The sequence below is a fragment of the Caulobacter sp. GW821-FHT10A06 genome, from assembly GCF_059415805.1.
On record NZ_JBWKNY010000002.1, the window covers coordinates 620,191 to 733,240 of the forward strand.

A 113,050-nucleotide genomic window follows, 5' to 3' on the forward strand; every position below is an offset into this window, starting at 1 on the left:
CCGCTTCCGGGAGGACCTATCCCAGGCGCTGGCCCGGCCGGTGCGGCTGGCCAATGACGCCAACTGCCTGGCGTTGTCCGAGGCCGCCGACGGCGCGGCGGCTGGCGCGCGGGTGACCTTCGCCATCATCCTGGGCACCGGCTGCGGGGGCGGCCTGGTGGTCAACGGGCGGCTGGTCGAAGGTGGCGACGGCGTGGCCGGGGAGTGGGGGCATATCCCGCTGCCGTGGCCCACCGCCGACGAGGCGCCGGGGCCTGATTGCTGGTGCGGCCAGAAGGGTTGCCTGGAGACCTGGGTGTCCGGCACTGGCCTGCAGCGGGACTTCAAGGACCGCACTGGACGCGAGCTGGACGGCGCGACCATCGTCGCCGACGCCTTGGCGGGTGAGCCGCAGGCCGCAGCCGCGTTCGACCGGCTAGTTGACCGTCTGGGGCGAGCCATGGCCGTGATCTGCAACATCGTCGACCCGGACGTCTTCGTGCTGGGTGGCGGCCTGTCGAACGTCGAGGCGCTCTACCAGCGCCTGCCGGCCGTGATCGGGCGGCGCATCTTCTCTGACGGCTTCTCGGCCAAGATCGCGCCGGCGCGCTGGGGCGATAGCTCGGGCGTGCGGGGCGCGGCCCGCCTATGGTCGTCGGGAGAAGTCGGCTAGGCCTGGGCGGTGTTCCGTAGCACCGACCGCACCGGCAGATAACGCGCCATGATCGGCAGGATGGCCGCGCCCAAGGCCGGCGCGTCGGCGGCGAGCGCCGCGTGGCGCACCGGGGCCATGGCCAGCGCGAGGTTCCGGGCCGCCAGCTTGTCGTTCACGGCCTGGGCCAGGCGATCGATCAGCGAGCCGGGCAAGCGGCCGCCGATGAATACGGCCTGCGGGTCGATCAAGCAGCTGATGGCGACCAGCGGGTCGCACAGACGCTCGGCCGCGATGTTCAACCACGCGTCAATCCGTGCGCGGCCCTCCGGCGGCAGGTCCGCGAGCTGCGCAGGGTCGGTGGGCGCCAGGTCGCCCAGGGCCTCGTTCAACGAAGACAGCGAGACGAAATCCTCCAGCGTCGCAGAGCCCGTGACGTTCACCGGCAGAAAGCCCAGCTCGCCGCTGCGGCCATGTGCGCCGCGGAAGTACTCGCCGTCGACGACCAGGCCGCCGCCCAGGCCCGAGCTGACCAGCATGTAGAAGAAGCTGGGATTGCGCATGCCGTGGCCGAAATGTAGCTCGCCCAGGGCGGCCGCGGCGGCGTCGTTCTCGACCATGATCGGCCAGTCGTGACCGGGCGAGAGCAGAGCGCGGATGTCGACCGTGTTCCAGGCCTCGTAGTCCGCCGGCCGGTGGGGCAGGTCGCCCTTGGCCAGGTCATCGGGCACGGCCACGCCGACGCCGATGATCCGGTCGGCCTGAATGCCCTTCAGCTTGCGGAAAGCCTTGCGGTGCTGCTCGAAGAACGCGGCCACCTGCTCGGGGCTGGCGAAGGCGATCTCGCGCGAGGCGCGGGCGCGCACCTTGCCGGCCAGGTCCAGCAGCACGATCGTGATGTGATCACGGTCGATATTCAGGCCGATCGAGTAGCAGCCGTCCGGATTGATCGTGAAGGTCATGGCCGGCTGGCCCCGCGCGCCGTGCAGCTTGCCGGCCTCGATGACCAGGCCTTCCTCGAGCAGGCGGTTGGTGATGTTGGTGATCGCCGGGACGGTCAGGCCCGTATAGGTGGCGACTTCCTGCTTGGTCTTGGCCAGGCCGATGCGGATCGATTGCAGGGCCACGCGCTGATTATAGTCGCCGGCCCGCTCGATGTTGGTGCCGGACAGGCTGGCCCGGTCATCGTGCGGCTTGCGGGAACGCCGGCTCTGCGCCTCGGACATGGTCGCGCTGTCTCTCCTGGGATTGGAAGCGATACCATCCGCGCGGCCATTAAGAAAACCGGTTTTATTATTTCAGAGGCAAGGCCAAGCGCCGTCAGGGTTTCGTCATCGGGCGGATCATTTTTGGAGATGATTAACCGTGAAGCTTGGCCGTTCCTTAGGGCTTCGGCGCGATAACCATCCCCATCAGATCCAAGCGTTGCACGCACAGGGAATGGGGCCAATGAAACTCTCGATCGCACTCGCCGCCGGCGTCGCCGCCAGCTTCTTCGTCGCTCAGGCCGCCTCGGCCGCCGGCGGTTTCGAAGACCAGATGGGCCGCTGCCTGCAGCAGTTCGCCAACACCCGCGACGCCGCCCAGGTCATGCTCGAGTGCAACGCCGCTGACGGCAAGCTGTCGGACTGCAAGGTCGTCGACAACAGCGCCGGTGGTAAGGGCTTCGACAAGGCCGCCATGTGCATCGCCGAAAAGCTGCCGATGGGCGCCAAGACCGGCACCGTGAAGGTTCCGTTCCGCTTCCCGGGCGGTGCGTAAGACTTAACCGTCCATACGGTACGAGCAATCGCCTCCGCTGGTTCGCCCAGCGGAGGCGTTGTTGTTTCTGGGCGCGGGCGCCTATGCTGCTGCTCTCGATTGGGAGCGGGAACGAAAATGAAGCGTAGCAGCGTCGTGGCGTTCGCCATGGTCGGCGGCCTGGCAGCCGTGTCTCTGGCCGTGGCCCAGACGAAGCCGGAAGTGACCGAAGTCTGGAAGCCGGCGGTTCCGGTGGTTGCGCCGGCTCAGGACGCCGGTGGGGCGCCGGCTGATGCGATCATCCTGTTCGACGGCAAGAACCTGGACCAGTGGGTCTCGGCCCTGGACAAGTCGCCGGCCGGCTGGACGGTCTCGGACGGCGTGATCACCGTCAACAAGGCGCGCGGCAACATCGAGACCAAGCGGTCGTTCCGCGACTATCAATTGCACCTGGAATGGCGCGTCCCGGCCAACATCACCGGCTCGGGACAGGCGCGGGGCAACAGCGGCGTCTTCCTGGCGTCCACCGGGCCGCGCGACCAGGGCTACGAGGTGCAGATCCTCGATAGCTATGGCAACGCCACCTACGTCAACGGCCAGGCCGCCAGCGTCTACAAGCAGCATCCGCCGCTAGCCAATGCCAGCCGCAAGCCCGGCGAGTGGCAGACCTACGACATCATCTGGCATCCGCCGACCTTCGGCGCCGAAGGGGCGCTGTCCAGGCCGGCGACGGTTACGGTGCTGCACAATGGCGTGCTGGTGCAGGACAACGCCGTGCTGGCCGGCGAGACGGTCTATATCGGCAAGCCGACCTACAAGCTGCACGGGGCCGCCCCGATCAAGCTGCAGGCGCATGGCGATCCCAGCGAGCCGATCAGCTTCCGCAACATTTGGGTCCGCGAGCTGCCGACGCCGCTAGGCTGACGGCGGCGCGGTGCTGGAGCGCACCACCAGATGATGGGGCAGGGTGACGTTCTGCAGGGTGCTGGTGCGGTCGGCCAGGATGTCCAGCAGCAGGCGCACCACCTCGTGGCCGATCTGCTCCTTGGGCTGGCGCACCGTGGTCAGCTGCGGGTGCAGGTACTGGGCGAAGCGGATGTCGTCGAAGCCGACCAGCGACACGTCCTCGGGGCAGCTCAGGCCACGCTGGCGGATCGCCTCCAGCGCGCCCATGGCCATCTCGTCGCTGAAGCAGAAGATCGCCGTCGGCCGGCCGGGCTCGTCCAGCAGCTCGCCGGCCTGGCGCACGCCCGACTCGATCGAGAAGTCGCCGATGGCGATGCGCAGGGCGCTGGCGCGGCCATGGCGCTGGGCGGCGGCCAGCACGCCGTTCAGGCGATCGCTGCTGATCGGGCTGGCCAGCGGGCCGGTCACCGCGCCGACTCGGGTGTGACCTAGCTCGTAGAGGTATTCCACCGCCTCGGCGGCGGCGCGCTCATTGTCGATATGGGCGCTGGAGACGGCCAGGCCGGGACGGAACTCGCAGCCGTTGACGATCGGCGTCTTGGGGCCCTTGGCGGCGACCATCTCGGCCAGCACGTCGGGCAGACGGTGGCCCAGGAAGATCAGGCCGTCGGCCTCCTTGCGGCGGAACATGGCCGCGTACTGCTCCTCGCGCGCCTCCTCGTGGCGGGTGTCGCCCAGCAGCACCGAATAGCCGGCGGCGAGAGCGGCTTCCTCGACGCCCCGGATCACCTGCGAGAAGAACGGATTGGAGATGTCTGGCACCGTGACCAGGATCTTCTCGGTGCGCAGGGTGCGCAGGCTCTTGGCCGCGAAGTTGGGCTCGTAGCCCAGGCGGTTGACCGCTTCCATCACCTTGTTGCGCGTGGTCTCCAGCACCAGTTCGGGCGCGCTGAACACCCTTGAAACGGTGGCTGTGGAGACGCCCGCGTCGCGGGCAACGTCTTGAATGGTCGCCATTGGCCGGACACTGGCGACTAGCCGACAGCTTGGCAAGCCAACCGACCCCTGTTATCGATGATTTCGATTACATCGGAGCGGAGGCCGTCCAAAACGGACGAAACCAGCCGCCCAAAACTGGTCGGGGAGGGCCAGGTCCATGAACACGAGCTTCCGGCTCTTCGTGATGATGGTGCTGCAGTTGGCGATCTGGGGCGCCTGGGCGCCGAAGATCTTCCCCTACATGGGCATGCTGGGCTTCGAGCCCTGGCAGCAGTCGCTGGTCGGCAGCTCTTGGGGCGTGGCCGCCCTGGTCGGCATCTTCTTTTCCAACCAGTTCGCCGACCGCAACTTCGCGGCCGAGCGGTTCCTGGCCGTCAGCCACCTGATCGGCGGCCTGGCCCTGGTCGGCACGGCCTTCGCCACGGATTTCTGGCCGTTCTTCGCCTGCTATCTGGTCTTCAGCCTGGTCTATGTGCCGACCCTGTCGGTCACCAATTCGATCGCCTTCGCCAACCTGAAGGACCCTGCCGCCGGCTTTGGCGCGGTGCGGATGGGCGGGACGGTCGGCTGGGTGCTGGTCAGCTGGCCCTTCGTGTTCCTGCTGGGCGCCCAAGCCTCGGTCGAGCAGGTGCGCTGGATCTTCCTGGTCGCGGCGATCGTCTCGTTCGCCTTCGCCGCCTACGCCCTGACCCTGCCGCACACGCCGGCCCGCAAGGACGCGCCGGGGATCGACAACCTGGCCTGGCGTCGCGCTTTCAAGCTGCTGGGCGCGCCGTTCGTGCTGGTGCTGTTCCTGGTCACCTTCATCGATAGCGTCATCCACAACGGCTACTTCGTGATGGCCGACGCCTTCCTGACCAACCGGGTCGGCATCGCCGGCAACCTGTCGATGGTCGTGCTGAGCCTGGGCCAGGTGGCCGAGATCCTGACCATGTTCCTGCTGGGCCGCGTGCTGGCCAAGCTGGGCTGGAAGGTGACGATGATTATCGGCGTGTTGGGCCACGCCGCCCGCTTCGCGGTCTTCGCCTTCTTCGCCGACAGCATCCCGGTGATCGTGGCCGTCCAGCTGCTGCACGGCATCTGCTACGCCTTCTTCTTCGCCACCGTGTACATCTTCGTCGACGCGGTGTTCCCCAAAGACGTCCGCTCCAGCGCCCAGGGCCTGTTCAACCTGCTGATCCTGGGCATCGGCAATGTGGTGGCCAGCTTCCTGTTCCCTGAACTGGTCAGCAAGCTGAGCGCCGGTGGTTCGGTCGACTACACCACCCTGTTCCTGGTCCCGACCGGCATGGCCCTGGCCGCCGTCTGCCTGCTGGCGGTGTTCTTCCGCCCGCCGTCGCACGGTCCGGTCGCCGAGACCGATGACGTTCCCGCCACCGCCTCTGCGGCTCAAGTCTAAGGAAAGCCCCGTGAACCAACACCTTTCTCGACGTGGCCTTCTGGGCGCTGGCGCGGCTCTGTTGGGCGCGACCCTGACTGGCGCCGCCACCGCCGCCGAGACCCCGTTCTTCCAGCGCCACAAGCAGCCGGTCGGCATCCAGCTCTACAGCCTGGGTCCGGACCTGGCCAAAGAACTGGACGCTCAACTGGCCACGGTGTCCAAGATCGGCTTCAAGTCGGTCGAACTGGCCGGCTATCTGGGCCGCACGCCGGCCGAGTTGCGCGCTTCCTTCGACAAGGCCGGCCTGGTCTGCCCCAGCGCCCACATCTCGCCCAAGGGGCCCAACGGCTTCAGCGGCGATCTCAACAAGCTGGCCGACGAGCTGCATGTGATCGGGGTGAAGTCGGCGATCATGCCGATCCTCTACATCCCTGACCGCCTGGGCAACGACCTGCGCGCGGCCGGCGTCCAGATGACCGCCGACGATTGGAAGTGGAACGCCGACTTCCTCAACGAGAAGGCGGCCGTGCTGAAGAAGGCCGGCATCATCAGCGGCTACCACAACCACAATTTCGAGTTCGCTCCGCTGGGTGACACGACTGGCATGGAGATCCTGCTGAAGGGCACGGATCCGAACCTGGTCACCTTCGAGATGGATGTGGGCTGGGTCACGGCCGCTGGCCACGATCCGCTGGCGCTGCTGAAGGCCCATCCGGGCCGCTTCACGCAGATGCACGTCAAGGACGTCAAGGCGACGACCAAGACCAACTTCGAGCTCAAGCAGGACCCGACCGAGGTCGGCAGCGGCATGATCGACTGGAAGAAACTGCTGCCCGCAGCCTACGCCGCCGGCATCCGCGGCTTCTACTACGAGCAGGAGCCGCCGTTCGCTCATCCGCGCCTGGAGTCGGCCAAGATCAGCTACGACTACCTCTCCAAGGTCGTCGCCTGATGGCCTTGCGGATGGCCATGGTCGGCGGCGGTCCGGGCTCGTTCATCGGGCCCGTGCACCGCATGGCCGCCGAGCTGGACGGCCGCATCCGGCTGGTCGCCGGGGTGTTCAGCCGCGACGCGGCCAAGAACGCCCAGGCGGCCGCCGCCTGGGGCGTCGCGCCCGACCGGGTCTATCCGGATCATCATGCGATGATCGCCGCCGAGACGGCGCGTGAGGACGGCGTGCAGCTGGTCTCGGTGGTGACGCCCAACCACCTGCACTTCGACGTCTCGGCCGCCGCGCTGAAGGGCGGGCTGCACGTGATCAGCGACAAGCCCGCGACCCTGAACCTCGCCGAGGCCCAAGAGCTTGCCAGCATCGTCGCGGCCTCGGGCAAGCACTACGGCCTGACCTACACCTACACCGGCTATCCGATGGTCCGCGAGGCGCGCGAGATCGTGGCGCGCGGCGACCTGGGCGCGGTGCGCAAGGTGGTGGTCGAGTACTCGCAAGGCTGGCTGTCTAAGCCGCTGGAACTGGACGAGGCGAACAAGCAGGCCAGCTGGCGGGGCGATCCCAAGCAGTCCGGCGTCGGCGGCTGCATCGGCGACATCGGTGTCCACGCCTTCAACATCGCCGAGTTCGTCACCGGCCATCGTATCGAGCGCCTGTGCGCCGACGTCGCTACGGTCGTGCCGGGCCGCAGCCTGGACGATGACTGCAACGTGCTGCTGCGTTTCGCCGGCGGCGCGCGCGGCGTGCTGATCGCCTCGCAGATCTCGGCCGGCGCCCGCAACGGCCTGACGCTGAGCGTCTATGGCGAGAAGGGCGGCCTGACCTGGTCGCACGAGGGTCCCAACGTGCTGACGATCGACTGGCTGGACGGTCCTAGCCAGGTGCTGCATGCCGGCTCGGGCTATCTGGGCGCGGGCGCTCGCGCCGTGACGCGCCTGCCGACGGGGCATCCGGAAGGCTTCATCGAGGCCTTCGCCAACATCTATCGCGACTTCGCCGACGCCATCGAAGGGCAGGGCGGGGCGCTCGTACCCGACATCGGCGAGGGCGTGCGCGGCATGGCCTTCGTCGAGCGCGCCGTGGCCGCCAGCCGCGACGACGCCGGCTGGGTGTCGCTTCAAGGAGACGGGCGATGAAGACGCTCAAGGGACCGGCCATCTTCCTGGCCCAGTTCATCGGCAGCGAGCCGCCGTTCGACAAGCTGGAGACCATCGCCAAATGGGTCGCCGACCTCGGCTATGTCGGCGTGCAGATGCCGACGGGCGGGGCGGACTCTTTCTTCGACCTGGCCCTGGCCGCCGAGAGCCAGACCTATTGCGACGACATCGCCGGTCTGCTGGCCGAGTATGGTCTGGAGATCACCGAGCTTTCGACCCACCTGCAGGGCCAACTGGTCGCCGTGCACCCGGCCTATGACGAGCTGTTCGACGGCTTCGCACCGCCCGAGCTACGCGGCAAGCCCAAGGCGCGTCAGGAATGGGCGGTCGGGCAGGTGAAAGCCGCCGCCGTCGCCAGCCGTCGCCTGGGCCTGAAGGCCCACGCCACCTTCTCGGGTTCCTTGGCCTGGCCCTACGTCTATCCCTGGCCGCAGCGGCCGGCGGGTTTGATCGAGGAAGCCTTCGCCGAACTGGGTCGCCGCTGGAAGCCGATCCTGGACGTCTTCGAGGAAAACGGCGTCGACGCGGCCTATGAGATCCACCCCGGCGAGGACCTGCACGACGGCGCGACCTTCGAGCGGTTCCTGGACGAGGTCGGCGGCCACCCGCGCGCCAACATCCTGTTCGATCCCAGCCACTTTGTCCTGCAGCAGCTGGACTATCTGGGCTACATTGACCGCTACCACGAGCGGATCAAGGCGTTCCACGTCAAGGACGCCGAGTTCCGGCCGACGGCCCAGTCGGGCGTCTATGGCGGCTACCAGGGCTGGGCCGAGCGGCCGGGCCGGTTCCGGTCGCTGGGCGATGGCCAGGTGGACTTCAAGGCGATCTTCTCCAAGCTGGCCCAGTACGATTTCGACGGCTGGGCGGTGCTGGAGTGGGAGTGCGCGCTGAAGCATCCCGAACAGGGCGCCCGCGAAGGCGCGCCGTTCATCCGCGACCACATCATCCAGGTCACGGACAAGGCCTTCGACGACTTCGCTGGCAGCGCGCCAGACGCCGGTCGCAATCGCCGGCTATTGGGTCTCTAAAGGCCGCCGCCAAATTCTGACGGAGAGTTTCCTCGATGAAGTTCCAGCTTACGCTCGCCGCCGTCCTGATGGGCATGGCGACCAGCGCCGCCGCGCAGGTCTCGGGCCAGCAGGTGTTCGAGCAGAAGTGCACGATGTGCCACTCGCTGCAGCCCGCGCCGGGCAAGATGGGGCCGCCCCTGGCCGGCGTCGTCGGGCGCAAGGCCGCGACCGCGCCGGGCTTCGCCTACAGCAACGCCCTGAAGGCCTCGAACATCACCTGGACCGCCGACCAGATGGACGCCTTCATCAGGGCCCCAGGCAAGACCGTGCCGGGCACCAAGATGCTGCTGGGCGAGGCGGACGCCACCAAGCGCGCCGCCGTCATCCAGTACCTGACGTCCATCAAGAAATAGGTCGATTTCCCAAACCGATCATCCCCGCGAAAGCGGGGATCCAAGCCGAGTCTGCGGACCGGCCTCTCACCGCGCCACATCCCGAAGGTCCGCTTGGATCCCCGTTTTCGCGGGGATGCTCGGTGATGTGGTTATCGCGCCGTCAGCTCCTGGATCTGGATATCTTTGAACTCGATCGGATGGCCTTCGCTCTGCAGCGCGATGTAGCCCTCGGTCACCGGCTGGGCGCCGCGCGCGAGGATGTAGGGCTTGGCCCCGCCGGCGACGGTGTCATCCGGATCCAGGGTCACGCCGGCGTAGTGGTGCACCGCCACGCCGTTGATCTTCTGGGTGATTTCGCCATTGGGCAGGACTTCAAGCTCGGCCTGGACCCAGGTGCCGTTCGGGATGGTCGGGGCGTTCTTGGAGATCGTGCAATGCTCCTTCACCTTCGTCCCGTCGATGGTGATGGTCAGGCCGGGCGTGCAGACCGAGCCGGTGGAGCGAGGCGCATCGCCGTCCTTGCCCAGCAGCTGGAACTCGACCGAGACCGGGAACGGCTGCTCGACGGTCATGCTCTCGGGGCTCTGGCTCAGGAACATGATGCCGCTGTTGCTGCGCGCCCAGGCCGGGGTGTCGGCCAGACCGCCCTCGGTCAGGAAGCGGTAGGTCAGCTTCAGGCGATAGGCCTTGAACGGGGTCTTGTAGAACAGGTGCCCGAACTGGCCGTCCAGCGTGTCGTACTTGGCGTACGAGACCCGGATCGCGCCGTGGTCGACCACGAAGGTGTCACGATAGTTCTCGCCGGCCGGATGCTTGGCGACCTTGGGCGTCCAGCCGTTCAGGGTCATGCCGTCGAACAGCGGCCGCCAGGGGCCGGCCTTCACGTCTTCGGCGTGCGCCACACCCGCGCCAAGCGCCAGCAGCAGGGCCAGCGCCCCGCCGGTCGATCTGATCATCCTTGTCCTCCCAGACGCTCGCCCATTTTTGACATGAAATGCCGAGCTTTCTTGCAATGTAACCCATTTCATGGAAGCCTCCAGGCAAGAATGAAGGGTTCGCCGAGGTCGGAGCGTCGCGTTGCTTAAAGCTTCCGGCGCGGTCCATCGAGCGGCCGCAAAGGGAGCGAACATGGCCAATGTGAGCGGCCGCGCGAAGCGCAAGAACACCTACGATGCGATTGTTGTTGGTAGCGGTATCACTGGGGGCATCGCCGCCAAGGAGCTGACTCAGAAGGGCCTGAAGGTCCTGGTTCTCGAGCGGGGCCGCATGGTCAAGCATCTCGAGGACTATCCGACCGCCGTCCTGGATCCGTGGCAGACCCAATACCCCCAGGGGCAACTCCCGGAAGCCGAGTTGGAGGCGCACTATCAGGTGCAGCGCCGGACCAACTACACGATGACGGAGTACACCCGGCACTTCTTCGTCAAGGACGACGAGCACCCCTATACCGAGGAAAACCGCTTCGACTGGATCCGCGGCTATCACGTCGGCGGCCGGTCGCTGACCTGGGGACGGCAGAGCTATCGCCATAGCCAGCTGGACTTCGAAGGCAACGCCCGCGACGGGATCGCAGTCGACTGGCCGATCCGCTACGAGGACCTGGCGCCCTGGTACGAGCACGTCGAGCGCTTCATCGGCGTGTCGGGTCAGCACGAAGGCCTGAGCCACTTCCCCGATGGCCACTACCAGCCGCCGATGGAGATGAACTGCGTCGAGAAGGCCTTCAAGGCCAAGTCCGAGGCGCGCTTCCCCGAGCGTCGCATCAGCATGGGCCGCACGGCCCACTTGACCGATCCGACCGACGAACAGCTGAGCCTTGGCCGCACCAAGTGCCAGTACCGCAACATGTGCATCCGCGGGTGCCCGTTCGGCGGCTATTACAGCTCCAACTCCGGCGGCCTGGTGGCGGCCGAGCGCACCGGCAACCTGGTGATCCGCCCGAACTCGATCGTCACCGAGATCGTCTATGACCCGAAGGCCGGCAAGGCGTCCGGCGTGCGGATCCTGGACGCGGAAACCAAGAAGGACGAGGAGTTCCACGCCGACGTCATCTTCATCTGCGCCTCGGCCTTCAACTCGGCCTGGATCCTGATGAACTCGACCAGTTCGCGGTTCGAGAACGGCTTCGGCAACGCCAGCGACCAGCTAGGCCGCAACGTCATGGATCACCACCTGGGCGTCGGCGCCACCGGCGAGGCGCCCGAGTTCGCCGACATGTACTATTCGGGCCGCCGGCCCAACGGCATCTACGTGCCGCGCTTCCGCAACCTGGGCGACGAGGCGACCAAGCGCAGCGACTACCTGCGAGGCTTCGGCTACCAGGGCGGGGCGGCGCGTTCGACCTGGGATCGTGACCTGGGCAACCGCGCCAAGGGCGCCAAGGGGTTCGGCGCGGCGCGTAAGGCCGCGCTGACCCAGCCCGGGCCCTGGACCATGGGCCTGGGCGGTTTCGGCGAGATCCTGCCCTATGCCGACAACCGCATCACCCTGAACCGCGACAAGACGGACGCGTTCGGCCTGCCGACCCTGTCGATCAACGTGACCATGCGTGAGAACGAGATGGCCATGCGGCGCGACATGCAGAACGCGGCGGCCGAGATGCTGGAGGCGGCCGGCTTCAAGAACGTCAAGGGCCACGACGGCGGCTTCTCGCCGGGGCTGGGCATTCACGAGATGGGCACCGCGCGAATGGGCCGTGATCCCAAGACCTCGGTGCTGAACGCCCACAACCAGGTGCACGAGTGCACGAACGTCTACGTCACCGACGGGGCGGCGATGACCTCGGCCTCGTGCGTGAACCCGTCCCTGACCTACATGGCCCTAACGGCCCGCGCCGCCGACCATGCCGTGAACGCTCGCAAGCGGGGAGACATCTGATGCTGAACCGACGCGATACCCTGCGCGGCCTGGCCTTGGCGGTCGGTGTCGCCTCGACCGGGTGGGCCCAGCGCGCCCTGGCCGCCGCCGCGCCGGCCCCGGCCCTGAGCTGGACGCCCAAGGCCCTGACGGTCGACCAGGCGCGCCTGCTGGACGTGGTGGCCGAGCTGATCATCCCGGCCACGGACACCCCTGGCGCTCGCGCCGCCGGCGTTCCGCAGCTCATCGACCGCGCCGTGGGCGACTACTACACCAAGGATCAGGTCGGGCAGCTGCTGGACGGCCTGGCGCGCATGGACGCCGACGCACGCACAGCCCATGGCGATGTCTTCATCGCCCTGACGCCGGAGCAGCAGGTGGCGCTGCTGACGGCCTACGACCAGGAGTCCGGCATCGCGCGTGGCCAAGGCCAGTCGCATTTCTTCCCGGCGTTGGAGGACATGGTGACGGTCGGCTACTTCACGTCCGAAGTCGGCGCGACCGAGGCGTTGAAGTATGACCCCGTGCCCGGCGCCTATCACGGCTGCGTGCCGATGGCCGAGATCGGCAAGGCCTGGGCGACGCGCTAGCTAGCCCAGGTCGTTCAGCTCGGCGACGAAGTCATAGGCGTCGCCGCGATAGTACGAGTGCGAGACCTCGACTGGCCGGCCGTCGCGCAGGAAACCGCGGCGCTCGACCAGCAGGCCGGCGTCCTTGGGCTTCACGTGCAGCAGTTCGGCGTGCTCGGGCGTGATCAGCACGCCGCGCAGCCGCTGCAGCGCGCGTGTGGGGCGGTGGCCGGTGGCCGCCATCGCTTCGTACAGCGACGCGCCGACGATATCGATCGAGGGCAGGGCGAAGGCCGCGATGGTCGTATATTCGATGGCCATCGGCGCCCCGTCGGCGCAGCGCACCCGGTGGAAACGATAGACCGGCGCGCCGGGCGACAGGCCCAGGGTCAGCGACTCCTCGGGCGTCACCGCGCCTTCCATGCGGGCGATCCACTCGCTGTGCGGCGTGCGGCCGCGCGAGATCATGTCCTCGGTGAAGCAGGTCAGTTTCGAGAAGTTCTTCTCGACCCGGGCGGCGACGAAGGTGCCCGCGCCCTGGCGGCGGGTCAGCAGGCCCTCGCTGACCAGGCCGTCCAGCGCCTTGCGCACGGTGATGCGAGAGATGCTGAATTCCTCGGCCAGGTCCCGTTCGGGCGGCAGGGCGTCGTCCGGCGCCAGGACCTTGTCCTGGATCGCCTCGCGCAGGGCCTTCTGCAACTGCTTGTAGAGCGGCGCTGAGTCCCCCTGGCCCAAGGGGCCGATCTGGGTGGCCAGCGACATGACAAGCGCTCCTCAATGCGACTCGCTTCGAGCGGAAGCGCGGATAGGTCGGATCAAAAAGATACCAATTTAGATCCTATTTCAACCGACGTTATCGGCGACGAAATGACGAGTTCTACGAAAATCTTGCGTAAACAAGATGATCTGTACGGTTTGGCTTCAGGTGGTGTCTAATTGGTATTAATTTGGTCTCTGAAATGTGACGCTAGGTCAGCGCTGCCAGCACCGTTCCGGCCACGGCGGCTGCTTGGCCACGGATGTCCGGCACGGCCGTGATCTCCCACGAGGTCCCGCGCGTGGCGGGACCGACGGCCAACAGGGTCGGCGAAGCTTCGCCCGAGACGTCGCGCACGCGGTAGTCGTCATCAACGTCGAAGCCCAGGCGCAGCGCGTCGGGCCGGGCCAGGCCGCGCTTGACCAGGTCCTTAATCAGCGGATCAGTCGAGGTCAGGACATCGCCAGTCGGGCCGGTGCAGTTGATCACCGTCGCCGCGCGGAAGACGTAACCCGTCCGCTCGCCGCGTCCGCGCCAGCGGCATAGGGCGAAACCGTCAGCCTCCAGGCGCAGGCTGCGGATCTTACCGGCGGCCAGGGTCAATTGACCCGTGGCGCGCATGGCCCCGATATGGCGCGCGACCAGCGGCGCCAGGCGGTGGCGGTGGATGTCCCAGAAGGGCCGGGCGTGGCGCAGGAAGGCCTGCTTCTGCCGCGCCGACCAGCTGCGCCACAGGCTCTGGGTCGCGGGGCGGGTGGCGTCGATGGCCGTGCGCCAGCCGTGCTCGGCGGCGGCCGTCCTCAGCCATCCGAAGGCCTCCAGCGGCGACAGGTCGTTGGCGGGCGGCAAGGGCAGGGATAGCGGCGGCGCGCCGTCATGTTCCAGCGGGGCCAGGCCTCGGCGCGACAATGCCAGCATCGGCCGGCCGGGCTGGGCCTGGTTCAACGACAGGGCGACGTCGACCATGGTCAGGCCCGTGCCGATCAGCATGACCGGTCCCGAGGGCAGGTCGGCGGCGTTCCAGCGCCAGGGATCGGCGACATAGGCGTCGGAGGCGGCGAAGGCTTCGTCGATGCCTGGCGGCCTGGCGGGCGGGGGATTGCCGAGGGCCAGCACGACCGCGTGGGCAGTGACCGCATTACCCATGGCGCAGGTCAGTCGCCAGCCGTCGCCGCCCGGCTCGATGCCGACCACGGCGTCGGGGACGACCACCAGCCGCCCGGCGCCGGCGGGGCCCTCGGCGACCTCGGCCACCTGACCTTGCAAGTAGCGGCCATAGTCGGCGCGGGTGGCGAAGTCGGCGGGGCCCAGACCGAACCGCTCCTTGCGGATCCACTCGACGAAGTGCCCTGGCCGGTCGGGCCAGGCGCTCATATTGCCGGCGCGGACGTTCAGGCGATGGCCCGGATTGTGGGTGGCGTAGGCCGCGCCCAGGCCGACGGGCGTGCGGCGCTCGAACAGGATGACCTTCGCATCCGCTGAGCGTTTCAGGATGTTGAGGGCGGTCATCACGCCGCTGAACCCCGCGCCGACCACGGCGATGACAGGCGCTGGCTTGGGGGGCATGCGGATACTCTACGGCGTCGGTGGGGATTTCTCGACGATCCGCCCCAATCTGGCAAGGTCCCACGAAAAAGGGGAGCGCATCGCTGCGCTCCCCTTCGTCATTCTCGCAGATGATCTACTTCTGGACGGTCAGCTTGAAGACCATGGTGTTGCTGTACTTCTGGCCCGGATCCAGGCGGACCGGCGCGAACTGCGGCTTGTTCGGCGCGTCGGGGAAGTGCTGCGGCTCCAGCGCGATGCCGTCGCCCTGGCGATAGATCTTGCCGCTCTTGCCGATGGTCGTGCCGTCGATGAAGTTGCCGGCATAGAACTGGATGCCCGGCTGGTCGGTCAGGATTTCCAGAACACGACCGCTCTTGGGATCGGCCAGCCGGCCGCCAAGGCGCAGGGCGCCGCCAGCCTTGCCGTTCAGGACGTAGTTATGGTCGTAGCCGCGGCCCGCGACGATCTGTGGGTCGCTGGCATCGCGGATACGGTCGCCGACGGCCGTGGGCTTGCGGAAGTCGAAGACCGTGCCGGCCACCGGCGTGGTCTCGCCGGTCGGGATCAGCTCGGCGTCGACCGGGGTGTAGCCGTCGGCCGGGATGGTCAGGACGTTGCCCATCGCGCCTTCCGCCGCGCCTTCGCCGGCGACGTTGAACAGGGCGTGGTTGGTGATGTTGACGATGGTCGGCTTGTCGGTCGTGGCGCCGTAGGTGATCGTCAGGTTGTTCTGCTCGTCCAGGGCATAGGTCGCCGTGGCGGTCAGGGTTCCGGGATAGCCTTCCTCGCCGTCGGCGCTGACATAGCCGAAGGTCACCGAGGCCGTCGGACCGGACTTGGCGTCCAGCACCTTCCAGACCACCTTGTCGAAGCCCTTCACGCCGCCGTGCAGCGCCGCGACCTTGTTGTTGTTCAGCGCCAGCTGGTAGGTCTTGCCGTCCAGGGTGAACCGGCCCTTGCCGATGCGGTTGGCGAAGCGGCCGACCGAGGCCCCGAAATAGCTGGCATACTTCTCGTAGGTGGCGGCGTCGCCAAAGCCCAATGCGATGTCGGCCTTCTTGCCCGTGCGGTCGGGGCCGATCAGCGACTGCAGGGTCGCGCCGTAGGTGATGATCGTGGCGCTAACGCCCTTGGCGTTGGTCAGCGTGATGGCCTCGACCGCCTCGCCGGACGAAATGGCGCCGAACGGCTTGCGCGACAACTCGGCGGCATTGGCCGAGATCGCGACGAGGGCGAGTGCGCTACCTAGCGCGATGGTCTTCAGCTTCATGTTTCTCTCCCTTTGTCGTTCTTGATTATTCGATGAAGGCCGGCGCCGCGACCCGCTCGCTGAGCAGGAAAGCGTCCGCCACATGCCGTAATGGACTGACGTCCACGTCACTGGCGCCGTCGGCGATCAGCCTGGCGAAGGCGTCGTACAGGCCCGGATATTCGCGGTCCGGACCTTCCTGCAGCAGCTGACCGTCGATGTAGAGCTTGGCGCCGCCGTGGGTCAGCTTCAGCTGGCCGTCGTCGGTGTCGACCTCGATGTCCCAGCTTTGCGGGCCGGTCTGCAGGAAGTCGAGCTCGGCGCGGATCGGCGCGCCGGCCGCGTCGCGGAAGTCCAGCTCGGCCTGGATCGGCGACTGGCAATTCTCCGGCACATGCAGGACGCCCTTCGACAGGAAGAACGGGCGCGGCAGGATGGCCGTGACGATCGACAGGGCGTTGATGGCGGGGTCGAAGACGCCCAGGCCGCCGGCCTCCCAGATCCAATCCTGGCCGGGATGCCAGACGCGCACGTCTTCTTTCCAGTTAATGCGGACGGCCTTCACGGCGCGCTCGACCAGCCACGCGCGGGCGGGTTCGACGCCGATAGCGTAGCGCGAGTGCCAGGTGGTCTGCAGGGTCAGGCTCCGCTCGGCGGCGGCCTGGCGCAGGTCCTCGACCTCGCTCAGCGTCGCGCCAGGCGGCTTCTCCAGCATCACGTGCTTGCCGGCGGCCAGGGCCAGATGGGCCAGGGCGTGGCGCGGCTGGGGCGGGGTGCACAGCGCGACCGCGTCCACCGCCACGTCGCTGGCCAAGAGGTCGGCCAGGTCGGTGAAGTGCGCGACCCCATCCAGCTCGGCATTGCGGCTGACGATGGCGACCAGTTCGAAGCGCGGATCGGCGGCGATCGACGGCAGATGCTGGTCGCGGGCGATCTTGCCCAGGCCGACCAGGGCCAGACGAATAGGCGTCGTCGTCACAGCGACTTCACCACGACCGGCCGGGCTTGCGCCTGGGCCAGCGGGTTGCGCACCGGATAGCGGAACGGCGCGGCCTCGATCTCGAACACGTCGCCGACCTGGGTCTGGAAACCTTCCGAGAAGGAGAGGGTGGCCGTGCCGAAGAAGTGGACGTGGAGATCACCCGGGCGACGGAAGATGTCGTACTTGAAGTGGTGGTGTTCGAGATTGGCGATCGTGTGGGACATGTTCGCCTCGCCCGACAGGAATGGCTTTTCCCATACGGTCGCGCCGTCGCGGACGATGCGGCTGGCGCCGCGCACGTCGGCGGGCAGCTCGCCGGTCAGCAGCTCTGGACCCAGGGCCGCGTTGCGCAGCTTGGAGTGGGCCAGCCACAGATAGTTGCCGCGCTCGATCACGTGGTCCGAGAACTCATTGGCCAGGCAGAAGCCCAGGCGGTGCGGCGTGCCATCGGGACCGATCAGATAGACGCCGGCGATCTCGGGTTCCTCGCCGCCGTCCTTGGCGAAGCTGGGCGAGGTGAGGGGCTGGCCAGGACCGATCAGCTGCGTGCCGTCGCCCTTGTAGAACCATTCCGGCTGCACGCCTTCCTGGCCGGCCGCGGGCTTGCCGCCCTCGACGCCCATCAGGAACATCCGCATGGAGTCCGTGAGCTGCTCGCCCGCTTGAGCGGCCTTATGCATCTTGTCGCGACCCTCGGCCGAGCCGAGATGGGTCAGGCCGGTGCCGGTCATCGCCAGGTGGGCGGGATCGGGATGGTCGATCGGCGCCAGCACGCGGCCTTCGGCCAGGGCGGCGGGGATGTCGATCTCCTCACCCAAGGCGCGGGCCTGGGCCGCTTCGGCCAGGGTGGCGTCGACCTTCAGAGCGACCTGGGCCAGGTCATAGAGGGTATCGGCGACCTCGACCTTGCGGGCGCGGCCCGAGTCGTCGACGGCGGCCAGCTGCCTGGCGCCGCCAGAGGTCTTCAATTGCACGAACCGGAACACCACGGCGACGACCCTCTGAAGCTTTCTAATAGTCCGACAAATATCGTGGCGGCGCGCGCTGTCAAACGACGTTTCGTACGACTAGGCCCAAGAAATTCGCCGACGGCGCGTTCCGTAGGGAAACTTTGAAGTCCAATTCATCGTACATTTCGGCCGAGGCGTGGTTCCGGCGCGCCTTGGCCACCCGGGCGAATTCGCTTGTTCTCCGACAATTGGTCTCGCTAGAGTCGCCGGCAGGGCGCACACAGCGACCCGGGATCTGCGCAACGGGAGCGAAACACGCGTGTCGAAGGCCAAGGAAGCGGGCGTTGGCGGTGACGGCGAACGCGAAGAAGGCTTCTCAGGCCGGATCCACGGGTCGATCGCGCGAGCGCTGGGGATTGCCATCGTGTCGGGCAAGCATCAGCCCGGCGACGTCCTCAACAACGAGATCGACGCGTCGGAGCAGCTGCAGGTCTCGCGCAGCGCCTATCGCGAAGCCATCCGCATCCTGGCCGCCAAAGGGCTGGTCGAGAGCCGCCCCAAGACCGGCACCCGCGTCAGCGCCCGCACGCGCTGGAGCCTGCTGGATCCCGAGGTGCTGGCCTGGTTCTTCGAATCGGAACCCAGCGAAGCGTTTCTCCAGGAGCTCTACGAGCTGCGGATGATCGTCGAGCCGGCCGCCGCGGCCCTGGCCGCCGAGCGCCGCGACGACGCCCAACTGGAGCGCATGCGCGCCGCCCTGGTGGCCATGCAGCACCACACCTTGGCCACTGAAGCCGGCCAGGCCGCAGACCGCGACTTCCACGACACCGTGCTGAGCGCCGCCAACAATGCGCCGCTGTTCACCCTCTCCAGCAGCATCGGCGCGGCCGTGCGCTGGACGACCATCTTCAAGCAGCGCGACCGCGAGCTGGCCCGCGATCCGATGCCCGAGCACTGGAAGGTGTTCGACGCCATCGCCGCCGGCCGCGCCGACCAGGCCCGCCAGGCGATGGAGAAGCTGGTCAGCCTGGCCCTGGACGATACGCGCGGGGCGATCGAGCGCCGTCCGGGACGCTGAGCGCCAATCATCGGACAAGGATCTGTCGCGAAATCCGAAGTTGCGTCGGCTCTTGTGACGCACTCGCAATGCCGCTCGCCCTGATTGACGCTCCATACCGCACGGTATAGTCAGACAAATACGATCTAGCGGGGCCGTGAACCGGTGAGCGCGCGATTCTCGCGCCGGGTTTACAAGTTCGTCGGTGTCCCGCTGCCCCGTCGACAAGGCGCTTCGCCTTCAAGGATTGTCATGAGCGTTCCTCCCGTTTCGCCCCGCGCCCTCCGCTCGCGCGCCTGGTTCGACAATCCCGACAATATCGACATGACCGCGCTCTATCTGGAGCGTTACCTGAACTTCGGCCTGTCGCTGGAGGAGCTGCAGTCGGGCAAGCCGATCATCGGCATCGCCCAGACCGGCTCGGACCTGTCACCCTGCAACCGCCACCACCTGGTGCTGGCCGAGCGCGTGCGGGAAGGCATCCGCAGCGCCGGCGGCATCGTGCTGGAATTCCCGGTCCACCCGATCCAGGAGACCGGCAAGCGCCCGACGGCGGGCCTGGACCGCAACCTGTCGTACCTGGGCCTGGTCGAGCTGCTGTACGGCTATCCGTTGGACGGGGTGGTGCTGACCATCGGCTGCGACAAGACCACGCCGGCCTGCCTGATGGCGGCGGCGACGGTGAACATCCCGGCCATCGCCCTGTCGGTCGGCCCGATGCTGAACGGCTGGCACAAGGGCCAGCGCACCGGCTCGGGCACCATCGTCTGGAAGGCCCGCGAGATGCTGGCGGCCGGCGAGATCGACAATGCCGGCTTCATCAAGCTGGTGGCCAGCTCGGCCCCGTCGACCGGCTATTGCAACACCATGGGCACGGCCACGACCATGAACTCGCTGACCGAGGCCCTGGGCATGTCGCTGCCCGGTTCGGCGGCGATCCCGGCCCCGTATCGTGACCGCCAGGAGAACGCCTACCGCACCGGCCTGCGCATCGTCGACATGGTGCATGAGGACCTCAAGCCCTCGGACATCCTGAGCCGCGAGGCGTTCCTCAACGCCATCGTCGTCAACTCGGCGATCGGCGGCTCGACCAACGCCCCGATCCACCTGAACGCCCTGGCCCGTCACGTCGGCGTCGAGCTCAGCATCGACGACTGGCAGCAGACCGGCGAGGAGGTGCCGCTGCTGGTCAACCTTCAGCCGGCCGGCGAATACCTCGGCGAGGACTACTACCGCGCCGGCGGCGTGCCCGCCGTGTTCGGCCAGCTGATCGAGCAGGGGCTGATCCGCGAGGAGGCGCGCTGCGTCTCGGGCCAGAACATCGGCGAGCAGTATCGTGGGGCCGAGATCGAGGACGAGAACGTGATCCGTCCGTTCTCGCGGCCGCTGGTCGAGCGCGCCGGCTTCGCGGTCATGCGCGGCAACCTGTTCAACTCGGCAATCATGAAGACCAGCGTGATCAGCCAGGAGTTCCGCGACCGCTACCTGTCCAACCCCGACGACCCGGACGCCTTCGAGGGCGACGCCATTGTGTTCGACGGGCCCGAGGACTATCATCACCGGATCGACGATCCGTCGGTGGGCATCACCGCCAACTCGATCCTGTTCATGCGTGGCGCCGGTCCGATCGGCTATCCGGGCGCGGCCGAGGTCGTGAACATGCGGGCGCCCAACTACCTGATCAAGCAAGGCATCCACCAGCTGCCGTGCATCGGCGACGGCCGCCAGTCGGGCACCTCGGGCTCGCCGTCGATCCTGAACGCCTCGCCGGAAGCGGCGGCGGGCGGCGGCCTGGCGCTCCTGAAGAGCGGCGACAAGGTGCGCTTCGACCTGCGCAAGTCGCGCGTCGACGTGCTGGTCTCGCCCAGCGAGATCGTCGAGCGCCGCAAGGCCCTCGAGGCGGCCGGCGGCTTTGCCTATCCGGAAAGCCAGACGCCGTGGCAGGAGATGCAGCGCGCTGTCGTCGGCCAGATGGACACCGGCGCCGTCCTCGAACCGGCTGTGAAGTACCAACGCATCGCCCAGACCAAGGGCTTGCCGCGCGACAACCACTAGCTAGCGCGGAAGATCCTGGCCTCGAACACCGCCGCCCACTGGTTGGCGGCCATTTCGAACGTCACCGTGATCTTGCTACGGCCATCGGTCAGCGGCTGGGGCAGGGGATAGGTCTTCACGTTCAGGGTTGCGGTGCGGTCGCCCGAGAGCGTCTCGCGCGCGACCTCCTGGCCTTCGACCAGGATCCGGAAGTCCTTGTTCCGTGGCGAGCCGTCATAGCTCACTTGCAGAACGAGCGGGCCGGGTGCAGTGGCCATCTGGAACGCGATCGAGCCCTTGTTGAGGATCCGGCTACGGACCGTCAGGTTGCCGGTGTCCTGGGTGCCGGGGCTGGCCTTCAGGGCGTGGTCGACCTCGGGCTGCTGCTCGCCGAAGCGGATGATGTCGACGGTACGGTCTCGGATGTCGGCGCGGACCTTGGCCTCGGCGATCAGGTGCGGCTCGGCTTGCGCCCACTGGTCTTGTGTCAGGCGGCGGAAATAGACGGCCGTGCGGTTGTGGTGCTGCTCGAAGTAGGGGCGCAGAGTCAGGTTCTGGGGGCGGCTACGGTCGGCCAGGGCGAACCGCTGCTGGCCGCTGGCGGGCGTCAGGGCAGGAGCGCCAACGACGACCGGATCGAAGCTGTCCCAAGGCTGGTCGGCCGGCCCCAGATCGGCGGCCAGCACCAGCGGGCCGTTCAGGAACGCGATCAGGTCCGGAGCGTCCGGCATGCTTTCGGTGCGCACTGACATCGGCAAGGTCAGGGTCACCCGATCGCCGGCCTTCAGCGTGAGGTCGACATAGCCGTTCTTAGGCGTGACTGCCCGGGCCCGACCGTTGATCTTCACTGACGCCGCCGCGCACCAGCCCGGAACCCGCAGGGACACCGGCGTCGGCGCCTTGGCCTTCGCCAGCGTCAGGGTGACCTGGTCGCTGTACGGAAACTCGGTGTCGATCTCGAGCTTCACGCCCTTCTCGGCCCAGTCCAGCGTCGCCGGGTAGTACAGATTGACCCGCACCCGCTCGCCGTCGCGCCAGAAGATACTGTCGCCCAGCTTGGAATAGTTCTCCATCCCGGTCCCGACGCAGCACCAGAACGAGTCCGTCGGCGTCGAGTGCCCTCGCGCATAGCCCGAGGCCAGCGGCGAGAAGTAGGTGAACATCCCGGTGTCCGGATCCTGCTGCGACAGGATGTGGTTCAGGTGGGCGCGTTCGTAGAAATCGAAGTATCGGCTTTCACCGGTCCAGCCGTGCAGATGCCGCGACAGCTTCAGCATGTTGTAGCTGTTGCAGCACTCGCAGGTCTGCTGGCCCAGGCGTGTCGATAGCTGGCGCGGCTTGCCCAGATGCTCGAACTCGGAATTGCCGCCGATGACGTAGCTGTGGTCGTGAACGACTGTCTCCCAGAAGAACATCGCCGCCTTGGCCGCATCGGCGTCGCCGCCGGTCTCGTAGAGCCGGGCCTCGCCGATCAGCTTGGGGATCTGGGTGTTGGCGTGCTTGCCGGCCAGGTCGTCGCGGCCGGCGATCAGGGGATCGATGATGTCGGTGTGCTGGACGCGGCGGGCCAGATCCAGCCAACGTTGCTGGCCGGTGCGGGCGTGCAGTTCGGCGAAGCTCTCGACGATGCCGCCATGCTCGACGCGCAGCACGGTCTGGACCTGCTGGGCGTCCAGCGTCTCGAACATCCGGCCCAGATAGTCGCCGAGGCCGATGGCGACGGCCAAGGCCTTGGGATCGCCGCAGTAGAGGTGGGCGTCCAGCGCCCCGGTCAGCACCTTGTGATAGGTGTAGATCGGCACCCAGCCGCCGTTCAGCCCGCCGGCGGTGTCGATCTTGCCGGCGCGGATCTCCTCATAGACAATCTTGCCGTTGACGGTCTTGCCGCCGCGCTCGACCGTCGTACCGCCCGCATAGCCATCGCCGTTGGCGACCTGGCAGACGGCCAGTTCCTCGACGATGTAGGCGGCGCGCTGCTTGAAGGCGGGATCGCCGGTCTGGGCCCACATCAGCGACACCGCCGACAGGTAGTGGCCCAGGCTGTGGCCAGCGATGCCGGCCGCCTCCCAGCCGCCATACACCGCGCCCTTGGGCGCCAGGCCCGCGCCGGCGCGGAAGTTATGCAGCAGCCGGTCGGGCTCCAGCGACAGCAGGTAGCGCTGGTTGGTCTCCATCGCGGTGCGGAAGCGCGAAGGCTTCAACCGCACCTGCGACAGCGGGAAGGGCTCCAGCTTGGTCTTGGCCGACTGGGCGAAAGCCGGTGAAGCCAGGACCGCCGCGCCCAGCGCGGCGCCCGTCTTCAGGGCTGTGCGGCGCGACGGTCCGGTCATGAGCGCGCTCCCTATTCGACGTGCTGGTCGGGCAGGGCGTTGGTCGCCTTAGAGCCCCACAGCGCATAGAACAGCACGTAGATCTCGCAGGCCGCCGTCAGCAGGAACGAGGTCTGCAGGCCGAAGGTGTCGGCCAGCCAGCCCTGCACGATGACCAGCGCGCCGCCGGCGATGGCCATGATCAGCAGGCCCGAGCCTTCCTCGGTCAGCGGGCCCAGGCCCTTGATCCCTAAGGTGAAGATGGTCGGGAACATGATCGAGTGGAAGAAGCCCACCGCGATCAGCGACCACATGGCTACCGGGCCGTGGGCGAAGGTGGTGATCACCATCACGATGAAGGCGCCGATCGAGAAGGCGGCCAGCACGTGCTCGGCGGCGAAGCGGCGCATCAGCATGCTGCCCAGGAACCGGCCCACCATCATGCCGCCCCACAGGATGGCCAGGTAGCGCGAGGCCTCCTCGTGGGTGATGTTGGCGATGGTCGGCTGCGAGACGAAGTTGATGAACAGGTTGGCCACCCCGATCTCGGCGATCAGGTAGATGAAGATGGCCGGCACGCCGAACACCAGGTTGCGGTGCGACCACAACGACAGCTTCTTGCGCTCCTCGCGTGACGAGCGCTGGGTGGCCTGGCCGATGGCGGGCAGCTTCACGCGGCCCATGACCACGGCCAGCAGGATCAGCGCGATGGTCACCAGCACATAGGGCAGGATCACCGACTGGGCGTCGGCGTAACGTTCGGCCTGGGTCAGCACGACGTCGGTCCCGGCCGTGCCGCTCTTGGAGCGACCCAGGATCAGATAGCCTGCGAACAGCGGCGCCAAGGTGGTGCCCAGCGAGTTGAAGGCCTGCACCAGGTTCAGCCGCGCCGAGCCGGTCTCGGGCGGGCCGATCACGGCGACATAGGGGTTGGCGGCCACCTGCAGCAGGGTGATGCCGCTGGCGATCACGAACAGGGCGGTCAGCACCAGGCCGTACGACGCCAGCATCGCCGCCGGGACCATCATCGCCGCTCCGACCGCCATGCCCAGCAGGCCGACGACGATGGCCTTCTGGTAGCCGATCCGCTCGATCAGTTTGGCCGACGGAATCGAGGCCACGAAATAGGCGATGAACCAGACGGACTCGATCAGGGTCGTGCGCGTGTAGTCCAGCACGAACACGCTGCGCAGGTGCGGCAGCAGCGTGTTGTTGATGACCGTGATGAAGCCCCACATGAAGAACAGGCTGGCCAGCAGGCTCAGGGCCGAGCCGTAGCGTTGCTGCGAGGCGTCGGCGCTGGCCGTGGGCGGCGCGCTTTGCGGAATGGCGGGCATGGTTTCCTCTCCGTCGATGCGGGCTTCGGCGGCTGGCGGCCGCTCTCGATCTATTGTCCGAGTATAGTCTCGCCGCCAAGCCGTCAACGCGCGAGCTTTAGCGCGTCCCATAAGCTGGGATCACCGGAAGTGATGCTGGTTATTGTAGGACAAAAATAAGCCTGCTACCAAAACGGCCAACGATTTTCAGGGGCGGCTTACAGCCCCAGCAGGAGGGAACCCCATGGCGAAGGCCAAGATATTCCTGGGCGCGGCGATCGCGGCCCTGACGATGACGGTGAGCGCGCAGGCCGCCGAACTGACGGCTTCGGCGACCTTGAAGGCCGACCAGCCGGGCGCGCCGATCTCGCGCTACATCTACGGCCAATTCTCCGAACACCTGGGCGCGGGCATCTATGACGGCGTCTGGGTCGGGACCAATTCCAAGATCCCCAACGTCCGCGGCATCCGCACCGATGTCGTCACGGCGCTGAAGGACATCCATGTGCCGGTGATCCGCTGGCCAGGCGGCTGCTTCGCCGACGAGTACCGCTGGCGCGACGGCATCGGCCCGCGCGACAAGCGGCCCTCGCGCAAGAACAACTGGTGGGGCGGCTCGCCCGAGACCAACGCCTTCGGCACCCACGAATTCATGGACTTCGCCGAGCAGGTCGGCGCCGACCCTTACGTCTCGATCAATGTCGGCTCGTCTAACCCGACCGAGATGCGCGAGTGGATCGAGTACATGATCTCGCCGGGCCAGGACACGCTGGCCCAGGAGCGCCGCGCCAACGGCCGCGACAAGCCGTTCAAGGTGCCGTTCATCGGCATCGGCAACGAGAGCTGGGGCTGCGGCGGCGAGATGACGCCGGAGTACTACGCCAACGAATACCGCCGCTTCTCGGCGTTCTTCCACAAGAACGACGACAATCCGGCCATTCGGGTCGGGTCGGGCGCCAACTCGTTCGACGTCAACTGGACCGATGTCGTCACCAAGATCGCCGGCAAGCGGATGGATGCGATCTCACTCCACTACTACACGATCCCGACCGGCGACTGGAAAACCAAGGGCGCGGCCACCGGCTTCGACAAGGCCGCCTGGGGCAAGACCATGGCCCAGACCCTGCGCATGGACGACCTGATCCAGAAGCACATGGCGGTCATGGACAAGAACGATCCGGCCAAGCGGATCGGCCTCTATGTCGACGAGTGGGGCACCTGGTACGACGTCGAGGCCGGCACCAATCCGGGCCATCTCTACCAGCTGAACACCCTGCGCGACGGCGTGCTGGCGGCGGCGAACTTCAACATCTTCCACCGCTATACCGAGCGCGTGAAGATGACCAACATCGCCCAGACCATCAACGTTCTGCAGGCGATGATCCTGACCCAGGGTGACAAGATCGTCCTGACCCCGACCTACTATGCCTACAAGATGTACGTGCCCTTCCAGGATTCGACGGCCATCCCGCTGGACGTGACCGCACCCGAGATCGACGTGGCCGGCAGCAAGATCCCGGCCTTCAACGCCTCGGCCGCCAAGGGCAAGGACGGCAAGACCTATATCGCCATCGCCAACATGGCGCCGGACGACAGCCTGAAGCTGTCGGTGGCCCTGGGCGCGCTGAAGGCCAAGGCCGTGTCGGGCCAGGTGCTGACCGCCGACAAGATGGACGCCATGAACGCCTTCGGCGCTAAGCCCGCCGTCGCGCCGGTCGCCTTCAAGGGGGCGAAGCTCTCCGGCGACAAGCTGACGCTCGACATCCCAGCCAAGTCGGTCGTGGTGGTCGCTGTCGAGTAGGGCGGTCGAATAGCCGCTTGCGGGAGCGCCGTCGCCGGCAGCGCTCCCGTGATTTCATATTTGACCATCTAGTTCATATATGATGTCCATTGCTCCAGGCGCTCGACCAAAAGAGGCGCCGGAGGAAACATCCATGTCTCAAGGCTCGAGCCCACGTACGGGCTGGGCGCCGTTGGTGCTGATCGTCGCCCTGTTCTTCCTGTGGGGCGTCGCGAACAACCTCAACGACGTCCTGATTCCCCACCTGAAGAAGGCCTTCTTCCTGACCGACCTGCAGTCGGGTCTGGTGCAGTCGGCGTTCTATCTGGGCTACTTCTTCCTGGCCCTGCCGGCGGGCCTCCTGATGCGTCGCTATGGCTACAAGGCCGCGGTGATCGTGGGCCTGGTGTTGTTTGGGGCAGGGGCCTTGCTGTTCTGGCCGGCCGCCGAGCTGCGCCGCTACGAGTTCTTCCTCAGCGCCCTGTTCGTGATCGCGTCGGGCCTGGCGTTCCTGGAGACCTCGGCCAATCCGCTGATCACCGTGCTGGGCGACCCGGCCAAGGCCGAGCAGCGCCTGAACCTGGCCCAGGCCTTCAACCCGCTGGGCGCCATCACCGCCGTGGTCGTGGGCCGCCAATTCATCCTGTCGGGTGTCGAGCCGACCAAGGCCGAGTTCGCCGCCATGAGCCCAGCCCAGCTGTCGGCGTTCCAGGCGGCCGAGGCCAAGTCGACCCAACTGCCATACCTGATCATCGCCGGCGTCGTGATCCTGTGGGTGGTGCTGGTGGCGATCACCAAGTTCCCGCCCCACGCCAGCCGCCCGACCGAGGCGGACCAGCACGAGGAGCGCGTCGACAAGCCGATCCTGGGCCTGTTCTCGCGTCCGCGTTTCCTGTTCGGCGTGGCGGCCCAGTTCTTCTATGTCGGCGCTCAGGTGGGCGTGTGGAGCTACATGATCCGCTACGCCCAGGACCAGGTCCCGGGCATGGGCGAGAAGACCGCCGCGGCCTATCTGTCCTGGTCGCTGGTCGGCTTCATGGCCGGGCGCTTCGCCGGCACGGCGCTGATGAGCAAGGTCGATCCTTCGCGGCTGATGGCGGTGTTCGCGGCGGCCAATGTCGGCCTGACCTTGGTCGCGGTCGTGCTGGGTGGACACCTGGGCCTGCTGGCCCTGGCTTCGACCAGCTTCTTCATGTCGATCATGTTCCCGACCATCTTCGCCAGCTCCATCAAGGGGCTGGGGCCGCTGACCAAGACCGGCTCGTCGTTCCTGGTGATGAGCATCATCGGCGGCGCGGTGCTGACGGCCGTGATGGGGGCGATCTCGGACGCCAGCGCTATCCACTTCGCGATCCTGGTGCCGTGCGTCTGCTTCGCGGTCGTTGGTCTCTTCGGCCTGACCGCCAAGCGGCGCGAGGTCACCGCCCACGACGCCGTGCTGGCCGGAGGTCACTGAGGATGATGGATGTGCTGGTCTGCGCCGCGCCGGGTGAGCTCAAGCTCGAGCAACGGCCCGCGCCGACGCCCGGTCCTGAGGAGGTGCTGCTGCGCGTACGCCGGGTTGGTATCTGCGGCACCGACATGCACATCTATCGCGGCACGCAGCCGTATCTCAGCTATCCGCGCGTGATGGGGCACGAGCTGTCGGGCGAGGTCGTCTCGGCGCCGGACGACAGCGACCTCGCGCAGGGCGACCACGCCTATGTCATGCCCTACCTGTCTTGCGGGACGTGCGCGGCCTGCGCCAAGGGCAAGTCGAACTGCTGCATGAACATCCGTGTGCTGGGCGTGCACATGGATGGCGGGCTTTGCGAGTACCTGGCCGTGCCGGCCGGCTTCGTGCGCAAGGTCGAGGGCGTCTCCTTGGACGAGGCCGCCATGGTCGAGTTCCTGGCCATCGGCGCCCATGCCGTTCGCCGCGCCCGGATCGAGCCTGGCCAGTCGGTGCTGGTGGTCGGGGCGGGGCCGATCGGCATCGCCGCGACCCTGTTTGCCAAGCTGGCCGGCGCGCGCGTTACGGTGCTGGACGCGCGCGCTGATCGGCTGGTGTTCTGCCATCAACACCTCGGCGCTGACCGCGTGGTGGGTCTCTCGGATGGCACGCCGGCGTTGCTGTCTGACATGACCGGCGGCGTGTTCTTCGACGTGGTGTTCGACGCCACCGGCAGCGCTGCGGCCATGCAGCAGGGCTTTAGCTATGTCGGCCACGGCGGGACCTATGTGCTGATCTCGGTCGTGGCGGCCGATATCACCTTCTCCGACCCGGAGTTCCATAAGCGCGAGATGTCGCTGCTAGCCAGCCGCAACGCTACGCTGGAGGACTTCGATCATGTGCTGGCGGCGATCTGCGCGGGGCAGGTGCCGACGAAAGAACTCAATACACACAGTACCTTGCTGAAAGATCTTCCAGCAGCCTTGCCGGGCTGGATGGAACCCTCGGCGGGCGTCATCAAGGCCATTGTCGCGTGCTGATCGACGCTCACTGCCATGTTTGGCGCATTGGCGAGAATGACCACGAATGGCCGACGCCGGACCTGCCGGCGATCCATCGTGACTTTGATCTCAAAGATCTGAAGCAAGATTCTAATTTTAATGATCTTTCTGGCGCCGTACTCGTGCAATCGCAGCCGAGTGAACGCGACACGGTATGGCTGCTGAGCCTGGCGGCGGTCGACCCGTTGGCACTGGGTGTCGTGGGCTGGACGGACCTCGCCGCGCCCGACGCGCCGGAGCGGATTACGGCCCTGGCGCGAGACTCGTGGCTGAAGGGTTTGCGGCCGATGCTGCAGGACCTGGCCAGCGACTGGATCCTCGACCCGAAGCTCGCGCCCGCCATTGAGGCCATGATCGCGGCCGGTCTTTCATTCGATGCCTTGATCAAGCCGCGCCACCTGCCGGCCATGCTGGACCTAGTCCGTCGCTGGCCGGAGCTGCGCGTTGTCATCGATCACGGCGCCAAGCCCGAGATCGTGGCCGGGCGCCTGGATCCCTGGCGCGAGCAGATGGCGGCGCTCGCCGAGCAACCCGGCGTCCATTGCAAGCTCTCAGGCCTGCTGACCGAAGCCGGCGACACACCGACCGCCGAGGTCGTCGCGCCCTATGCCGCCCACCTGATCGAGGTCTTCGGACCCGACCGCCTGATGTGGGGCAGCGACTGGCCGGTGCTGAACCTGGCCGGCGACTATCCGTCCTGGCGCGCCCTATGCGAAGCCTGGGTCTCGCCAGCGCACCAACCGGCGCTATTCGGCGAGACGGCGCGGCGATTCTATCGCTTATAGGAAGACATGTCCGACGTGCCCGCCAAGAAGCGAGAATACCGCGCGCCCGCCCTGGAGAAGGGCCTCGACGTGCTGGAACTGCTGGCCGCCCATCGCGGCGGCCTGACCCTGGCCCAGATCTCCAACGCCCTGGACCGCTCGTCCAGCGAGCTGTTCCGCATGGTCCAGGTGCTGGAGGCGCGCGGTTATGTCGGTCGCGCCGCCGACGAGGATGGCCTCGTCCTGACCAACAAGCTGTTCGCCCTGGGCATGACCCGTGCGCCCGCCAAGGACCTGCTGGAGGCCGCCCTGCCGGTCATGCGCGCGGTCGCCCAGAAGGTCGGCCAGTCGTGCCACCTGGCCGTGGCCAGCGGCGACCAGATGGTCGTTGTCGCCCGCATCGAGGCGCCGGGCGACCAGGGCTTCTCGGTCCGAGTCGGCTATCGCCGGCCGATCGTGGAGGCGACCTCGGGCCTGGTGCTCTACGCCTTCCAGCCGGACGGCATCCGCGCGCGCTGGGACGAGACGCTGAAGGGCGGGACCTCGGCCGCGACCTGGAAGGCCTTCCAGGCCAGCGCCGCCCAGGCTCGCAGCGACGGCCATGTCCGCGCCGACAGTTATGTCACCAAGGCCGTGGTCGACCTGTCGGTGCCCATCCATGGCCCGGACGGCGTGGCGGCGGCCCTGACCTGTCCTTATGTCGATACGCCGTCCGCCGTGCCGATGGCCGACACTGTCGCGGCCCTGCAGAAGGCCGCCGCCGAGATCACCAGCGAAATTCGGCCGACGGCCTAGGTGGGCGAGGTTTTCGGGCGGCCGTCGATTGACTTGCCGCGCCCGGAATGGAATTTTATCAGCAAGATCGATTTTATAAATAAACGGGATGGAAGCGCGGATGATGGACGACGCACAGCGGTCGGAAACCTTGGCGCGCCTGCCGCGCCTGGGGTTCGGCGGCGCGGCCGTCGGCAATCTCTACGCGCCCGTCTCGGACGCTGACGCGCATGCGGTGATCGACGCCGCCCTGGCCGCCGGTATCGGCTATTTCGACACTGCCCCGCACTACGGCTTCGGCCTCAGCGAGACGCGCCTGGGCGAGGTTCTGGGCGGCCGGGATGTGATGATCTCGACCAAGGTCGGCCGCCGCCTGGAGCCGATCCAGACGACCGAGCGCGAGCGCCACGGCTTCGTCGACGCCGCGCCGTTCGAGCCGGTGTTCGACTACACCCGCGACGGCGTCCTGAGGTCGTTCGAGGACAGCTTGCGCCGCCTGAAGCGCGATTGGGTCGATGTCCTGCTGGCCCACGACCTAGGTCGCGCAACCCATGGCGACGCCCATGCCCGCCACATGCGCGACTTCCTCGAAGGCGGCTACCAGGCCATGCGCGCGCTGAAGGACAGCGGCGCAGTCGGCGCGATCGGCCTGGGCGTCAACGAGCAGGCGGTGTGCGAGGAGGTCCTGGACCACGCCGATGTCGACGTCTTCCTGCTGGCCGGCCGCTACACGCTGCTGGAACAGACGGCGCTGGAGCACTTCCTGCCGCGCTGCGTGGCGCGGGGTGTCGGTGTCATCGTTGGCGGACCGTTCAACTCCGGCGCCCTGGTCGAGACGAGTGGGACGCTGCACTACAACTACGAGGCCGCGCCCCACGAGATCGTCGAGCGGGTGGAGCGCCTGCGCCGGGTCTGCGCCGCGCACGGCGCGCCGCTGGCCGCGGCGGCGCTGCAGTTCCCGCTGGCCCATCCGGCGGTGCTGAGCGTCATTCCGGGCATGTCGACGCCGGATCAGGTCGTCGACGCAACACGCTGGCTGGACATGACTATTCCGGACGCGCTCTGGTCCGATCTGAGAGGCGAGGGCTTGATCCGCACCGACGCCCCCGCCACGCGAGCCGCCGCATGAAGCCGATCCTGCTGCATCCCGACGACAACGTCCTGGTGCTGGCCGAACCGATCGTGGCCGGCCAGACGATCGAGATCGACGGCGTCGAGCAGGTCGCGCCCGGCGCTGTCGCGGTCGGCCACAAGATCGCGCGGCGTGCGCTAGTCGCTGGCGAAAAGATCCTGAAATACGGCGCGCCGATCGGCTCGATGACCGCCGCAGCGGCGGCCGGCGAGCACGTCCACATGCACAACATGAAGAGCGACTACATCGCCAGTCACACCCGGCTGGCCACGGGTGAGAGCCAATGAGCATCCAGGGCTACCTGCGCGCCGACGGCCGCAAGGGCATCCGCAACGTCGTGACCGTGGCCTATCTGGTCGAGTGCGCCCACCACGTGGCCCGCACGATCGTGACCAAGAGCGACGACCCGGACGTCCACCTGATCGGCTTTCCGGGTTGCTATCCAAACGCTTACGCCCTGAAGGTCATGCAGGCGATCGGAACCCATCCCAACATCGGCGGGGTGCTGCTGATCTCGCTGGGCTGCGAGAGTTTCAACCGCGAGGCCCTGCGCGCGGCCATCGCCGCCAGCGGCCGCCCCGTGGAGACCCTGGTCATCCAGGAGAACGGCGGCACCGCCGAGACCGTCCGCAAAGGCGTCGAAGCCGTGGCTCGGCTGAAGGCCATCGCTGACCAGACGGCACGCGTTCCGATGGACGTCTCCGAACTGGTCATCGGCACCATCTGCGGTGGCTCGGACGGCACCAGCGGCATCACCGCCAACCCCGCCGTTGGCCGGGCCTTCGACCGTCTGGGCGCGGCCGGGGCGGCCTGCGTGTTCGAGGAGACCGGCGAGCTGGTCGGCTGCGAGAAGATCATGGCCGACCGGGCCATCACGCCCGAACTGGGCGCCGAGCTGGAAGCCAGCGTCCGCAAGGCCGAGGCCTACTACACGGTCATGGGCTATGGCAGCTTCGCGCCCGGCAATGCGGAGGGCGGGCTGACGACCCAGGAAGAGAAATCGATGGGGGCCTATTCCAAGTCCGGCTCGGCCCCGATCGTCGGCATCCTCAAGCCCGGCGACCTGCCGCCCTCAGGCGGGCTCTACCTGCTGGACGTGGTGCCCGACGGCGAGGTGCGGTTCGGTTTCCCCAACATCTCGGACAATGCCGAGATCGTCGAGCTGATCGCCTGCGGGGCCCACCTGACCCTGTTCACCACGGGCCGTGGCTCGGTCGTCGGCTCGGCCGTTTCGCCGGTGATCAAGGTCTGCGCCAACCCCGAGACCTACCGCAAGCTGACGGGCGATATGGACGTCGACGCCGGCCGGATCATGGAAGGTCGCGGCACGCTGGACGAGGTCGGCGACGAGATCTTCGACCTCGTTTTGGCTGTGGCCGGTGGCGAGCGGACGGTGTCCGAGGCGCTGGGCCACCAGGAATTCATCCTCACCTACAAGGCCTTCGACCCGATCGGTCCGGCCTGCCTGCCGCTGCGGCGCGCGAGTTAAGGGGCGTATCATGGGACGACTGACCGGAAAGACCGCGCTGGTAACGGCGGCGGCGCAGGGCATCGGCAAGGCCAGCGCCGAGCTGTTCGCCCGCGAAGGCGCACGGGTGATCGCGACAGATCTCAACGAAGAGCTTCTGGCCAAGGTCGAGGGCTGTGAAGGCCGCCGCCTGGACGTGCTGGACCTGGACGCCATCAACGCCCTGGCCGCCGAGCTGGGCGCGATCGACGTGCTGTTCAACTGCGCTGGCTATGTCCATGCCGGTACGATCCTGGACTGCGACGAGAAGGCCTGGGCGTTCTCGAACGACATCAACGTCACGGCCCAGTACCGCACCATCCGCGCCTTCCTGCCGGCCATGTTGGCGGCGGGCAAGGGCTCGATCGTCAACATGGCCTCGGTGGCCAGCTCGATCAAAGGCGTGCCCAACCGCTTTGCCTACGGGGCCACCAAAGCGGCTGTGATCGGCCTGACCAAGGCCGTGGCGGCCGACTTCGTGGGGCAGGGCGTGCGTTGCAACGCCATCTGCCCGGGCACGGTCGACACGCCGTCTCTGAACCAGCGCCTGGCAGACACCGGCGACTACGAAGCCGCCCACAAGGCCTTCACCGCCCGCCAGCCCATGGGCCGCCTCGGCAAGGCCGAGGAGCTTGCGCAACTGGCCCTGTACCTGGCCAGCGACGAGTCGAGTTTTACCACCGGCCAGATCCACATCATCGACGGCGGCTGGATCAACTGACATGCGCCAGTGCCTGGCCCTCGACCTCAAGGACGACCTGGCGCTGATCGAACGTTACAAGGCCTGGCACGCCGCCGGCGCCGTACCCGCTGCCGTGACCGCCTCGATCCGCGCGGCCGATATCCGAGACATGCAGATCTGGCGGCTGGGAACGCGGCTTTTCATGATCATGGAGACCGGCCCGGCGTTCTCGGCGCAGGCCAAGGCCACCGCCGACATGGCGTCGGAAGACGTCCAGGCCTGGGAGCGCCTGATGTGGGAATTCCAGCAGCCGCTGCCCGGCGCCGCCGATGGCGAGAAGTGGCTGGCGATGCGCCAGATCTTCGCCCTCGACGACCAGCCCTAACGGTATCGGTAGCGTAGCCCAAGTCGGAAATCCCGGCCCGTACGGTGCTGGTAGTTCGGAATGCGGCTGCGGTCGATGAACTGGCGCTGCACGGCGTCGGTCAGGTTCGCCAGGTCGGCCGCCAGGGTCAGCTGCGGCGAGATCTTGTAGCGCAGCGAAACATCCACCGTGGTCAGGGCGTCGAAGCCCTCGGCGTCGCCGCCGGTCACGGCCGGAACCGCGCCCAGGTAACGACCGCGATGGCTGACACCGGCCCGGGCGTCCAGGCGGCGGCCGTCATAGTTCAGCGCCAGATTGCCCACGAAGCGCGGCCCGCCCAGTGAGTCCTGGATCGTCTCCATCGCGCCGTTCGGCATCCGGTAGAGCACCTTGGAGCGCGTATAGGCCAGCGAGCCCTGCAGCCGCCAACGGGCCAGGGGCGAGCCCGGCGCGCCCAGCGGCGTCACGCCCGAGACCTCGATCCCGCTCAGTCGACCCTTGCCGGTATTGGCCGGTCGCACGAACTGCCAGATCGGCAGGGCGGGATCGCAACCCGGTGTGCTGCCGCAGGCCTGCGCCGCGACACTGTCGGGCAGGCCGTACGGATTGGTCGAGAACGGCGCTGGCGGGCTGTAGGTCTGCTGGATGATCGAGGCGATCGCCTTGTGATAGGCCGAAACCGTCACCGCGCCGCCGTTCGGCGCGTACCATTCCGCGCCCAGGTCGAGCGTTGTGGCGCGGGTGGGCGTCAGGTTCGGATCGCCGGCGGAGATGCTCTTGAGGCTGGGCGTCGAGATGGTGAAGCCGGGGCGCAGGCTGCGCAGGTCCGGACGCACCATGACTCGCGCCGCGCCCATCCGCACGGTCAGGTCGTCGGCCGGCTCCCAGACAAGGTTGGCCGACGGCAGCAGGTCGACATAGCTGCGCTTGGCGCGGACCGGCTTCAGCGTTCCGTCGGCCTGGACCTGCGAACCGCGCGCGTCCTGCGCCGTTCGCGCCAGGCGCAGGCCGACATCGCCCCACAGTCGGCCATCGTTCTGGCGGGGGCGCGAGAGCAGGACGTAGGCCGCGTCGTCGCGCTCGCCGATCGCGTAGTTGGTGGCCGCGGCGGGTTCGGGTCCCAGGTGGAAGGCGTCGCAGCCGGCCTGGGCGCAGGCCTGGCGCAGCAGAGCCAGGCCCCGGAAGATGTCCGGCGCCAGCCACTGGCTGGGCGGGTTCACCGCGCCGAACGAGGCGCCAGCGCCGACCATGCGCGCATAGTCACCGATCGGCACGCCGGCCAAGGCGGCCGGGATCAGGCCGTTCAGATTGGCGGTCGTGCCATCGGATCGCGACAGGCTGACGGCCTGTGTCCGGTAATCCTTGTGCAGCACGCCCGCGCGCCATTCCAGGCCGCGCGCCGCGCCTTTCAGGTCCAGGCCCGCGGTCTTGTAGCTGTTGTCGACCCAGTTGGGATCGTCGCGGACCTCCGACAGCGTCCAGGCCGAGGGCTTGTCCAACACCGCGTCCCCGTAGCCGATGTACGGGCGCGAGGCGTCGCGGAAGTCGTAGACGAAGCCGTCCACGCCGTACTGGTCCATGTGCAGGGTGTTCTGCACGGGGTTGCTGAAGTCCGAGCGCGAGAAGCCCAGCAAAGCGGTGGCCTCGATCCCATTGGCCAGCTGGTGGGTCGCCGACAGAGTGGCCTGGCGGAAGATAGTGTCGAGCTCGTCGTAGCGGGACTCGGACTTCACATCGACGCCGTCGAAGACACCGGCCAGCAGGACGTCGGGGCCCTTGCCGGTGCGGATCACCGGATCGATCGCGGTCACCGCGTTCAGCCCACAGATCGGCGCCGCCGTCGGACCGCAGGGGCCGGCAGTGCGGAAGGTGAAGCTCTCCAGCAGGTATTCGTGCCGTCGGGCGCGCAGGCTGGCGTACAGCAAATCCAGCGAGACGCGGGTGCGGTCCGAGGGGCGCCAGTCCAGAGCGCCGGTCAGGCCCAGGCGCGACTGGTCGGCGGTCATCAGCTCCAGGCGCGGGATGCGAGCGTGTAGGGCGGCGTTGACCTGATCCAGGCTGGCGCCGCCTCGGGTTCCGCCGAAGCCGGGATACAGCGCATCGCCCGTCTGCCAGCCGCCGGCCGTGGTCCCGGCGTCGACGGCGTAGCGGCGCGAATAGGCGGCCGAGACCAGCACGCCCAGCCGGTCGTCGGCCAGGCGTCGCGACACCACAATCGAGCCACGCGGCGCCAGACGGTCAGCGCGGCTGTTCCAGCTCTGCTCGCCGTACAGCAAGACGCTCTTGTCACGCAGGTCGAAGGCCGAGCGGGTGCGGATGTCGACTGTCGCCCCCAGCGAGCCTTCGTCGATGTCGGCGGTGGCGGTCTTCTGCACCTTGATCTGCCGGAAGAGGTCGGCGGCGAAGACGTTGTAGTCGAACGCCCGGCCGCGATTGGTGCCGCCGCCGACATTGGCGCCGCCGAAGGTCGCCAGGGTCTCCATGCCGTTGATGCGCACGCGGGTGAAGCGGCTGGCCGTGCCGCGCAGGGCGATCTGACGGGTCTCGCCGCCGTCGCTAACCGCCGCCGCGCCGGGCAATTCCCGCAGGGCGTCGCCAAGGCTGATCGCGCCGGAGCGGGCGATCTCGTCCTCGGTCAGGATGTCGACGGGCGAGGGCGTACGGCGCTTGAGGTAGGCCGGCAGGTCGGCATTGGCGATGGCCGTGACGCTGACCGGCGCGACCTCGGCGGGCGGCTCGTCATCGAACCGGTGCGGAACGGATGGGAGCGGGAGAGGGCGCTTGGTCGGTCGGATAGCCTGTGGCGCGGCGATGATCGTGACTACCCCGTCGGCGCCGATCACGAAGGTCAGTCGCGATCCTACCAGCAGGGTCGAGAGGGCCGTGGGCAGCGACAGGTTTCCGTGGAGGGCTGGCGCCTGTCGGCCGGCGACGAGGGCGGCGGGCGCCAAGACGACGACGCCGGTGCGCTCGGATACCGCCAGCAGGGCGCGGGCCAGGGGCTGGGCGGGTTGGTCGAAGGCATAGGCGGTCGGACTAGGCGCGGCCAGGGTCGGAACGGCGGCCAGGAGCGCGGTCAGAGCCGTCGCCAGTCCAAGCGTCTGGGGCGTTCTCATAGGGTGCGCGCAAGCGCGTGGGCGGCCCGATTACGCCAAACCACACACTCAACGATTCGACGCTTCGGCCGCTCCGCCCCGGACACCGCCACTCCCCGATTGTTCTCGGTATCCTTGTTGACGGCGACGATGCGGGGGATCGTCGCGCCGATCAATGGCTTGTCGGACAATTGCGGCCAATCCCGAACTTTTTTGTGCGGATCGGCGGGCATGAAACGTTGTTGAAATCTAGTTTCGCGAGGGCAAGGAAAGTTCCGATATTTCTACAAGTTACCGGTAACTTTCCGCTTTTTCCAGTTCTCTGGGCATGCTTATCTCCATGACACCGGTGACAGAGATCCGGTGAGAACGGCCCCTGGATGGCCGCCAGTTGGGGAGGGAATGATGACCACGCTATCGCGCGCGCCGCGCCGTTCGGCCATCCGCGATTCCCTCTCCGCCCATCCCGAAATCACCGCCTCCAGCGTCCCGGGCCGACAGCGTTTTGTCGGCCGGACCTAGGCGTTCGAGACCACCTCCTCCCGAGGTGCCAACTGGGGCGGCGTCGGTCCCCGACGCCGCTCATCTTCTTCGGAGTAACCCATGCGTTTGAAGGCCCTGACCCTGGCCGCCGTCCTGGCGCTGACGCCGCTGGTCGTGCAGGCCCAGGCGGCCGACGTCGCGCCGCCGAAGTTCAAGGCCATCAAGATCGTGCTGGTCGGGGACTCCACCAGCGCCGTGCAGGGCGGCTGGGGTCCCAGCTTCTGCGGCTGGCACGTGACCTCGTTCGCCGCTTGCATCAACCTGGCGCGCGGCGGCCGCTCCAGCGGCAACTATCGCGCCGAGGGCTCGTGGGCCCTGGCCATGGACGAGATCAAGTCGGGCGGCTTCACCGACACCTATGTGCTGATCCAGTTCGGCCACAACGACCAGCCGGGCAAGCCCGGTCGCTCGACGGACCTGGCGACCGAGTTTCCGGTCAACATGAAGCGCTATGTCGACGAGGTGCGGGCGGCCGGCGGCAAGCCGATCCTGGTCACGCCGCTGACCCGTCGCTCGTTCAAGGACGGCAAGCTGTTGGACGATCTTGGCCCGTGGGCCGACGCGGTCCGCAAGGTCGCGGCCGAGACCAACACGCCCGTGGTCGATCTGCACGCTCGCAGCCAGGCCGCCGTCCAGGCCATGGGACCGGTTGAGGCCATGAAGTTCGCCCAGCGTCCGCCCTCAACCGAGGTGCTTGAGGCGGCGACCAAGACCGGCACGACCATCGCCGCCAACACCGGCGTTCCGGTCGCTCCGGGCGCGCCGCCCGTGGCCCAGAACAACGCTGCGGTCGAGCCAATGGGCCAAGCCAAGCTTTCGTTCGACTACACCCACCTGGGCGTCGTGGGCGCTGACTATTTCTCGGCTATCGTCACCGACGAGCTGTCGAAATCCGTGCCGGCCCTGCGCCGCTACCTGATCCAGTAGGCCTTCGATGACCCTGACCCGCCGCTCTACGCTCGCCGTCCTGGGCGCCGCCTCGGCCCTGACCGCCGCGCCCGCCCGCGCCCAGGCCAAGGCGGGACCGCTGCGCCTTTGGTACCGCCAGCCCGCCAAGGAATGGGTCGAGGCCTTGCCGGTCGGCTCGGGCAAGCTGGGGGCGATGATCTTCGGCGGCGTCGCGGCCGAGCGGTTGCAGCTGAACGAGGACACCCTGTGGGCCGGCGGGCCCTACGAGCCGATCAATCCGGAGGCCAACGGGGCGTTGCCGGAGATCCGCAAGCTCATCAATGCGGGCGAATACGCCAAGGCCACCGAACTGGCCGACGCCAAGTTCATGGGCCTGCCCAAGCGGCAGATGTCGTACCAGACGATCGGCGACCTGAAGCTGGACTTCCCAGGCCTGGGCGACGCGGGCAGCGACTATGTCCGCGACCTCGATATTGATGGCGCCATCGCCACAACCAGCTTCACGGCCGGCGGCGTGCGTTACATCCGCGAAGTGATCGGCAGCGCCCCGGACGGCGTGATCGCCGTGCGTCTGACGGCGAGCAAGAAGGGCGCGATCAGCGTCGATCTAAGCTTTGCCAGCCCGCTGAAGTCCAAGCCGGTCTCGTCGGTCGAGGGCGCGCAGCTGGTCCTGGCCGGAATCAACGAACCCTCGCAAGGCATCGACGCCAAGCTGAAGTTCGAGTGCCGCGTCGACGTGCGCGCCAAGGGCGGCAAGATCAGCGGGCAGGGTGGTGTCCTGTCGGTGAAGGGCGCCGACGAGGTGCTGCTGCTGATCGCGGCGGCCACCAGCTATCGCCGTTATGACGATGTCTCGGGCGACCCGACGGCGCTGAATAAGGCGACCCTGGGCAAGCTGGCGACCAAGCCGTGGGCCAAGATGCTGGCCGAGCACCAGGCCGATCACCGGGGCCTGTTCCGCCGCGTCGGCGTCGACTTCGGCCGCACTCGCGCCGACCTGCTGCCCACCGATGAGCGCATCAAGCAGTCGCCCACCACCGACGACCCGTCCCTGGCGGCGCTGTATTACCAGTACGGTCGTTACCTGCTTATCGCCTGTTCGCGTCCGGGCAGCCAGCCGGCCAACCTGCAGGGCATCTGGAACGACAAGACCTTCGCGCCGTGGGGCGGCAAATATACGATCAACATCAACACCGAGATGAACTACTGGCCGGCCGAGCCGACCAGCCTGCCGGAACTGGTCGAGCCGCTGATCGCGCTGGTGAAGGACATCTCCGAGACCGGCGCGCGGATGGCCAAGGCCATGTACGGCGCGCGGGGTTGGGTCACGCACCACAACACCGACTTGTGGCGGGCCACCGCGCCGATCGACGGCGCCAAGTTCGGCGTCTGGCCGACCGGCGGCGCCTGGCTCTGCAAGCACGTCTACGACCACTACGACTACAACCGCGACAAGGCCTATCTGGAGCGGGTCTATCCGCTAATGAAGGGCTCGGCGCGGTTCTTCCTCGACACCCTGGTGGTCGATCCCAAGTTCGGGGTTCTGGTCACCAACCCGTCGATCTCGCCGGAGAACAACCACGGCCATGGCTCGTCGATCGTGGCCGGCCCGACCATGGACCAGGCCATCGTCCGCGACCTGTTCGACAACTGCCTGAAGGCCGAAGCCATCCTGGGCGCGGACGAGGCCTTCGTCGCCGAGCTGAAGGCGGCGCGTGACAAGCTGGCCCCGTATAAGATCGGCAAGGACGGCCAGCTGCAGGAGTGGCAGGAGGACTGGGACGCCGACGCCAGCGACATCCACCACCGCCACGTCTCGCACCTGTACGGCCTGTTCCCGTCGGACCAGATCTCGGTCGATGCGACGCCCAAGCTGGCGGCGGCGGCCAAGACGACCCTGGTCACGCGCGGGGATCTCTCGACCGGCTGGGCCATCGCTTGGCGCCTAAACCTGTGGTCGCGGTTGGGCGAGGGCGACCATGCCCACGGCATCCTGAAGCTGCTGCTTGGGCCCGAGCGCACCTATCCCAACATGTTCGACGCCCACCCGCCGTTCCAGATCGACGGCAATTTCGGCGGGACCTCGGGCATGACCGAGATGGTCCTGCAGAGCCGCAACGACCGTATCTACCTGCTACCGGCCCTGCCGTCGGCCTGGCCGACGGGCCACATCACCGGCCTGCGGGCGCGGGGCGCGGTCGGGGTCGATGTCCGCTGGGCGGGTGGGAAGCTCTCCGAGGCGGTGCTGACCGCCAAGGCCGACGGCGAGCACTCCGTGGTCCATGCCGGCTCGACGCTGAAGGTCGCGCTGAAGAAGGGCCAGAGCGCGCGTCTCGTCGTGCGCAACGGCGCCCTGGTGCGCGCATGATCGGCAAGCGTCTGTTCCTGGGCCTGCTGCTGGCCACCGCGCTGAGCAACGTCGCTTTCGCCGAGACCCTGCGGGTCGGTCCCAAGGCCGCCTACAAGACCCTGACCGCCGCCGTGGACGCTCTGCCGGCCGATGGCGGTACGATCGAGCTTCAGCCCGGCGAGTACCGGGAGAAGGTGACGATCGCCAAGCCGAACGTCCGCCTGGTCGGCAAGGGCGTCAAACCCCAGGACGTGGTCATCGTCTGGAGCGACGGCGCCCGCACCGCCGGCGGCACCTTCAAGTCGTTCACGATGAACGTCACGGGCGATGGCTTCAAAGCCAAGAACCTGACGATCCAGAACGACTACCACCTGAAGGACCCGCAGCCGTCCCAGGCCGTGGCCCTGGCCATCACCGCCGACCGCGCCGTGCTGGAGAAGGTGCGCCTGCTCGGCGCCCAGGACACGCTGTACGCCGCCTCCAAGAAGGACAAGCCCAGCCGGCAGTACTTCAAGGACTGCTATGTTGAGGGCCATGTCGACTTCATCTTCGGCGACGCCAAGGCGTTCTTCGACCGCTGCCACATCCACGGCATCGCCCACCAGAGCGTGATGATCACGGCCCAGAGCAAGGTGCGGCCCGACCAGGACAGCGCCTATGTCTTCGACCGCACCCTGATCACCGCCGACAAGGACGCCCAGGGCATCTTCTTCGGCCGCGCCTGGCGGCCGCTGGCCACGGTGATCTTCATGCGCTCGCGCATCGAGGCGCCGCTCGACCCTGCCGGCTGGCGCGAGTGGACGCCGGGCAAGACCGACACCCTGAACACCGCCTATTTCGCCGAGTACGCCTCGACCGGTCCGGGCGCGAGCCCCAAGACCCGCGAGCCGCGCACCCATCAACTGACCGACGACCAGGCCAAGGCCTGGGACCGCCGCAAATTCCTGGCCGGCCCCGACGGCTGGAACCCCTAAGCACGAGTATCCCATGCGTCTCGATCGCCGCAGCTTCCTGACCACCAGCCTGGGCGTCGCCGCCGCTACGGGCCTGACCCCGACGGCCGGCTTTGCCGCCGAGCCGTCCCTGGCCATTCCGGACGACGGCTGGCGGCTCTGGATCGACCAGGGCGCGGCCTGGAAGGACGACGTCATCCACCTGCCGGGGACGTTCGAGCTGTCCAAGCTGCCGGTGAACCCGCCGACCGGCGGCTGGGGCGCGCTGGCCTCGGGCGAGGCGATCACCGTCCAGCTGCCGACCACGGTCGAGCAGCACTTCTGGGGCGCGTTCGGCACGCGGCCCTATGGCGCCGACGAGTACCGCTACGCCGAGGACGACGATGTCCCCAAGTACGGCGCCTACAAGGGCGTGTCGTGGTGGAGCCGGTCCATCGACATCCCGGCCTCGGCCAAGGGCCAGCGGGTGTTCCTGAACATCCGTGGGGCGCGGATGCGGGCCGAAGTGTTCCTGAACGAACAGCTGGTCGGCTATTCGATCATGTCGGAGCTGCCGATCCACTGCGATCTCTCCGAGGCGATGAAGCCCGGCGAGGCCAACCGCCTGTCGATCCGCATCACCAATCCGGGCGGTCGTTTCGACTGGCGCGACTCCACGACCATGATGTGGGGCAAGTTGAAGTTTTTCGCCTCGCACGGGTTTGGCGGCATCGATCGCGGCCTGACCCTGAGCGTCCACCCGCGCGCCGCGCGGATCGACGACGCCTGGGTGCTGAACACGCCGAACGCGCGCCAGGTCACTGGCTTCATGGAGGTCGTGCTCGACAAGCCACTGCCTAAGGCCGGTCTGGACAAGTTGAAGAGCAAGGCCGCCGTCGAGCTCACGGACGACAAGGGCGCGCCGGTCGCGGCCGCCGTCACGGTCGAGGCCGTCGAGGCGGTCGACGAACACCGCCTGCGGGTTCGCTTCACGGTCTCGGCGCCGAGCGCCCAGATCTGGGACCTGAAGACACCTGTCCTGCACCGTCTGCGTTTCCGCTGGACCGAAGCCAAGGGCGCGGTCGATACGCGCGAGGTCCGGTTCGGCTTCCGCTGGTTCGGCGTCGACGGCGTCGGAACCGACGCGCTGTTGCGCCTGAACGGCCGCCGTGTGCGGCTCTATTCGGCGATCTCGTGGGGCTATTGGGGCTTCAACGGCCTGTGGCCGACGCCCGAGCTGGCCAAGCGCGAGGTGACCTCGGCGCACGCCCTGGGCCTCAACGCGTTGCACTTCCACCGCAATGTCGGCAAGCCCGAGGTCTTCGACGCGATGGACGAGATGGGTCTGTTGCGGGTCATGGAGCCCGGCGGTGGCCGCCATGCCATCGGCCGTGACCTCAAGCCCGGCGAGAGGCTGTCCGAAGCCGACACCTTCAGCCGCGATTTCCTGCTGGAGAAGTGCAAGACCATGGTCCGCGCGTTCCGCTCGCGGCCGTCGCTGGTGCAGTACACCCTGCAGAACGAGATCGGCGCGAACCTGGCCAATCCCGACGTGCAGATCGTGCTGAAGGCCATGCACGACCTGGATCCCAGCCGGGCGGTCATTCTGAACGACGGCTTCGTCAAGCGCGGCGCGGCCCAGGCCATGTACCTGCCGTACAACGACCACTACTACCGCTCGGACGTCGAGCAATGGGGCGGCTGGTGGGTCGAGCACCAGGGCGCGGGCGACCAGTGGTACGACCGCTTCTACAAGTCCAAGGACGACTACATCCACATGCAGAAGGGTAAGCCCTTCATCGTCGAGTTCGGCGAGATGCAGGGATGCGCCACGGCCGACAACCATGAGGCCATGGTCGTCGAGATCCTGGCCAAGGGCGGCAAGAGCTACGATCTGCAGGACCACAAGGACATCGTCGCGGCGACCAACAGCTATATCGAGCGTTGGGGCTTCAAGTCGGCGTTCCCGACCAGCGAGACGCTGTGGCTGTCGGTCGGGCGCAAGGTCTATGAGAGCTGGCGCAACTACCTGGAGAACATCCGCCTGGGCGAGACGGTCGACGTGGCGGCGATCTCGGGATGGGAGACCACCTCGATCGAGAACCATTCGGGCATCGTCGACGCGTTGCGTGGCTTCAAGGCCGATCCGACCCTGATGAGCCAGGCCCTGCGGCCGGTCATGGCGATCGCCAGGCCCCGCGCCCTGGCCTATGCGGCCGGCGAGACCGCCGAGCTGGACATCTGGTTCTTCAACGACAGCGGCCAGGCCGCGACCGGCGAGGTCGTGCTGAGCCTGGTGGGTGAGGGCGGCGCGGTCCAGGAACTGGGCCGCTGGCCGGTCCCGGCCCAGACGCCGGACCAGCTGAGCTATCTGCTGGCCGAAAGCTTCCGCACGCCGGCCCTGACCCGCGCGGGGCTGAACACCCTGCGCGTGGCGTTCGGGGACGTGGTCTCTGACCGCGAGATCTGGGTGACGGCCGCCGCGGCCAAGCCTGCCAAGCCGATCAAGCTGGGCGTTTCGGGCATCGCCAAGAGCCTGCGCGAGCAACTCACGGCCCTGCCGAACGTCGTGGTCGAGGACTTCAAGCCGGGCGTGCGTTACGCCGGCATCGTCGCTTCGGGCCTGAAGACCGACGAGATCATCCGCCGCCAGGTCGGCGAACAGACCGGTCTCGAGGCTCAGCCAAAGAAGGGCGAGAAGCCGGTTGTGGTCCTGGGCGAGTTGCCGCCCGAAGTGCTGGCCGCCGCTAAGACGGGCACGCCGCTGCTGGCCATGGTGCAAGAGGACGGCCTGGCCGACGGCGTCGCCAAGCAGCTCCAGGGCCTGGGTCTCTTCAGCTACGCGGGCCAGGTCGGTGGCCTGCGGGCGCCGTGGATGGGCAACTGGAACTTTGTCCGGGCGCACTCGACCTTCGCCGGTCTGCCGGCCGACATGGCCATGAGCGTGCTGCATCAGGTCGAGGGCCAACCGTCGAACGGCCTCGTCATCGACGGCGACGGTATCGAGGTCATCGCCGCCTACAGCCGCGACCACGATCGCAAGAACGGCGCGGCCAGCTTCACGGTCCGCAAGGACAAGGCCCGCGTGCTGGTCCACCGCCTGCCGGACATGGTCAAGCCGCTGCAGCAGCGCTGGCTGGCCAATGCGGTCAGCTGGCTGGCGACCGGCGCCTAAGAGAACAAGAACAGAGGGAGGGGTTTCGATGATCACCCGACGCGACACGCTGCTGGCCGCCGCTCTGGCGGCGACGCCAGGCCTGGTCCTGGCCGCGCCGCGCAAGGCGCCGTTCGAGCGCCTGGGCTGGGCCGGCAAGACGCCCGGCGGCGACGGCGGCAAGGTCATCCGGGTCAAGACCCTGGCCGGCGGCGGTCCGGGCTCGCTGCGCGAAGCCATCGCCGCCAAGGGACCGCGCACGATCGTCTTCGACGTCGGCGGGGTGATCGATCTGGCCCGCCATAGCATCAAGGTCACCGAGCCCTTCCTGACCATCGCCGGCGAGACCGCGCCGTCTCCGGGCATCACCCTGATCAAGGGCAGCCTGGCCATCGAGAGCCACGACGTCATCGTCCGGCACATCCGCGTGCGCGCCGGCCGCGACGGCGAGGCCAGCAAGAGCGGCTGGGAAGTTGACGGCATCACCTGCTGGAAGGCCTACGACGTCATCGTCGACCACTGCTCGACCAGCTGGGCCACTGACGAGAACCTGTCGGCCTCGGGCCCGCGCTTCACCGGCGGCGAGGATCCGGCCAAGTGGCGCGACGGGACCTCGCACCGGATCACCTTCAGCAACAACATCGTCGCCGAGGGCCTGTCGAACGCCAGCCACGTGAAGGGCGAGCACTCCAAGGGCAGCCTGATCCACGACAACGCCTACGACGTGCTGATCGCCCGCAACCTCTATGCCCACAACCGCGAGCGCAACCAGCTGTTCAAGGGCGGGGTCGAGGCCGTGACGGTCAACAACTTCGTCTACGACCCTGGCACGCGCTGCATGCACTACGCCCTGAACGCCAGTGAGTGGGTCGGTCACCAGTGGCGCGTCGGCCAGCTGGCCATCGCCGGCAATGTCGTGAAGGGCGGAGCCTCGACGCGGCCGGACCTGCCGTTCCTGATCGTTGAGGGGCAGGGGGATCTGGAGCTCTACGCCTTCGACAATCCGGCCCACTATGCCGACGGGACCGAGATGCCGCCGGTGCGGATCCTCAACACCGACCCGTTCCCCAAGATCAAGCACCTGACCAAGCCGCCGTTCTGGCCGGAGGGGCTGAAGCTGATGCCCTCCAGCCAGGTCGAGGCCCATGTGCTGGCCAATGCCGGCGCCCGGCCCTGGGACCGCGACGCCGTCGACCGCCGCATCGTCCGCGAGGTGAAGGCCGGGACGGGCAAGGTGATCGACGACGAAGCCGAAGTCGGCGGCTATCCGAAGGCCTAGGCCGGGACCTTGTCGAGGAAACCCGTCACCACGCTGAGACGACCGTTCTCGACGACGCCAAAATCCGTGCCCTCGATCAGGCTCTGGCCTTCCGGCCCCAGGGTCCACGAGAAGCGGACCTTGTCGCCGTAGCCGTCCGGCTTGCCCGAGAGGGCGAAGCGGAAGCCGGGGAACTGCTGGTGAACGCCGGCGATCAGGGCGTCGATCTGGGCGCGGCCTTCGCCGGCCATCATCGGGTCGACGTAGCGGGCGTCTTCGGTCCAGAGAGCGGCGATCAGGTCGGCCCGGCGCTCGGCGTCGGTCTCGTTCCAGCTGTCGACATAAAGTTGGGCGATCTGGGCGGCGTCGGTCATGGCGGGTCTCCGTTCGGAAGCGCCTGGCGTCTCCAGGCCCGCTCTTGATGCCCGCTCCAGTGCGGCCGCGCGATTACGCGGGAGGTAAAGGCGACGCCGCGACGTCTCGCCCGGATGGCGCGCGGGCGCGGTTCCGGCTAAGACGCGCGCCATGCTGCGTATTTCGGAATTGAAGCTGCCGCTCGGCCACCCGCCGGAGGCCATGGCGCCGGCCATTGTCGAGCGTCTCGGGATCGCGCCCGACGATCTGCTGAGCCACGTCGTCGCCCGCCGCGCCCACGACGCGCGCCGTAAGGCGGCGATCCTGATGATCTATTCGGTCGACGTGGAGTTGCGCGACGAGGCGGCCGTGCTGGAGCGCTTCAAGGGCGACCACCACGTGCGCGTCCGGCCCGACACCGACTACAAGTTCGTGGCCAAGGCGCCGGAGGGCTTCGACGGCCCGCGCCCGGTGGTCATTGGCGCCGGCCCCTGCGGCCTGTTCGCTGGTCTGATCCTGGCCCAGATGGGTCTGAAACCGATCATCGTCGATCGCGGCAAGGTCGTGCGCGAGCGCACCAAGGACACCTGGGGCCTGTGGCGCAAGAGCGAGTTGAACCCGGAGTCCAACGTCCAGTTCGGCGAGGGCGGGGCGGGGACCTTCTCGGACGGCAAGCTCTACAGCCAGATCAAGGATCCACGCTTCCTGGGCCGCAAGGTGCTGGAGGAGTTCGTCGCGGCCGGCGCGCCAGAAGAGATCCTGACCGAGGCCCACCCGCACATCGGCACCTTCCGTCTGGTGCACATGGTCGAGCAGATGCGGGCCCTGATCGAGAGCCTGGGCGGCGAGTACCGCTGGCAGCACAAGGTCGATGACTTCGACATCGAGGTCGAGGCCGACGGTTCGCGCCGGCTGAAGGGTCTGCGCATCGCCGGCCAGGACTACTTGCCGACCCGCCACGTGGTCATGGCGCTGGGGCACAGCGCCCGTGACACCTTCGAAGTCCTGTATGAGCGCGGCGTCCATATCGAGGCCAAGCCGTTCTCGATCGGCGTGCGGATCGAGCATCCGCAGTCGTGGATGGACAAGGCGCGCTTCGGGACCTGCGCCGGTCACCCCGACCTGGGCGCGGCGGACTACAGCCTGTCGCACCACTGCGCCAATGGCCGCACGGTCTACAGCTTCTGCATGTGCCCGGGCGGCACGGTGGTGGCGGCGACGTCCGAGCCGGGCCGGGTCGTGACCAACGGCATGAGCCAGTATTCGCGCAACGAGCGGAACGCCAATTCCGGCTTCGTGGTCGGCATCGATCCCGAGCGCGACTATCCGGGCCATCCGCTGGCCGGCATCGAGTTCCAGCGCAAGTGGGAGAGCCTGGCCTATGTGGCGGGCGGCTCGACCTACCAGGCGCCGGGCCAGAAGGTCGGCGACTTCATGGCCGGTAAGCCGTCCACCGAACTTGGCGAGGTTCAGCCGTCCTACAAGCCGGGTGTCACCCTGACGGACCTGTCGGCCTGCCTGCCGGACTTCGTGATCGAGGCCATGCGCGAGGCGCTGCCGGTGTTCGGCCGCCAGATCGCTGGTTACGACCATCCCGACGTCTTGCTGACCGGCGTCGAGACCCGGACCTCCTCGCCGATCCGCATCACGCGCGGCAAGGACTTCCAGAGCCTCAACACCGCCGGCCTGTTCCCAGCGGGCGAGGGCGCGGGCTATGCCGGCGGGATCCTCTCGGCCGCCGTTGACGGCATCAAGGTCGCCGAGGCGGTGGCGCAAGCTTACGTCGCCGAGGGGCTCATCGAGGCCTGCTGACAGGATCGGGCCTCACGCCTGATCTAAGCAGAGCCATGAACACCGTCCTCGAGCTCCGCCAGTACAAGATCGTCCCCGGCCGCCGCGACGACATGATCGATGTGTTCGAGCGCTGGTTCGTCGAGAGCCAGGAGGCCGAGGGCATGCGCCTTGTCGGCCAGTTTCGCGACCGGGACGATCCGAACCGCTTCACCTGGATCCGCAGCTTCGCGGATATGAAAGCTCGTGAGCGCGGGCTGAACGCCTTCTATTTCGGCCCGGTTTGGCAAGCGCATCGGGACGAGGCCAACCCGCTGCTGCTGGACAACGACAACGTCCTGCTGCTCAAGCCGCTGACCCCGGAGCTGGCCCTCGTCGATACAGACCGGCGCGAGCCGCCGGAACCGGCGAGCTCGGTCGTGGCGACCATCTTCTATCTCTGGAAGGATCCGGCCGACGGTTTCGGCCAGTTGTTTGCCGAGCGCCTCGCGGCGGCGAGCTTGCCGACGCTGGGCGTCTACGTGTCCGAAACAAGCGAAAACACCTTCCCGCGCTTGCTGGTGCGGCAGCACGAGAAGGTGCTCGTGTGGTTCTCGCGAACGGAAGACCGGGCCTGGCTGGAGACCGATCCCGATCTCACGGACGCCCAGGAGCGTCCGGCCCAGGTCTTGCGACTGGACCCGACGCCCCGGTCGCGGCTGCGCTAGGCGACTTCCGCCACCTGCTCCAGCGTCGGGTAGTCCGTGTAGCCTTCGGCGCCAGGGGCGTAGAAGGTGGCCGGGACCGGCGCGTTCAGCGGGGCGTTCTGCTGCAGGCGCTCCACCAGGTCCGGGTTGGCGATGTAGGCCTTGCCGAACATCACCGCGTCGGCCTTGCCGGCGTCGATCGCGGCGTTGGCCGTGGCCAGGTCGAACTTCTCGTTGGCGAGATAGACGCCCCCGAACGCGGCCTTCAGCGCCGGGCCCAGGCTGTCGGCGGCTTCATGCTCGCGGGTCGAGATGAAGGCGATCTTGCGCTCGCCCAGGACCTTGGCGACGTAGCCGAAGGTGGCCGGCAGGTCGCTGTCGCTGATGCCGTGGCTGTCGGCGCGCGGCGCCAGGTGGACGCCGACGCGACCGGCGCCGAACACCGAAACGACGGCGTCGGTCACTTCCAGCAGCAGGCGGGCGCGGTTCTCGATCGGGCCGCCGTACTGGTCGGTGCGCTGGTTGGAGCCGTCCTGCAGGAATTGGTCGAGCAGGTAGCCGTTGGCGCCGTGGATCTGCACGCCGTCGAAGCCGGCGTCCTTGGCGTTCTGGGCGCCTTGGCGGAAGGCCTCGACCACGCCGGCGACTTCCTCGGTCGTCAGGGCGCGCGGGGTCGGGTAGGGGCGCTCGGGGCGCAGCAGGCTGACATGGCCGCTGGCGGCGATGGCGCTGGGGGCGACCGGCAGCTCGCCGTTCAGGTGCTCGGGGTCGGAGATCCGGCCGACGTGCCAGATCTGCATGAAGATGCGGCCGCCCTTGTCGTGCACGGCTTTCGTCACCTGCTTCCAGGCCTCGGTCTGGCCCTGGGACCAGATGCCCGGGACGCCGGCATAGCCGACGCCTTGCGGCGTGACCGGCACGCCTTCGGTGATCAGCAGGCCCGCCGAGGCGCGCTGGCCGTAGTACTCGGCCATCAGGGCGTTGGGCGTGTGGGTCGAACCGGCCCGCAGGCGGGTCAGCGGCGCCATGACGACGCGGTTGGGAAGGGTCAGGTCGCCGACGCGCAGCGGGTCGAACAGGTTAGTCATCGCAGTATCCGTGAAAACGGGCGCCGACCCTCCGTCGGCGTCTGCGAAGCTAGGTGGGGACGGCCTGGCTTATCGCAACCGCAACAGGTTCTATTTCGTCTGAAAGCGACCCGCCCAAAATCTGAAAATCTAAACCGGCTTCAGTTCTTGCAGCATGGTCGGGATCAGCTCCGACACCGTCGGGTGGATGTGCACCGCCCGTGAGATCACCGTGTAGGGGGCCTTGGCGTACATCAGGTCGATCATGCCGTGGATGGCTTCGTCGCCGTTCAGGCCCAGGATCGCGGCGCCCAGGATCTCCTTGGTCTCGGCGTCGACGACCACCTTCATGAAGCCTTGGGTCTCGCCTTTTTCGACGGCGCGGCCGACGCGGGTCATCGGTCGCTGGCCGATCAGCAGTTTGCGGCCGGTCGCCTTGGCCTCGGCCTCGGTCATGCCCACGCGGCCCAGCGGCGGATCGACGAACAGGCCGTAGCAGCTGATGCGGTCGCTGACCTTTCGGGGATCATCGTCCAGCAGGTTGGCGGCGATGATCTCAAAGTCGTTGTAGGCGGTGTGGGTGAAGGCGCCCTTGCCGTTGCAGTCGCCCATGGCCCAGACGCCCGGGACATTGGTGCGCAGCTGGTCGTCGACGACGACGTAGCCACGTTTGTCGGTCGCGATCCCGGCCTTGTCCAGGCCCAGGTCGTCGGTGTTGGGCTTGCGGCCCACGGCCAGCAGCACATGGGTGCCGGTGACCTGCGGCGCGCCGGCCTCGCAGGTGACGTGGACGCAAACGCCGTCCTCGTGCGGGGCGAAGCTGATGCATTCTGAGTTGAGGCGGAAGGTGACGCCCTCGGCCTCCAGGATCTCGCGGATCGCGTCAGAGACTTCCGGATCCTCGCGGCCGATCAGGCGCGGGCCCATCTCGACCACGGTGACCTGGCTGCCAAAGCGGCGGAACATCTGGGCGAATTCCAGCCCGATATAGCTGCCGCCGACGATCACCAGGTGCTCGGGCAAGGTGTCGAGCTGCATCATGCCGACATTGGTCAGGTAGGTGATGTCGTCCACACCCGGCATGTCAGGGACGTTGGCGCGGCCGCCGACATTCAGGAAGATCTTCGGCGCGGTCAGCAGGTCGTCGCCGACGCGAACGGTGTCGGCGCTCTCAAAGCGGGCATGGCCCTGGATCACCGTCATGCCGGGCATGCCACGCAGCCACTTCTCGACATTGCCGCGGGCGTTCTTGACCACCGTCTGCTGGCGGTCCTTGACCCGCTTCATGTCGATAGCCACTGGGCCGTTCAGCACGACGCCGTAGTCGTCCGCCCGACGGGCCAGGTGGGCGGCATAGGCGCTGGCGACCAGGGTCTTGGTCGGCATGCAGCCGGTGTTGACGCAGGTGCCGCCGAAGTCCTTGCGCTCGATCAGCGCCACCGTCTGGCCGGCGGCGGTCAGGCGGCCGGCCAGGGACGGGCCGGCCTGGCCCGCGCCGATGATGATGGCGTCGAACGCGCGCGGACTGCTCATCGGGCCAGGGCCACGATCAACAAGGCCCCGACGACGGCGACCGCGTCCTCGATGAAGGCGGCCGGAGCGTCCTTGCCGAACTTGGCGGCCAGGCGACCGCGCACTTCGGCCCCGCCCAGCGTGCCGAGCACCGCGCCGACCGCGCCGATGACAGCGCCGCGCAGCCAGTGGCCGCTGGGCATCATCAGGGCCGCGCCGCTGAAAGCGCCGGTCAGCACGCGCGTGCCGAACTGGTGCGGGACCTTGCGGCTGGGGGTCTTGGGATGCTGGTCGGCGACCAGTTCCAGGACGGCCAGCACGGTGAACACGCCCACGGCGATCCAGCCGCCCAGCCAGGCCAGCGGAAAGCCCGCCAGGGCCAGCCAGCCGAGTTTGGCGCCCCAGGCGACGGCGGCTGGCGCGGTCATGGCGCGAAGGCCGGCGATTACGCCGATCAGAAGGGCGAACACATAAAGGGTCATCAAAGGCTCCGCTTGGTCTACGCGCCGATCTGGCGCGTTCGCGCAAGGCAACGCAAGGTCGATTGACGGTCTTGCACGTTCTCGTCGCATTGGTGCGACGCCCAAGGAATAATCGTCGGCGCCCGCTTTCTGGGCGGATGTCGATGCGGGCGTCCCTGGCGGGGGAAAGTTCCCCCACACCGCCCAGCGCCGCTTAGGACCAAGGTGATGCGGGTGCTTGTCATTGATCCAGATACCGCGCGCGCCGCCCTGGTGGCCCAGGGGCTGGAGGGCGTGCAGCCCCTCGAGGTGCGGCGTTCGGCCGTCTTCGACGAGGCCGAGGTCCTGGCCTTCGCGCCAGACGTGGTGGTGATCGCCGCCGAGAGCCCCGATCGCGACACCCTCGACAGCCTCAAGGACTATGGCCACGGGCGGCCGGTAGTGATGTTCGTCGACCGCTCCGAGCCGGGACTAGCCGAGCAGGCGGTGCGCGCCGGCGTGGCGGCCTATGTGGTCGACGGCCTGGCGGCCAATCGCGTGCGCTCGATCCTGGACGTGGCCATGAGCCGCTTCGCCTTGACCCAGCAGCTGCGCGGCGACCTGGCCAAGGCCAAGGCCGACCTGGAATCCCGCAAGACCGTCGAGCGCGCCAAGGGCCTCCTGATGAAGGAGCGCGGCCTGGACGAGGACGGCGCCTATCGCCTGTTGCGCAAGTTGGCCATGGACCGGGGTAAGCCGATCGGCTCGGTCGCCGCCGACCTGCTGGCCTTCGCCGGGGTGCTGAAGGGCGACGCCTCGTGAGCGGGCTCTCCGAGCTGAAGCTGGGCTTCATCCCGCTGACCGACTGCGCGTCGCTGGTCGCCGCCCAGGCGCTGGGCTTCTTCGAGGAAGAGGGACTGGCCGTCGAGCTGGTCCGTGAAGCGTCGTGGGCGACGATCCGCGACAAGGTGGCCGTCGGCGCTTTGGACGGCGCCCACATGCTGGCTCCGATGGCTCTGGCGGCGGAGGGCGAGGTGCTGGTCCCGCTGGCGCTGAACCAGAACGGCAGCGCGGTGACGGTGTCTACGGCGCTGGCCGCCATGGTCGGCGCGGCGGGCGAGGGGCTGGCCGAGGCCGTCGTCGCGCGGCGGGCCAGCGGGCAGGGGCCTTTGACCTTCGCCGTGGTCTTTCCGCAATCGATGCACAACTACCTGCTGCGTGACTGGCTGACCAAGAGCGGCGTCGATCCGGACCACGATGTCCGCATCGTGGTCATTCCGCCGCCACGCATGGTCGAGCAGATGCGGGCCGGCGCGGTGGACGGCTTCTGTGTCGGCGCCCCCTGGAACGCGGTGGCCGAGGCCGAGGGGCTGGGTCGCGTTCTGGTCACGGCCTCGCAGCTGTGGGCCGGCGGACCGGACAAGGTGCTGGGCGTGAGGTCAGAACTGGCCATGCATCGCCCGGACGAACTGCGCGCCTGCCTGCGGGCGGTGATCCGCGGCGCGGCCTGGGCCGATGATCCCGCCAACCGTGAGGACCTGATCGCTATCCTGGCCCACCCGGATCGCGTCGACGCGCCGCCGGCCGCCATCGTCCGCGCCCTGGAGCATGAGATCGTCTTCCACCGTGATGGCGCGGGCCTGCCGCGCCGTGAGCATGGTCTGTGGATGGCGTCGCGGATGGCGCGTCTGGGGCAGCTCGAGCCCGGCGCGGACCTCGAAGCGCTGGTCGACCGCGTCTACCAGCCCGAGCTCTATCGCGCCGTGGCGCTGACGCTGGACCTGGTTTCAGCCTGATCTGCACAAGTCTCAGGCGCCGCTGGCGCCTGTTTGCTGAGCGATCGTGCGCCGCACACGTCATTGGCGCCGCAACGCGGCATTGCCGATGACATCCCGCGAATAACGGGTCTCACATAGGCTCAAGGCCAACGAACAACGGCGTTCGCGGCTGCCAGAGGACCGCTCGGATGCGGTCAGCCACCCGGAGCGATGACGCTCCGCTCTCGCAGACACGCAACCCGTCGAGGCCGACAATGCTCTCCCGCGACTTCCTGAAGGCCGGCCATGCGCCGACCCTGTTCGCAGCGTTCCTGTATTTCGATCTCAGCTTCATGGTCTGGGTGATCCTGGGCCCGCTGGGCGTGGCGATCGCCAAGGACTTCCACCTGGATCCCGCCCAGAAGGGTCTGATGGTCGCCATCCCCGTGCTGGCTGGCGCGGTGCTGCGCCTGGTCAACGGCGTGCTGGTCGATCGCATCGGTCCCAAGAAGACAGGCATGATCGGCCAGATGATCGTGCTGACGGGCCTCGTTCTGGCCTGGGCGGTCGGCATCCATAACTACCATCAGGTGCTGGCACTGGGCATCATCCTCGGTGTCGCCGGCGCCTCGTTCGCCGTCGCCCTGCCGCTGGCCTCGCGTTGGTATCCGCAGGAGCACCAGGGCCTGGCCCTGGGCATCGCCGGCGCCGGCAACTCGGGCACGGCCCTGGCGGCCTTGTTCGCGCCGGCCCTGGCCAAGGCGTTCGGGTGGCAGACCGTGATCGGCCTGGCCGCCATCCCGCTGGCCGTCGCCTTTGTCGTCTACATGTTGCTGGCCAAGGACGCTCCCGAGCAGCCCGCCCCCAAGAAGCTGGCCGAGTATCTCGACGTCCTGAAGGTCCCGGACGCCTGGTGGCTGATGCTGCTGTACGGCGTGACCTTCGGCGGCTTCGTCGGCCTGGCCTCGTCGCTGACCATGTACTTCAACAGCGAGTACGGCCTGGACCCGGTCGTGGCCGGCTTCTTCACCGCCGCCTGTGTCTTCGCCGGCTCGTTCATCCGCCCGGTCGGCGGGGCCCTGGCCGACAAGTTCGGTGGCGTGCGCACCCTGAGCTTCGTCTACATCCTGGCCGCCCTGGGCCTGGCCACCGCCAGCTTTCAGCTGCCGACCGCTTGGTACGCTCTGGCCGCCCTGATGTTCTCGATGCTGGCCCTGGGCGCGGGCAATGGCGCGGTGTTCCAACTGGCCCCGCAGCGGTTCCGCCGCGAGATCGGCGTCATGACCGGCTTGATCGGCATGACCGGTGGCATCGGCGGCTTCTACCTGGCCTCGACCCTGGGCATGGCCAAGAAGATGACCGGTTCCTACCAGTCAGGCTTCCTGGGCTTCGCCCTGCTGGCGCTGTTCGCCTTCGGGGCGCTGTTCAGCCTCAAGGCCCGCTGGCGCGCCATCTGGCCGACCCTGCACGGCGACGCCGCCAGCGTCCGCGTCTGATCCTTTTCCTCGATGAGTGAGATAGCCATGACCAAGCAACGTCTGGTCGTCATCGGCAACGGCATGGCCGGCTGCCGGGCGGTCGAGGAAGTGCTCAAGCGCGACCCCACCCGCTACGACGTCACCATCTTCGGCGCCGAGCCGCGGGTGAACTACAACCGCATCATGCTGTCGCCGGTGCTGGCGGGCGAGAAGACCTTCGATGACATCGTCATCAATGACGAGGCCTGGTACCGCGACAACGCCATCACCCTGCACGCCGGTCGCGCCGTCACGGCGGTCGACCTGGACGGCCGCAAGGTGGTCGCCGAGGGCGGGCTTGAGGTCGGCTACGACAAGCTGATCCTGGCCACCGGCTCGGACCCGTTCCGCTTGCCGCTGCCGGGTTCGGACCTGAAGGGCGTGGTCACCTTCCGCGACCTGGACGACGTCGAGGCCATGGTCGCGGCCTCCGGCAAGCCCGGGGCCCGCGCCGTGGTCATCGGCGGCGGCCTGCTGGGTCTGGAAGCCGCCTACGGCCTGGCGCGTCGGGGCATGGGCGCGACAGTCGTCCACCTGATGGACGTGCTGATGGAGCGCCAGCTGGACGAGAGCGCCGGCTACCTGCTGCGCGAGGCCCTGGCCGAACGCGGCGTCGAGACAGTGCTGGGCGCCCACTCCGAAGAGATCGTCGGCCAGGACGGCAAGGTCGCCGGCCTGAAGCTGAAGGATGGCCGTGTCCTGCCGTGCGACCTGCTGGTCATGGCGGTCGGCATCCGGCCCAACTCCACCCTGGCCAAGGCCTCGGGCCTGCAGGTCAATCGCGGCATCGTCGTCGACGACGTCATGCGCACCTCCGACCCGGCCGTGTTCTCGGTCGGCGAGTGCGTCGAGCACCGCGGCAACTGCTACGGCCTGGTCGCGCCCATCTGGGACATGTGCCGGGCCCTGGCCGAAGAGCTGACGGACGGCGAGGGCGGTTACCAGGGCTCGGTCCTGTCGACCCGCCTGAAGGTCTCGGGCGTCGACGTGTTCTCGGCTGGCAAGTTCGCTGGCGGTGACGGTTGCGAGGACATCGTGTTCCGCGATGCGGCGCGCGGCGTCTACAAGCGCGTGGTCATCGAGGACGGCAAGGTCGCCGGGGCGGTGCTGTTCGGCGACGCGGCCGACGGCGGCTGGTACTTCGACCTGATGCGGGCGGGGACCGATGTCGCCGACATCCGCGAGACCCTGATCTTCGGGCAAGCGATCACGGAGGGCCTGTCGGGCCTGGACCCTAGCGCGGCCGTTGCGGCCATGCCCGACACGCAGGAGATCTGCGGCTGCAACGGCGTCTGCAAGGGTGCGATCACCGGCGCCATCACGGCCCAGGGCCTGACCACGCTGGACGATGTCCGCGCCGTGACCAAGGCCTCGGCCTCGTGCGGGTCGTGCACGCCGCTGGTGGAGCAGGTCATCCGCCTGACCTTGGGCGACGGCTTCAAGGCCCAGACGGGCCCCAAGCCGATGTGCAAGTGCACGCATTATCCGCATGGCGACGTGCGCAAGGCGATCGTCGAGCTGGAACTGAAGTCGATGCCGGCGCTGTTTCAGGCCATGGAATGGACCACGCCCGACGGCTGCGCCTCGTGCCGGCCGGCCCTGAACTACTACCTGCTGTGCGCCTGGCCGGGTGAGTACGCCGACGACAGCCAGTCGCGCTACATCAACGAGCGCGTCCACGCCAACATCCAGAAGGACGGGACCTATTCGGTCGTGCCGCGCATGTGGGGCGGCATGACGACGCCTGACGAGCTGCGGGCCATCGCCGACGTCGCCGACAAGTACGACATCCCGGCGGTCAAGGTGACGGGTGGCCAGCGCATCGACCTGCTGGGCGTCCAGAAGGACGATCTGCCGGCGGTGTGGGCCGACCTCAACGCGGCGGGCATGGTCAGCGGTCACGCCTACGCCAAGGGCCTGCGCACGGTGAAGACTTGCGTCGGCAGCGACTGGTGTCGCTTCGGAACTCAGGACTCCACGGGGCTGGGCATCAAGCTCGAGAAGTTCATGTGGGGCTCGTGGGCACCGGCCAAGGTCAAGCTGGCCGTGTCGGGTTGCCCCCGCAACTGCGCGGAGTCGACCTGCAAGGACATCGGCGTGATCTGCGTCGACAGCGGCTACGAGATCCATGTCGGCGGGGCCGCCGGCCTGCACATCCAGGGCACGCAGCTTCTGACCCGTGTCCCGACCGAGGACGAGGCCATCCAGGTCATCGCCGCGGTCATGCAGATGTACCGCGAGGGCGGCTGGTACCTGGAGCGGATCTACAAGTGGATGGCCCGTATCGGCCTCGACGCGATCCGCGCCGCCACCGTGGACGACCTCGACAACCGCGCGGCGCTGTTCGCCCGCTTCGTGGTCTCGCAGGAAACCGCTCAGATCGACCCGTGGGCCGAGCGCGCGTCGGGCCGTGTGGCGGCCGGAGAGTTCAAGCCGATGGCGATCCTTCCTTTGGAGATGGCGGCCGAATGACCCTGCAAGCTCACATCGATCCGGACTGGCGTGACGTCGGCGCCGTGACAGACATCCCCGAACGCGGCGCGCGACGGGTGGCCACGACCCAGGGCGACGTCGCCGTGTTCCGCACCGGCGACGGCCAGGTCTTCGCCCTGGTCGACCGCTGCCCGCACAAGCATGGCCCACTGAGCCAAGGCATCGTCCACGGCCACGGCGTGACCTGTCCGCTGCACAGCTGGGTCATCGACCTGGCGACCGGTCACCCGACCGGGGCCGACGCCGGCAAGGGCTGCACGCCCGTGGTGCCGGTGCTGGTCAAGGACGGCCGCATCCTGCTGGCCCAGCCGGCGATGGCCGACTGATGGCCGACGGCTCCACCGCGCTCCCGACGATCAAGACCACCTGCGCGTACTGCGGCGTCGGTTGCGGCGTCGCGGGCATGGTGGGCGAGGGGCGGTCTGTGTCGATCGCCGGCGACGCCGTCCACCCGGCCAATCTGGGCCGGCTGTGCTCCAAGGGCTCGGCCCTCGGCGCGACGGTGAGCCTGGAAGGTCGCCTGCTGGAGCCGACCATCAACGGCAAGGTCGCGACCTGGAGCGAGGCCACGGCCCTGGTCGCCAAGCGCTTCAAGGACACCATCGCCCGCCACGGCCGTGACAGCGTCGCCTTCTACGTCTCGGGCCAGTTGCTGACCGAGGACTACTATGTCGCCAACAAGCTGATGAAGGGCTTCATCGGCTCGGGCAATATCGACACCAACAGCCGCCTCTGCATGGCCTCGGCCGTGGCTGCCCACAAGCAGGCGTTCGGCGCGGACCTGGTGCCGGGCTGCTACGAGGACCTCGATCTGGCGGACCTCGTGGTGTTCAGCGGCCACAACGCCGCCTGGACCCATCCGGTGCTGTTCCGCCGCATGGAGGCGGCCAAGGCGCGCGGCCAGAAGCATGTGGTCATCGACCCCCGCCGCACCGACACCGCCGAGGGCGCGGACCTGCACTTGGCGATCGCGCCGCAGAGTGATGTACGCCTGTGGAGCGGCCTGCTGGCCGACCTGATCCGGCGCGGCGCGATCGATCGCGAATACATCGCCCAGCATGTGAACAATTTCGACCAAGTGGTCGCCGCGCTTCTGGAAATGGACCAGTCGGTCAGCGCCGTCGCCGCCGACTGCGGCGTGCCGGTCGAGGCGGTGCAGGACTTCTACGATCTGTTCGCGCAGCACGAACGGACGGTCAGCCTGTTCTCGATGGGGGCCAACCAGTCGGCCCAGGGCGTGGCCAAGGGCCTGGCGATCATCAACGCCCATCTCGCCACCGGCCGGATCGGCAAGCCGGGCGCGTGCCCGTTCTCGATCACCGGCCAGCCCAACGCCATGGGCGGGCGCGAGACCGGCGGCATGGCCAACACCCTGGCCGGCCACATGGACTTCGCCCCCGAGGATCGTGACCGCGTCGCCCGCTTCTGGGGTGCGCCCGATACCGTCCGTGCGCCGGGCCTCAAGGCCATCGAGATGTTCGACGCCGTCCGCGACGGGCGGATCAAGGCGATCTGGGTGATAGCCACCAATCCGGCCGTCAGCCTGCCCGACAGCGGCGCGATCCGTGACGCTCTGGCCAAGTGCCCGTTCGTCGTGGTCTCCGACTGCGTCGAGACCGACACCACTGCCTTCGCCGACGTCAAGTTGCCGGCCCTGGGCTGGGGCGAGAAGGACGGCACGGTCACCAATTCCGAACGCCGCATCTCGCGCCAGCGGGCGCTGTTCCCGGCGCCCGGCAATGCCCGCGCCGACTGGAAGATCATGGCCGATGTCGCCACGGCCATGGGTTTCGACGGCTTCGGTTGGGCCAGCAACGCCGGCGTCTTCCGCGAATGGGCGCGCCTGACGGCCTACGAGAATGAAAGTCGCCTGCTGAATATTTCCGGACTTTCGGCTTTAACGCCAGAGGCTTATGGCGAACTCCTGCCGATCCAGTGGCCGGTGAAGGCCGACGGCAAAGGCACGCCGCGCCTGTTCGTCGATGGTCGTTTCCAGACTCCCGACGGTCGCGCCCGTATGGTCCCGACCCGGCCGCGCGGCCCGGCCGAAGCGACCAGCGGCGCCTTCCCGATGTCGCTGAACACCGGCCGCATCCGCGACCAGTGGCACACCATGACCCGCACGGGGCTGGCGCCCGACCTGTGCCGCCACGCGCCGGAGCCCTATGTCGAGATCCATCCCGAGGACGCCCAGGCGCGCGGCCTGCGCGACGGCGCGCTGGCGCGAGTGATCACTGGACGCGGCGAGGCCGTCGCCGTGGCAAAAGTCACCGATCGTCAGCGGCGCGGCGGGCTGTTCATGCCGATGCACTGGACCGACGCCTTCGCCCCGTCGGGTCGCGCCAACGCCCTGGTCGCGCCCAATATCGACCCCACCTCGGGCCAGCCCGAGTTCAAGCACACCCCCGCCCGGATCAGCGCCTATCGCGAGACCTGGACGGGCTTCTTTCTCACCCGGTCCAGCCTCGCGTCCCCCGGTGGGCTGGACCTCGTCTGGCGGCGTATCCCCCACGACGCCTGCCAGCAGCACGAGTTCGCCGGCCGGGGCGACGCCGCAGAGCGCGACGCGCTCCGCAAGGTCTTGTCCAAGGGCCTGGCCGGCGAACTCGTCACCTATGAGGACGCCGCGACCGGCGCCCGCCGCCAGGCCTGGATCGATGACGGTCGTCTGGTCGCGGTCCTGTTCATGACCACCTCCGGCCGCTTGCCGACGCGCGACTGGCTGGCCGAGCTGTTCGCGCAGGACGACCTGAGCACCGAGGCCCGTTCGACCCTGCTGTTTGGCCGCCCGCCCGGCGCGGCAGCCGACAAGGGGCCGATGGTCTGCGCCTGCCTGAAGGTCGGGGCCAAGGCGGTCGACGCCGCCATCGCCGCTGGCGCCAGAACACCGGACGCCGTCGGTAAGGCGACGGGCGCGGGGACCAACTGCGGGTCCTGCCGTCCGGAAATCGCTCGCATGATCAAAGCCCTGGCCACGACTTCTAAGGAGCCCGCCCATGTCGGTTGAGAACACGCTCGGCAAGGTCCTGCTGGTCGGCGCGGGGCCGGGTCCCGTGGACCTGATGACCGTCCGCGCCGTCCGTGCGGTCGAGAGCGCCGGCGCGCTGCTCTACGACGCCCTGTGCTCGGAAGAGGCCATCGCCCTGGCGCCGCCCGGCTGTGTACGCATCCAGACCGGCAAACGGGCCGGCAAGCCCAGCATGAAGCAGGACGAGATCAACCGCCTGATGCTGCGCCTGGCGCGCAAGGGGCTGAAGGTTGTTCGGCTAAAGGGCGGAGATCCCTCGATTTTCGGCCGTGTCGGTGAAGAGGCTGCCTTCTTGCACGGCTTCGGCGTCGAGACCGAGGTCGTACCCGGCGTCACTGCCGCCTGCGCCGCCGCCGCCCAGTTCGGTTTTCCGCTGACCCACCGTGGCGAGGCCCGCCGCGTGGTCTTCACCACTGCGCGACTGGAGGCCGGCAAGCTGTCGGGCGATTGGAGCGCCGCCGCCGATCCCGAGGCGACCCTGGCGGTCTATATGGGCGGCGATGTCGCCGGCGACCTGGCCCAGCGGATGATCGAGGCCGGCCGTCCCGCCGACACCCCTGCGGTTGCCGTCGAGAAGGCCGGTGGCGCCGACGCGCGGCTCTACACCGCCACGCTGGCGACCCTGGCCGAGCGCATCGCCGAGGCCGGCGACGGGCCGCTGCTGATCGTGGTCGGCGAGGTCGCGGCCCAGGCTCATGCGGTGGCCGAGATCGTCGAGCAGTCGCGTCTCACGGCCTGATACTGACAGTAGGGTGGCAGCAGCCCCTCCCTAGAACGGCGTTCAACGACGCTTACCGAGAGAGGGACGACCCATGCTGAAGACCTACACCGGCGGCTGCCATTGCGGCGCGGTTCGCTACGAGGCTCAGATCGACCTGGCGGCCGGCACGGGCCGTTGCAACTGCTCGATCTGCGCCAAGACCCGTTCGTGGGGCGTGTTGATGAAGCCGGACGCCTTCCGCCTGCTGGCCGGCGAGGACAGGCTGGGCGCTTATCAGTTCGGTACGATGAGCGGCGACCATCGCTTCTGCATGACCTGCGGCGTGCGGGTATATGGCGAGGCCAATGTCGAGCAGCTGGGCGGCGAGGTCGTCTCGGTCCAGGTGGCCACGCTGGACGCCGAGCCCGAGGAACTGGCGGCCGCGCCGATCAACTATGGCAATGGTCGCGACAATCTCTGGTGGGAGCAGCCCAGCGCGGCCGAAATGCGCTACCTCTAGGGCCATCATGACCAGCCTTCGCTACCGCGCCCGGATCGACATCAACGGCATCAACCCGTTCGTGCCGGTCGATCCCGAGCAGGCCCAGAGCCTGCGCGAAGGCTGGCGCAGGCCCATGCCGGTGCTGGTCCAGATCAATGGCGCGCCGGACGAGCCGTGGCGGATCAACATGATGCCGCGCGGCGACGGCGGGTTCTTCCTGTACCTGCACGGCATCGTCCGCGAGGCGGCGGACGGAGTCGGGGTGGGCGACGAGGTCGAGGTGTCTGTGGCCTTCGACGAGGCCTATCGTGGCGGCCCGGCGCATCCGATGCCGGAGGCCTTCGAGCAAGGGCTGGCGCACGACCCGGCCAGCGCCGAGGCTTGGGCGGCGCTGCCGCCAAGCCTGCAGAAGGAGATCCTGCGCCGCTTCGACAGCGTGAAGTCCGACGCCGCCAGGACCCGCAACATCCAGGACGCTTTGACCGCATTGGGCGGCGCTGAGGTTCGCTTCATGGCCCGCGCCTGGAAGGACGGCGCTGTCGTCTAGACCAGCTTCTCTAAGCCGCGCTCCAGGTCGGCCTTCAGGTCGTCGACGTTCTCCAGGCCGATATGGAAGCGCAGCAGCGGGCCTTCCAGGTTCACAGGCACGGCGCGGTTCTTCAGCTGCGGATCGCAGTGGATGGCCAGGCTCTCATAGCCGCCCCACGAGAAGCCCAGGCCAAACAGCTTCAGCTCGTCCAGGAAGGCGTGGACGGCGCGCTGGCTGGTGGGTTTCAGCACCACGCCGAACAGGCCGCAGGCGCCGGTGAAGTCGCGCTTCCAGATCGCATGGCCGGGATCACCGGGCAGGGCGGGATGCATTACGCGCGACACCTCGGGCCGGTCCTGCAGCCAGCGGGCGATGGCAAGACCACTCTCCTGGTGGCGCGGCAGGCGCGTGGCCAGGGTCCTCAGGCCGCGCAGCATGGTGTAGGCGTCGTCGGGCGACACCGACCAGCCGATGTCCCACATGGCGTTGCCCAGCGCGTTGCCGATGTCGACGTCCATGGTCGTGGCCGAGCCCATGAAGCAGTCCGAGTGGCCGCCGACATATTTGGTCAGGGCCTGGACGCTGATCGTCACGCCATGCGCCAGCGGCTTGAAGTAGAAGCCCGCCGCCCAGGTGTTGTCGATCAGGGTGATGATGCCACGCGCGTTGGCCGCCTTGGCGATGGCGGGAATGTCCTGCATCTCGAAGGTCAGGGAGCCGGGCGCCTCCAGCAGGATCATCCGGGTCTTGGCCGTGACCAGCGCCATCAGGCCGTCGGCGTCCAGCGCCGGGTCGTAGTAGGTGGTGGTGACGCCAAAGCGGGTCAGGACGCGGTCGCAGAACCGGCGGGTGGGCTTGTAGGCGCTGTCGACCACCAGGATCTCGTCGCCGGCTTTCAGCACCGCCAGCATGGCCCCGGTGATCGCCGCCAGCCCCGACGGGTACAGCGTCACGTCGGGTGAGCCCTCCAGCTCGGCCAGGGCGCGTTGCAGAGCGGCGGGCGAGGACAGGCCGGTGATGCCGTAGGTGATCTGGTCGTCGTCATACAGCGACGCGGCATTGGGCAGCAGCACCGTCGAACCGCGCTGGATCGGCGGATTGACCACACGCGCCAGACTGGTGGGCTCTGAGCCTGTACGGATCAGACGGGTTTCTTCATCCATGGCGGGACTCTTCGGCGACGCGGCGTAATCGTTGTGGTTTAAGGCCCCGCGCGCGCGGTTCAAGGAGCGATCGGTGTCTGTGCGGTTCGGCTTGGCGATTTTGGCGGTGCTGGCTCTGGTTGGCTGCGAACGGCCCGCGTCCAAATCCGAGCCCAAGCCCGCCGAAGCGCCGCTGGCGGTCAAGCCCGCCGCGCCCAGCAAGACCCTGAAGGCCATCAAGGCGCGCGGCGAACTGCGCTGCGGCGTGAACCCGGCGCTGCCGGGCTTCGCCTTCCAGGACAATGGCGGGCGCTGGCGCGGCTTCAATGTCGACTTCTGTCGCGCCCTGGCCGCCGCGGTGCTGGGCAAGCCCGACAAGGTGACCTTCGTGCCGCTGGGCAATGAGGAGCGGATTGCCGCTCTGCGCTCGGGCAAGGTCGACGTCCTGTGGCGCAACACCTCCTGGACCTTCTCGCGCGACGTCGGCGATCAGCTGGACATGGCGGCGATCTCCTATTTCGACGGCCAGGGTTTCCTGGTGCGCCGCAGCCTGAACCTGACCAGCGCCGTAGAGCTCAACACCGCCAAGATCTGCGTCCAGGGCGCCGCCACCTCGTCCCAGAACCTGGAGGACTTCTTCCGCTCGCGCGGCATCGCCTACACGGCCATGGTGTTCGACAGCGAGGAGCAGGCGCGGGCGGCCTACCAGGCCGACAAGTGCGACGCCTTCACCGCCGACATCTCGGCCCTGGCGGCGGCGCGGACGCTGATGGACGACCCCGGCGCCCACGTCATCCTGCCCGACGCCATCTCCAAGGAGCCGCTGGGCCCACTGGTGCGCCAGGACGACCCGGCCTGGACCGACATCGTCCGCTGGACCCTCTACGCCCTGGTCCTGGCTGAGGAGCACGGGGTGACCAAGGCCAACGTCAAGGACATGAAGACTGGCGCCGATCCCGAGGCCCGGCGGCTGCTGGGCGAGGGCGCGTATGGCGCCAAGCTCGGCCTCGACGCCGACTGGGCCACGCGCGCCATCACCGCCGGAGGCAACTACGGCGAGATCTTCGATCGTGATGTGGGGCAGGGTTCGGCGCTGAAGCTGGACCGGGGCCTGAACGCGCTGTGGAACGCACCCAAGCCCGGCCTGCTGTACGCCCCGCCGATGCGTTAGGTCGCTGGACCGGTGGCCACGGGCACATCGGCCAGGCCGCCCCATTCCGTCCACGAGCCGTCATAGACCGCCGAGCGCGGCTTGCCGAGGCGCGCCAGCGCCAGGGCCACGACCGAGGCGGTGATGCCAGAGCCACAGGTCGAGACGACCGGCTTGTCGATGTCGACGCCGGCCTTCTCGAACACCGTCTTCAGCTGGTCGACGGGCAGCATGGTGGCGTCTGGACCCAGCAGGGCCGACAGCGGGATGTTGCGGGCGCCGGGCATGTGGCCGCCGCGCAGGCCAGCGCGGGGCTCCGGATCGCGGCCCTCGAAGCGGCCGGCGGCGCGGGCGTCGATGATCTGTTCCTTGCCCGTCTCGACGATGCCGCGCATCTGCTCGATCGAGCGGTAGATGTCGGCCTGGTAACGCGGCGTGAAGTGGCGTTCCTGCGGCGAGACCGGGCCGTCTTCGACCGGGCGGCCCTCGGCGATCCACTTGGGCAGGCCGCCGTCCAGCACCACCACGTCCTCGTGGCCCATGGCGCGGAAGTGCCACCAGGCGCGGGCGGCCGGCAGGATGCCGATGCTGTCGTAGACGACGATGCGCGAGCCGTCGCCCAGGCCCAGCTTCTTGACGCGCGAGGCGAACTTGGCCGCCGTCGGGATCATGTGCGGCAGGTCGCTGGTCTCGTCCGAGATGTCGTCGATGTCGAAGAACACCGCGCCGGGGATGTGAACCTTCAGGAACTCCGCGCCGGGATCGCGCTGTGCCGCCGGCATGTGCCACGAGGCGTCGACCACGCGCACGTCCGGGGCGTCGAGATGCTCGGCCAGCCAGGCGGTGGAAACCAGCGGATCGGACGGGATGGCCATGAGGGACGCCTTTCAGATTCGAACTGGGTCGCAGTCTACATCCAAGACGGGACGGGGAGGCCCTTTTCCGCCAGGAATTGCCGGTTGAACAGCTTGGACTGATAGCGCGAGCCGTGGTCGCACAGGATGGTCACGATGGTGTGGCCGGGACCCAGTTCCTTGGCCAGCTTGATGGCGCCGGCGACGTTGATCCCCGTCGAGCCGCCCATGCACAGGCCCTCGTGCTGCACCAGGTCGAAGATCACCTCCAGCATCTCGGTGTCGTCAACGCGGAACGGATAGTCGATGGCCAGGTCTTCCAGGTTGGCGGTGACGCGGCCCTGGCCGATGCCTTCACTGATCGAGGTCCCTTCGGACTTCAGCTCGCCGTCCTTGTACCAGCTGTAGAGGGCCGCGCCGTACGGGTCGGCCAGGCCGATCTTCACGCCGGGCTTGCGCTCGCGCAGGGCCTGGGCGACTCCGGCCAGGGTGCCGCCCGAGCCGACCGCGCAGATGAAGCCGTCGACCTTGCCGCCGGTCTGCTCGAAGATCTCCGGACCGGTGGTCTGGTAGTGGGCCTCGCGGTTGGCGACATTGTCGAACTGGTTGGCCCATACGGCGCCAAGTTCCGCGGCCAAGCGCCCGGAATAACGGACATAGTTGTCGGGATTGGAGTAGGGGACGGCGTCTACCTCGACCAGCTCGGCGCCCAGCAGGCGGATGGCGTCCTTCTTCTCCTGGCTCTGGGTGCGGGGGATGACGATCGTCGTCTTGTAGCCCAGGGCCGAGGCGACCATGGCCAGGCCGATGCCGGTATTGCCGGCCGTACCTTCGACGATCCGACCGCCGGGCTTCAGTAGGCCCTTGGCCTCGGCGTCGCGGATGATGCTCAGCGCCGCGCGGTCCTTGACCGATTGGCCGGGGTTCATGAACTCGGCCTTGCCCAGGATCTCACAGCCCGTGGCCTCGCTGGCGCGGTTCAGGCGGATCAGCGGGGTGTTTCCAATAGCGTCTAGAACGCTGGACAGGGCGGTCATGGTCGGCCTTCGAGAGGAGCTTTCGGATGGCTGGTAGATCGTGCGGCGGCCCGCCCGCGCAACCCCAATTTTCCTGAAGGCGCTTGAGCCGGGTCCACAAACTTTGAGCTTGGCCATGGGCTTGGCCAGCTATCCACAAAGCCATACGCGTAATACTGAGCTCTAGGGCTAGGTGTTACCCGCGACTGAGACCCAACTGGATCACATTCGTCCGCTCGGTGCGGAAGCCGGCCTCGCAATAGCTCAGATAGAACCGCCACAGCCGGCGGAAACGCTCGTCGAAACCATCCTTGCGGATCTCGCTCCAGGCGGCCTCGAAACTGCGCGCCCACTCAGCCAGGGTGTCGGCATAATTCTGGCCGAAGCGCTTGAGATCGCTCCATTCCAGGCCCGCGCGCTCGGTCTCTTCCTTCAGGCGCGCCTCGCTGGGCAGCATGCCGCCCGGGAAGATGTAGCGCTGGATGAAGTCGGTGCGTCCGCGGTAGTGGGTGAAGAGTTCGTCGCGGATGGTGATGATCTGCAGGCCGGCGCGGCCACCGGGCTTCAGCACGTCGTGGACCTTGCCGAAATAGGCCGGCCAATAGGCCTCGCCGACCGCCTCGAACATCTCGATCGAGGCCACGGCGTCGAACTCGCCGCTGACGTCGCGATAGTCGACGAGCCGGATATCGGCCTTTTCCGAAAGACCCTGTTCGAACAACCGCTTGCGCGCGAAATCGTACTGGGCCTGGGAGATGGTGATGCCGGTGACCTTGGCGCCGACCTCCTTGGCCGCGAACTCGGCGAAGCCGCCCCAGCCGCAGCCGATCTCCAGCACGTGCTTGCCGGGCGAAAGATCGATGGTCCGGGCGAGGGCGGCGTACTTGGCGGTCTGGGCCTCGCGCAGCGGCTGATCCGGGCGCTCGTAGAGGGCCGACGAGTAGGTCATGCTGGGATCGAGCCAACGCGAATAGAAGGCGTTACCCAGGTCGTAGTGGGCGTGGATGTTTTTGCGCGAGCCGTCTCGGCTGTTGCGATGAAGAAGGTGGTAGAGAAAGTTGACGACTCGCATGGCCGGGTTGCCGTCCACCAGCGCCGACAGCTTGTCGAAGTTCAGCGAGAACGCCTCGAGCACAGCCGATAGGTCGGGGGTGTCCCACTCGCCGGCCATGAAGCCCTCGGCGAACCCGATGTCGCCGGACGAGAAGGCGCGCCGGACAAAGTTGTAATCGTGGATCCGGATCGTCGCGGCCGGGCCCGGCTGCCCTCCCGAGATGGTCAGGGGCGCGCCGGTGGGCAGGACGAAGGTGATCGAACCGGTTTCCCAGTTGCCGACCGCCACCCGAAGAGCGGTGCGGAAGGCGGCCGGGGCGGCCTTCAGGTCGGGATGGTTCCAGAGCACAGTATCCAAGGCGGGGCCTCGCATCCGGTGACGCGTTTATTAACGCCGTTGACCACCTGATCGTAAAGGCCCGGCACAGCTAGAGGCTTCGATAGGCCTCCATCGCGCGTTCGCGCGCCGCGCCGTGCTCTACGATCGGCTTGCCATAGAGACGTTTGGCGTCGGCCGGCAGATGCAAGGCCCGCTCCCACGGCTTGTGGATAACTTCATCGGGAACGCTTGCCAGCTCGGGCACCCAGCGGCGGACATAGACGCCGCGCGGGTCGAACTTCTCGCCCTGGGCGATGGGATTGAAGATGCGGAAATAGGGCGAGGCGTCGGCGCCGCTGCCGGCCACCCACTGCCAGTTGCCGACATTGTTGGGCAGGTCGGCGTCGACCAGCGTGTCCCAGAACCAGGCCTCGCCCTCGCGCCAGTCGACCAGCAGGTGCTTGATCAGGAACGAGGCGACGATCATGCGCACGCGGTTGTGCATGAAGCCGGTGGCCCACAACTCGCGCATGCCGGCGTCGACGATCGGGTAGCCGGTCTCGCCCTTGGTCCAGGCTTCGAAGGCGGCGTGATTGCTCTTCCACGGGAAGGCGTCGAACTCCGGCCGGAAGCTCTTGGTCGGCAGCTCCGGCCAATGGAACAGGATCGAGTGGTTGAACTCACGCCAGCCCACTTCCGACAGGAACTTCTCGACCTCGCCGGCCGGGGCGTCGCCGTGCTCGGCGGCGTTGCGGGCGGCCAGCCAGACCTGGCGCGGGCCGATCTCGCCGAAGTGCAGGTGGGGCGACAGACCGGAGGTGGCCTCGACGCCGGGGATGTCGCGCTTCTCGCCGTAGCCGTCGACGGGGCCGGACAGGAAGTCGTCCAGCCGTTCCAGCGCGCCGGCCTCGCCGGGCGTCCATAGGTCGAAGCCCTTGGACCAGTCGGGCTTGGTCGGGTGCAGGCCCCAGCCGGCCAGGCTTTCGGTGCGTGGGAAATGCTCGGGTGATTTCAGCGACTTCGGCGCGGGTTCCACGACCACATGCGTCAGGTGCTCGCGGGCGGCGCGCCAATAGGGCGTGAAGACCTTGTAGGGCTGCTTGGAGCCGTTCTGGACCGCCCAGGGCTCGTTCAGCAGGCCGGCGTTGAAGCTCTGGCACTCGATGTCGGCGTCCTTCAGGTCGGCCTTGATCTGGGTGTCGCGGTCGATGCTGGCCTTGTCGTAGAGCCGGTTCCACAGCACGCAGCTGGCGCCGGTGTGGGCGATGACGTCGTCCAGCACCTCGGCGGCGGCGCCTCTGCGCAGGATGAGCTTATTGCCAAGCTTCTCAAAGCTTTCGCCGAGGCTCTTCAGCGACTTGTCCAGCCACCACAGCGAGGCGGCGCCCATGGGGCGGATGCTCGGCGTCTCGTCGAGAATGTAGAGGCAGATCACCGGCCGACCGCTGTCGGCGGCATGGCGCAGGGCGGGATTGTCAGCTATGCGCAGGTCGTTGCGGAACCAGACGATGATGGCCTTGCTGTCGTCACTGTTCTTCCGCACTTGCACCGTCCTGCCCGAAGGGTCACCTCTTGGGCGCCCGAAGTCCTAATACGCCGGAATACTCGCCTTGGATCAGCCGCAAGCCGTCGCCCCGAATGCCGTCGTCGAGATCAAGACTCCGACCGGCGCGCCCGTCCGCATCGGTAACGGCGAGAAGCTGTCGATCATCGCTGGCCCCTGCCAGATGGAAAGCCGCCAGCACGCGCTGGAAACGGCCCATGCGCTGAAGGAGATGGCCGACCGCCTGGGCGTCGGGCTGATCTACAAGACCTCGTACGACAAGGCCAACCGCACCTCGGCTTCGGCCCAGCGCGGCATCGGTCTGCATGACAGCCTGCCGATCTTCCAGGAGATCCGCGAGGTCACCGGCCTGCCGACCCTGACCGACGTGCACGAGACCAGCCACTGCCCGATCGTGGCCGAGGCGGTCGACGTCATCCAGATCCCGGCCTTCCTGTGCCGCCAGACCGACCTGCTGGTCGCCGCCGCCAATACCGGCCGGGCGATCAACATCAAGAAGGGCCAGTTCCTGGCCCCGTGGGACATGAAGAACGTCATCGCCAAGGTGACCGGCGCGGGCAATCCCAACGTCATGGCCTGCGAGCGCGGCGCCTCGTTCGGCTACAACACCCTGGTCAGCGACATGCGGTCCCTGCCGATCATGAAGGAGATCGGCTGCCCGGTCGTCTTCGACGCTACCCACAGCGTACAACAACCAGGCGGGCAGGGCACGTCGTCGGGCGGTCAGCGCGAGTTCGTGCCGGTCCTGGCCCGCGCGGCCGTCGCCGTGGGCGTGGCCTGCGTGTTCATCGAGACCCACCCGGACCCCGACCACGCCCCGTCGGACGGCCCCAACATGGTGCCGATGAACCAGTTCGAGGCCCTGGTCGGCAACCTGCTGAAGTACGACGCCCTGACCAAGGGCGCTTAAGGCATGAGCCGTCGTATCGTTCTCGTCACCGGCGGCGCGGGCTTCATCGGCAGCAACGTCGTGGCCCGCCTCTGCGAGGATCCGGCCCTGGACGTCGTGGTCTGCGACCGCCTGCGTGATGCGGCGTCGGGCAAGTGGCGCAACATCGCCAAGCACCCGATCGCCGACTTCGTCGCGCCCGAACAGCTGTTCGATTGGCTGGCCAAGCGCGGCGCCGAGGTCGAGCTGATCGTCCACATGGGCGCGGTGTCCTCGACCACCGAGCAGGACGCCGACAAGATCGTGCAGTCCAACTTCGTGCTGTCGCGCGACCTGTGGGACTGGTGCGTCCAGCACGGCAAGCGCCTGGTCTACGCCTCGTCGGCGGCGACCTATGGCGACGGAACCTTGGGCTTCGAGGGTAAGGACGACTTAGAGAGCCTCCAGGCCCTGCGGCCGCTGAACGCCTATGGCTGGTCCAAGGCGCTGTTCGACATCTACGCCGTGCGCGAGGCCCATCGCGGTCGCGCGCCGGCGCAGTGGGCGGGCCTGAAGTTCTTCAACGTCTATGGCCCCAACGAGGACCACAAGGGCGGCATGAAGTCGGTCGTGGCCCAGATCTGGCCGCGCGTCGCTGCTGGCGAGGGCGTGAAGCTCTTCAAGTCGCACCATCCGGACTACGAGGATGGCGGCCAGCTGCGCGACTTCGTCTATGTGCGCGACGTGGTCGACGTGATCGCCTGGCTTTCCAAGAGCCCGGCCGTGAACGGCGTCTTCAATCTGGGCTCGGGCCACGCGCGCTCGTTCCGGGATCTCGCCGTGGCGACGTTCGAGGCGGTGAACCGCGAGCCGGACATCACCTATATCGACATGCCCGAGGTGCTGCGCGGCAAGTACCAGTACTACACCCAGGCCGACATGAGCCGCCTGCGGGCCGCCGGCTACAACGCGCCGATGACCTCGCTGGAGGACGGCGTGGCCGACTACGTGGCCGGGTACCTCAATACGGAAGACCCTTTCCGCTGACGTCAGGGCACGGTTGCCGCTCACGGCAGCCGGCGTAGGCTGACCTCCGAGATCGGGCGCAAAGCCCGGCGTCAGGGAGTTGGTCATGGCCGGCATCGCCGCCTGGGGCGCCTATGCGCCGCGTCTGCGCTTGAGCCGCAAGGCGGTCACCGAGGCCAATGCCTGGGTCGCCCCGAACCTCAAGGCGAAGGGCAAGGGCGAGCGGTCGATGGCCAACTGGGACGAGGACGCCCTGACCATGGCGGTCGAGGCCGCCCGCGACGCCCTCGGCCCCGATGACGATCGCAGCCACATCGACAGCCTCTATTTCGCCTCCACGACCGCGCCGTTCGCCGATCGGCTGAACGCGGGCATCGTCTCGGCGGCCCTGACCCTGGAGAAGTCGATCACGGCCAGTGATGTCACCGGCTCGCAAAGGTGCGGCCTGACGGCGCTGGGGCAAGCGTTGGCGGCGGGCGGCAAATCGCTGGTGGCCGTCGGCGAGCACCGCAAGGCGCGCGCGGTTTCGGCCCAGGAGCTGGACTTCGGCGACGGCGCGGCGGCCTTCGTGATCACCGACGATCCCGGCGCGGCCGAGCTCCTGGGGCGCGGCAGCGTCACCGACGACTTCGTCGACCACTTCCGCGGCGACGACGGTGGCTTCGACTATTACTGGGAGGAGCGCTGGATCCGCGACGAGGGCATTGTCAAGCTGGTCCCGCCGGCCATCCGCAAGGCGCTCGAGGTCGCCGGCCTGAGCGCTTCTGACGTCGACCATTTCTGCTTCCCGTCGACCTTCGCCGGCATGGCCGCGACTCTGGCCAAGGTCGTCGGGATCAGACCTGAGGCTGTCCGCGACAACCTCGCCGCCGTGATGGGCGAGGCGGGCTGCGCGCATGGGCCGATCATGCTGGCGCACGCGCTGGAGGAGGCGAAAGCGGGCGAGGTGATCCTGGTCGCCCAGTTCGGCCAGGGCGCCGAGGCGCTGGTGTTCCGCGCCACCGGCGTCGGCCAGCGTCCCGCGCGTGGCGTCACCGGTTCGCTGGCCGACCGCCAGGAAGAGACCAACTACCTGAAGTTCTTGACCTTCAATGGCCTGGTCGAATGGGACAAGGGCATGCGGGCCGAGAAGGACAACAAGACGGCCCTGACCACCCTCTATCGCAACGAGGACATGATCCTGGGCCTGGTCGGCGGTCGCTGCCGTGAGACCGGGGTCGTCCAGTTCCCCCGCACCCGCATCTCGGTCGCGCCCAACAACCCCGCCGTCGACACCCAGGAGCCGTACCGCTTCGCCGAGCGCCGCGCCTCGGCGCTCAGCTACTCGGCCGACTACCTGACCTTCTCGATGGCTCCGCCCAATCACTACGGCATGATCGTCTTCGAGGGCGGCGGGCGGATCATGATGGACATCACCGACGTCGCGCCTGGTGATGTGGAGACCGGCCTGCCGGTGCGGATGGTGTTTCGCATCAAGGAGGTCGACGAGAAGCGCGGTTTCGTCCGCTACTTCTGGAAGGCCACGCCAGACCGCGCCGCCATCGCTTCTCAATCCGCTCAAGCCGCCGAATAAGGGAGACCGATCATGCCGCAGGGTATCCGGGACAAGGTCGCCATCCTTGGGATGGGCTGTAGCAAGTTCGGCGAGCGCTGGGACGCTGGCCCCGACGACCTGATGGTCGAGGCCTATCTGGAGGCGATGCAGGACGCCGGCATCGAGCCCACCCAGCTGGACGCGGCCTGGTTCTCGACCCACATCGACGAGATCGGCACGGGCAAGGGCGGCACGCCGCTGTCGATTGCATTGCGCCTGCCCAACATCGCCGTCACCCGGGTCGAGAACTTCTGCGCCTCGGGTTCGGAAGCCTTCCGGGGCGCGGTCTATGCCGTGGCGGCCGGCGCGGCCGATATCGCCCTGGCCGTGGGCGTCGAGAAGCTGAAGGACACCGGCTATGGCGGCCTGCCGGTGGCCAATCCCGGCACGCTCAATCCGCAGGTGATGCCGAACGGCTCGGCCCCCGGCAACTTCGCCCAGCTGGCCAGCGCCTATCGCGCCAAGCATGGCGTCTCGAAGGACGACCTGAAACGCGCCATCGCCCACGTCTCGGTCAAGAGCCACGCCAACGGCGCCAAGAACCCCAAGGCCCATCTGCGCAAGCCGATCACCGCCGAGCAGGCCCTGGCCGCGCCGATGATCGCCGAGCCACTGGGCCTGTTCGATTGTTGCGGTGTCTCGGACGGCGCGGCCGCGGCGATCGTCACCACGCCCGAGATCGCCCGCAGCCTGGGCAAGCACGACCTCGTCACGGTCAAGGCCCTGCAGCTGTCGGTCTCGAACGGCTACGAGAGCCAGTACAACGGCTGGGACGGCAGCCATTTCCACACCGCCCGCATCGCCGCTGGCAAGGCCTATCGCGAGGCCGGCATCGAGCGGCCGCGCGAGCAGATCTCGATGATGGAGGTGCATGACTGCTTCTCGATCACCGAGCTGGTGACGATGGAGGACCTGTTCATCTCGCCGGAGGGGCAGGGCTGGCGCGATGTGCTGGACGGCTTCTACGATGCCGACGGCGGGGTGCCGTGCCAGATCGATGGGGGCCTCAAGTGCTTCGGCCATCCGATCGGCGCCTCGGGCCTGCGGATGCTGTACGAGATGTACCTGCAGCTGCAGGGCCGCGCGGGCGAGCGGCAGCTGGCCAATCCCGTCTTCGGCATGACCCACAATCTGGGCGGCGCGCCGGCCAGTAATGTCTGTTCAGTGGCCATCATCGGCCAGGAAGGCGCCTAGCGGAAAAGAGGCTTAAAGCCGCTCGACGCTTGGTGTAACCCAGAGGCATGGGCGGTACGGTCAAAGGCTTCAAGCGCTGGATCTTCGGGGGGCTGGCGCTGTTCGTCGCGCTGTTCGTCGCGGCCGCCTTCATCTTCCGCTACGACATCCTCAGCAACGCCCTGGACCCCAAGGTCCCGTTCCTGACCTATCATCCGCCGCCAGCGCCGGATTACGGCAAGCGCGACTCCTGGGCGCTGCTGCCGCGCGAGGTCGCGGCGCCGGCCGGCCAGCCGGTCGATGTCTTTTTCGTCCATCCGACCACCTTCGACGGCGGCCGTGACTGGAACGGCGGCATCGACCAGCCCAAGGCCCAGCGGTTCCTGTCGCGGGTGGTGATCCCCAACTATGCCGGGCCGTTCCATCGCGTGGGCCGGGTCTTCGCGCCGCGCTATCGCCAGGCCAGCCTCTACACCTACCTGACCCTGCGCGACGACGCCCGCGAGGCGCGGCGCTTCGCCTATGGCGACGTGCTGCAGGCCTTCCGCGCCTATCGGGTCCGCTACGGCCAAGACCGGCCGTTCATCATCGTCGGGGTGGAGCAGGGCGGCTCGCTGGCCGCGCGGCTGCTGCGTGAAGAGATCGCCGGCAAGCCCGAACTCAAGAGCAGGTTGGTCGCCGCCTATCTGATCGAGACCGCCGTGCCGGCCGACGAGTACGCCCCCGACGCGCCCCTACCGGCCTGCGAGCGCAAGGGCGAGACCGATTGCGTGGCCGCCTGGATCTCGGCGCCGGAGGGCGACTTCCAGCGCGTGCAGGAGCTGATGGGCCGTTCGCTGATCTGGGACCGTTCGGACCAGCTGGTGAACCTGGAGGGCCGTGCGCCGCTGTGTTTCAACCCACTGCTGGGCGGCGTTTCGCTGGAGAAGGCCCCGGCGCGCCTGAACCTGGGCGCGACCAACGCCACGGGGCTGGAGTGGGGCGCCCGGCCTGCCTTCCTGCAACGCCAGGTCTCGGCCCGCTGTGAGAACGGCATACTGCGCACCAGCAAGCCGAAATCCAGTTCGCTGCGCGACAGCGGCTCGTGGGCCGACCGCCGCAAGGTCGACGCCTACAACCTGTTCTATGCCGACCTCGAAGCCGACGCTTTGACGCGGGCGGCGGCGATGATCGGCAAGCCGCTAGCCGTCGAGCAGGGCCGCTAGGCCGCCATAGGTCGGCTGGTCGATGGCGATCTGACCGATCGCCGTGGCGCGCAGGTGGGCCAGCAGGGCCGGATCCAGCGGATCGATCGCGCCGTCTCTCAGGGCTTCGCAGAGCTTGGCGTTCAGAGCCGCGTAGTCACCAGTCTCGCCCATCAGTTTCGTGAGCCGCTCGACCGCCTCGGCCTCCAGTCGCGCGCCGTGCTCAGCCTCGCGAGTCAGGGTGGCGCGGGCGTTGTCGGTCACGCGGGTCAAGAAGGCCTGGCGGGCGTCGCCGGGGATGGCCGGTTCGGCCTCGAAGGCGGCGATGGCCTCGTCCAGTTCGGCGGCGGTCGGGTGGGAGATCATGCCGTCTCCATCAGCTTGACCAGGTCGATCTCGGTCTCGCTGGTCCGCCGGCCGATCATGGCGCGTTCGATCGAGCGGTCCTGACCCGTGGCGAAGCTGGAATACATCATCAGGCACATGACGCCCCACTTCAGCGAGCCCAGGGCCTGCCAGAAGCGGACGCGGTCCAGACTGATGCCGCCGCCATAACCGTCCAGCAGCTCGGCATAGTCGCCAAAGCCGCCGACGGGCTTTTGCCATTCCCCGAAGCGCCAGGAATTGACGCAGATCCAGCCCAGATCCTCGGCCGGATCGCCCAGATGGGCCAGCTCCCAGTCCAGCACGCCGGCCAGGCCACCTTCGGGATGGATCATCAGATTGCCGTTCCGGAAGTCGCCGTGGATGAGCACCGGCCGTTCGAGCGGCGGCGGGGCGATGGCCTCCAGCCAGCGAAAGGCGGCTTCCAGGATCGGTCGCCGGGCGCCCAGCTGGCGATAGATGGCCTCGTATCGCTCAAGCTCGCCACGCGCGTCGGAGGTCGCCAGCTCTGGCAAGCCCTCGGTCGGGACGGCGTGGATGCGCGCCAGCACCTCGCCACAGCGTCGGGCGAGGCCTGGGCGCACACCCGCAAAGACCTCGTCGCGCACGATCCGCCGGCCCAGCGTCTCGCCCAGCAGCCGACGCATGACATAGGCCTCGCCCAAGCCATCGTCGGGATCGCAGACATGGACCACGCTGGGCGTCGGGGCGCCAGCCGCATCCGCCGCCCGGATCAGGGCGGCCTCGGAGGCCAGGGCAAGAGCGGTCTCGCGCATGGCAGCGCCGTCCGGACGTCGGCGCAGGATCAGCGGCGTCCCGTCGTCCAGGTCGAAGGCCCAGGTCTCCAGGCTCGCGCCGCCCGAAAGCCGGCGGGCGTTCACGGCGCCGGTCGCGGTCGGCGACAGGCGCGGAGCGAGGCGGTCGAGGGCGGAGGCGACGTCCATGGAACGAGCTTCCAGCTTTCACCTTACGTCAGGCAAGGGCCTCGCGACTTTACGGCGAGCCCGGCGCGCCTTACGCACTGGGGCTCAACTCTGCTTAGGACCTCCCATGCCTTCCGGCCTTGCCGCGCTGCTCGATGACGTCGCGGCCATCACCAAGATCGCCGCCGCCTCGCTGGACGACGTCGGGGCCGCTGCCGGCAAGGCGGGGACCAAGGCCGTGGGCGTGGTGGTCGACGATGCGGCGGTGACGCCCGGCTACGCCATGGGCTTCACGCCCGACCGCGAGCTGCCGATCGTCTGGAAGATCGCGATGGGCAGCTTGCGCAACAAGCTGCTGTTCCTGCTGCCGGGCGCTTTGCTGCTTAGCGCCTTCGCGCCCTGGGCCGTGACCCCGATCCTGATGGTCGGCGGCGCCTATCTGGCCTTCGAGGCCACCGAGAAGATCCTGGAAGCCTTTACCGCCGAAGCCGAGGGCGAGGCGATCGAGGAGCTGGCGCTGAGCGGTCCCGAGCTCGAGAAGGAAAAGGTCAACGGCGCCATCCGCACCGACCTGATCCTGTCGGGCGAGATCATGGCCATCGCCCTGGCCGAGGTCGCGCACCTGAATCTCGGCATGCAAGCGGCGGCGCTGGCCATCGTCGGCGTCCTGCTGACCGTCGTGGTCTATGGCGCCGTGGCGCTGATCGTGAAGATGGACGACATCGGCCTGCACATGTCTCGCCGCGAGAACAAGGGCGCGCAGGCGTTTGGCCGCGGCCTGGTGAAAGCCATGCCGGTGACCATGGAAGCTCTGACCGTGATCGGGACGGCGGCCATGCTGTGGGTCGGCGGCGGCATCATCGTCCACGGCCTGGAGCACTTCCACTTGACGCCGATCCCGCATTGGGTCGAGGGCTTTTCGCACTGGGCGCATGGCGTACCCGGCATCGGCGCGGTGACCGGCTGGCTGGCCTTCGCCCTAGGTTCAGCGGTCGTGGGTCTGGTCGTCGGCGGCGTCTTGGCTGGCCTGATGCACCTCTGGCATCACCGCAAGGGCGCCGCGGCGCACTAACCCGCTTCGTTGAGCGGCGAAGCTGGTTTCCAGTCGAACAGCTCCTGCATCGTCCGCAAGGCCTGACCGCGCGGCGAGGTGAGGTCAGGGTCGCGGGCCAGGATCAGCCGGGCGTCGTCGGCCGCCACGGCGATCAGGTCGCGGTGGGCCACCGGGTCGGCCAGGCGGTAGGCTGGGAAGCCGCTCTGCTTGAGGCCTAGCGGGTCGCCGCCGCCGCGCAGTTCCAGGTCCTTCTCGGCGATTTCGAAGCCGTCGTCCGATCGCCGCAGGATGTCGAGGCGTTGTTGGGCCACTTCCGACAGCGGCGGGTCGTAGAGCAGCACGCAGGAGCTCTCGCGCGTGCCCCGGCCGACGCGACCGCGCAACTGGTGCAGCTGGGCCAGGCCGAAGCGGTCGGCGTGCTCGATGACCATGATGCTGGCGTTGGGCACATTGACCCCGACCTCGACCACCGTGGTGGCGACCAGCACGCTGACCTCGCCGTCGACGAAGCGCTGCATGACCGCGTCCTTCTCGGCGGGCGGCATCTGGCCGTGGACCAGGCCGACGCCGGGCAGGTGCTTGGCAAGGTCAGCGGCGCGGTCTTCGGCGGCGCGCAGGTCGACCTTGTCGGACTCCGACACCAGCGGGCAGATCCAGAAAGCTTGGGCGCCGCTGGTGATGGCGCTGCGCAGACGATCGACAATCTCGGGCACGCGCGGGGTCGGCGCGGCGCGGGTGGCGACCGGCGTGCGGCCCGGCGGCTTCTCGTCGATGCGCGAGACGTCCAGGTCGCCGAAGACGGTCAGCTCCAGCGTGCGCGGGATCGGCGTGGCCGACATGGCCAGCAGGTGGACGCCCTCACCCTTGTCCTGCAGCCGGCGGCGTTCGTTGACGCCGAAGCGGTGCTGTTCGTCGATGATGGTCAGGGCCAGGCGGTGGAAGACGACGTCATCCTGGAATAGGGCGTGGGTGCCGACGGCGACGTGGTGCGTGCCGTCCGCCAGGCCCAGCAGCTTGGCGTTGCGGCCAGCGCCCTTGTCGCGGCCGGTCAGCAGGATCACCGACAGGCCCAGGGCCTGGAGCGGCGCGGCGATGGTCTCGAAGTGCTGGCGGGCCAGGATTTCGGTCGGGGCCATCAGGGCCGACTGGAAGCCGGCGCTGGCCGCGTCGGCCATGGCCAGCAGCGCCACCACGGTCTTGCCCGAGCCGACGTCGCCTTGCAGCAATCGGCTCATCCGCTCGCCGGAGGCGAGGTCGCCGCGAATCTCCGAGAGACTGCGGATCTGGGCGCCGGTCAGCTTGAAGGGCAGAGCCTTCTCGGCGGCGTCCGAAAGCGGACCAGAGGGAATGACCGGGCCTGGCGTTGCGCGTCGCGAGGCCTTGCGCTGAGCCAGGGCCAGCTGGTGGGCCAGCAGTTCGTCATAGGCCAGGCGCCGGCGCGGCCGGGCCAGGGGCGAGATATCGGCCTCGCTGGCCGGGGCGTGCATCGCGGCCAGGGCCTCGCGCCAGCCTGGCAGCTTCTCGCGCTCGCGCCAGGCGGGGTCCTGCCATTCGGGAAGCTCGGGCGTGCGCGCCAGGGCCTCGAGGGCGAACTTGCGGAAGGTGCGCGAGGGCAGGCCGTGGGTGGCCGGATAGACCGTCTCGATCTGCGGGATCTCGCCGGCCCGCTCCTCGTCGACGATGTAGTCGGGGTGGGCCATTTGCAGTTCGGAAGCGTAGCCGTTGGGCCGCTCGACCTTGCCGCTGACCGCGCGGCGAGCGCCCTTGGGGTGCTGACGCTCCAGATGCGGGCCCTGGCCCTTGAACCAGATCAGCGTGAGAAAGCCCGTGCCGTCCCAGGCGCGGATCTTCCAGGGCTGGCTGGGGCGCTGCGACGGGAAATGGGCGTCGATGGTGACGACGAAGGTCTGGACCTGATCCTCGACGGCCTGATCGACCGTGGTCACTGTCCGCCGGATCAGGCCCGTCGGCGCGGTGAACAGCACGTCGCGGGTGATCGACCCCGCCAGCTTCTCGAGCAGGGGCGCGACACGAGGGCCCACGCCCTTGAGCGTGGACACCGAGGTGAAGAGAGGAAAGAGAATCTCCGGGCGCATTTGACGGGACCTTAGCCGCGTCCGCGCCCGGACAGCAGACCTTAGTCCGCCTTATTCATGATCGGCTGCAGGGCGATCACGATGTCGGAATACTCGTCGGCCCGCGAGGCGCCGGAGACGTTCAGGCGCGTGTACAGCCAGGTCGCGCCATGACGCGAATAGGCCTCGGACCAGCGACCCTTGGAGTCGATCAGGTTGTTGGCCTCGCCCGCATAGATCACGGTCCCCTTGGAATCCACATAGACATAGTTGCCGGCGATCGTGGTGTTGGGGTCACCATTCTCAGCCAGCTTATAGCGGTAGACCGCGCCCGAGGCGCCCTTGAGTTCGATATAAGGCTTCACGCTGTCCTCGCCATAAAAGCCACCCGGCGTAGGGCTTTGGATTCAAATGTTTAGAGCGCGTGTGAGCAGCGAGGCCGCCTACGCATTCGCCTTACGCGCTAGCAGGACGTGCAGCGCGCCGTGGGCCAAATTATGGCTGGAGCACACCCGACCTGGCTAGGAACCGACGGGTCCGTTCCTCGCGCGGAGCGGCGAGAAGCTGACGTGATGGTCCTTGCTCCACGATGACGCCGCCGTCCATGAAAATCGTGCGGTCGGCCACATCTCGCGCGAAATCCATCTGGTGAGTGACGATGACCATGGTGCGTTTTTCGGCGGCCAGATCGCGGATCACCGCCAGCACCTCGCCGACCAGTTCGGGGTCAAGAGCCGAGGTCGGCTCGTCGAACAGGATGACTTCCGGATCCATGGCCAAAGCGCGGGCGATGGCGCAGCGTTGCTGCTGGCCGCCCGACAGCGCCGCGGGATAGGCGTCGGCGCGGCCCGACAGGCCGACCTTTTCCAGCAAAGCGAGGCCCTTGGCGCGCGCCTGGACGGGATCGGCCTTGCGGACCACGATCGGTCCCTCGATCACGTTCTCCAGCGCCGTCTTGTGCGGGAAGAGGTTGAAGTTCTGGAAGACGAAACCGACCCGGCCGTTCAGCGCCTTGGCCAGCGGAACCTTGCCGCCTTGCGTCACGCCCGCGATGGTCAGGTCGCCGGCATTGAGGGGCTCCAGGCCCGCCAAGCAGCGCAACAGTGTGCTCTTGCCCGAGCCGCTGGGCCCGATGACGGCCACAACCTCGCCGGGGCTCACGGTCAGGTCGACGCCGGCCAGGACAGGGGTGTCGCCGTAGCTCTTCTTCAGGCCCCTGGCCGCGATCGCGCTCATCGGCGGCCCTCCGAGGCGCGACGCTCGAGGCGCGCCTGCACGGCGGCCAGGATCGTGGACATGATCCAGTAGATGGCCGCCGCGGCCAGGTACATGGTGAAGATCTCGTAGGTCCGTGCGGTGATCAGCTGGGCCTGGCGGAACAGCTCGGGCACCTGGATCGTGGCGGCCAAGGAAGTGTCCTTCACCAGGCCGATGAAGCTGTTGGACAGCGGCGCCACGGCGGTGCGGGCGGCCTGGGGCAGGATCACCCGGCGCAGGGTCTGGCCGCGGCTCATGCCCAGCACGCTGGCGGCCTCCCACTGGCCTTTGTCCACGGCGGCGATGGCGCTGCGCAGGATCTCCGAAGCGTAGGCGGCGACGTTCAGCGAGAAGCCGATGCCGGCGGCGACCAGCGGCGGCATCTCCAGCCCGAACTGCGGCAGGCCGTAATAGATCAGGAACAGCTGGACCAGGAGCGGCGTGCCCCGGAAGGCCGAGACATAGACGCCGGCCGGCCAGCGCAACAGCGGCGAGCGCGACAGCCGCATCAGGGCCAGGCCAAAGCCCAGCACGACGCCCACGCTCATGCCGATGACGCTGAGCAGCACCGTATAGCCGGCGCCCTTGGCCAGCAGCGGCGCCGACTGGCGCAGAAGGTCGAGGCCCGTCTCCATGGGAACCTAGTGCGTCACGTCCTGGCCAAACCACTGCTGCGAGATGGCGGCCAGCTTGCCGTCGGCGCGCAGGGCGTTGATGGCCTGGTCGATCACCACCTTCAGCCCCGGATCCTTCTTCATCGCCACGCCCGCGCCCTGGGCCGCGAACGGCGGGCCCGAGGCGACGAATTCGGGCGACGTCTTGATGAAGTCGGCGGCGACCAGGCGATCGTTCAGCACCGCGTCGGTGCGACCCGCGCGCAGATCCTGGTACTTGGTGGGATCGTCGTCATAGGTGCGCACGTCGGCGGTCGGCACGTTGGCGCGGATCCACTGCTCGTAGTTGGTGCCCAAGCCCACGCCGACCTTCTTGCCGGCCAGGTCCTCGGGCTTGTCCAGGCCCGGCTTGTCCTTGAGCTTGATGATCTGGATGCCCGACACCGTGTAGGGCTCGGAGAAGTCGTACTTGGCCTGGCGGTCGGGGGTGATGGTGATCTGGTTGATCACCACGTCGACGCGGCCCGATTCCAGCGCGCCCAGCAGGCCGGCGAACGGCGCGGGGCTGAACTCGGCCTTCAGGCCCAACTGAGCGGCCAGAGCCTTGGCGAAGTCGACTTCGAAGCCGGCCAGCTGGCCAGCCTTGTCCTGGAAGTTGAACGGCGGATAGGTGCCTTCCAGGCCGACGCGCAGCACGCCGGAGGCCTTGATGCGGTCCCAGCTGCTGCCGGCGGCTTCCGGCTTCTTGCCGCAGGCGGCCAGGAGGGCAAGGCCGAGACCGGCGACGACGGCGCGGCGAGCAGGGAATCGCATCGGACGACCTTCAGACGAAACAATCCAGCGCAGTTCTATACGCGCGAGCGCGGTTCGCCATCCCTGAACGTCTCCACGTCGGCCGCCTACGGAGCATGAGCACGATTTAAGCTGCGCCGAGCGCGGACTTGGGGCTAGCTCATCAGCTCAATCTCCGGGGGAGGGGACCCATGGCTCAATCTTTCGATCCGGCGGCCGCGACGGCCGCCTATCTGGCGCAGCTGCCGCCGGAAGCCCACGTCAAGGCGCAGCACTACACCCAGGGCGGCCACTGGCTGCTGCTGTGGGGCTTCGTTGTCTCGGTGCTGGTCGCCTGGATCATCATCCGCACGGGCGTGCTGACCCGGCTGCAGCACGGCGTCGAGGCTAAGAAGGCGCGGCCGTTCCTGGCCAGCCTGGTCGTGGCGTCGGTCTATGTCGCCTTCAGCTGGGTGCTGGAGCTGCCCTGGTCGGTCTATGCCGATTGGTGGCGGCAGAAGCAGTACGGCCTGACCAGCCAGGCGTTCGGCGGGTGGCTGGGCGAGAACCTGATGGCGACCGCGATCTCGATCGTCTTCACGGCCCTCTTCCTGGCGCTGCTGTACCTGCTGATCCGCAAGGCGCGGACGCTGTGGTGGCTGTGGGCCGGCGGGCTGACGGCCGGCTTCATCATCTTCGGCATGCTGATCGCGCCGATCTATATCGAGCCGCTGTTCAACAAGTACACGCCCGCGCCGCCCGGACCGGTCCGCGACGAGGTCGTGGCCATGGCCAAGCAGGTCGGCATCCCGCACGACAAGATCTTCGTCTACGACGGCTCCAGGCAGTCCAACGCCTATACCGCCAATGTCTCGGGCCTGGGCGGCTCGGCGCGGGTGGCGATGAGCGACGTGATGTTCAAGAAGGGCGCGGACCTCGCCGAGGTGCGCGGTGTCGTGGGCCACGAGATGGGTCACTACGCCCACCAGCACAGCCTATGGATCACCGGCATTTTCGCCGTGCTGGCGATCGTGGCCTTTTTCATCGCTGACCGGGCGTTCCCGTGGTTCGCGACGGCCCTAAACGCCAAGGGCGTGACCGGTATCGCCGATCCGGCCGGCCTGCCGGTGCTGGCGGTGATCCTGGCGGTGCTGGGCCTGCTGGGCGGGCCGATCACCAACACCCTGGTCCGCGAGGTCGAAAGCGACGCCGACCGCTACAGCCTGGTTCACTTCAACGAGCCCGACGGCCTGGCCAAGGCGCTGGTCAAGACCATCGAGTATCGCGCCGCCACGCCGTCCAAGCTGGAAGAGGTGCTGTTCTACGACCACCCGGCGGTGAGTGTGCGGGTGCGCCGGGCCATGGACTGGAAGGCGACGCATCCGAAGCCTTGAGGCATGAAAAAGCCCCGCGCCTTGGGCGCGGGGCTCGCTTCCGTTCTGGTCCGAAGACCTAGCGTTTGCGCACGAACACCGTGCCGGCCGAATACCCCGCGCCGAAGCTGCAGATCAGGCCCGTCTCGCCGGCCGCGAAGTCGTCATTGGCGGTGTGGAAGGCGATGATCGAGCCGGCCGAGCTGGTGTTGGCGTACTCGTCCAGGATGATGACGTTCTCGCCCGGCGCCGGATCGCGGCCCAGCACCTTGCGGCCGATCATCTCGTTCATGTTGATGTTGGCCTGGTGCAGCCACAGGCGCTTCAGGCCGGTCGGGTCAATGCCCAGGTCGCCGGCGTGCTCGACGATCATCTCGCTGACCATCGGCACCACCTCGCGGAACACCTTGCGGCCTTCCTGGACGAACAGCTTGTCGCGCGCGCCTTCGCCTTCCGGGGCGGCGCGGTTCAGGAAGCCGAAGTTGTTGCGGATGTTGTTGGAGAACTGGGTCTTCAGGCGCGTGCCCAGGATCTCCCAGCCGCCCGTGGCCTGTGAAGCGTCCTCGACGATCACGGCCGTGGCCACGTCGCCGAAGATGAAGTGGCTGTCGCGGTCCTTGAAGTTCAGGTGGCCCGAGCAGATCTCGGGATTGACCATCAGCACGGCCTTGGCGCTGCCGGTCGTCACGAAGTCGGCGGCGGTCTTGATGCCGAAGGTGGCCGACGAGCACGCCACGTTCATGTCGAAGGCGAAGCCCTCGATGCCCAGGGCCTGCTGGATCTCGATGGCCATGGCCGGGTAGGGGCGCTGCATGTTCGAGGCGGCGCAGATCACCGCGCCGATCTCGCTGACCGGCTTGCCCCAGCGTTCGATCGCCTGCTTGGCGGCCTCGACCGCCATCTCGGCCAGGATCGACAGTTCGTCGTTGCTGCGCTCGGGGATGATCGGGCGCATCAGGTCAGGATCGATGATGCCGTCCTTGTTCATCACGAAGCGCGACTTGATGCCCGAGGCCTTCTCGATGAATTCGGGCGAGGAGGGCGCCAGGGCGATCACGTCGCCGGCCGCGATGGCCTCGGCGTTGGCGGCGTTGAAGCGCTCGACGAAGGCGTTGAAGGCCTCGACCAGCTCGGCGTTGGAAATGCTGTGGGGCGGGGTGAACAGCCCCGTGGCGGCGATGACGGCTTGCGGCAAGACGGCGGTCCCGATGATACGCGCGAGCCTCGTCCACTGAGAGCGGGCCCGCGTTCTGACGCTTGTTTGAACCCGTAGATAACACGGAAGCCGGCGCCGTCATCCCTGAGGCTTTGGCCCGTGGCTTTTCGGCAACGACACGCAACGGCCTCAAACCCGGCCGTGAACCGCCGCATGCTCGCCGCGTTATCCGCCTAGCCCTAGGCTGGCTGAGGGAGCTGAAGACTACGAGTAGAATTGGAGTACAAGAATGAAGACTCTCATCGCCACTACCCTGATCGCCGGTTCGGTTCTCGCGGTCCCGTTCGTTGCACAGGCTCAGAATTCGACGGAGGTCTATGGTTCGGTGAACTATGGCCAAACTCGGACGCGTGGCGCCGACACCGGCGCTATTCAAGGGCGCGTAGGCGCCAAGTTTACGCCTAATTTTGGCGTTGAGGCCGAGGTGGCCGGCGGCGTCGATGGCGACAAGACCTACACGCCCGGCGGTCCAGCCAATGTGAAGATGGAACACCAGGCCGCCGCCTATGCCGTCGGCTTCCTGCCGGTGACGCCCAATCTCGATCTGATCGGTCGCGTCGGCTACGGCACGACCAAGTTCGAGACCAAGAACCCGGCCGCCACGGAGTTCGACGGCAGCCGCGACAGCTGGAACTACGGCGTGGGCGCCGAGTACAAGCTGGACGACAAGAACGGCATCCGCGCCGACTACACCAAGTCGGAATATACCAAGAGCGATCTGAGCTCGAACACGATGTCGGTGGGCTACGTTCGCCGCTTCTAACGCGATCCCTTAAGACCTGACAGCGGCGCGCCTCGCGAGGGGCGCGCCGTTTTCGCGCCTTGACGACAGCCCCGCGCCCGGCAATCTAAACGGCAATAAGTTACGGGGGGATGCGTCGGTCTTGGACAAGGCGCTGTTGATTCAGTTGGGCGGCTCGATCACGGCCGTGGCTTTGCTTGTGGCGTTCGCGGCGTGGCTGGGAGTGGCGAGGGCGACCCCGCCGCTCGACGCCGACTCGGCCAAGGCGCTGCTGGACCTGGAATTTCCCGATCACAAACCGGACGCGGTCTGGATCGCCGCCGACGGCGCCGCCCTGATCGCTCGCGAGGGCGCTCTGGCGCTGGTGCTGTACCGGCGCGGCGACGGCTATGTCGCCCGCGACCTGCCGTGGAGCGCGGTCGCCGCCCTGAAACCGACCAACGGCCGGCTGCCCCTGCGCCTGTCCGACGCCCGCCCCGTGTTTGCCGTCAATGACGACACCTGGCCGCCGAAAGAGCTCGCCTGATGCTGAAAGCCGCCTTCGATCCTGTCCAGCTGGCCATCCCGTTCTTCGTGCTGGCCATTATCCTGGAGATCCTGCTGGGGCGCTTTGGCAAGGCCAAGGCCAACTACGAGACGCGCGATACGGCGATGTCGCTGTCGATGGGCTTTGGCAGCACCGTCGCCGGCCTGCTGTTCGGCGGGGTGATCTTCGCCTTGACGGTCTGGGTCTGGAACCATCGGATCTTCACGATCCCGATGACCGCCATCTGGGCCTGGGTCGTGCTCTTCCTGCTGGAGGACCTGACCTACTACTGGTTCCACCGTCTGGCGCACGAGCGGCGCGTCTGGTGGGCCAGCCACGTCAACCACCACACCTCGACCCACTACAATCTGTCGACCGCCCTGCGGCAGACCTGGACCGGCGGTGTCGCCGGCACCTGGCTGCTGTGGTTGCCGCTGACGTTCCTGGGCTTCCCGCCGGCCATGGTGGCGATCCAGAAGGGCATCAGCCTCGTCTACCAGTTCTGGATCCACACCGAGGCGATCAAGCGCATGCCGCGCTGGTTCGAGGCGGTGTTCAACACACCCTCGCATCACCGGGTGCACCACGCCCGCAACGCGCGGTACCTGGACGCCAACTACGCCGGCATCCTGATCATCTGGGACAAGATGTTCGGCACCTTCATCCCCGAGGTCGACGAGGAGCCCTGCCGCTATGGCACGGTCAAGAACCTTGGCAATTTCAACATCCTGCACAATGTCTTCCACGAGTGGATCGGGATCGCCAAGGATGTCGCCGCGTCGCCGCGTCACGCCCTGGGCTACATCTTCGGTCCGCCGGGCTGGAGCCATGACGGTTCGCGCGACACCTCCCACACGCTGAAGGCCAAGTGGCGGGCTCGGATGGACGCCGGCGAGGGCGCGCCGCCGCAATAAAGCCTCACTGTGGCGCGCTGATCCTGGGTTGAGTGGCGTCTCCCCGAAAGCTCGCACGGAGAGTTCCGATGCCCCGGTTCCTGGGTCTGCTGCTGGCGGCCCTGATCGTGTTTGCGTCCCCGCCGGCGCGGGCGGAGATCCGCGACTTCACGATCGCCTCCAAGGCTTTCGAGGGAAACAAGATCGGCGTCAGCGGCCAGCGGCGGGTGCGGGTCTATCTGCCGGACGGCTACGAGACCTCCGGTCGGCGCTATCCCGTCGTCTACTACCTGCACAACCTGTTCGAGGACGAGAGGGTCGCCTTCGACCGCGACGGCTTCGGGCGGCTGCTGGACCAGGCGCATGCGCCGATGATCGTGGTCGCCGCCGACTTCAGCACGCCGCTGGGCAGCTCGATCTATACCAGCTCGCCCATCACCGGCCGCTGGGACGACTTCCTGGCCGTCGAGCTGGTCGGCTGGACCGACCGGACGTTCCGCACCCTGGCGCGGCGCGACAGCCGCGGTCTGGCCGGCGATCGCATGGGCGGTTACGGCGCGATGGCCATGGGCATGCGACACGCCGACGTGTTTGGCGCGGTCTATGCCCTGCATCCCGTCGGCGCCGGTGTTGGCCTGCAGCCGATGGCGTCGCGGCCGAATTTCGAGCTGCTGCAGAACGCCAAGTCCCTGGACGATCTTAAGGTCGACGGCTTCTCGCAGCTCTTCACCGCCATCTATCAGGCGCACTTGCCCAATCCCGACAAGCCGCCGCTCTATGTCGATCTGCCCGCGCGCAAGGTGGACGGCAAGGTGGTGGTCGACGCCAAGGTGACGGCGCGCCTGATCAACAGCTTCGCGCTGGACCATCAGGTGCTGCGCCACGCCGACGCCCTCAAGACGTTGCGCGGCCTGAAGTTCGATTGGGGGCGCAACGATCCCAATCCTGACCACGTGATCTCCGCCCAGGCCCTGTCGCGCATGCTGACCGAACTGGGCGTGCCGCATGAGGCCGAGGAGTATGTCGGCGGCTGGGGCGATCGCACCTGGGGCGAGACGGGCCGCGTCTCTACCGCCATGCTGCCGTTCTTCGCCCGGACCCTGGTCGTCGACTAGCGGACCGTCAGGTCGACCGTGATCTGCCGCACGACGCCGTCGGGCGAGGAGCCTTGCAGCACCAGCCGGTCGTGGCCGGCATAGCCAGCGGCGGCGGTGTAGTAGGCCTGATGGCCCGGCACCTTGCGAGTGTTGCAGGCCGAGCGCGGATTGGCGGGCGGGAAGGCGGCGAAATAGGGCTCGTCCTTCACCGTCGCCACGCCGTGGGCCGGCTGTTCCAGCACGGTCAGCGTCGCGCCGGGCTGGTGCTCGGAGCAGTCCGGATCGATGGCGGTGTTGGCCCAGACCCGGATCGGCGTGGCGCCGATCGCGGCCTTCTCGATGTGGAGCTTCTGGAAGCCCGACGGCTTGGCGGCGGGCGACACGGTCACCTCGTAGCGGCGGGTCTGGGCGACGGCGGCCGTCGCAAGGGCGACGCCGAGGCACGCCAGAACAAGCAGTTTGGATCGCACGACCGGTCTCCAGCGGTGAGCACGACCAGAAGCTGCGCCGTCTTTGTTGCCGGTCTATTGCGGTTGTATTGCCGTCATTCGCAGACGTCCGACCACTTCTGCTCGAGGGCGTCGGTGCCGTCGACTTCCTCGATCGTCAGGCCGCCCTCCGAGAAGACGTAGCGTTCCTCGCCGTCGAACGAGTCGTCCTTCTCGACGATGTCGACCCGGCCACAGACCGACGGCAGCTCGCCGTCCCAGTGGACGAAGGTCTTGCCGAAATTCAGCTGGGCGTCGGGGAAGCGGTTCTCCAGGGCGATCTTGGCGCCCGCGATCTGCAGTGGATCGTCCTTGTTGTCGGCCGTCTCCTCGCTGTCGGCGTCGCGCAGGACGTAGACGCTCAGGCTCACGCCGACCGCGCCCAGTACGACGGCCGCCACAGCGCCCGCGACGATCATGAGTTTCCGGTTCGCCATCTTGAGGCGAGCTTAGGGCGAACCTCGCCCCTCTATCAATCCCGCAGCAGCGGCAAGGACAGGCCCGTCGCCTGGCGGGTGGCCAGCATCTCGCGGCGGAAGCGGAACAGCTCGGCCGGCCGGCCGCCGGTCTCGGCGTCCAGGCGCCCCAGGCCCTCGACCAGTTCCTCGCGCTCGACCACGCGGCGGAAGTTCTGTTTATGCAGCGGGACGCCGGCGATGGCCTCGACCGTGCGCTGCAGGGTCGACAGCGTGAACTCCTCGGGGGTCAGCTCGAACACCACCGGGCGGTACTTGATCTTGCCGCGCAGGCGCGAGAGGCCCGTGGCCAGGATCCGCCGGTGGTCCGAGATCATCGGCTCGCCCAGCGCCGCCGACAGGGCCGCGGGCTCGGCCGGGTCGTGACCGTCGGCGCGGGCCCGGTCGCGGGCGGCCTCGGGCGCCAGGCCGGCCTCGTAGAGCAGCTCGTAGCGCTCCAGCACGCGTTCTTCGTTCCAGGGGGCGCCGTCCAGGGCGAAGGCCAGGCGCGCGCGCGACCACTTGGCGGCGTCGTCGCCAGCCCAGCGTTTCAGCGCGGGCGCGATCGCCTCGTCCAGCAATTCTGGGCGGCCGCCGCGCCAGTCTTCCCAGGGGAAGAACCGCGTCCACGGCGCCCAGGCGGTGTCGGGCGCGTCGGTGTCGATCGCCTTGGGCGTCAGGCCCAGATAGCCGACCGAGACCACGCGCGCCGCGCCGGCCCCGACCTCGGCGCGCGGGGCGTCACGGCCCTTGTCGCCGAAAGTGTAGAGCTGCTCGACATAGCCCGGCTGGAACCGGGTCTGGGCGGTCACGAAGGCGCGCAGGCCCAGCTCGAAGGTACGGTGCGCCTCGGGATCGAACGGGCCGAACGGCAGGCCCGACAACGAAGAGGCGACATCGGTGATCGCATCGTGCGGTCGCACGGTCAGGACGACGGCCTCGCCGTCGCGGATCGCGACGACCACCGCCGACAGGCCGATGACGACCGAACTGGTCATTCGGTCTCGAACGCCGCGCTTGGGGACGACTCGAAGCCCGCCGCCTTCGACAGCACGTGGAAGCGCTGGACGTAGCGGGCCTGGGCCTCGAACGGCGGCTGTGGCGTGATCTTCAGGTCGTAGCCGGCCGGCGGCGCGCCGAAGATCGACAGCGATTCCGCGTGCTCGAAGCCCGCCAGCTGCGTGGCCTCGAAGAAGGCGCAGGCGCGGTCGGCCTGCTTGATCAGTTTCTTGATCGGGGCGGGAGTCTTCACCGGCAGTCCGAAGCGGATGTGGATGGCGTCTTCCAGCCTAGCCTCGAAATCCTTGTAGCTCACCCCCAGCGCCGCCTTGAACGGGCTGATCATGTCGCCGATCACATATTCGCTGGCGTCGTGCAGCAGGGCGGCCAGGCGCCAGCGCGGCTCCAGGTCGGGCTTGATGTGCGCGGCGATCTCCTCGACCACCAGGCTGTGCTGGGCCACCGAGAAACCGTGGTCGCCGACCGTCTGGCCGTTCCAGCGCGCGACGCGGGCCAGGCCATGGGCGATGTCCTCGATCTCGATGTCCATCGGCGACGGATCGAGCAGGTCGAGCCGCCGTCCGGAGAGCATTCTTTGCCACGCGCGGGGCGGTGCGCCCCTATGCAGCCCTTTGGCCACGAGATCGTTCCTTACGGTGAAGGTGGTTGACTGGCCCATGGATTGAGAAAGATCAATGTGGCCGTCGCCGTCATCTGTGGAAATGCCCTTGAAGGGAGTTCGATCATGAGTTGGGCGAGAATTATGGTTCCGCTGGCCGGAACCCCGAACGACAAGGGTGTCCTGACCTCCGCCGCGGCCCTGGCCGGGGCCTTCCAGGCCGAACTGGCCTGTGTGCACGCGCCCGCCGACATGGCCGACCTGATGCCCTGGATGGGCGAGGGCTTCATGGGCGGGGTGCAGGTCACCGCGCTGGAAAGCCTGAAGGAAGCCGCCCAAGAGGGCGCGCGGGCCTGCGGCAAGCTGGCGGCCGAAACCGGCTATTCGCGCACCCGCGTGATCAGTCTGGACTCGCCGGTCTGGGCGGGCCTGGCCATGGAAGGCCGCCTGTCGGACGTCATCGTCTTCGACGACGCCTCGGCGCGCGGGAAGGGGCCTTTGGCCGAGTCCTTCCAGCAATTGGTCGCCGACGAGCAGCGTCCGACCCTGGTGGCGCGTCCGGGATTCCAGGTCGACGGCACTGCCCTGGTGGCCTGGGACGGCGGCAAGGAAGCCAGCCGCGCCATGCGCACGGCCCTGCCGCTGTTGCAGAAGGCCAGTTCGGTAATCGTGGCCGGCGCGCCTGGCGCCTCTTCGCGGGCCTTCGAGCTGGAGCGCCTGGTCGAGTTCCTGGCCGCGCGCGGCGTTCGCGCCACCGTGAAGACCCTGGACGGCAATGGCGACGCCGCTGGCCTTCTGCTGGGCGCCGCCAAGGAGACGGGGGCGAACCTCCTGGTCGCCGGCGCGTTCGGTCACCCCAGGCTGCAGGAATTCATCTTCGGCGGCACGACCCGCACGCTGCTCAACAGCGAGGGACCGTCGCTGTTCCTGTCGCACTAAGGCCCTGAAACTCAAAGAAGAAGGGAGACTCTCAATGTCTCTGTCCCGCATCGTCATGCGCCTTGCGCGCAATCCGGGCACCGAGTTCGCCGGCGGCGACGACCATCGCGGCTACGCCCTGACCGCGCCGCTGACCGAGGACGGCCATATCGACGAGGGCGCTTACGCCAAGGTGAAGGGGTCGTGCAGCGTGCGCCGCTTCGCGCCCGACGAGGATGCGGTGGATGGCCGCCTGAACAAGCGCGGGACGCGCTGGTTCTTCGACTATGACGACGAGGACGTCGCCGACGACGAACCGCTGCACCGCCTGGGCGAGCACCGCTTCGCCCTGGGCGAATACGTGACCGTCACCGACGAGGATGGTCGGCCGTTGACCTACAAGGTGATGCAGGTCGAACCGGTCACGCAGTAAGGCTCGCTAGCCCCCCACGTTGTGACGGACCAGGGCCTTCATGTCGCGGAAGATGTCGTGGTCATCGGTGTCGCGGGTCTTGGCCTTGACGACGGCGACGGCCAACGGGCCGCCCTTGGGGCCCCGGGCTTCGTAGCCGGCCAGGCGATAACCCTTCGGGGCCTTGTCGTTGGCCAGGATCAGGGTCGAGCGGACGATGTCGCCCTTTTTCTTGGTGCGGATCTCGGCGCCGTGGTCGTCGGCCTTGATGGTGACGTCGCCCTCGTGCTCGTCATTGGCCGAGACATTGACCGCGCCGTGCGCGTCGTCGCCGCGGATGTTGACGTTCTTGTTGACCTTCACCTCGGCCGCGCCGCCGTCGCTGTTGATGGTCAGGTGACCGATGCGGATGTCGGCGCCGTCGTCGCTGGCGTTGATCTTCACGCCGGGCAGGTTGATGGACGTGCGGTTCTTGCCGGTCTTGCCCTTGCCCTCGACGGGTTTCGGCGCGGCCGGCGGGGTCGGCATGATCTCTTTCAGCTCGCCTTCGATCGGGGCCAGGGCCGCCTCGGCGTCGCCGCCGTTCAGCCGCACCAGCCGCAGATCGACCGTGGCCTCGCCGGAATGATAGCTGCAGGACTGACCGTCGGCGGCGACGCTGACACGCTTCAGCTCGCCTTGGCGTTCGGGGCAGTCGAGTTTGTCGATGACGTGGACCGGTTCGCGGCGACCCGGGCGGCGCTCGGATTGGCCTTGGTCCGACGGGGTGCGGTGGCAGGCGGTGAGCGCGCTCGCACCGACGCTGATCATCAGCGCCGCGGCCAGCCATTTCGAATAACGCATGGGTATCCTTAAGGCCTTCCCTCGATGCGCGGGAAGGTGGGCGCACGCCTAGCGCGCGTCCAGTGAAATCAAGTTAACGGCCAAATGGTCGCGGACGCCTATTGTCCAGGACGCGCGCCCGAACCCTCGCGACGGGCCAGGAAGGCCAGGCGCTCGAACAGGTGCACGTCCTGCTCGTTCTTCAGCAGGGCGCCGTGCAGGGGCGGAATCAGCTTGGTCGGGTCCTTTTCACGCAGGACCTGATCGTCGATGTCCTCGACCAGCAGAAGCTTCAGCCAGTCCAGCAGCTCGGACGTCGAGGGTTTCTTCTTCAGGCCCGGCACCTTACGCATGTCGTAGAAGATGCGCAGCGCCTCGGCGACCAGCTTCTGCTTGATGCCGGGGAAGTGGACGTCAACGATGGCCTGCATCGTCGCTTCTTCGGGAAAGCGGATGTAGTGGAAGAAGCAGCGGCGCAGGAAGGCGTCCGGCAGCTCCTTTTCGTTGTTCGAGGTGATGATGATGATCGGCCGGACCTTGGCCTTGATCGTTTCGTTGGTCTCGTAGACGTAGAACTCGTTGCGATCGAGCTCCTGCAGCAGGTCGTTGGGGAACTCGATGTCGGCCTTGTCGATCTCGTCGATCAGCAGCACCGGGCGCTGCTCGCTCTCGAACGCCTCCCAGAGCTTGCCCTTCTTGATGTAGTTCTTGACGTCCTTGACGCGCTCGTCGCCCAGCTGGCTGTCGCGCAGGCGGGTGACGGCGTCATACTCGTACAGGCCCTGCTGGGCCTTGGTCGTCGACTTGATGTGCCAGGTGATCAGCGGCGCGCCCATCGCCTTGGCGACTTCGTAGGCCAGCACGGTCTTGCCGGTGCCGGGCTCGCCCTTGATCAGCAGGGGACGCTCCAGGGCCACGGCGGCGTTCACCGCGACCTTCAGGTCGTCGGTCGCCACGTAATCGGAAGTGCCTTCGAAGCGCTGGCTCATGAGTCGGATCCGGTTCGAACAGTTGTTCAAATGAACGAACCAAACTACCGGCGTCTCCGCGCTTGGCAAGTCTGACGATGGGGAAGGGCGGGCTCAGGCTGCCCGGGATGGGGTCGCCTGAATATCGAAACCCTTGTCGCGCAGGCGTTGGGCCATGGCCTCGCGGCGCGTGGCCCAGTCGGAGGCCAGGAGGCCCAGGCCCACGACGTCGACCTCGTGGCCGTTCTTCATCACGTGCTCGCGAAACAGGGCCTCGCGCTGGAAACCGTACAGCTCGTGCAGACGCCAGACCCCCTCATTGGAGATCAGCACCTCGCACCACAGCTTGTTCAAGGCGAGTTCGCTGAACACGTGCTCGATCACCGCGAACTCGACGAACGAACCGACGCCCAGGCCCCGCACGCTCGGGCTGGCCAGGTAGTAGGCCCAGGCGCAGCGGCGGTGGGTCATGTCGATGTCGGCCAGGTTGGCCAGGCCGACAGGCTCGCCGTTCGCCTCGATGATCCAGTAGCGGCGGCGCGCATCGTGGCGCACGACGTCGAACCAATGATCGTGCTTGTCGGGACCGATCTTGTGGTCGGAATACATGTAGGCCGCGACCTCGGCGCTGTTGCGCCAGGCCAGCAGCCGCTCGCGGTCGTCCTCGCGCACGTCGCGCAACCGCACTTCCGTCTTAGGCATCGCCGTCGTCCCGTTCCGGCGGGCGCACACATAGCCGCCGGGTCAGGACGTGCAGCTACGCCGTGAATCGGCGCGGAAATGCGGACGATCCGTGTCGGAGCGGCAACAAAGCCGCGGCCGACCGCAACTATCTGGCGACGAACTCGCCCAGGGCTTCAGCCATGTTCGCCATGGCCTCTTCCCAGTGGCCGTACTGTTGCGTGACGAAGCAGCGCACGCTCGGATACCAGGGGTAATAGTCGGTGCCCAGGCGCGTCCACGAGGCCGCGCCGGTCAGCATGAAGCTGGGCGTCCCGACCGCGCCGGCCAGGTTCATGGTGGCGTTCGAATAGCCGACCACGAGGTCGACCGCGGCGCACAGGGCCGTGACGTCGTCCAGGTCCTTCTTCAGGTCGATGCCCGGCGGCTGCCAGATCTCGATGCCGAAGGCTTCCTTGGCGAAGGCGATCTCCGCCTCGCAGTCGCCGTACTGCAGATTGACGAAGGTGACGCCCGGCGTCTTCAGCACCGGCTCCCATTTTTCGAACGCCGAGAATTGACGGGCGCGCTCCGAGGTGAGGTTGGCGCTCTTCCACAGCATGCCGACCTTGGGCGCCGAGCCCAGTTTCTCAAGCTCGGCCTTCCAGTGGGCGACGCGCTCGGGATCGGGGGTCAGGAAGGCGCGGCGATCCGGGAAGGCGTCGACCGTGGGGCGCAGGCTGGGCAGGAAGTCGCCCATCGCGGCCCAGTAGTCGAACTGGCTGTAGTCGGTGATTTCCGGGAAGGTGCGCCAGATGCGGCCTTCGTAGGACACTGTCCTGTGCCGGGTGACTTCGATGTCGGAATACGAGCGCTGGAACAGCGGGATCAGGCGGGGCTCGACCGCTAGGGTCAGTTTGCCCTCAGGGCCCAGCAGCGCCCGGGTGTCGGCCAGCAGGTTGGCCAGCATGACCTCGTCGCCCAGGCCTTGCTCGGCGCTGAGCAGCAGGTGCTTGCCCGTCAGGTCCTGGCCGGACCAGCGCGTCCCGGCGACATAGAACTGCGGCGCGTCGGTCAGTTCGCGCGAGAAGCGGGCCTCATAGGCCTTCCAGCCTTCGTCCATGCGACCCAAGGCCAGCAGCAGGGTGGAATAGGCGAACTCCATGATCGCGTGATCGTGCGGCGTGCTGGGGCGCTTCATCGCCTCTTCGCAGTCGGCCAGAGCGCCCTCGACGTCGCCCATGTCCGATTTGGCGAAGGCGCGGTTGTGCAAGGCCTTGCTGTACGTGGGCTCCATGCGCAGCGCTTCGTCGAAGAACACGATCGAGCCGGTGGCGTCGCCCGTGTTGCACAGCACCGTGCCCAGGGTGTTCCAGAGCGCGGGGCTCTCGGGATGCGTGGCGATCGCGTCTTTCAGCACCTCGATCGCCTCGCTCTCGCGATTCAGCTCGCGCAGCGCCGAAGCCAGGTTGTTGGCGGCCTCAAGGTCGTTTGGGCGGGACAGGCGGAAGTGGGCGAAGAAGCCGACCGCAAGTTCGGGCATGCCGATTCGCAGGGCCAGGCGGCCCAGGTCTCCGGCGACCGAGCCGTGGTCGGTTAGCAAGGCCAGCGCCGCTTCGTACGCGCGCAGGGAAGAGGCGTAGTCGCCCTTCTTTTCACGCGCGATGGCCAGGACGTGCCAGGCCAGTCCCAGCCGGTTGTCGGCATCCAGCAGCTTCAGGGCCAGCTTGTCGGCCTTGTCGAACTCCTGCTTGTGCACTGCCTGGATGGCGCGGTTCAGAAGCTTGCTGTTCTCGGCGTTCTTGACGTCCTGGGTGGCGCGCTTGAGGCGCTCCAGGGCGTCGCTGGACGCCGAATCGCCCATGGCGGTGCTCATCTGCCCCGCGTAAATCGGCCCGGCGCCGACCGCCTCGGCCTGGGCGAGGCCGCTGGCGGACATTTCGAGAGCGCGTTTGCGGGACATCGTTGAAACCTTACGCTTGGTGTTAACCATGTTTTGAGGCGCTATGCTTAATCGAGTCCTAAGCTGCGTCTCACGGTCGCAAGGGCGATCATGGGGCGGCAAGACAGCGTTAACACGTGCGCGGCTAGCTTTCCGCTCGAACCCGTCGACATCGGCGGATCCGGGCGAAGCGGCGTCAACAAAGGAGCGGCCTTAGTGCCTTTGAAGCTGTCGCTGAAGCCCGGCGAAAAATTCGTTCTCAACGGCGCCGTGGTCCAGAACGGGGATCGGCGCGGGGTTCTGGTTCTCCAGAACAAGGCCTCCGTCCTTCGCGAGAAGGACATCTTACAGCCGGATCAGGTCACGACGCCCGCGCGTCGGATCTATTTCCCGGTGATGATGATGTACCTGGAGGAGGGGAACGCCGAGAAGTTTTATGAGGAATTCGCCACTCGCCTTAACGATTTTATGGGTGTTGTGCGTAATCCTACGGTCCTTCAGGACTGCATCGCCATTTCGAAGCACGTGATGGCGCGTGAGTACTACAAGGCTCTGATGTTGAGCCGTAAGTTGATTGAATACGAAGACGAGAGGTTGGGGCATGTCTCTTCGGGCGTATCAGCAGGCGGCGACGCGGGCTGAGAATCCCCGTGAAATGGAGTACCGCCTGTTCGGGCAGGTGACGCGCGCCCTCATGGACGCGTCGCAAGCCCCGACGGACGACTTCGCCACGCGGATCGACGCATTGGATTGGAATCGCAAGGTCTGGTCGGCCTTGGCGACCGACTGCGCCTTGCCCGAGAACCAGCTGCCGATGCAGCTGCGCGCCAGCATCATTTCGCTCAGCCTGTGGGTTGGCCGTCACTCCAGCGCCGTGATGCGCAAGGAGGAAGAGTTCGAGCCGCTGATCGAGATCAACCGCATGATCATGCAGGGCCTGTCGGGGCGCGCCGACGCCGCCTGATTCTTCGGTTTTCGCAAGACTGAACGTCTTGCCTACCAGCTCCGGAAAAACCTGCCGCCCGGCGAATGTTGCATTCGCCGGGCGGTTTCGTTTTGGCCCTGGCTGATTCAATAATTCCAATAAAATCAGTATTTTACGCGATGGCGCCGAACGCGGTTCGGTTGGCCCGCCGCTTGCGATGGTTCACGCGGGCAAAACGCCCGCCCGGCAATACGCCGGACAAATCCCACCAAAACGGTAGGTATCAAATGCTGAATTCGATCAACACGAATCCGGGCGCGATGATCGCGCTCCAAAACCTGAACTCGACCAACACGGAGCTCGCCACCACCCAGAGCCGTATCAACACCGGCAAGAAGGTCGGAAGCGCTAAGGACAACGGCGCGATCTGGTCGATGGCCAAGATGCAGACTGCGAGCTCGAGCTCGTTGAATGCCGTGAAAGACTCGCTCTCTCGCGGTCAGTCGACGATCGACGTTGCTCTCGCGGCCGGCGACACCATCACCGATCTGATCTCGAAGATGAAGGAAAAGGTTCTCGCCGCTTCCGACACTTCGCTGAACACCGCTTCGTTCAACGCCCTGAACGCCGACTTCGTCTCGCTCCGCAACCAGATCCAAAAGGCTGCGGAAAATTCGAAGTTCAACGGCGTCAGCCTGGCTGACGGCACGACCACCCAGCTGGCCTTCCTGGCCAATTCGGACGGCGGCACCTTCACGGTCTCCGCCCAAGATTTGAGCCTGACGGGCCTTGGTCTGACGTCCGCTGCGACGACCTTCACGAACGCCGCTGAGGCCAAGTCGCTGATCGCGACCCTGACCTCTGCGTTGCAGACGGCAACGAACAAACTGTCTTCCCTGGGCACTGCCTCGACCGGTCTGGATACTCACCTGACCTTCGTGGGCAAGCTGCAGGACAGCCTGGACGCCGGCGTGGGCAACCTCGTCGACGCTGACCTGGCCAAGGAAAGCGCGAAGCTGCAGTCGCTGCAAACCAAGCAACAGCTGGGTGTGCAGGCTCTCTCGATCGCTAACCAAACGCCGCAGTCGATCCTGTCGCTGTTCAAGGGGTGAGCCCGATACGCCGGGCGGCCGTCAAAAGCCGCCCGGCGCCTCTTTCCTGCTGGGTGCGCATTATGTGCCCGGCAACAATTGCCTATGTCGAAAGCCTCCCGGCAAAAATTGCCGGGAGGCTTCGTCGTTAATGGGCCTATAACGCAGTAATTTCAGTGATTTAGCGAGATTGTCGCAGCTCGGCAGAATTGGCCCGGCAATTGCTACAGACCTTTTCGAGCAAAACGCTCCCGGCAGCCAAAATGGCGTCGGATACCTTGAAAAGGATCTACTCGTATGCCGCTGAACAGCATCAATACGAACGCGGGCGCCATGATCGCCCTGCAAAACCTGAACACCACCAACAACGAGCTTCAGGTTACCCAACAGCGCATCAACACCGGCAAGAAGGTCGGTAGCGCTAAGGACAACGGCGCCATCTGGGCCATGTCCAAGAACCAGTCGGCCACGGCCTCGTCGCTGAACGCCGTCAAGGACTCGCTGCAACGCGGTCAATCCACCATCGACGTGGCGCTCGCCGCCGGTGACACGATCACCGACCTGCTCGGCAAGATGAAGGAAAAGGCCCTGGCCGCTTCCGACACCTCGCTGAACACCGCCTCGTTCAACGCCCTGAACGCCGACTTCGTCTCGCTGCGCGACCAGATCTCGAAGGCCGCCTCGAACGCCAAGTTCAACGGCATCAGCATCGCTGACGGCAGCACCAACAGCCTGACCTTCCTGGCCAACACCGACGGCTCGGGCTTCACGGTGAAGGCGCAGTCCCTGACCCTGGCTGGTCTGGGCCTGGCGACCACGACCCCGGCCTTCGCCACGGCCAGCGCGGCCAAGGCGATGATCGCCAGCATCGACACGGCCATCGGCACCGCCACCAACAAGCTGGCGACGCTGGGTACGTCTTCGACGGGCCTGGACACCCACCTGACCTTCGTCGGCAAGCTGCAAGACAGCCTGGACGCCGGCGTTGGCAACCTGGTGGACGCTGACCTGGCCAAGGAAAGCGCCAAGCTGCAGTCGCTGCAAACCAAGCAACAACTCGGCGTGCAGGCGCTGTCGATCGCGAACCAGTCGTCGTCGTCGATCCTGAGCCTGTTCCGCTAACGAACGGGAGGAGGCGGGTCCTGGTGGCCCGCCTCCGACTTTCGTCCCGCTTTCGTCAAAAGCGTATTTCCAGAACCAAAGAGGAGGGGCCGGCTCAAAACGTCGGCAAATAGAAAATGGAACCAAAAGCCGCATTGTCGGCCATCCGAGACTTCATCGCTCCCGTTTCTCCCGCCAACGCCCCGGACCCGTCCGAGGGCGCGAACGTCGTTTCGGGGCAAGCTCAGACGGCCGCGCCGCAACAGGTCCACGAGGCCGAGAAGGCTGAAAAGGCCAAGGTCGTCGATGATGGTCCGCAGCCGGGCGACCTGCGTCTGGTGATCGAACAGGACGATGACTCGGGCGACTACATCTACAAGACGGTCGATCGTCGTACGGGCGAGACGCTGAATCAGTATCCGCGCGAGCAGATCCTGAAGCTGCGGGACGAGGTCCACTACGCGTCGGGCGACGTCTTCGACGGCCAGGCCTGAGGGCGAACTAGATCGGGAGAGAAGGGGAGGTGCGACCGCGGGCCGCACCGGTAAACAGACATGGTTTATAAGCGTTAACCATAATCTTACCTTCTGACCCCAACTTGGGCGGCGAGTAGATCGCTCGCCGAATCGCGCGCGGTCGCAACCAACGGCAAAAGCCAGTCGGAGGCCGCGCATGACGCTGAGCGTCAACACGAACCAGCCCGCGCTGATCGCGCTGCAGAACCTGAATCGCACCAACGATCAGATGCAGTCGGTGCAGACCCGCATCAATACGGGCGAGTCGATCTCGACCGCCAAGGACAACGCGGCCATCTGGTCGATCGCCCAGGAACAGCGCGCTGACATGAGCGCGCTGGGCGCGGTCAAGATGAGCCTGGACCGCGCGACCTCGATCGCCGACGTGGCCCTGGCCGCCGGCGAATCCGTCTCCGACCTTCTGAAGCTGATGCGCGAGAAGGTGGTGGCCGCCAAGGATACCTCGCTGACCTCGACCTCACTGCAGTCGCTGAACGCCGACTTCCAGGGTCTATTGAAGAACCTGCAGCAGGTGATCAGCAGCGCCGTGTTCGACGGCGCCAACCTGTTGGACGGCAGCCAGGCGGCCGACATGACCTTCCTGGCCGACGCCGACGCGGCCCAGGCCATTACGCTGAGCCTGCAGAACCTGACGATGGGCGGCGGGATCAATACCCTCGACCCCACCGACAACATCCTGAGCTCGGCCAACGCCACCTCGGTCCTGACGCGCCTCGATTCGACGATGAGCGCGATCAACCAGGCCGTCGGCAACATCGGCACCCAGTCCAAGCAGATCGACGCCCACAACAGCTTCGTCTCGCGCCTGACCGACGTGCTGGAAACCGGCGTGGGCAACCTAGTCGATGCCGACCTGGCCAAGGAAAGCGCCCGCTTGCAGGCCCTGCAGGTCAAGCAACAGCTTGGCGCCCAGGCCCTGTCGATCGCCAACGGCGCGCCGCAGATCATCCTGTCGCTGTTCAAGGGCGGCTAACGCTAGGTCGATGCGCGTGGCCGGGCTAAGCTTCCGCAGGGTTTGCTTGGGATTCGGCGACGCGCATGATCGAGCTGCGAGACTTGCGGGACGAGGACGAGGCGGTTCTCTTTCAATGGCGTTCCGAGCCCGAGGTCGATCGCTGGATGTCGGACGCCGACCTGCCCAGCCGGGAGGCGCACGCCGTCTGGTTCCAGGCGCTGCGCGCCGATCCCGACATGCGGGGCTGGATGATCACGCGCGCCGGCGCGCCCATGGGCCTGCTCACCCTGACCGGCCTGAACAGCCATCATCGCCGCGCCAGCTGGAACTGGTTCCTGGGCTCGGCCGAGGCGCGGGGCAGGGGCGTTGGTCGCGCCGCCCAGGTGCTGGGTCTGGACCGGGCCTTTGGCGAGCTCTCCCTGCACAAGGTGTTCGCCGAGGTGATGGCCGACAACGACGCGGCCCTGAAGGCCCAGTCGGCCGCCGGTTTCCGTCGCGAAGGCTATCTGCGTGGGCATGTCCTGAAGGACGGCCAGCCACGCGACGTGGTGCTGCTGGGCATCCTGGCCGACGAGTGGCGCGAGCTGCGCGAAGACGCCCGCCGGGCCTTGTCGGACGCCAACCTTATCGCGGCTTAACCCAAGGTCTTAACGAGTCGTCAGCGAACCTCTGGCACAGGTACCAGCGGGGGATTTTGCGTCCCGCACAGGATTGGCCGTGATCTCGTTCGATTCGAACATTCTGCTCAGCTACTATCAGGCCCGCGCGGGCGTGACGGGTGCTGCCGCGTCTGCGCCGACGACGAGCTCCTCCGGCACAAAGGCCGTGGTGCCCAAGGCGCCGTGGCTGTCCGACGCCGCGCCGGCCAGTGAACTGGTCCGCTCCGCGCTGAACGGCCGCAAGCTGGTCGACGAGGGCGCCAACACCTCGGCGCTGAAGGGCGTCAGCCCCGACTACAAGAAGCTGTTCGCCACCTATCAGGCCCTGAACACCCTGTCGGCCCTGTCGACCCGCGCGGGTGAGAAGGGCGTCACCGATGGCGAGCTGACCAAGCTGCAGTCGACCCTGACCAAGGGCCTGGGCGAGATCAGCAGCTATGTGCAGAATCTTTCGCTGGATCAGCTGCGCCTGACGACAGGCCAGGTGATGACCAGTGACAAGTCGACCGTGGGCGTGCCCAAGGCGACCTATTCCTATACGACCGACACCCTCTACAGCGGCCAGGTGGACGACGAGGTGCCCAAGTTCCAGGGCGATGTGTCGTTCGGCGTCGCCGTGAAAAGCTTCGGCGTCACCACCAACGTGACCATGGATCTGTCCGAAATGGGCTCCAAGCCCCGGACCATGTCCAACGTCGTCAGCTACATGAACGACAAGCTGAAGGCGGCTGGTTTCAACACCAGTTTCTCGGTGCAGCGCACGACGGGCCAGGAACGCACCGTCCAGGTCAATGGCAAGCCCGTGATCCTGCCGGCGACCGGCGACAACTTCGCCCTGAAGGTCAATGGCGACTCCGTCGAGCAACTGACCTTCAGCGCCCCGACTACGGCGCCGGCGGTCTATGTCACGACCAAGGCCGGCAATCCCGATCCGGACAAGAACGCGCTGACCGACGACGGGGTCTATGAAACGACTCTGACCAAGTACAGCGCCGCGGGGACCAATGGCGGCGCCAATGCCGGCGCGCCCGGCGGCAAGGTCTTCACGGAAACCCTGCAGGGCACGATCAACACCGTCCGCAAGTCGGTGACCGGGGCCGACGGTTCGATCTACATGCTGGCCGACGTCGATACGGCGGTCGATGGCAAGACCGACCTCAACGGCCAGGTCATCAAGGGCGAGAGCGACGTCGCGCTGCTGAAGTACGACAGCGCAGGACACCTGCTGTACGCCAGGACCCTGGGCGCGACCGACGAGGCCAACGGCCTGTCGCTGGCCGTCGCCGACGACGGCAGCGTCGCCGTGGCCGGCTCGGTCAGCGGCCGCCTGGCCGGCGCCGTCAACGGCCCGATCAACAACGGCGACTCATCGACCACCACCGACAGCTTCGTCACCCGCTACGACGCCAAGGGCGACGAGCAGTGGACGGTGCGCCGCGGCGGCCTGCAGGAGGATGAGGCCACGGCCCTGGCCTTCGGGTCGGACGGCGTTCTCTATGTCGGCGGTCGTTCGAAGTCGGATCTGCCAGGCGCGGTCGGCACGGATCCCAGCGGCGGCTACGACGCCTATCTGTCGGCCTTCGCCACGGACGCCCAGGGCCAGCCCAAGGCGCTGTTCACCCAGAAGTTCGGCACGGCCGAGAACGACAGCGTCTCGGACATCGTCGTCAACGGTTCGCAGGTCATCGTCGGCTCGAAAGAGAACGGCTCGGCCAAGCTGCGCAGCTTCGACGTGTCGGCCAATGTCGTGACCGAAAACGTCACCAAGCTCGACCAATACGGCGCCTATCAAAGCGTGCCGGTCACCTACACCAAGACCGCCACCCTCACGGCCGGCGCCACCCGCGACCTGGGCACGCTGAAGGGCGGCGACTTGGTCGGGCTGAAGATCGACGGCGGCCAGCTCTATGTCGGCGGCTCCACGGCCAATGGCGCGATGTCGATCGGCGGCGCGAACTCGGCCTCAGGCGGCCTGGACGCCTTCGTCGGCCGAGTCTCGCTGGACCTGTCCGACACCGGCTCCGACGCCATGACCTACTATGGCGGGGCGGGCGACGACACGGTCACCGGCTTCGACGTCAAGAACGGCACGGCCTGGGTGGTCGGCTCTGCCGGCGCCAATCTGGACGGCCAGGCGACGGTCGGCAGCAAGGACGGCTATGTCGCCCAGCTGAACGTCAGCACGGGCGCGGTTGACTGGAGCCAGCGCCTGACCGGCAAGGACGGCTACGCGACCCCAACCTCGGTCTCGGCCTCGGTGTCGGGCGCTTCCAGCCTGGACCTGTTCGGCCTGCCCGCCGGCAAGATGGACTTCAGCCAGTCCGACCGCATCGTCTCGGCGACGGCGGCGCGGGCCGGTGACACCTTCCAGATCCGCACCCGCGAGCGCGGGACCCTGAGCACGATCAAGATCGAGGCCAACGACACGCTCGAGACCCTGGCCGACAAGGTCAAGAAGGCCTCGGGCTACCGCGCCAAGGTCGAGGTCGTGTCCAGCGGCAACAGCCGCGTGCTCAAGATCAGCCCGGCCTCGAACACCTCGACCATCGAGGTCGTGGCCGGCAAGGGCGGCACCGACGTGCTGACCTCGCTGGGCCTGGCTGGCGGCGTCGTGCGCGCCACCAAGACCGACGACGGCAAGACCGTCTCGGCCGACGGCAGCGGCCCGATGTACGGCCTGCAGCTGCCGCCCGAACTGGACCTGACGACCGAGGCGGGCCGCAAGAACCTCAATACGGTCATCCAGCGGGCCATGTCCTCGATCCGCACCGCCTATCGCGAGGTCTCCGACGCGGCGATGGGGGTCAAGAGCGATAGCGGCACGGGCGCGGGCAAGTCCGGCGGCACGGTGCCGGCCTATCTGACCGCCCAGATCTCGAACTATCAGGCGGCCCTGAACCGCCTGACCGGCGGCGGCTAACCCTTTTTCCGAGGTCGCCGAGCTTGAAAGCGTCATCGACGCGTCGTAGCCAGTGGCCATGGACTTTCTGAAAGATCGACGGATCATCATCGGCGGCGGCGCGACGCTCGCGCTGCTGGCTGGTCTGGGCATCGCCGTGGCCCTGATGTCGGGCCACGACAAGAAACCCGCCGAGGAGCCGCCGGCCTCGCGCGCCGGCCTGATCGTCGAGACCGGCCGCGACGACGACGCCAAGCTGGACCCGGCGCGCCCGCTGCGCTGCTTCGTGGGCGGCAGCTTCGTCGGCGAGATCACCCTGGCCGAGTGCGCCAAGAAGAACGGCGTGGCCACCGGCGCCCTGGACGTCGGCGTCGACGAGACCGGGGCCCTGGCCGCGGCCGACCAGGCCGGCACCGTGCTGACCCCGTTGCCGCCGACCCCGACCGTGACCGCGCCCGCCGCGACCACGCCGTCGAACCCCGCGACGCCTTCGACGCCCGCCAGCGCCTCCAACAACACCCCTCTGGCCGCCTGCTGGCGCTATGCCGGCAATGAGTGGCGACGCCTGCCGGGCGACATCACCCTGAACGCCTGCGCCCAGCAGCTGTTCGGCGGCCGCTGCGAGCGTTCGGGCGGCGCCACCTACGGTCGCTGGGGCGAGGAAACCCTCCGTCTGGTGCCGGGGCGCGTCGAGATTTCGTCGGACAACCGCAGCTTCCACACCGCCTTCGATCAGGGCCCGAACTGCTCTATCCCGAACGGCTGATTGGTTTTATAAGTGTAATCCATGAGCAAGACCGTCCTCGCCGTCGCCGCCGTCCTGGCTGTTTCCGCCCTCGGGCTCTCGGCCTGCGAGAAGCAGACCAAGGCGCCGTTCGAGACGGGCGTCTGCTTCCAGGTGGCGACCAACAAGGACGGCACGCTGCGCTACAACCCCGTGGCCCGCAACGTGGCCCAGATGGAGTTGTGCGCCGCCGAGCTGGAAGGCGCGCGCATGCGCTTCGTCCGCCTGGGCCAGTCCAACAGCCAGAGCATGGTCGGCGCCTATCAGGGGTCCTTCATCTTCCTCGAGAAGGAAGGGATCTATGTCGGCCAGACCTATGAAGGCCCGCGCTTCATGTCGCTGGTCCGCACGGGCGACGGCCGCCTAGCCGTGCCGGGCGCCATCCGCCGCGAACCGGCCCAGTAGCGCTACGACGTAGCAGGGCGGGGCGGTTCGTCAGTCCACAGCCCTCTTGCTCGTCCACAAGAACGTTCCGGGAACAAAACTTGCATCCCGCTTAAGCGCTCGTTAACGTCCGCCCTCAGATTCCGGCGCAAGGGTCGCCGGGCGAGAGCAAGGGCGAGCGATGGCTGGCAGCGTCAACAAGGTCATTCTGGTGGGCAATCTGGGGGCTGATCCCGAGATCCGCAGCCTGGGTTCGGGCGACCGCGTCGCTAACCTCCGTATCGCCACCTCGGAAACCTGGCGCGACCGCAACAGCGGCGAGCGCAAGGAAAAGACCGAGTGGCACCGCGTCGTGATCTTCAACGATAACCTGGTGAAGGTGGCCGAGCAGTACCTGCGCAAGGGCTCGACCGTCTACATCGAGGGCGCCATCCAGACCCGCAAGTGGACCGACAACACCGGCGCCGAGAAGTACTCGACCGAGATCGTGCTGCAGAAGTTCCGTGGCGAACTGACCATGCTGGGCGGCCGTGGCGACAGCGCCGGCGCCTCGTCGGGCGGCGGTGACGAATACGGCGGCGGCTATTCGGGCGGCGGCGGCGGCGGCAATTTCGGTGGCGGCGGCGGTCAGCGCAGCCAGCCCAGCGGCCCGCGCGAGAGCTTCTCGGCTGACCTGGACGACGAGATTCCGTTCTAGAGAAACGATCATTTCACCGGGTGTGCGGATCGTCACAGTTCGATCCGCGCCTCGGCCTTAGACAAGACCGGTCTGCTTCTTGTGGGAGTCGGACCGGTGGGGACAGTGGAGAGCCCGGACGGCGGCCTCGAGCCAATGACGGAGAGCCCTCCACGGGGGCGAACGGCGAGCGGACCTCGGATGGTCCCTCGCCGTTTTCTTATCTCGGTCTATTTATCCAGGGTGAAGTCCGGTTTGGGCGGCGTGACGTAGAGCGTAACCAGCGCGGTGTTGTCCTTGCGGCTGGCGATCGTACCGTAGCCGTTGCCGTAGGACAGACCCAGCCAGATGGGCGAGCTCTCCTTGCCGACCCGGAACTGACTGGTGACCATATAGCGCTCACCCGAGTTCTCGAAAGGCTTGCCGATCGGCTCGCGGGCCTTGATGTCCACCCAACCATAGTGCGCGGCTAGGCGATAGGTCGGCGCCAGGCGCTCCAGCCCGATCCAGACATTCTTCGTATCGGCGCGGAACTCCGGCGTGGCCTTGTCTTCGGTCGCCACGCGCTCATCCCAGCTGAAGCGGCTGGAGAGGGCGACCATCATCACGCTGGTGGGAAGCTTGGGCAGGGCGTCCTTGAGGTTATTGTCCGCCTCGGTGTCGTATTGGCGCCTGCCGATCGGAAACTTGTAAGCCGCCCATAGAACGCGGCCATCCCCCTTCAGGCCTTCCAACTTGCCGGGGTCGCCGCGGGCGATCATGCCAAACCCTACGTCCAGGTCCGGCGAGAAGCGCGCTTCGCGGCTCGCGAACTCGGCGCAACGCTTAACGCCGGCGGTAAAGCCGCTGTCAGCCAGCCCTTTGTTTAGTTGCTGGACCTTTGTCTGACGCAGCAGGGTAAGCTTCGCCTCCAGGTCATCCCGCTTCGCCCTCAAGGCTTCCTTCAGTTCATCGCCCTGCAGCGTCTGGGCCGCCGGTGGCGGCGCTGGCGCGGCGGGCGCTGCGGCGGCTGGTTTGTCCTTCAGCATGCGCACCACGATGCCCGCCAGCAATCGGCTCTCGGCGGACGAAGCTGGATTGTCCAGAATGGATTGCGCGAGTTGCAGGTCGCTTGGCGGCGGAGGTTGAGCTGGTGTCGGGGGGCGGGCCGGGGCAGCGGCCGGCGGGTCATCCCCACCCAGAGGGCCAAGGAGTTGATCCGCTTGGCTAAAGTCCTGGGTGAGAAGGGCCTTATTGATCGCCCGAATCCGCGGGGCCAGCAATTCCTCGTCAGCGCTCCAGCCGCCCTTGTCTCTCTGAATGCCCAAGGCGATGGCCGAAAACGGAGCCAGGCAGCGAGATAGGGTGGTGGTGCCGTCGGCGCGCAGGCCCGTGACGATGGGGTCCGAGGAATTGAGCAGCGACGCAGTGAAGCCGAAGGCGGCCCGTGATCTCACGGCCTTGCTGGCGTCCGCGTCAGCCTTGCCGTTGAGGGCGGCAAGGTTGACCCGAGTCCGGAAACCCATGCGGTAGGCCCAGCCCTTGGTCAGGTAATTGTCATAGGTCTGCTTGGATTTCGGCCGCAGGAAGGCAGCCGGGGCGAAGTCCACGGCGACAGTCTTGTCGCCCTCGTCGCCGTAGAGGCTTGGAAGGGTCACGACAAACTCTGTCAGACTGGACGACGACGCGGTCTTGTCGGCGCTCAGGCCCAGCAGGTCGAGCGCCGGTGACGTTGGCGGTCCATAGTCGAACGAGAAGATCGACGTGTCCGGCTTGCGCTCGAAGAGCACATAGCTCTGGTCCTTGGCGGTCTTGGGCGTTTCCTTCTCCTGGGCGTAAGCTTGGCCGACGAGCTGAGCCAGCGCCGTCGAGGTGAGAATGATCGTGCGGATCAGGCGACGGGTCATCGAGCGGCTCATATGCAGATGATGTCGAAATCGGAGATGTCGCCACCGCCGGTCTCGACTTCGCCGAGTTCCACGTCGTCATGAGGCGGCGCAGATCCATTGATGGGGTCTTCTTCGGGGTCCAAGACGCAACGAAGCACATCGCCATCCTGAGAAACGGTGTGCCAGACGGTGGCCTTGCCTCCGGCGCTACAGGCGACCGACGTTCGACAACTCGCATCAGTTGCCGGCAGATCATACGTCGCGCTGCTGGCAGTGGTCTCGGAGGGGGGGCGGAAGTCGGCTTCGCCGGTGAGGTCAAGCGTGAAGGTGGCTTGTGGAGCGTTCTCCCCGGCCACCCAAATGCGAACCTCGAGCGAGCCTCCACCGGCTCGCCCGATCCATGTCTTCGGCATATCCACCCCCGTTCGGATACCGATGTTCTTTTATTAATTCCCCTCTCAGGTGTTTGGAGTCAACGCAATCGCATAGATTGTTCCCGAAATCGGGTATCAACTGCCACCGTTCAGTTTCGCAGGATCCGCCCACCGATACCGCACCACCTCCACCTCGCGACCGCCCGGGACTTCCTCGCGGTAGCGCGCCGCCTCGACGCCGCCCTTGCGGATATAGAAGCCCAGCGCTGCTTCGTTCGGCGCATAGACCTCCAGATGCAGCGCCGCGCCGCCATGGTCTTCGATCAGCCACCGCGCGGCCTCGGCCAGCAGGGCGCCGCCCAGGCCGCCGCCCTTGCGCTCGGGGGCGACGTGCAGGTTGTCGAGCAGGCAGCCGACCTTCGGGTTCAGCCGGAACGAGGCATAGGCCAGACCGACCGTCGTCTCACCGTCCATCGCCGCCAGGATCAGGTCCTTGGCCGGGTCGAAATCGTCGAACCGCGCTCGCCACGTCGCTCGCGAGACCTCGAACAGTTCGTGGTCCAGGAAGGCGTCGCCATAGAGGCCGCGATAGGCGATCTGGCGGCTGCGGGTGTGCAGATCGGCGATCGCATCCGCGTCGTTCCGCGACGTCTGCGAAGCCTGGCCGAGTCGGACGATGTGCGGATCCATGCACATATGGAAGCGTTTCGCGGTGCGAAGACAACCCGCCCCAATCGTCCGGTTTCGGCCCAAGTCGCGGCTTTGCGGCGCGGATGTTCGAAATCTGGCCAGGCCTATCGACCGGACAACGTTGTCATTGGAATTATTTGCCGAATTCTATTGTTATCGCTTGGAACGCGAAGCGCCAGTGGACGCGTTCTTGGACGAAGTGCTACTGAAACGCCCGGATATTGCACTGCGGGATCACGACATAGCAGTGCTGTTCCAGGGCGAGACGACCTCCACAGAGAGGCGCGGCCTTCTTCACTATCGCAGGGTGAGAACAAATGCCGGTTGAGACGTTGACCAAGGCCCGTTGGGTGTACGCTTTCGGTGGAGGCGGCGCGGACGGTGACGCCTCGATGAAGAACCTGCTCGGAGGCAAGGGGGCCAATCTCGCGGAGATGTCGTCCCTGGGCCTGCCGGTGCCGCCGGGCTTCACGATCACCACCGAGGCCTGCGTTCACTACTATTCGAATGGCAAGCAGTACCCGGCCGAGCTGGCGCAACAGGTCGCCGACGGCCTGGCCAAGGTCGAGGAAATCACCGGCAAGCAGTTCGGCGACGTGGCCAACCCGCTGCTGGTCTCGGTGCGCTCGGGCGCCCGGGCCTCGATGCCGGGCATGATGGACACGGTGCTGAACCTGGGCCTGAACGACGAGACCGTCGAGGGCCTGGCCAAGCTGTCGGGCGACCGCCGCTTTGCCTATGACAGCTACCGCCGCTTCATCCAGATGTACTCGAACGTTGTGCTCAATCTGGAGCACCACATGTTCGAGGAGATCCTGGACGACCACAAGGATCGCCTGGACGTCCATGTCGACACCGGCCTGACGGCGGACGACTGGGCCGATGTAATCAAGGACTACAAGAACGCCGTCCGCGACCAGCTGGGCAAGCCGTTCCCGCAGGACGCCCAGGAGCAGCTGTGGGGCGCCGTCGGCGCCGTGTTCGCCAGCTGGATGAACGACCGCGCCAAGTTCTATCGCCGCATGCACGACATCCCCGAAAGCTGGGGCACGGCCGTGAACATCCAGTCGATGGTGTTCGGCAATATGGGCGACACCTCGGCGACCGGCGTGGCCTTCACCCGCAACCCGTCGAACGGCGACAACCGCCTTTACGGCGAATTCCTGATCAATGCCCAGGGCGAGGACGTGGTGGCGGGCATCCGTACGCCGCAGTCCCTGACCAAGGCCGCCCGCGAAGAGATGGGCGACGTCGCCCCCTCGATGGAAGAGGCGATGCCGGAGGTGTTCGCCCAGTTCAAGTCGGTGGTGGAGACGCTGGAGCGTCACTACCGCGACATGCAGGACATCGAGTTCACGGTCGAGCGCGGCGTGCTCTACATGCTGCAGACCCGCAACGGTAAGCGCACCGCCAAGGCCGCGCTGAAGACCGCGGTCGACATGGCGGCCGAGGGCGTGATCAGCAAGGAAGAAGCCGTCGGCCGCGTCGAGCCGGCCTCGCTGGACCAGCTGCTGCACCCGACCATCGATCCGACCGCTCATCGCGACGTGATCACCACGGGCCTGCCCGCTTCGCCCGGCGCGGCGACCGGCAAGATCGTCTTCGACAGCGACGCGGCCGAGAAGGCCAACGCCGCCGGCGAAAGCGTCATCCTGGTGCGCGAAGAGACCTCGCCGGAAGACATCCATGGCATGCACGCCGCGCGCGGCATCATCACGGCCCGTGGCGGCATGACCAGCCACGCCGCCGTCGTGGCGCGCGGCATGGGCCGTCCTTGCGTCTCCGGCGCCGGCGACGTCTCGATCTTCGCCAAGGAAGGCCTGTTCCGCGTCCGTGGGCGTGAGTTCAAGGCTGGTGAGATCATCACCATCGACGGTTCGACCGGCGAGATCCTGGCGGGCTCGCCCAAGATGATCGAGCCCGAGCTGACCGGCGACTTCGCCACCCTGATGGGCTGGGCCGACCAGGTCCGCCGCCTGAAGGTGCGGGCCAACGCCGAGACGCCACTGGACGCCAAGACCGCCCGCCAGTTCGGCGCGGAAGGCATTGGCCTGTGCCGCACCGAGCACATGTTCTTCGACGACACCCGGATCGCCGCCGTGCGCGAGATGATCCTGGCTGACGACGAGAAGGGCCGCCGCACCGCTCTGGCCAAGATCGCTCCGTTCCAGAAGGCCGACTTCGTCGAGCTGTTCACGATCATGGAAGGCCTGCCGGTCACGATCCGCCTGCTGGATCCGCCGCTGCACGAGTTCCTGCCGCACACCGAGGAAGACGTCGAAGCCGTGGCCCAGGCCACCGGCCTGGACGCCGCCAAGCTGCTGCGCCGCGCCAAGGAGCTGCACGAGACCAACCCGATGCTGGGCCACCGCGGCTGCCGCCTCGGCGTCTCGTATCCCGAGATCTACGAGATGCAGGTCCGGGCCATCCTGGAAGCCGCCTGTGAGATCGCCAAGTCGGGCAAGGCTGCTCCCGTCCCTGAGATCATGCACCCGCTGGTCGCCAAGGGCGAGGAGATGAAGTATCTGCGCGACCTGACCGACCGCGTCGCCAAGGCGGTGCTGGAAGAGCAGGGCGTCGACCTGAAATACACCGTCGGCACCATGATCGAGCTGCCCCGCGCGGCCCTGCGCGCCGCCGACCTGGCCGCCAATGCCGAGTTCTTCAGCTTCGGCACCAACGACCTGACCCAGACCACGTTCGGCATCAGCCGCGACGACGCCGGCAAGTTCCTGGGCGCCTATATCGACAAGGGCATCTTCGAAAAGGACCCCTTCGTCAGCCTGGACCAGGACGGCGTCGGTGATTTGATCCGCATCGCCGCCGAGCGTGGCCGCGCGGCCCGTCCGGACGTCAAGCTGGGCATCTGCGGCGAGCATGGCGGCGACCCGGCTTCGATCAGCTTCTGCGAGAAGGTCGGCCTCGACTACGTATCGTGCTCGCCTTACCGGGTGCCGATCGCCAGGTTGGCGGCGGCTCAGGCGGCTCTGGCCGCCAAGGGCTAACCCAAGACAAGGGGCCTCGGACTGGACAGTCCGGGGCCCTT

The 113,050-nt window shown here is 67.4% G+C and carries 104 protein-coding genes (1 of these 104 cut by a window edge); 64 read left to right on the top strand and 40 right to left on the bottom strand.

Annotated elements, in window-relative coordinates:
- Window positions 1-652 carry the 3' portion of an ROK family protein gene (locus AC07NF_RS06590; protein WP_494627969.1) on the top strand. 257 nt of this gene lie to the left of the window's left edge, so only the last 652 of its 909 coding nucleotides appear in the window; its start codon lies beyond the left edge, outside the window; the stop codon is at window positions 650-652.
- Here the strand turns inward: AC07NF_RS06590 and AC07NF_RS06595 are convergent.
- Window positions 649-1,857 (bottom strand): ROK family transcriptional regulator, encoded by a 1,209-nt coding sequence (locus tag AC07NF_RS06595; RefSeq protein WP_494627967.1) that lies wholly within the window; start codon window positions 1,855-1,857, stop codon window positions 649-651. The two genes, AC07NF_RS06590 and AC07NF_RS06595, sit on opposite strands and share 4 nt — an antisense overlap.
- Before the next feature lie 223 nt (window positions 1,858-2,080).
- Between AC07NF_RS06595 and AC07NF_RS06600 the strand changes: the two genes are divergently transcribed.
- Complete coding sequence (locus AC07NF_RS06600; protein ID WP_291876993.1) at window positions 2,081-2,392, top strand: energy transducer TonB family protein; 312 nt, start codon at window positions 2,081-2,083, stop codon at window positions 2,390-2,392.
- Between the two features lie 117 nt (window positions 2,393-2,509).
- A complete protein-coding gene (locus AC07NF_RS06605) occupies window positions 2,510-3,295 on the top strand; it encodes a 3-keto-disaccharide hydrolase (RefSeq protein ID WP_494627965.1) in 786 nt (261 codons plus the stop codon).
- Here the strand turns inward: AC07NF_RS06605 and AC07NF_RS06610 are convergent.
- A complete protein-coding gene (locus tag AC07NF_RS06610) occupies window positions 3,287-4,294 on the bottom strand; it encodes a LacI family DNA-binding transcriptional regulator (protein WP_494627963.1) in 1,008 nt (335 codons plus the stop codon). The two genes, AC07NF_RS06605 and AC07NF_RS06610, sit on opposite strands and share 9 nt — an antisense overlap.
- Before the next feature lie 139 nt (window positions 4,295-4,433).
- Between AC07NF_RS06610 and AC07NF_RS06615 the strand changes: the two genes are divergently transcribed.
- From AC07NF_RS06615 to AC07NF_RS06635, 5 genes are read left to right on the top strand one after another with little or no spacing between them, the layout of a single operon-like run.
- On the top strand, window positions 4,434-5,675 hold the full coding sequence (locus AC07NF_RS06615; protein ID WP_494627961.1) for an MFS transporter: 1,242 nt from the start codon (window positions 4,434-4,436) through the stop codon (window positions 5,673-5,675).
- Window positions 5,638-6,609 (top strand): sugar phosphate isomerase/epimerase family protein, encoded by a 972-nt coding sequence (locus AC07NF_RS06620; protein WP_494627959.1) that lies wholly within the window; start codon window positions 5,638-5,640, stop codon window positions 6,607-6,609. Before AC07NF_RS06615 ends, AC07NF_RS06620 begins: the two co-directional genes overlap by 38 nt.
- A complete protein-coding gene (locus AC07NF_RS06625) occupies window positions 6,609-7,742 on the top strand; it encodes a Gfo/Idh/MocA family protein (protein ID WP_494627957.1) in 1,134 nt (377 codons plus the stop codon). The genes AC07NF_RS06620 and AC07NF_RS06625 overlap by 1 nt, the downstream gene beginning before the upstream one ends.
- Complete coding sequence (locus tag AC07NF_RS06630; protein ID WP_494627955.1) at window positions 7,739-8,794, top strand: sugar phosphate isomerase/epimerase family protein; 1,056 nt, start codon at window positions 7,739-7,741, stop codon at window positions 8,792-8,794. The genes AC07NF_RS06625 and AC07NF_RS06630 overlap by 4 nt, the downstream gene beginning before the upstream one ends.
- 35 nt (window positions 8,795-8,829) lie before the next feature.
- On the top strand, window positions 8,830-9,189 hold the full coding sequence (locus tag AC07NF_RS06635; RefSeq protein WP_494627954.1) for a c-type cytochrome: 360 nt from the start codon (window positions 8,830-8,832) through the stop codon (window positions 9,187-9,189).
- A 131-nt stretch (window positions 9,190-9,320) separates the two neighbouring features.
- On the opposite strand, the gene AC07NF_RS06640 is transcribed toward AC07NF_RS06635, so the two are convergent.
- Complete coding sequence (locus AC07NF_RS06640; protein WP_492810473.1) at window positions 9,321-10,127, bottom strand: 3-keto-disaccharide hydrolase; 807 nt, start codon at window positions 10,125-10,127, stop codon at window positions 9,321-9,323.
- A gap of 172 nt (window positions 10,128-10,299) precedes the next feature.
- On the opposite strand from AC07NF_RS06640, the gene AC07NF_RS06645 reads away from it, so the two are divergent.
- Both AC07NF_RS06645 and AC07NF_RS06650 read left to right on the top strand, forming a co-directional pair.
- The gene (locus AC07NF_RS06645; RefSeq protein ID WP_494627951.1) at window positions 10,300-12,048 is read left to right on the top strand and encodes a GMC oxidoreductase; all 1,749 of its coding nucleotides are present in this window, start codon (window positions 10,300-10,302) and stop codon (window positions 12,046-12,048) included.
- Window positions 12,048-12,617, top strand: a complete 570-nt coding sequence (locus AC07NF_RS06650; RefSeq protein WP_494627949.1) for a gluconate 2-dehydrogenase subunit 3 family protein — start codon at window positions 12,048-12,050, stop codon at window positions 12,615-12,617. Before AC07NF_RS06645 ends, AC07NF_RS06650 begins: the two co-directional genes overlap by 1 nt.
- Here the strand turns inward: AC07NF_RS06650 and AC07NF_RS06655 are convergent, their stop codons facing one another.
- From AC07NF_RS06655 to araD1, 5 genes are all read right to left on the bottom strand, one after another.
- Window positions 12,618-13,358, bottom strand: a complete 741-nt coding sequence (locus AC07NF_RS06655) for a GntR family transcriptional regulator (RefSeq protein ID WP_494627947.1) — start codon at window positions 13,356-13,358, stop codon at window positions 12,618-12,620.
- Between the two features lie 205 nt (window positions 13,359-13,563).
- On the bottom strand, window positions 13,564-14,919 hold the full coding sequence (locus tag AC07NF_RS06660; RefSeq protein ID WP_494627945.1) for an FAD/NAD(P)-binding protein: 1,356 nt from the start codon (window positions 14,917-14,919) through the stop codon (window positions 13,564-13,566).
- A gap of 115 nt (window positions 14,920-15,034) precedes the next feature.
- Window positions 15,035-16,171, bottom strand: coding sequence for an aldose epimerase family protein (locus AC07NF_RS06665; protein ID WP_494627943.1), 1,137 nt, complete (start codon window positions 16,169-16,171; stop codon window positions 15,035-15,037).
- A gap of 25 nt (window positions 16,172-16,196) precedes the next feature.
- Entirely contained in the window at window positions 16,197-17,129 is a 933-nt protein-coding gene (locus AC07NF_RS06670; protein ID WP_494627941.1) for a Gfo/Idh/MocA family protein, read from the bottom strand.
- On the bottom strand, window positions 17,126-18,121 hold the full coding sequence (gene araD1, locus AC07NF_RS06675; protein ID WP_494627939.1) for an AraD1 family protein: 996 nt from the start codon (window positions 18,119-18,121) through the stop codon (window positions 17,126-17,128). The genes AC07NF_RS06670 and araD1 overlap by 4 nt, the downstream gene beginning before the upstream one ends.
- A 280-nt stretch (window positions 18,122-18,401) precedes the next feature.
- Between araD1 and AC07NF_RS06680 the strand changes: the two genes are divergently transcribed.
- Window positions 18,402-19,160 carry a FadR/GntR family transcriptional regulator gene (locus AC07NF_RS06680; protein ID WP_492810484.1) on the top strand — a complete coding sequence of 253 codons (759 nt, stop codon included), beginning with the start codon at window positions 18,402-18,404 and terminating at the stop codon, window positions 19,158-19,160.
- Window positions 19,161-19,391: 231 nt separating this feature from the next.
- Entirely contained in the window at window positions 19,392-21,194 is a 1,803-nt protein-coding gene (locus AC07NF_RS06685; RefSeq protein ID WP_494627936.1) for an IlvD/Edd family dehydratase, read from the top strand.
- Here the strand turns inward: AC07NF_RS06685 and AC07NF_RS06690 are convergent.
- Together AC07NF_RS06690 and AC07NF_RS06695 are read right to left on the bottom strand one after the other, a co-directional pair.
- Window positions 21,191-23,503 carry a beta-L-arabinofuranosidase domain-containing protein gene (locus AC07NF_RS06690; protein ID WP_494627934.1) on the bottom strand — a complete coding sequence of 771 codons (2,313 nt, stop codon included), beginning with the start codon at window positions 23,501-23,503 and terminating at the stop codon, window positions 21,191-21,193. The two genes, AC07NF_RS06685 and AC07NF_RS06690, sit on opposite strands and share 4 nt — an antisense overlap.
- Window positions 23,504-23,514: 11 nt before the next feature.
- Entirely contained in the window at window positions 23,515-24,819 is a 1,305-nt protein-coding gene (locus AC07NF_RS06695) for a sugar MFS transporter (protein ID WP_494627932.1), read from the bottom strand.
- Between the two features lie 223 nt (window positions 24,820-25,042).
- Between AC07NF_RS06695 and AC07NF_RS06700 the strand changes: the two genes are divergently transcribed.
- The 10 genes from AC07NF_RS06700 to AC07NF_RS06745 all read left to right on the top strand — a co-directional run bounded on the left by AC07NF_RS06700 (window position 25,043) and on the right by AC07NF_RS06745 (window position 34,315).
- The gene (locus AC07NF_RS06700) at window positions 25,043-26,599 is read left to right on the top strand and encodes an alpha-N-arabinofuranosidase (protein WP_494627930.1); all 1,557 of its coding nucleotides are present in this window, start codon (window positions 25,043-25,045) and stop codon (window positions 26,597-26,599) included.
- Between the two features lie 133 nt (window positions 26,600-26,732).
- On the top strand, window positions 26,733-28,034 hold the full coding sequence (gene fucP / locus AC07NF_RS06705; protein WP_494627928.1) for an L-fucose:H+ symporter permease: 1,302 nt from the start codon (window positions 26,733-26,735) through the stop codon (window positions 28,032-28,034).
- Between the two features lie 2 nt (window positions 28,035-28,036).
- The gene (locus AC07NF_RS06710) at window positions 28,037-29,050 is read left to right on the top strand and encodes a zinc-binding alcohol dehydrogenase family protein (RefSeq protein WP_494627926.1); all 1,014 of its coding nucleotides are present in this window, start codon (window positions 28,037-28,039) and stop codon (window positions 29,048-29,050) included.
- The gene (locus AC07NF_RS06715; RefSeq protein ID WP_494627924.1) at window positions 29,044-29,856 is read left to right on the top strand and encodes an amidohydrolase family protein; all 813 of its coding nucleotides are present in this window, start codon (window positions 29,044-29,046) and stop codon (window positions 29,854-29,856) included. Before AC07NF_RS06710 ends, AC07NF_RS06715 begins: the two co-directional genes overlap by 7 nt.
- A gap of 6 nt (window positions 29,857-29,862) precedes the next feature.
- The gene (locus tag AC07NF_RS06720; protein WP_492810497.1) at window positions 29,863-30,630 is read left to right on the top strand and encodes an IclR family transcriptional regulator; all 768 of its coding nucleotides are present in this window, start codon (window positions 29,863-29,865) and stop codon (window positions 30,628-30,630) included.
- 100 nt (window positions 30,631-30,730) lie between these two features.
- Window positions 30,731-31,738 (top strand): aldo/keto reductase, encoded by a 1,008-nt coding sequence (locus tag AC07NF_RS06725; RefSeq protein WP_494627922.1) that lies wholly within the window; start codon window positions 30,731-30,733, stop codon window positions 31,736-31,738.
- Window positions 31,735-32,028 carry a UxaA family hydrolase gene (locus AC07NF_RS06730; protein ID WP_494627920.1) on the top strand — a complete coding sequence of 98 codons (294 nt, stop codon included), beginning with the start codon at window positions 31,735-31,737 and terminating at the stop codon, window positions 32,026-32,028. The genes AC07NF_RS06725 and AC07NF_RS06730 overlap by 4 nt, the downstream gene beginning before the upstream one ends.
- Complete coding sequence (locus AC07NF_RS06735; RefSeq protein WP_494627918.1) at window positions 32,025-33,230, top strand: UxaA family hydrolase; 1,206 nt, start codon at window positions 32,025-32,027, stop codon at window positions 33,228-33,230. The genes AC07NF_RS06730 and AC07NF_RS06735 overlap by 4 nt, the downstream gene beginning before the upstream one ends.
- Before the next feature lie 10 nt (window positions 33,231-33,240).
- Complete coding sequence (locus AC07NF_RS06740; RefSeq protein ID WP_492810502.1) at window positions 33,241-33,969, top strand: SDR family oxidoreductase; 729 nt, start codon at window positions 33,241-33,243, stop codon at window positions 33,967-33,969.
- 1 nt (window position 33,970) lies between these two features.
- A complete protein-coding gene (locus AC07NF_RS06745) occupies window positions 33,971-34,315 on the top strand; it encodes an L-rhamnose mutarotase (protein WP_494627916.1) in 345 nt (114 codons plus the stop codon).
- On the opposite strand, the gene AC07NF_RS06750 is transcribed toward AC07NF_RS06745, so the two are convergent.
- Together AC07NF_RS06750 and AC07NF_RS06755 are read right to left on the bottom strand one after the other, a co-directional pair.
- The gene (locus AC07NF_RS06750) at window positions 34,312-37,410 is read right to left on the bottom strand and encodes a TonB-dependent receptor (protein WP_494627914.1); all 3,099 of its coding nucleotides are present in this window, start codon (window positions 37,408-37,410) and stop codon (window positions 34,312-34,314) included. The genes AC07NF_RS06745 and AC07NF_RS06750 overlap by 4 nt on opposite strands.
- Window positions 37,407-37,622 carry a hypothetical protein gene (locus AC07NF_RS06755; protein ID WP_494627912.1) on the bottom strand — a complete coding sequence of 72 codons (216 nt, stop codon included), beginning with the start codon at window positions 37,620-37,622 and terminating at the stop codon, window positions 37,407-37,409. Before AC07NF_RS06755 ends, AC07NF_RS06750 begins: the two co-directional genes overlap by 4 nt.
- A gap of 370 nt (window positions 37,623-37,992) precedes the next feature.
- Here AC07NF_RS06755 and AC07NF_RS06760 point away from each other — a divergent pair, with 370 nt between their 5' ends.
- Genes AC07NF_RS06760 through AC07NF_RS06780 form a run of 5 tightly spaced genes read left to right on the top strand, consistent with a single transcriptional unit; the run spans window position 37,993 to window position 46,556 of the window.
- Entirely contained in the window at window positions 37,993-38,859 is an 867-nt protein-coding gene (locus AC07NF_RS06760) for a rhamnogalacturonan acetylesterase (protein WP_494627910.1), read from the top strand.
- A 7-nt stretch (window positions 38,860-38,866) separates the two neighbouring features.
- Window positions 38,867-41,209: a glycoside hydrolase family 95 protein gene (locus AC07NF_RS06765; protein ID WP_494627908.1), complete on the top strand. Its 2,343-nt coding sequence runs from the start codon at window positions 38,867-38,869 to the stop codon at window positions 41,207-41,209.
- Complete coding sequence (locus AC07NF_RS06770) at window positions 41,206-42,165, top strand: pectinesterase family protein (RefSeq protein ID WP_494627906.1); 960 nt, start codon at window positions 41,206-41,208, stop codon at window positions 42,163-42,165. The genes AC07NF_RS06765 and AC07NF_RS06770 overlap by 4 nt, the downstream gene beginning before the upstream one ends.
- Before the next feature lie 13 nt (window positions 42,166-42,178).
- Entirely contained in the window at window positions 42,179-45,298 is a 3,120-nt protein-coding gene (locus AC07NF_RS06775; protein ID WP_494627904.1) for a sugar-binding domain-containing protein, read from the top strand.
- Between the two features lie 28 nt (window positions 45,299-45,326).
- Window positions 45,327-46,556 carry a pectate lyase family protein gene (locus AC07NF_RS06780; RefSeq protein ID WP_494627902.1) on the top strand — a complete coding sequence of 410 codons (1,230 nt, stop codon included), beginning with the start codon at window positions 45,327-45,329 and terminating at the stop codon, window positions 46,554-46,556.
- Here AC07NF_RS06780 and AC07NF_RS06785 read toward each other — a convergent pair.
- Window positions 46,553-46,909 (bottom strand): nuclear transport factor 2 family protein, encoded by a 357-nt coding sequence (locus AC07NF_RS06785; RefSeq protein WP_494627900.1) that lies wholly within the window; start codon window positions 46,907-46,909, stop codon window positions 46,553-46,555. The genes AC07NF_RS06780 and AC07NF_RS06785 overlap by 4 nt on opposite strands.
- 151 nt (window positions 46,910-47,060) lie before the next feature.
- Here AC07NF_RS06785 and AC07NF_RS06790 point away from each other — a divergent pair, with 151 nt between their 5' ends.
- Both AC07NF_RS06790 and AC07NF_RS06795 read left to right on the top strand, forming a co-directional pair.
- On the top strand, window positions 47,061-48,701 hold the full coding sequence (locus AC07NF_RS06790) for an NAD(P)/FAD-dependent oxidoreductase (protein WP_494627898.1): 1,641 nt from the start codon (window positions 47,061-47,063) through the stop codon (window positions 48,699-48,701).
- Between the two features lie 35 nt (window positions 48,702-48,736).
- Window positions 48,737-49,387: an NIPSNAP family protein gene (locus AC07NF_RS06795; RefSeq protein WP_494627896.1), complete on the top strand. Its 651-nt coding sequence runs from the start codon at window positions 48,737-48,739 to the stop codon at window positions 49,385-49,387.
- Here the strand turns inward: AC07NF_RS06795 and AC07NF_RS06800 are convergent.
- From AC07NF_RS06800 to AC07NF_RS06810, 3 genes are all read right to left on the bottom strand, one after another.
- Window positions 49,384-50,454, bottom strand: a complete 1,071-nt coding sequence (locus AC07NF_RS06800) for an alkene reductase (RefSeq protein WP_494627894.1) — start codon at window positions 50,452-50,454, stop codon at window positions 49,384-49,386. The two genes, AC07NF_RS06795 and AC07NF_RS06800, sit on opposite strands and share 4 nt — an antisense overlap.
- 129 nt (window positions 50,455-50,583) lie before the next feature.
- Window positions 50,584-51,966: an FAD-containing oxidoreductase gene (locus AC07NF_RS06805; RefSeq protein ID WP_494627892.1), complete on the bottom strand. Its 1,383-nt coding sequence runs from the start codon at window positions 51,964-51,966 to the stop codon at window positions 50,584-50,586.
- Window positions 51,963-52,427, bottom strand: a complete 465-nt coding sequence (locus AC07NF_RS06810) for a DUF4126 family protein (RefSeq protein ID WP_494627890.1) — start codon at window positions 52,425-52,427, stop codon at window positions 51,963-51,965. Before AC07NF_RS06810 ends, AC07NF_RS06805 begins: the two co-directional genes overlap by 4 nt.
- 207 nt (window positions 52,428-52,634) lie before the next feature.
- Between AC07NF_RS06810 and AC07NF_RS06815 the strand changes: the two genes are divergently transcribed.
- From AC07NF_RS06815 to AC07NF_RS06855, 9 genes are all read left to right on the top strand, one after another.
- Window positions 52,635-53,207 (top strand): ANTAR domain-containing response regulator, encoded by a 573-nt coding sequence (locus AC07NF_RS06815; protein WP_494627888.1) that lies wholly within the window; start codon window positions 52,635-52,637, stop codon window positions 53,205-53,207.
- Window positions 53,204-54,181, top strand: coding sequence for a CmpA/NrtA family ABC transporter substrate-binding protein (locus AC07NF_RS06820; RefSeq protein WP_494627886.1), 978 nt, complete (start codon window positions 53,204-53,206; stop codon window positions 54,179-54,181). Before AC07NF_RS06815 ends, AC07NF_RS06820 begins: the two co-directional genes overlap by 4 nt.
- Before the next feature lie 236 nt (window positions 54,182-54,417).
- Entirely contained in the window at window positions 54,418-55,638 is a 1,221-nt protein-coding gene (locus tag AC07NF_RS06825) for a nitrate/nitrite transporter (protein WP_494627884.1), read from the top strand.
- 12 nt (window positions 55,639-55,650) lie between these two features.
- Window positions 55,651-58,131, top strand: a complete 2,481-nt coding sequence (nirB, locus tag AC07NF_RS06830) for a nitrite reductase large subunit NirB (protein WP_494627882.1) — start codon at window positions 55,651-55,653, stop codon at window positions 58,129-58,131.
- Complete coding sequence (nirD, locus tag AC07NF_RS06835) at window positions 58,128-58,478, top strand: nitrite reductase small subunit NirD (protein ID WP_494627880.1); 351 nt, start codon at window positions 58,128-58,130, stop codon at window positions 58,476-58,478. The genes nirB and nirD overlap by 4 nt, the downstream gene beginning before the upstream one ends.
- Entirely contained in the window at window positions 58,478-61,159 is a 2,682-nt protein-coding gene (locus AC07NF_RS06840) for a nitrate reductase (protein WP_494627878.1), read from the top strand. The genes nirD and AC07NF_RS06840 overlap by 1 nt, the downstream gene beginning before the upstream one ends.
- Complete coding sequence (gene cobA / locus AC07NF_RS06845) at window positions 61,149-61,919, top strand: uroporphyrinogen-III C-methyltransferase (protein ID WP_494627876.1); 771 nt, start codon at window positions 61,149-61,151, stop codon at window positions 61,917-61,919. The genes AC07NF_RS06840 and cobA overlap by 11 nt, the downstream gene beginning before the upstream one ends.
- A 73-nt stretch (window positions 61,920-61,992) precedes the next feature.
- Entirely contained in the window at window positions 61,993-62,400 is a 408-nt protein-coding gene (locus AC07NF_RS06850; protein WP_494627874.1) for a GFA family protein, read from the top strand.
- A 7-nt stretch (window positions 62,401-62,407) separates the two neighbouring features.
- Complete coding sequence (locus AC07NF_RS06855; protein ID WP_494627872.1) at window positions 62,408-62,929, top strand: YdeI/OmpD-associated family protein; 522 nt, start codon at window positions 62,408-62,410, stop codon at window positions 62,927-62,929.
- Here the strand turns inward: AC07NF_RS06855 and metC are convergent.
- The gene (gene metC, locus AC07NF_RS06860; RefSeq protein WP_494627870.1) at window positions 62,926-64,074 is read right to left on the bottom strand and encodes a cystathionine beta-lyase; all 1,149 of its coding nucleotides are present in this window, start codon (window positions 64,072-64,074) and stop codon (window positions 62,926-62,928) included. The genes AC07NF_RS06855 and metC overlap by 4 nt on opposite strands.
- A gap of 73 nt (window positions 64,075-64,147) precedes the next feature.
- Here metC and AC07NF_RS06865 point away from each other — a divergent pair, with 73 nt between their 5' ends.
- On the top strand, window positions 64,148-65,224 hold the full coding sequence (locus AC07NF_RS06865) for an amino acid ABC transporter substrate-binding protein (protein ID WP_494627868.1): 1,077 nt from the start codon (window positions 64,148-64,150) through the stop codon (window positions 65,222-65,224).
- On the opposite strand, the gene sseA is transcribed toward AC07NF_RS06865, so the two are convergent.
- The 4 genes from sseA to AC07NF_RS06885 form a co-directional block, all read right to left on the bottom strand.
- Window positions 65,221-66,078 carry a 3-mercaptopyruvate sulfurtransferase gene (sseA, locus tag AC07NF_RS06870; RefSeq protein ID WP_494627866.1) on the bottom strand — a complete coding sequence of 286 codons (858 nt, stop codon included), beginning with the start codon at window positions 66,076-66,078 and terminating at the stop codon, window positions 65,221-65,223. The two genes, AC07NF_RS06865 and sseA, sit on opposite strands and share 4 nt — an antisense overlap.
- Window positions 66,079-66,113: 35 nt before the next feature.
- Entirely contained in the window at window positions 66,114-67,094 is a 981-nt protein-coding gene (locus AC07NF_RS06875) for a cysteine synthase A (protein ID WP_494627864.1), read from the bottom strand.
- Between the two features lie 175 nt (window positions 67,095-67,269).
- On the bottom strand, window positions 67,270-68,499 hold the full coding sequence (locus AC07NF_RS06880; RefSeq protein ID WP_494627862.1) for a class I SAM-dependent methyltransferase: 1,230 nt from the start codon (window positions 68,497-68,499) through the stop codon (window positions 67,270-67,272).
- A gap of 55 nt (window positions 68,500-68,554) precedes the next feature.
- Window positions 68,555-69,994: a cryptochrome/photolyase family protein gene (locus tag AC07NF_RS06885; RefSeq protein ID WP_494627860.1), complete on the bottom strand. Its 1,440-nt coding sequence runs from the start codon at window positions 69,992-69,994 to the stop codon at window positions 68,555-68,557.
- A 61-nt stretch (window positions 69,995-70,055) separates the two neighbouring features.
- Between AC07NF_RS06885 and kdsA the strand changes: the two genes are divergently transcribed.
- The 5 genes from kdsA to AC07NF_RS06910 all read left to right on the top strand — a co-directional run bounded on the left by kdsA (window position 70,056) and on the right by AC07NF_RS06910 (window position 75,875).
- Window positions 70,056-70,919 (top strand): 3-deoxy-8-phosphooctulonate synthase, encoded by an 864-nt coding sequence (gene kdsA, locus AC07NF_RS06890; protein ID WP_494627858.1) that lies wholly within the window; start codon window positions 70,056-70,058, stop codon window positions 70,917-70,919.
- A 3-nt stretch (window positions 70,920-70,922) separates the two neighbouring features.
- Window positions 70,923-71,924, top strand: a complete 1,002-nt coding sequence (gene rfaD / locus AC07NF_RS06895; protein WP_494627856.1) for an ADP-glyceromanno-heptose 6-epimerase — start codon at window positions 70,923-70,925, stop codon at window positions 71,922-71,924.
- Between the two features lie 85 nt (window positions 71,925-72,009).
- On the top strand, window positions 72,010-73,476 hold the full coding sequence (locus tag AC07NF_RS06900; protein ID WP_494627854.1) for an OB-fold domain-containing protein: 1,467 nt from the start codon (window positions 72,010-72,012) through the stop codon (window positions 73,474-73,476).
- Window positions 73,477-73,488: 12 nt separating this feature from the next.
- Window positions 73,489-74,691 (top strand): acetyl-CoA acetyltransferase, encoded by a 1,203-nt coding sequence (locus tag AC07NF_RS06905; RefSeq protein ID WP_494627852.1) that lies wholly within the window; start codon window positions 73,489-73,491, stop codon window positions 74,689-74,691.
- Between the two features lie 47 nt (window positions 74,692-74,738).
- Complete coding sequence (locus AC07NF_RS06910) at window positions 74,739-75,875, top strand: DUF3089 domain-containing protein (protein WP_494627851.1); 1,137 nt, start codon at window positions 74,739-74,741, stop codon at window positions 75,873-75,875.
- Here AC07NF_RS06910 and AC07NF_RS06915 read toward each other — a convergent pair.
- Together AC07NF_RS06915 and AC07NF_RS06920 are read right to left on the bottom strand one after the other, a co-directional pair.
- On the bottom strand, window positions 75,852-76,220 hold the full coding sequence (locus AC07NF_RS06915; RefSeq protein ID WP_494627850.1) for a DUF6285 domain-containing protein: 369 nt from the start codon (window positions 76,218-76,220) through the stop codon (window positions 75,852-75,854). The two genes, AC07NF_RS06910 and AC07NF_RS06915, sit on opposite strands and share 24 nt — an antisense overlap.
- Window positions 76,217-77,182 (bottom strand): phosphotransferase family protein, encoded by a 966-nt coding sequence (locus AC07NF_RS06920; protein ID WP_494627848.1) that lies wholly within the window; start codon window positions 77,180-77,182, stop codon window positions 76,217-76,219. Before AC07NF_RS06920 ends, AC07NF_RS06915 begins: the two co-directional genes overlap by 4 nt.
- A gap of 106 nt (window positions 77,183-77,288) precedes the next feature.
- Here AC07NF_RS06920 and AC07NF_RS06925 point away from each other — a divergent pair, with 106 nt between their 5' ends.
- Window positions 77,289-78,233, top strand: coding sequence for a DUF808 domain-containing protein (locus tag AC07NF_RS06925; RefSeq protein ID WP_494627846.1), 945 nt, complete (start codon window positions 77,289-77,291; stop codon window positions 78,231-78,233).
- On the opposite strand, the gene recG is transcribed toward AC07NF_RS06925, so the two are convergent.
- From recG to tcyJ, 5 genes are all read right to left on the bottom strand, one after another.
- Window positions 78,230-80,311: an ATP-dependent DNA helicase RecG gene (gene recG, locus AC07NF_RS06930; protein WP_494627843.1), complete on the bottom strand. Its 2,082-nt coding sequence runs from the start codon at window positions 80,309-80,311 to the stop codon at window positions 78,230-78,232. The genes AC07NF_RS06925 and recG overlap by 4 nt on opposite strands.
- A 41-nt stretch (window positions 80,312-80,352) precedes the next feature.
- Entirely contained in the window at window positions 80,353-80,655 is a 303-nt protein-coding gene (locus AC07NF_RS06935) for a hypothetical protein (RefSeq protein ID WP_291874127.1), read from the bottom strand.
- 130 nt (window positions 80,656-80,785) lie between these two features.
- A complete protein-coding gene (locus tag AC07NF_RS06940; RefSeq protein WP_494627841.1) occupies window positions 80,786-81,526 on the bottom strand; it encodes an amino acid ABC transporter ATP-binding protein in 741 nt (246 codons plus the stop codon).
- The gene (gene tcyL, locus AC07NF_RS06945) at window positions 81,523-82,182 is read right to left on the bottom strand and encodes a cystine ABC transporter permease (protein ID WP_494627839.1); all 660 of its coding nucleotides are present in this window, start codon (window positions 82,180-82,182) and stop codon (window positions 81,523-81,525) included. The genes AC07NF_RS06940 and tcyL overlap by 4 nt, the downstream gene beginning before the upstream one ends.
- Window positions 82,183-82,188: 6 nt before the next feature.
- A complete protein-coding gene (tcyJ, locus tag AC07NF_RS06950; RefSeq protein WP_492810570.1) occupies window positions 82,189-82,974 on the bottom strand; it encodes a cystine ABC transporter substrate-binding protein in 786 nt (261 codons plus the stop codon).
- 170 nt (window positions 82,975-83,144) lie between these two features.
- Between tcyJ and AC07NF_RS06955 the strand changes: the two genes are divergently transcribed.
- A complete protein-coding gene (locus tag AC07NF_RS06955) occupies window positions 83,145-84,326 on the top strand; it encodes a M48 family metallopeptidase (protein WP_494627837.1) in 1,182 nt (393 codons plus the stop codon).
- Between the two features lie 58 nt (window positions 84,327-84,384).
- On the opposite strand, the gene AC07NF_RS06960 is transcribed toward AC07NF_RS06955, so the two are convergent.
- Window positions 84,385-85,500 carry a beta-ketoacyl-ACP synthase III gene (locus tag AC07NF_RS06960; RefSeq protein WP_494627835.1) on the bottom strand — a complete coding sequence of 372 codons (1,116 nt, stop codon included), beginning with the start codon at window positions 85,498-85,500 and terminating at the stop codon, window positions 84,385-84,387.
- A 250-nt stretch (window positions 85,501-85,750) separates the two neighbouring features.
- Between AC07NF_RS06960 and AC07NF_RS06965 the strand changes: the two genes are divergently transcribed.
- From AC07NF_RS06965 to AC07NF_RS06980, 4 genes are all read left to right on the top strand, one after another.
- Window positions 85,751-86,284 (top strand): porin family protein, encoded by a 534-nt coding sequence (locus AC07NF_RS06965; protein ID WP_492810576.1) that lies wholly within the window; start codon window positions 85,751-85,753, stop codon window positions 86,282-86,284.
- Between the two features lie 121 nt (window positions 86,285-86,405).
- Complete coding sequence (locus tag AC07NF_RS06970) at window positions 86,406-86,789, top strand: hypothetical protein (protein WP_494627832.1); 384 nt, start codon at window positions 86,406-86,408, stop codon at window positions 86,787-86,789.
- Complete coding sequence (locus tag AC07NF_RS06975; protein ID WP_494627830.1) at window positions 86,789-87,703, top strand: sterol desaturase family protein; 915 nt, start codon at window positions 86,789-86,791, stop codon at window positions 87,701-87,703. Before AC07NF_RS06970 ends, AC07NF_RS06975 begins: the two co-directional genes overlap by 1 nt.
- Before the next feature lie 68 nt (window positions 87,704-87,771).
- Window positions 87,772-88,797: an alpha/beta hydrolase gene (locus tag AC07NF_RS06980; RefSeq protein ID WP_494627828.1), complete on the top strand. Its 1,026-nt coding sequence runs from the start codon at window positions 87,772-87,774 to the stop codon at window positions 88,795-88,797.
- Here AC07NF_RS06980 and AC07NF_RS06985 read toward each other — a convergent pair.
- The 4 genes from AC07NF_RS06985 to AC07NF_RS07000 all read right to left on the bottom strand — a co-directional run bounded on the left by AC07NF_RS06985 (window position 88,794) and on the right by AC07NF_RS07000 (window position 91,361).
- Entirely contained in the window at window positions 88,794-89,249 is a 456-nt protein-coding gene (locus tag AC07NF_RS06985) for a hypothetical protein (RefSeq protein ID WP_494627826.1), read from the bottom strand. The two genes, AC07NF_RS06980 and AC07NF_RS06985, sit on opposite strands and share 4 nt — an antisense overlap.
- Window positions 89,250-89,323: 74 nt before the next feature.
- Window positions 89,324-89,686: a hypothetical protein gene (locus tag AC07NF_RS06990; RefSeq protein WP_494627824.1), complete on the bottom strand. Its 363-nt coding sequence runs from the start codon at window positions 89,684-89,686 to the stop codon at window positions 89,324-89,326.
- Between the two features lie 53 nt (window positions 89,687-89,739).
- The gene (locus tag AC07NF_RS06995) at window positions 89,740-90,720 is read right to left on the bottom strand and encodes an NUDIX hydrolase (protein ID WP_492810585.1); all 981 of its coding nucleotides are present in this window, start codon (window positions 90,718-90,720) and stop codon (window positions 89,740-89,742) included.
- On the bottom strand, window positions 90,717-91,361 hold the full coding sequence (locus AC07NF_RS07000; RefSeq protein WP_454716031.1) for a YfbR-like 5'-deoxynucleotidase: 645 nt from the start codon (window positions 91,359-91,361) through the stop codon (window positions 90,717-90,719). Before AC07NF_RS07000 ends, AC07NF_RS06995 begins: the two co-directional genes overlap by 4 nt.
- Window positions 91,362-91,466: 105 nt before the next feature.
- On the opposite strand from AC07NF_RS07000, the gene AC07NF_RS07005 reads away from it, so the two are divergent.
- Entirely contained in the window at window positions 91,467-92,279 is an 813-nt protein-coding gene (locus AC07NF_RS07005) for a universal stress protein (protein WP_494627821.1), read from the top strand.
- Window positions 92,280-92,313: 34 nt separating this feature from the next.
- Entirely contained in the window at window positions 92,314-92,691 is a 378-nt protein-coding gene (locus tag AC07NF_RS07010) for a hypothetical protein (protein WP_492810589.1), read from the top strand.
- A 6-nt stretch (window positions 92,692-92,697) separates the two neighbouring features.
- Here AC07NF_RS07010 and AC07NF_RS07015 read toward each other — a convergent pair whose 3' ends face one another.
- The 4 genes from AC07NF_RS07015 to AC07NF_RS07030 all read right to left on the bottom strand — a co-directional run bounded on the left by AC07NF_RS07015 (window position 92,698) and on the right by AC07NF_RS07030 (window position 97,083).
- Window positions 92,698-93,513 (bottom strand): hypothetical protein, encoded by an 816-nt coding sequence (locus tag AC07NF_RS07015; RefSeq protein WP_492810590.1) that lies wholly within the window; start codon window positions 93,511-93,513, stop codon window positions 92,698-92,700.
- A 98-nt stretch (window positions 93,514-93,611) separates the two neighbouring features.
- Complete coding sequence (locus AC07NF_RS07020; RefSeq protein WP_291874171.1) at window positions 93,612-94,481, bottom strand: AAA family ATPase; 870 nt, start codon at window positions 94,479-94,481, stop codon at window positions 93,612-93,614.
- A 93-nt stretch (window positions 94,482-94,574) separates the two neighbouring features.
- Window positions 94,575-95,162 (bottom strand): UDP-4-amino-4,6-dideoxy-N-acetyl-beta-L-altrosamine N-acetyltransferase, encoded by a 588-nt coding sequence (gene pseH / locus AC07NF_RS07025; protein ID WP_494627818.1) that lies wholly within the window; start codon window positions 95,160-95,162, stop codon window positions 94,575-94,577.
- 127 nt (window positions 95,163-95,289) lie between these two features.
- A complete protein-coding gene (locus tag AC07NF_RS07030) occupies window positions 95,290-97,083 on the bottom strand; it encodes a tetratricopeptide repeat protein (protein ID WP_494627816.1) in 1,794 nt (597 codons plus the stop codon).
- Window positions 97,084-97,278: 195 nt separating this feature from the next.
- On the opposite strand from AC07NF_RS07030, the gene flbT reads away from it, so the two are divergent.
- The 11 genes from flbT (at window position 97,279) to ssb (ending at window position 107,093) form a co-directional block, all read left to right on the top strand.
- Window positions 97,279-97,704 carry a flagellar biosynthesis repressor FlbT gene (gene flbT / locus AC07NF_RS07035; protein ID WP_492811747.1) on the top strand — a complete coding sequence of 142 codons (426 nt, stop codon included), beginning with the start codon at window positions 97,279-97,281 and terminating at the stop codon, window positions 97,702-97,704.
- Window positions 97,664-98,026, top strand: a complete 363-nt coding sequence (gene flaF / locus AC07NF_RS07040; protein WP_295106582.1) for a flagellar biosynthesis regulator FlaF — start codon at window positions 97,664-97,666, stop codon at window positions 98,024-98,026. Before flbT ends, flaF begins: the two co-directional genes overlap by 41 nt.
- A gap of 248 nt (window positions 98,027-98,274) precedes the next feature.
- On the top strand, window positions 98,275-99,099 hold the full coding sequence (locus tag AC07NF_RS07045; RefSeq protein WP_492811749.1) for a flagellin: 825 nt from the start codon (window positions 98,275-98,277) through the stop codon (window positions 99,097-99,099).
- A gap of 276 nt (window positions 99,100-99,375) precedes the next feature.
- A complete protein-coding gene (locus tag AC07NF_RS07050) occupies window positions 99,376-100,200 on the top strand; it encodes a flagellin (protein WP_492810597.1) in 825 nt (274 codons plus the stop codon).
- A 134-nt stretch (window positions 100,201-100,334) separates the two neighbouring features.
- Window positions 100,335-100,673, top strand: a complete 339-nt coding sequence (locus AC07NF_RS07055; protein WP_492810598.1) for a flagellar protein FlaG — start codon at window positions 100,335-100,337, stop codon at window positions 100,671-100,673.
- 178 nt (window positions 100,674-100,851) lie between these two features.
- Window positions 100,852-101,688, top strand: a complete 837-nt coding sequence (locus AC07NF_RS07060) for a flagellin (protein ID WP_492810600.1) — start codon at window positions 100,852-100,854, stop codon at window positions 101,686-101,688.
- Window positions 101,689-101,753: 65 nt separating this feature from the next.
- Window positions 101,754-102,308 (top strand): UDP-4-amino-4,6-dideoxy-N-acetyl-beta-L-altrosamine N-acetyltransferase, encoded by a 555-nt coding sequence (gene pseH, locus AC07NF_RS07065; RefSeq protein ID WP_494627812.1) that lies wholly within the window; start codon window positions 101,754-101,756, stop codon window positions 102,306-102,308.
- Between the two features lie 79 nt (window positions 102,309-102,387).
- Window positions 102,388-105,249: a hypothetical protein gene (locus AC07NF_RS07070; protein ID WP_494627810.1), complete on the top strand. Its 2,862-nt coding sequence runs from the start codon at window positions 102,388-102,390 to the stop codon at window positions 105,247-105,249.
- A 58-nt stretch (window positions 105,250-105,307) separates the two neighbouring features.
- Window positions 105,308-105,994 (top strand): hypothetical protein, encoded by a 687-nt coding sequence (locus tag AC07NF_RS07075; RefSeq protein ID WP_494627808.1) that lies wholly within the window; start codon window positions 105,308-105,310, stop codon window positions 105,992-105,994.
- Window positions 105,995-106,015: 21 nt separating this feature from the next.
- A complete protein-coding gene (locus AC07NF_RS07080; RefSeq protein WP_494627806.1) occupies window positions 106,016-106,417 on the top strand; it encodes a hypothetical protein in 402 nt (133 codons plus the stop codon).
- A gap of 160 nt (window positions 106,418-106,577) precedes the next feature.
- Window positions 106,578-107,093, top strand: a complete 516-nt coding sequence (ssb, locus tag AC07NF_RS07085; RefSeq protein WP_494627804.1) for a single-stranded DNA-binding protein — start codon at window positions 106,578-106,580, stop codon at window positions 107,091-107,093.
- Window positions 107,094-107,302: 209 nt separating this feature from the next.
- Here the strand turns inward: ssb and AC07NF_RS07090 are convergent, their stop codons facing one another.
- The 3 genes from AC07NF_RS07090 to AC07NF_RS07100 all read right to left on the bottom strand — a co-directional run bounded on the left by AC07NF_RS07090 (window position 107,303) and on the right by AC07NF_RS07100 (window position 110,004).
- On the bottom strand, window positions 107,303-108,958 hold the full coding sequence (locus AC07NF_RS07090; RefSeq protein ID WP_494627802.1) for a hypothetical protein: 1,656 nt from the start codon (window positions 108,956-108,958) through the stop codon (window positions 107,303-107,305).
- Window positions 108,959-108,966: 8 nt separating this feature from the next.
- Window positions 108,967-109,353: a hypothetical protein gene (locus AC07NF_RS07095; protein WP_494627800.1), complete on the bottom strand. Its 387-nt coding sequence runs from the start codon at window positions 109,351-109,353 to the stop codon at window positions 108,967-108,969.
- 96 nt (window positions 109,354-109,449) lie between these two features.
- The gene (locus AC07NF_RS07100; RefSeq protein WP_494627798.1) at window positions 109,450-110,004 is read right to left on the bottom strand and encodes a GNAT family N-acetyltransferase; all 555 of its coding nucleotides are present in this window, start codon (window positions 110,002-110,004) and stop codon (window positions 109,450-109,452) included.
- Between the two features lie 317 nt (window positions 110,005-110,321).
- On the opposite strand from AC07NF_RS07100, the gene ppdK reads away from it, so the two are divergent.
- Entirely contained in the window at window positions 110,322-113,009 is a 2,688-nt protein-coding gene (ppdK, locus tag AC07NF_RS07105) for a pyruvate, phosphate dikinase (RefSeq protein ID WP_494627796.1), read from the top strand.
- Window positions 113,010-113,050 lie beyond the last annotated feature (41 nt).

Bases quoted from the DNA above. Each gene is read 5' to 3' on its own strand.
- AC07NF_RS06900 (WP_494627854.1), top strand. From the start codon at position 72,010: ATGGCCGGCATCGCCGCCTGGGGCGCCTATGCGCCGCGTCTGCGCTTG.
- recG (WP_494627843.1), bottom strand. From the start codon at position 80,311: ATGCGCCCGGAGATTCTCTTTCCTCTCTTCACCTCGGTGTCCACGCTC.
- rfaD (WP_494627856.1), top strand. From the start codon at position 70,923: ATGAGCCGTCGTATCGTTCTCGTCACCGGCGGCGCGGGCTTCATCGGC.
- AC07NF_RS07090 (WP_494627802.1), bottom strand. From the start codon at position 108,958: ATGACCCGTCGCCTGATCCGCACGATCATTCTCACCTCGACGGCGCTG.
- AC07NF_RS06880 (WP_494627862.1), bottom strand. From the start codon at position 68,499: ATGCGAGGCCCCGCCTTGGATACTGTGCTCTGGAACCATCCCGACCTG.
- AC07NF_RS06770 (WP_494627906.1), top strand. From the start codon at position 41,206: ATGATCGGCAAGCGTCTGTTCCTGGGCCTGCTGCTGGCCACCGCGCTG.
- AC07NF_RS06760 (WP_494627910.1), top strand. From the start codon at position 37,993: ATGCGTTTGAAGGCCCTGACCCTGGCCGCCGTCCTGGCGCTGACGCCG.
- AC07NF_RS06750 (WP_494627914.1), bottom strand. From the start codon at position 37,410: ATGAGAACGCCCCAGACGCTTGGACTGGCGACGGCTCTGACCGCGCTC.
- AC07NF_RS06755 (WP_494627912.1), bottom strand. From the start codon at position 37,622: ATGCCCGCCGATCCGCACAAAAAAGTTCGGGATTGGCCGCAATTGTCC.
- tcyJ (WP_492810570.1), bottom strand. From the start codon at position 82,974: ATGCGATTCCCTGCTCGCCGCGCCGTCGTCGCCGGTCTCGGCCTTGCC.
- AC07NF_RS06685 (WP_494627936.1), top strand. From the start codon at position 19,392: ATGAGCGTTCCTCCCGTTTCGCCCCGCGCCCTCCGCTCGCGCGCCTGG.
- AC07NF_RS07045 (WP_492811749.1), top strand. From the start codon at position 98,275: ATGCTGAATTCGATCAACACGAATCCGGGCGCGATGATCGCGCTCCAA.
- AC07NF_RS06825 (WP_494627884.1), top strand. From the start codon at position 54,418: ATGCTCTCCCGCGACTTCCTGAAGGCCGGCCATGCGCCGACCCTGTTC.
- AC07NF_RS07075 (WP_494627808.1), top strand. From the start codon at position 105,308: ATGGACTTTCTGAAAGATCGACGGATCATCATCGGCGGCGGCGCGACG.
- AC07NF_RS06630 (WP_494627955.1), top strand. From the start codon at position 7,739: ATGAAGACGCTCAAGGGACCGGCCATCTTCCTGGCCCAGTTCATCGGC.
- AC07NF_RS06720 (WP_492810497.1), top strand. From the start codon at position 29,863: ATGTCCGACGTGCCCGCCAAGAAGCGAGAATACCGCGCGCCCGCCCTG.
- AC07NF_RS06780 (WP_494627902.1), top strand. From the start codon at position 45,327: ATGATCACCCGACGCGACACGCTGCTGGCCGCCGCTCTGGCGGCGACG.
- AC07NF_RS06915 (WP_494627850.1), bottom strand. From the start codon at position 76,220: ATGATCTCCCACCCGACCGCCGCCGAACTGGACGAGGCCATCGCCGCC.
- AC07NF_RS06700 (WP_494627930.1), top strand. From the start codon at position 25,043: ATGGCGAAGGCCAAGATATTCCTGGGCGCGGCGATCGCGGCCCTGACG.
- AC07NF_RS06925 (WP_494627846.1), top strand. From the start codon at position 77,289: ATGCCTTCCGGCCTTGCCGCGCTGCTCGATGACGTCGCGGCCATCACC.
- ssb (WP_494627804.1), top strand. From the start codon at position 106,578: ATGGCTGGCAGCGTCAACAAGGTCATTCTGGTGGGCAATCTGGGGGCT.
- AC07NF_RS06980 (WP_494627828.1), top strand. From the start codon at position 87,772: ATGCCCCGGTTCCTGGGTCTGCTGCTGGCGGCCCTGATCGTGTTTGCG.
- AC07NF_RS06605 (WP_494627965.1), top strand. From the start codon at position 2,510: ATGAAGCGTAGCAGCGTCGTGGCGTTCGCCATGGTCGGCGGCCTGGCA.
- AC07NF_RS06805 (WP_494627892.1), bottom strand. From the start codon at position 51,966: ATGAGCAGTCCGCGCGCGTTCGACGCCATCATCATCGGCGCGGGCCAG.
- AC07NF_RS06785 (WP_494627900.1), bottom strand. From the start codon at position 46,909: ATGACCGACGCCGCCCAGATCGCCCAACTTTATGTCGACAGCTGGAAC.
- AC07NF_RS06655 (WP_494627947.1), bottom strand. From the start codon at position 13,358: ATGTCGCTGGCCACCCAGATCGGCCCCTTGGGCCAGGGGGACTCAGCG.
- AC07NF_RS06730 (WP_494627920.1), top strand. From the start codon at position 31,735: ATGAAGCCGATCCTGCTGCATCCCGACGACAACGTCCTGGTGCTGGCC.
- AC07NF_RS06660 (WP_494627945.1), bottom strand. From the start codon at position 14,919: ATGCCCCCCAAGCCAGCGCCTGTCATCGCCGTGGTCGGCGCGGGGTTC.
- AC07NF_RS07005 (WP_494627821.1), top strand. From the start codon at position 91,467: ATGAGTTGGGCGAGAATTATGGTTCCGCTGGCCGGAACCCCGAACGAC.
- AC07NF_RS06625 (WP_494627957.1), top strand. From the start codon at position 6,609: ATGGCCTTGCGGATGGCCATGGTCGGCGGCGGTCCGGGCTCGTTCATC.
- AC07NF_RS06645 (WP_494627951.1), top strand. From the start codon at position 10,300: ATGGCCAATGTGAGCGGCCGCGCGAAGCGCAAGAACACCTACGATGCG.
- AC07NF_RS06790 (WP_494627898.1), top strand. From the start codon at position 47,061: ATGCTGCGTATTTCGGAATTGAAGCTGCCGCTCGGCCACCCGCCGGAG.
- nirD (WP_494627880.1), top strand. From the start codon at position 58,128: ATGACCCTGCAAGCTCACATCGATCCGGACTGGCGTGACGTCGGCGCC.
- AC07NF_RS06810 (WP_494627890.1), bottom strand. From the start codon at position 52,427: ATGACCCTTTATGTGTTCGCCCTTCTGATCGGCGTAATCGCCGGCCTT.
- AC07NF_RS07095 (WP_494627800.1), bottom strand. From the start codon at position 109,353: ATGCCGAAGACATGGATCGGGCGAGCCGGTGGAGGCTCGCTCGAGGTT.
- AC07NF_RS06620 (WP_494627959.1), top strand. From the start codon at position 5,638: ATGACGTTCCCGCCACCGCCTCTGCGGCTCAAGTCTAAGGAAAGCCCC.
- AC07NF_RS06690 (WP_494627934.1), bottom strand. From the start codon at position 23,503: ATGACCGGACCGTCGCGCCGCACAGCCCTGAAGACGGGCGCCGCGCTG.
- AC07NF_RS07080 (WP_494627806.1), top strand. From the start codon at position 106,016: ATGAGCAAGACCGTCCTCGCCGTCGCCGCCGTCCTGGCTGTTTCCGCC.
- cobA (WP_494627876.1), top strand. From the start codon at position 61,149: ATGTCGGTTGAGAACACGCTCGGCAAGGTCCTGCTGGTCGGCGCGGGG.
- AC07NF_RS06965 (WP_492810576.1), top strand. From the start codon at position 85,751: ATGAAGACTCTCATCGCCACTACCCTGATCGCCGGTTCGGTTCTCGCG.
- AC07NF_RS06775 (WP_494627904.1), top strand. From the start codon at position 42,179: ATGCGTCTCGATCGCCGCAGCTTCCTGACCACCAGCCTGGGCGTCGCC.
- AC07NF_RS06725 (WP_494627922.1), top strand. From the start codon at position 30,731: ATGATGGACGACGCACAGCGGTCGGAAACCTTGGCGCGCCTGCCGCGC.
- flaF (WP_295106582.1), top strand. From the start codon at position 97,664: ATGTCTCTTCGGGCGTATCAGCAGGCGGCGACGCGGGCTGAGAATCCC.
- AC07NF_RS06800 (WP_494627894.1), bottom strand. From the start codon at position 50,454: ATGACTAACCTGTTCGACCCGCTGCGCGTCGGCGACCTGACCCTTCCC.
- AC07NF_RS07050 (WP_492810597.1), top strand. From the start codon at position 99,376: ATGCCGCTGAACAGCATCAATACGAACGCGGGCGCCATGATCGCCCTG.
- AC07NF_RS06995 (WP_492810585.1), bottom strand. From the start codon at position 90,720: ATGACCAGTTCGGTCGTCATCGGCCTGTCGGCGGTGGTCGTCGCGATC.
- AC07NF_RS06615 (WP_494627961.1), top strand. From the start codon at position 4,434: ATGAACACGAGCTTCCGGCTCTTCGTGATGATGGTGCTGCAGTTGGCG.
- AC07NF_RS06735 (WP_494627918.1), top strand. From the start codon at position 32,025: ATGAGCATCCAGGGCTACCTGCGCGCCGACGGCCGCAAGGGCATCCGC.
- fucP (WP_494627928.1), top strand. From the start codon at position 26,733: ATGTCTCAAGGCTCGAGCCCACGTACGGGCTGGGCGCCGTTGGTGCTG.
- AC07NF_RS07010 (WP_492810589.1), top strand. From the start codon at position 92,314: ATGTCTCTGTCCCGCATCGTCATGCGCCTTGCGCGCAATCCGGGCACC.
- AC07NF_RS06955 (WP_494627837.1), top strand. From the start codon at position 83,145: ATGGCTCAATCTTTCGATCCGGCGGCCGCGACGGCCGCCTATCTGGCG.
- nirB (WP_494627882.1), top strand. From the start codon at position 55,651: ATGAGTGAGATAGCCATGACCAAGCAACGTCTGGTCGTCATCGGCAAC.
- AC07NF_RS06975 (WP_494627830.1), top strand. From the start codon at position 86,789: ATGCTGAAAGCCGCCTTCGATCCTGTCCAGCTGGCCATCCCGTTCTTC.
- AC07NF_RS06595 (WP_494627967.1), bottom strand. From the start codon at position 1,857: ATGTCCGAGGCGCAGAGCCGGCGTTCCCGCAAGCCGCACGATGACCGG.
- AC07NF_RS07100 (WP_494627798.1), bottom strand. From the start codon at position 110,004: ATGGATCCGCACATCGTCCGACTCGGCCAGGCTTCGCAGACGTCGCGG.
- AC07NF_RS06695 (WP_494627932.1), bottom strand. From the start codon at position 24,819: ATGCCCGCCATTCCGCAAAGCGCGCCGCCCACGGCCAGCGCCGACGCC.
- AC07NF_RS06745 (WP_494627916.1), top strand. From the start codon at position 33,971: ATGCGCCAGTGCCTGGCCCTCGACCTCAAGGACGACCTGGCGCTGATC.
- metC (WP_494627870.1), bottom strand. From the start codon at position 64,074: ATGGATGAAGAAACCCGTCTGATCCGTACAGGCTCAGAGCCCACCAGT.
- AC07NF_RS06650 (WP_494627949.1), top strand. From the start codon at position 12,048: ATGCTGAACCGACGCGATACCCTGCGCGGCCTGGCCTTGGCGGTCGGT.
- AC07NF_RS06855 (WP_494627872.1), top strand. From the start codon at position 62,408: ATGACCAGCCTTCGCTACCGCGCCCGGATCGACATCAACGGCATCAAC.
- AC07NF_RS06610 (WP_494627963.1), bottom strand. From the start codon at position 4,294: ATGGCGACCATTCAAGACGTTGCCCGCGACGCGGGCGTCTCCACAGCC.
- AC07NF_RS06940 (WP_494627841.1), bottom strand. From the start codon at position 81,526: ATGAGCGCGATCGCGGCCAGGGGCCTGAAGAAGAGCTACGGCGACACC.
- tcyL (WP_494627839.1), bottom strand. From the start codon at position 82,182: ATGGAGACGGGCCTCGACCTTCTGCGCCAGTCGGCGCCGCTGCTGGCC.
- AC07NF_RS06910 (WP_494627851.1), top strand. From the start codon at position 74,739: ATGGGCGGTACGGTCAAAGGCTTCAAGCGCTGGATCTTCGGGGGGCTG.
- AC07NF_RS06740 (WP_492810502.1), top strand. From the start codon at position 33,241: ATGGGACGACTGACCGGAAAGACCGCGCTGGTAACGGCGGCGGCGCAG.
- AC07NF_RS06850 (WP_494627874.1), top strand. From the start codon at position 61,993: ATGCTGAAGACCTACACCGGCGGCTGCCATTGCGGCGCGGTTCGCTAC.
- AC07NF_RS06875 (WP_494627864.1), bottom strand. From the start codon at position 67,094: ATGACCGCCCTGTCCAGCGTTCTAGACGCTATTGGAAACACCCCGCTG.
- AC07NF_RS06600 (WP_291876993.1), top strand. From the start codon at position 2,081: ATGAAACTCTCGATCGCACTCGCCGCCGGCGTCGCCGCCAGCTTCTTC.
- AC07NF_RS07030 (WP_494627816.1), bottom strand. From the start codon at position 97,083: ATGTCCCGCAAACGCGCTCTCGAAATGTCCGCCAGCGGCCTCGCCCAG.
- AC07NF_RS07020 (WP_291874171.1), bottom strand. From the start codon at position 94,481: ATGAGCCAGCGCTTCGAAGGCACTTCCGATTACGTGGCGACCGACGAC.
- AC07NF_RS06990 (WP_494627824.1), bottom strand. From the start codon at position 89,686: ATGATCGTCGCGGGCGCTGTGGCGGCCGTCGTACTGGGCGCGGTCGGC.
- pseH (WP_494627818.1), bottom strand. From the start codon at position 95,162: ATGCCTAAGACGGAAGTGCGGTTGCGCGACGTGCGCGAGGACGACCGC.
- AC07NF_RS06905 (WP_494627852.1), top strand. From the start codon at position 73,489: ATGCCGCAGGGTATCCGGGACAAGGTCGCCATCCTTGGGATGGGCTGT.
- AC07NF_RS07015 (WP_492810590.1), bottom strand. From the start codon at position 93,513: ATGCGTTATTCGAAATGGCTGGCCGCGGCGCTGATGATCAGCGTCGGT.
- AC07NF_RS06640 (WP_492810473.1), bottom strand. From the start codon at position 10,127: ATGATCAGATCGACCGGCGGGGCGCTGGCCCTGCTGCTGGCGCTTGGC.
- AC07NF_RS07060 (WP_492810600.1), top strand. From the start codon at position 100,852: ATGACGCTGAGCGTCAACACGAACCAGCCCGCGCTGATCGCGCTGCAG.
- sseA (WP_494627866.1), bottom strand. From the start codon at position 66,078: ATGGCCATCCCGTCCGATCCGCTGGTTTCCACCGCCTGGCTGGCCGAG.
- AC07NF_RS06920 (WP_494627848.1), bottom strand. From the start codon at position 77,182: ATGGACGTCGCCTCCGCCCTCGACCGCCTCGCTCCGCGCCTGTCGCCG.
- AC07NF_RS06840 (WP_494627878.1), top strand. From the start codon at position 58,478: ATGGCCGACGGCTCCACCGCGCTCCCGACGATCAAGACCACCTGCGCG.
- AC07NF_RS06765 (WP_494627908.1), top strand. From the start codon at position 38,867: ATGACCCTGACCCGCCGCTCTACGCTCGCCGTCCTGGGCGCCGCCTCG.
- AC07NF_RS06665 (WP_494627943.1), bottom strand. From the start codon at position 16,171: ATGAAGCTGAAGACCATCGCGCTAGGTAGCGCACTCGCCCTCGTCGCG.
- AC07NF_RS06710 (WP_494627926.1), top strand. From the start codon at position 28,037: ATGATGGATGTGCTGGTCTGCGCCGCGCCGGGTGAGCTCAAGCTCGAG.
- AC07NF_RS06795 (WP_494627896.1), top strand. From the start codon at position 48,737: ATGAACACCGTCCTCGAGCTCCGCCAGTACAAGATCGTCCCCGGCCGC.
- pseH (WP_494627812.1), top strand. From the start codon at position 101,754: ATGATCGAGCTGCGAGACTTGCGGGACGAGGACGAGGCGGTTCTCTTT.
- AC07NF_RS06635 (WP_494627954.1), top strand. From the start codon at position 8,830: ATGAAGTTCCAGCTTACGCTCGCCGCCGTCCTGATGGGCATGGCGACC.
- AC07NF_RS06815 (WP_494627888.1), top strand. From the start codon at position 52,635: ATGCGGGTGCTTGTCATTGATCCAGATACCGCGCGCGCCGCCCTGGTG.
- ppdK (WP_494627796.1), top strand. From the start codon at position 110,322: ATGCCGGTTGAGACGTTGACCAAGGCCCGTTGGGTGTACGCTTTCGGT.